The 115,343-nt window shown below is 46.4% G+C and carries 100 protein-coding genes and 1 tRNA gene (2 of these 101 cut by a window edge); 77 read left to right on the forward strand and 24 right to left on the reverse strand.

The window, feature by feature from the left end; translation table 11 throughout:
* Positions 1–918, reverse strand: partial view of an HD-GYP domain-containing protein gene (locus tag MKZ12_RS09505; protein WP_339240956.1) — the 5' portion only. 132 nt of this gene lie to the left of the window's left edge; 918 of the gene's 1,050 nt are visible here — the first part of the coding sequence; it begins with the start codon at positions 916–918; its stop codon lies off the left edge, out of view.
* A 125-nt stretch (positions 919–1,043) separates the two neighbouring features.
* Positions 1,044–1,787 carry a molybdenum cofactor biosynthesis protein MoaE gene (locus tag MKZ12_RS09510; RefSeq protein ID WP_339260100.1) on the reverse strand — a complete coding sequence of 248 codons (744 nt, stop codon included), beginning with the start codon at positions 1,785–1,787 and terminating at the stop codon, positions 1,044–1,046.
* Positions 1,788–1,907: 120 nt separating this feature from the next.
* Between MKZ12_RS09510 and MKZ12_RS09515 the strand changes: the two genes are divergently transcribed.
* The 8 genes from MKZ12_RS09515 to MKZ12_RS09550 all read left to right on the forward strand — a co-directional run bounded on the left by MKZ12_RS09515 (position 1,908) and on the right by MKZ12_RS09550 (position 9,130).
* Positions 1,908–3,338 (forward strand): 5'-nucleotidase C-terminal domain-containing protein, encoded by a 1,431-nt coding sequence (locus tag MKZ12_RS09515; protein ID WP_339260102.1) that lies wholly within the window; start codon positions 1,908–1,910, stop codon positions 3,336–3,338.
* 72 nt (positions 3,339–3,410) lie between these two features.
* A complete protein-coding gene (locus MKZ12_RS09520) occupies positions 3,411–4,532 on the forward strand; it encodes an HD-GYP domain-containing protein (RefSeq protein WP_339260103.1) in 1,122 nt (373 codons plus the stop codon).
* Positions 4,533–4,752: 220 nt separating this feature from the next.
* On the forward strand, positions 4,753–5,889 hold the full coding sequence (gene yfkAB, locus MKZ12_RS09525; protein ID WP_091014610.1) for a radical SAM/CxCxxxxC motif protein YfkAB: 1,137 nt from the start codon (positions 4,753–4,755) through the stop codon (positions 5,887–5,889).
* Between the two features lie 46 nt (positions 5,890–5,935).
* On the forward strand, positions 5,936–7,291 hold the full coding sequence (locus MKZ12_RS09530; RefSeq protein ID WP_339240960.1) for a hemolysin family protein: 1,356 nt from the start codon (positions 5,936–5,938) through the stop codon (positions 7,289–7,291).
* Between the two features lie 167 nt (positions 7,292–7,458).
* Positions 7,459–7,698 (forward strand): spore coat associated protein CotJA, encoded by a 240-nt coding sequence (locus MKZ12_RS09535; protein ID WP_091014608.1) that lies wholly within the window; start codon positions 7,459–7,461, stop codon positions 7,696–7,698.
* Entirely contained in the window at positions 7,688–7,963 is a 276-nt protein-coding gene (locus tag MKZ12_RS09540; protein WP_091014607.1) for a spore coat protein CotJB, read from the forward strand. Before MKZ12_RS09535 ends, MKZ12_RS09540 begins: the two co-directional genes overlap by 11 nt.
* Before the next feature lie 94 nt (positions 7,964–8,057).
* Positions 8,058–8,627 (forward strand): manganese catalase family protein, encoded by a 570-nt coding sequence (locus MKZ12_RS09545; RefSeq protein ID WP_091014606.1) that lies wholly within the window; start codon positions 8,058–8,060, stop codon positions 8,625–8,627.
* 194 nt (positions 8,628–8,821) lie between these two features.
* Positions 8,822–9,130 carry a hypothetical protein gene (locus MKZ12_RS09550; protein ID WP_339260105.1) on the forward strand — a complete coding sequence of 103 codons (309 nt, stop codon included), beginning with the start codon at positions 8,822–8,824 and terminating at the stop codon, positions 9,128–9,130.
* A gap of 139 nt (positions 9,131–9,269) precedes the next feature.
* On the opposite strand, the gene MKZ12_RS09555 is transcribed toward MKZ12_RS09550, so the two are convergent.
* The 5 genes from MKZ12_RS09555 to MKZ12_RS09575 form a co-directional block, all read right to left on the reverse strand.
* The gene (locus MKZ12_RS09555; protein WP_339260106.1) at positions 9,270–10,331 is read right to left on the reverse strand and encodes a hypothetical protein; all 1,062 of its coding nucleotides are present in this window, start codon (positions 10,329–10,331) and stop codon (positions 9,270–9,272) included.
* A 303-nt stretch (positions 10,332–10,634) separates the two neighbouring features.
* Entirely contained in the window at positions 10,635–11,627 is a 993-nt protein-coding gene (locus tag MKZ12_RS09560) for a 3-oxoacyl-[acyl-carrier-protein] synthase III C-terminal domain-containing protein (RefSeq protein ID WP_339260108.1), read from the reverse strand.
* 54 nt (positions 11,628–11,681) lie between these two features.
* Positions 11,682–12,032 carry a hypothetical protein gene (locus MKZ12_RS09565; protein ID WP_339260110.1) on the reverse strand — a complete coding sequence of 117 codons (351 nt, stop codon included), beginning with the start codon at positions 12,030–12,032 and terminating at the stop codon, positions 11,682–11,684.
* A 187-nt stretch (positions 12,033–12,219) separates the two neighbouring features.
* The gene (locus tag MKZ12_RS09570; RefSeq protein ID WP_339260111.1) at positions 12,220–12,588 is read right to left on the reverse strand and encodes a carboxymuconolactone decarboxylase family protein; all 369 of its coding nucleotides are present in this window, start codon (positions 12,586–12,588) and stop codon (positions 12,220–12,222) included.
* A gap of 12 nt (positions 12,589–12,600) precedes the next feature.
* Positions 12,601–14,232, reverse strand: a complete 1,632-nt coding sequence (locus tag MKZ12_RS09575) for a thiamine pyrophosphate-binding protein (RefSeq protein WP_339260113.1) — start codon at positions 14,230–14,232, stop codon at positions 12,601–12,603.
* A 411-nt stretch (positions 14,233–14,643) separates the two neighbouring features.
* Here MKZ12_RS09575 and MKZ12_RS09580 point away from each other — a divergent pair, with 411 nt between their 5' ends.
* Entirely contained in the window at positions 14,644–15,612 is a 969-nt protein-coding gene (locus MKZ12_RS09580) for a Gfo/Idh/MocA family oxidoreductase (protein ID WP_339260114.1), read from the forward strand.
* Positions 15,613–15,777: 165 nt separating this feature from the next.
* Here the strand turns inward: MKZ12_RS09580 and MKZ12_RS09585 are convergent, their stop codons facing one another.
* Positions 15,778–17,496, reverse strand: a complete 1,719-nt coding sequence (locus tag MKZ12_RS09585; protein WP_339260117.1) for a methyl-accepting chemotaxis protein — start codon at positions 17,494–17,496, stop codon at positions 15,778–15,780.
* 294 nt (positions 17,497–17,790) lie between these two features.
* On the opposite strand from MKZ12_RS09585, the gene MKZ12_RS09590 reads away from it, so the two are divergent.
* Complete coding sequence (locus MKZ12_RS09590; RefSeq protein ID WP_339260119.1) at positions 17,791–18,477, forward strand: HAD hydrolase-like protein; 687 nt, start codon at positions 17,791–17,793, stop codon at positions 18,475–18,477.
* 92 nt (positions 18,478–18,569) lie between these two features.
* Here MKZ12_RS09590 and MKZ12_RS09595 read toward each other — a convergent pair whose 3' ends face one another.
* From MKZ12_RS09595 to MKZ12_RS09615, 5 genes are read right to left on the reverse strand one after another with little or no spacing between them, the layout of a single operon-like run.
* Entirely contained in the window at positions 18,570–19,748 is a 1,179-nt protein-coding gene (locus MKZ12_RS09595; protein WP_339240980.1) for a YheC/YheD family protein, read from the reverse strand.
* Positions 19,749–19,783: 35 nt separating this feature from the next.
* On the reverse strand, positions 19,784–20,890 hold the full coding sequence (locus tag MKZ12_RS09600; RefSeq protein ID WP_339260121.1) for a YheC/YheD family protein: 1,107 nt from the start codon (positions 20,888–20,890) through the stop codon (positions 19,784–19,786).
* The gene (locus MKZ12_RS09605; protein ID WP_339240983.1) at positions 20,890–22,263 is read right to left on the reverse strand and encodes a YheC/YheD family protein; all 1,374 of its coding nucleotides are present in this window, start codon (positions 22,261–22,263) and stop codon (positions 20,890–20,892) included. Before MKZ12_RS09605 ends, MKZ12_RS09600 begins: the two co-directional genes overlap by 1 nt.
* A 60-nt stretch (positions 22,264–22,323) precedes the next feature.
* Complete coding sequence (locus MKZ12_RS09610) at positions 22,324–23,514, reverse strand: YheC/YheD family protein (protein ID WP_339260123.1); 1,191 nt, start codon at positions 23,512–23,514, stop codon at positions 22,324–22,326.
* Between the two features lie 32 nt (positions 23,515–23,546).
* Positions 23,547–24,914, reverse strand: a complete 1,368-nt coding sequence (locus tag MKZ12_RS09615; RefSeq protein WP_339240986.1) for a YheC/YheD family protein — start codon at positions 24,912–24,914, stop codon at positions 23,547–23,549.
* Positions 24,915–25,151: 237 nt separating this feature from the next.
* On the opposite strand from MKZ12_RS09615, the gene MKZ12_RS09620 reads away from it, so the two are divergent.
* The 3 genes from MKZ12_RS09620 (at position 25,152) to MKZ12_RS09630 (ending at position 27,481) form a co-directional block, all read left to right on the forward strand.
* Positions 25,152–25,499: a YlbF family regulator gene (locus MKZ12_RS09620; protein ID WP_036609862.1), complete on the forward strand. Its 348-nt coding sequence runs from the start codon at positions 25,152–25,154 to the stop codon at positions 25,497–25,499.
* 150 nt (positions 25,500–25,649) lie between these two features.
* Entirely contained in the window at positions 25,650–25,934 is a 285-nt protein-coding gene (locus tag MKZ12_RS09625; protein WP_085981456.1) for a hypothetical protein, read from the forward strand.
* A 212-nt stretch (positions 25,935–26,146) separates the two neighbouring features.
* A complete protein-coding gene (locus MKZ12_RS09630) occupies positions 26,147–27,481 on the forward strand; it encodes a DRTGG domain-containing protein (RefSeq protein ID WP_253433039.1) in 1,335 nt (444 codons plus the stop codon).
* Positions 27,482–27,625: 144 nt separating this feature from the next.
* Here MKZ12_RS09630 and MKZ12_RS09635 read toward each other — a convergent pair whose 3' ends face one another.
* From MKZ12_RS09635 to MKZ12_RS09645, 3 genes are all read right to left on the reverse strand, one after another.
* A complete protein-coding gene (locus MKZ12_RS09635; protein WP_339260124.1) occupies positions 27,626–27,967 on the reverse strand; it encodes a YtpI family protein in 342 nt (113 codons plus the stop codon).
* 82 nt (positions 27,968–28,049) lie between these two features.
* On the reverse strand, positions 28,050–28,538 hold the full coding sequence (locus MKZ12_RS09640) for a hypothetical protein (RefSeq protein ID WP_036609856.1): 489 nt from the start codon (positions 28,536–28,538) through the stop codon (positions 28,050–28,052).
* A gap of 21 nt (positions 28,539–28,559) precedes the next feature.
* A complete protein-coding gene (locus MKZ12_RS09645; protein WP_026081169.1) occupies positions 28,560–28,889 on the reverse strand; it encodes a YtrH family sporulation protein in 330 nt (109 codons plus the stop codon).
* Positions 28,890–29,155: 266 nt separating this feature from the next.
* On the opposite strand from MKZ12_RS09645, the gene MKZ12_RS09650 reads away from it, so the two are divergent.
* From MKZ12_RS09650 to MKZ12_RS09685, 8 genes are all read left to right on the forward strand, one after another.
* On the forward strand, positions 29,156–33,175 hold the full coding sequence (locus tag MKZ12_RS09650) for a DNA polymerase III subunit alpha (protein WP_339260126.1): 4,020 nt from the start codon (positions 29,156–29,158) through the stop codon (positions 33,173–33,175).
* A 205-nt stretch (positions 33,176–33,380) separates the two neighbouring features.
* A complete protein-coding gene (locus tag MKZ12_RS09655; protein ID WP_339240994.1) occupies positions 33,381–33,872 on the forward strand; it encodes a phosphatidylglycerophosphatase A in 492 nt (163 codons plus the stop codon).
* A gap of 284 nt (positions 33,873–34,156) precedes the next feature.
* Positions 34,157–34,345 carry a glutamate decarboxylase gene (locus tag MKZ12_RS09660; RefSeq protein WP_339240996.1) on the forward strand — a complete coding sequence of 63 codons (189 nt, stop codon included), beginning with the start codon at positions 34,157–34,159 and terminating at the stop codon, positions 34,343–34,345.
* Between the two features lie 406 nt (positions 34,346–34,751).
* A complete protein-coding gene (gene accD / locus MKZ12_RS09665; RefSeq protein ID WP_339240998.1) occupies positions 34,752–35,645 on the forward strand; it encodes an acetyl-CoA carboxylase, carboxyltransferase subunit beta in 894 nt (297 codons plus the stop codon).
* Entirely contained in the window at positions 35,646–36,677 is a 1,032-nt protein-coding gene (locus MKZ12_RS09670; RefSeq protein WP_339241000.1) for an acetyl-CoA carboxylase carboxyltransferase subunit alpha, read from the forward strand.
* 105 nt (positions 36,678–36,782) lie between these two features.
* Entirely contained in the window at positions 36,783–38,210 is a 1,428-nt protein-coding gene (gene pyk, locus MKZ12_RS09675; RefSeq protein WP_062833547.1) for a pyruvate kinase, read from the forward strand.
* Positions 38,211–38,341: 131 nt separating this feature from the next.
* Complete coding sequence (locus tag MKZ12_RS09680) at positions 38,342–38,848, forward strand: thioesterase family protein (protein WP_339241003.1); 507 nt, start codon at positions 38,342–38,344, stop codon at positions 38,846–38,848.
* Positions 38,849–38,855: 7 nt separating this feature from the next.
* Positions 38,856–39,254 (forward strand): FxsA family protein, encoded by a 399-nt coding sequence (locus MKZ12_RS09685; RefSeq protein ID WP_339260128.1) that lies wholly within the window; start codon positions 38,856–38,858, stop codon positions 39,252–39,254.
* 102 nt (positions 39,255–39,356) lie between these two features.
* Here the strand turns inward: MKZ12_RS09685 and ytvI are convergent, their stop codons facing one another.
* On the reverse strand, positions 39,357–40,475 hold the full coding sequence (ytvI, locus tag MKZ12_RS09690; protein WP_339241006.1) for a sporulation integral membrane protein YtvI: 1,119 nt from the start codon (positions 40,473–40,475) through the stop codon (positions 39,357–39,359).
* 531 nt (positions 40,476–41,006) lie between these two features.
* Here ytvI and citZ point away from each other — a divergent pair.
* From citZ to MKZ12_RS09710, 4 genes are all read left to right on the forward strand, one after another.
* On the forward strand, positions 41,007–42,119 hold the full coding sequence (citZ, locus tag MKZ12_RS09695) for a citrate synthase (RefSeq protein WP_339241009.1): 1,113 nt from the start codon (positions 41,007–41,009) through the stop codon (positions 42,117–42,119).
* A 147-nt stretch (positions 42,120–42,266) separates the two neighbouring features.
* Positions 42,267–43,559 carry an NADP-dependent isocitrate dehydrogenase gene (gene icd / locus MKZ12_RS09700; RefSeq protein ID WP_076330335.1) on the forward strand — a complete coding sequence of 431 codons (1,293 nt, stop codon included), beginning with the start codon at positions 42,267–42,269 and terminating at the stop codon, positions 43,557–43,559.
* A gap of 15 nt (positions 43,560–43,574) precedes the next feature.
* Positions 43,575–44,516 (forward strand): malate dehydrogenase, encoded by a 942-nt coding sequence (gene mdh, locus MKZ12_RS09705; RefSeq protein ID WP_150365727.1) that lies wholly within the window; start codon positions 43,575–43,577, stop codon positions 44,514–44,516.
* Positions 44,517–44,650: 134 nt separating this feature from the next.
* Complete coding sequence (locus tag MKZ12_RS09710; RefSeq protein WP_124113831.1) at positions 44,651–45,076, forward strand: hypothetical protein; 426 nt, start codon at positions 44,651–44,653, stop codon at positions 45,074–45,076.
* A 261-nt stretch (positions 45,077–45,337) separates the two neighbouring features.
* On the opposite strand, the gene MKZ12_RS09715 is transcribed toward MKZ12_RS09710, so the two are convergent.
* Positions 45,338–46,897, reverse strand: a complete 1,560-nt coding sequence (locus MKZ12_RS09715) for a histidine kinase N-terminal 7TM domain-containing protein (RefSeq protein WP_339260129.1) — start codon at positions 46,895–46,897, stop codon at positions 45,338–45,340.
* Positions 46,898–47,303: 406 nt separating this feature from the next.
* Between MKZ12_RS09715 and MKZ12_RS09720 the strand changes: the two genes are divergently transcribed.
* The 12 genes from MKZ12_RS09720 to MKZ12_RS09775 all read left to right on the forward strand — a co-directional run bounded on the left by MKZ12_RS09720 (position 47,304) and on the right by MKZ12_RS09775 (position 60,464).
* On the forward strand, positions 47,304–48,173 hold the full coding sequence (locus tag MKZ12_RS09720; protein WP_339241014.1) for an SDR family oxidoreductase: 870 nt from the start codon (positions 47,304–47,306) through the stop codon (positions 48,171–48,173).
* A 254-nt stretch (positions 48,174–48,427) separates the two neighbouring features.
* Positions 48,428–48,775, forward strand: a complete 348-nt coding sequence (locus MKZ12_RS09725) for a cupin domain-containing protein (protein WP_339241017.1) — start codon at positions 48,428–48,430, stop codon at positions 48,773–48,775.
* A gap of 43 nt (positions 48,776–48,818) precedes the next feature.
* Positions 48,819–50,639 carry an ATP-binding protein gene (locus MKZ12_RS09730; protein WP_339260130.1) on the forward strand — a complete coding sequence of 607 codons (1,821 nt, stop codon included), beginning with the start codon at positions 48,819–48,821 and terminating at the stop codon, positions 50,637–50,639.
* A 116-nt stretch (positions 50,640–50,755) separates the two neighbouring features.
* Positions 50,756–51,484 carry a response regulator transcription factor gene (locus MKZ12_RS09735; RefSeq protein ID WP_339241021.1) on the forward strand — a complete coding sequence of 243 codons (729 nt, stop codon included), beginning with the start codon at positions 50,756–50,758 and terminating at the stop codon, positions 51,482–51,484.
* 152 nt (positions 51,485–51,636) lie between these two features.
* On the forward strand, positions 51,637–52,818 hold the full coding sequence (locus tag MKZ12_RS09740) for a methyl-accepting chemotaxis protein (RefSeq protein WP_339260132.1): 1,182 nt from the start codon (positions 51,637–51,639) through the stop codon (positions 52,816–52,818).
* A gap of 234 nt (positions 52,819–53,052) precedes the next feature.
* Complete coding sequence (gene pstB / locus MKZ12_RS09745; protein ID WP_339260134.1) at positions 53,053–53,808, forward strand: phosphate ABC transporter ATP-binding protein PstB; 756 nt, start codon at positions 53,053–53,055, stop codon at positions 53,806–53,808.
* 63 nt (positions 53,809–53,871) lie between these two features.
* Complete coding sequence (gene phoU / locus MKZ12_RS09750; protein ID WP_017689478.1) at positions 53,872–54,531, forward strand: phosphate signaling complex protein PhoU; 660 nt, start codon at positions 53,872–53,874, stop codon at positions 54,529–54,531.
* A gap of 252 nt (positions 54,532–54,783) precedes the next feature.
* Positions 54,784–57,438 carry a DNA polymerase I gene (gene polA, locus MKZ12_RS09755; protein ID WP_339260135.1) on the forward strand — a complete coding sequence of 885 codons (2,655 nt, stop codon included), beginning with the start codon at positions 54,784–54,786 and terminating at the stop codon, positions 57,436–57,438.
* Positions 57,439–57,555: 117 nt separating this feature from the next.
* The gene (gene mutM, locus MKZ12_RS09760; protein WP_339260137.1) at positions 57,556–58,392 is read left to right on the forward strand and encodes a DNA-formamidopyrimidine glycosylase; all 837 of its coding nucleotides are present in this window, start codon (positions 57,556–57,558) and stop codon (positions 58,390–58,392) included.
* Between the two features lie 90 nt (positions 58,393–58,482).
* The gene (locus MKZ12_RS09765; protein WP_339261361.1) at positions 58,483–59,298 is read left to right on the forward strand and encodes an MntP/YtaF family protein; all 816 of its coding nucleotides are present in this window, start codon (positions 58,483–58,485) and stop codon (positions 59,296–59,298) included.
* A gap of 9 nt (positions 59,299–59,307) precedes the next feature.
* Complete coding sequence (gene coaE / locus MKZ12_RS09770; protein WP_339260139.1) at positions 59,308–59,904, forward strand: dephospho-CoA kinase; 597 nt, start codon at positions 59,308–59,310, stop codon at positions 59,902–59,904.
* Positions 59,901–60,464, forward strand: coding sequence for a lytic transglycosylase domain-containing protein (locus MKZ12_RS09775; protein ID WP_339260141.1), 564 nt, complete (start codon positions 59,901–59,903; stop codon positions 60,462–60,464). The genes coaE and MKZ12_RS09775 overlap by 4 nt, the downstream gene beginning before the upstream one ends.
* A gap of 88 nt (positions 60,465–60,552) precedes the next feature.
* Here the strand turns inward: MKZ12_RS09775 and MKZ12_RS09780 are convergent, their stop codons facing one another.
* Positions 60,553–60,774 carry an alpha/beta-type small acid-soluble spore protein gene (locus tag MKZ12_RS09780; RefSeq protein ID WP_017689472.1) on the reverse strand — a complete coding sequence of 74 codons (222 nt, stop codon included), beginning with the start codon at positions 60,772–60,774 and terminating at the stop codon, positions 60,553–60,555.
* A 116-nt stretch (positions 60,775–60,890) separates the two neighbouring features.
* On the opposite strand from MKZ12_RS09780, the gene nrdR reads away from it, so the two are divergent.
* The 8 genes from nrdR to MKZ12_RS09820 all read left to right on the forward strand — a co-directional run bounded on the left by nrdR (position 60,891) and on the right by MKZ12_RS09820 (position 66,635).
* Entirely contained in the window at positions 60,891–61,358 is a 468-nt protein-coding gene (nrdR, locus tag MKZ12_RS09785; protein WP_339260143.1) for a transcriptional regulator NrdR, read from the forward strand.
* Positions 61,358–61,552, forward strand: a complete 195-nt coding sequence (locus MKZ12_RS09790) for a hypothetical protein (RefSeq protein ID WP_339260145.1) — start codon at positions 61,358–61,360, stop codon at positions 61,550–61,552. Before nrdR ends, MKZ12_RS09790 begins: the two co-directional genes overlap by 1 nt.
* Positions 61,543–61,615 (forward strand) — tRNA-Ala (locus tag MKZ12_RS09795). Before MKZ12_RS09790 ends, MKZ12_RS09795 begins: the two co-directional genes overlap by 10 nt.
* 159 nt (positions 61,616–61,774) lie before the next feature.
* Positions 61,775–62,812 carry a tyrosine-type recombinase/integrase gene (locus MKZ12_RS09800; RefSeq protein WP_339260146.1) on the forward strand — a complete coding sequence of 346 codons (1,038 nt, stop codon included), beginning with the start codon at positions 61,775–61,777 and terminating at the stop codon, positions 62,810–62,812.
* A 108-nt stretch (positions 62,813–62,920) separates the two neighbouring features.
* On the forward strand, positions 62,921–63,655 hold the full coding sequence (locus tag MKZ12_RS09805; RefSeq protein ID WP_339260147.1) for a hypothetical protein: 735 nt from the start codon (positions 62,921–62,923) through the stop codon (positions 63,653–63,655).
* 14 nt (positions 63,656–63,669) lie between these two features.
* Positions 63,670–63,963, forward strand: coding sequence for a hypothetical protein (locus tag MKZ12_RS09810; RefSeq protein ID WP_339260149.1), 294 nt, complete (start codon positions 63,670–63,672; stop codon positions 63,961–63,963).
* Positions 63,964–64,248: 285 nt separating this feature from the next.
* Positions 64,249–64,647, forward strand: a complete 399-nt coding sequence (locus tag MKZ12_RS09815; RefSeq protein ID WP_339260150.1) for a hypothetical protein — start codon at positions 64,249–64,251, stop codon at positions 64,645–64,647.
* A 1,241-nt stretch (positions 64,648–65,888) separates the two neighbouring features.
* Positions 65,889–66,635, forward strand: coding sequence for a hypothetical protein (locus tag MKZ12_RS09820; RefSeq protein WP_339260152.1), 747 nt, complete (start codon positions 65,889–65,891; stop codon positions 66,633–66,635).
* A gap of 168 nt (positions 66,636–66,803) precedes the next feature.
* Here the strand turns inward: MKZ12_RS09820 and MKZ12_RS09825 are convergent, their stop codons facing one another.
* Complete coding sequence (locus MKZ12_RS09825) at positions 66,804–67,058, reverse strand: helix-turn-helix transcriptional regulator (protein ID WP_293199720.1); 255 nt, start codon at positions 67,056–67,058, stop codon at positions 66,804–66,806.
* A 194-nt stretch (positions 67,059–67,252) separates the two neighbouring features.
* Here MKZ12_RS09825 and MKZ12_RS09830 point away from each other — a divergent pair, with 194 nt between their 5' ends.
* From MKZ12_RS09830 to MKZ12_RS09935, 22 genes are all read left to right on the forward strand, one after another.
* Positions 67,253–67,561, forward strand: coding sequence for a hypothetical protein (locus tag MKZ12_RS09830; protein ID WP_339260155.1), 309 nt, complete (start codon positions 67,253–67,255; stop codon positions 67,559–67,561).
* A gap of 111 nt (positions 67,562–67,672) precedes the next feature.
* Positions 67,673–68,023 (forward strand): hypothetical protein, encoded by a 351-nt coding sequence (locus MKZ12_RS09835; protein WP_339260157.1) that lies wholly within the window; start codon positions 67,673–67,675, stop codon positions 68,021–68,023.
* Between the two features lie 155 nt (positions 68,024–68,178).
* The gene (locus MKZ12_RS09840) at positions 68,179–68,514 is read left to right on the forward strand and encodes a hypothetical protein (protein ID WP_339260159.1); all 336 of its coding nucleotides are present in this window, start codon (positions 68,179–68,181) and stop codon (positions 68,512–68,514) included.
* A 917-nt stretch (positions 68,515–69,431) separates the two neighbouring features.
* Positions 69,432–69,734: a hypothetical protein gene (locus MKZ12_RS09845; RefSeq protein ID WP_339260161.1), complete on the forward strand. Its 303-nt coding sequence runs from the start codon at positions 69,432–69,434 to the stop codon at positions 69,732–69,734.
* A gap of 74 nt (positions 69,735–69,808) precedes the next feature.
* The gene (locus MKZ12_RS09850; protein ID WP_339260163.1) at positions 69,809–70,687 is read left to right on the forward strand and encodes a hypothetical protein; all 879 of its coding nucleotides are present in this window, start codon (positions 69,809–69,811) and stop codon (positions 70,685–70,687) included.
* A 148-nt stretch (positions 70,688–70,835) separates the two neighbouring features.
* The gene (locus tag MKZ12_RS09855) at positions 70,836–71,018 is read left to right on the forward strand and encodes a hypothetical protein (RefSeq protein ID WP_339260165.1); all 183 of its coding nucleotides are present in this window, start codon (positions 70,836–70,838) and stop codon (positions 71,016–71,018) included.
* A 14-nt stretch (positions 71,019–71,032) separates the two neighbouring features.
* Positions 71,033–72,424, forward strand: coding sequence for a hypothetical protein (locus tag MKZ12_RS09860; protein ID WP_339260167.1), 1,392 nt, complete (start codon positions 71,033–71,035; stop codon positions 72,422–72,424).
* A gap of 71 nt (positions 72,425–72,495) precedes the next feature.
* Entirely contained in the window at positions 72,496–72,735 is a 240-nt protein-coding gene (locus tag MKZ12_RS09865; protein WP_339260170.1) for a helix-turn-helix transcriptional regulator, read from the forward strand.
* Positions 72,736–73,088: 353 nt separating this feature from the next.
* The gene (locus MKZ12_RS09870; RefSeq protein ID WP_339260172.1) at positions 73,089–73,397 is read left to right on the forward strand and encodes a hypothetical protein; all 309 of its coding nucleotides are present in this window, start codon (positions 73,089–73,091) and stop codon (positions 73,395–73,397) included.
* Entirely contained in the window at positions 73,390–73,707 is a 318-nt protein-coding gene (locus tag MKZ12_RS09875; RefSeq protein WP_339260173.1) for a cold shock domain-containing protein, read from the forward strand. Before MKZ12_RS09870 ends, MKZ12_RS09875 begins: the two co-directional genes overlap by 8 nt.
* Before the next feature lie 242 nt (positions 73,708–73,949).
* Entirely contained in the window at positions 73,950–74,153 is a 204-nt protein-coding gene (locus MKZ12_RS09880) for a hypothetical protein (RefSeq protein WP_339260174.1), read from the forward strand.
* A complete protein-coding gene (locus tag MKZ12_RS09885) occupies positions 74,146–74,766 on the forward strand; it encodes a hypothetical protein (protein WP_339260176.1) in 621 nt (206 codons plus the stop codon). Before MKZ12_RS09880 ends, MKZ12_RS09885 begins: the two co-directional genes overlap by 8 nt.
* Positions 74,767–74,778: 12 nt before the next feature.
* Positions 74,779–75,240 (forward strand): hypothetical protein, encoded by a 462-nt coding sequence (locus tag MKZ12_RS09890; RefSeq protein ID WP_339260178.1) that lies wholly within the window; start codon positions 74,779–74,781, stop codon positions 75,238–75,240.
* Positions 75,237–75,524 carry a hypothetical protein gene (locus tag MKZ12_RS09895; protein ID WP_339260180.1) on the forward strand — a complete coding sequence of 96 codons (288 nt, stop codon included), beginning with the start codon at positions 75,237–75,239 and terminating at the stop codon, positions 75,522–75,524. Before MKZ12_RS09890 ends, MKZ12_RS09895 begins: the two co-directional genes overlap by 4 nt.
* 17 nt (positions 75,525–75,541) lie before the next feature.
* Positions 75,542–75,820, forward strand: coding sequence for a hypothetical protein (locus MKZ12_RS09900; protein ID WP_339260182.1), 279 nt, complete (start codon positions 75,542–75,544; stop codon positions 75,818–75,820).
* Positions 75,821–75,866: 46 nt separating this feature from the next.
* Entirely contained in the window at positions 75,867–76,193 is a 327-nt protein-coding gene (locus MKZ12_RS09905; protein ID WP_339260184.1) for a hypothetical protein, read from the forward strand.
* Positions 76,183–78,048 (forward strand): phage tail tape measure protein, encoded by a 1,866-nt coding sequence (locus tag MKZ12_RS09910; protein ID WP_339260186.1) that lies wholly within the window; start codon positions 76,183–76,185, stop codon positions 78,046–78,048. The genes MKZ12_RS09905 and MKZ12_RS09910 overlap by 11 nt, the downstream gene beginning before the upstream one ends.
* A 37-nt stretch (positions 78,049–78,085) precedes the next feature.
* The gene (locus MKZ12_RS09915; protein WP_339260188.1) at positions 78,086–78,382 is read left to right on the forward strand and encodes a DUF2577 family protein; all 297 of its coding nucleotides are present in this window, start codon (positions 78,086–78,088) and stop codon (positions 78,380–78,382) included.
* A gap of 1,537 nt (positions 78,383–79,919) precedes the next feature.
* Positions 79,920–81,053: a DNA cytosine methyltransferase gene (locus MKZ12_RS09920; RefSeq protein WP_339260189.1), complete on the forward strand. Its 1,134-nt coding sequence runs from the start codon at positions 79,920–79,922 to the stop codon at positions 81,051–81,053.
* A gap of 9 nt (positions 81,054–81,062) precedes the next feature.
* Positions 81,063–83,186, forward strand: coding sequence for an ATP-binding protein (locus MKZ12_RS09925; RefSeq protein WP_339260191.1), 2,124 nt, complete (start codon positions 81,063–81,065; stop codon positions 83,184–83,186).
* Between the two features lie 4 nt (positions 83,187–83,190).
* Positions 83,191–84,210 (forward strand): hypothetical protein, encoded by a 1,020-nt coding sequence (locus tag MKZ12_RS09930; protein ID WP_339260193.1) that lies wholly within the window; start codon positions 83,191–83,193, stop codon positions 84,208–84,210.
* Positions 84,211–84,837: 627 nt separating this feature from the next.
* Positions 84,838–88,365, forward strand: coding sequence for an S-layer homology domain-containing protein (locus MKZ12_RS09935; protein WP_339260195.1), 3,528 nt, complete (start codon positions 84,838–84,840; stop codon positions 88,363–88,365).
* Positions 88,366–88,539: 174 nt separating this feature from the next.
* Here the strand turns inward: MKZ12_RS09935 and MKZ12_RS09940 are convergent, their stop codons facing one another.
* The gene (locus MKZ12_RS09940; protein ID WP_339260197.1) at positions 88,540–92,106 is read right to left on the reverse strand and encodes an S-layer homology domain-containing protein; all 3,567 of its coding nucleotides are present in this window, start codon (positions 92,104–92,106) and stop codon (positions 88,540–88,542) included.
* A gap of 512 nt (positions 92,107–92,618) precedes the next feature.
* On the opposite strand from MKZ12_RS09940, the gene MKZ12_RS09945 reads away from it, so the two are divergent.
* From MKZ12_RS09945 to MKZ12_RS09960, 4 genes are all read left to right on the forward strand, one after another.
* Positions 92,619–100,424 (forward strand): immunoglobulin-like domain-containing protein, encoded by a 7,806-nt coding sequence (locus tag MKZ12_RS09945; RefSeq protein WP_339260198.1) that lies wholly within the window; start codon positions 92,619–92,621, stop codon positions 100,422–100,424.
* A gap of 354 nt (positions 100,425–100,778) precedes the next feature.
* Positions 100,779–101,588, forward strand: coding sequence for a lysophospholipase (locus MKZ12_RS09950; RefSeq protein ID WP_339261363.1), 810 nt, complete (start codon positions 100,779–100,781; stop codon positions 101,586–101,588).
* Positions 101,589–101,635: 47 nt separating this feature from the next.
* Positions 101,636–102,163, forward strand: a complete 528-nt coding sequence (locus MKZ12_RS09955) for a MarR family winged helix-turn-helix transcriptional regulator (RefSeq protein WP_339241037.1) — start codon at positions 101,636–101,638, stop codon at positions 102,161–102,163.
* A gap of 180 nt (positions 102,164–102,343) precedes the next feature.
* Positions 102,344–103,702, forward strand: coding sequence for an FAD-binding oxidoreductase (locus MKZ12_RS09960; protein WP_339260200.1), 1,359 nt, complete (start codon positions 102,344–102,346; stop codon positions 103,700–103,702).
* Between the two features lie 279 nt (positions 103,703–103,981).
* On the opposite strand, the gene MKZ12_RS09965 is transcribed toward MKZ12_RS09960, so the two are convergent.
* The 3 genes from MKZ12_RS09965 to MKZ12_RS09975 form a co-directional block, all read right to left on the reverse strand.
* Entirely contained in the window at positions 103,982–104,278 is a 297-nt protein-coding gene (locus MKZ12_RS09965) for a putative quinol monooxygenase (protein WP_339241040.1), read from the reverse strand.
* A 95-nt stretch (positions 104,279–104,373) separates the two neighbouring features.
* Complete coding sequence (locus tag MKZ12_RS09970) at positions 104,374–105,024, reverse strand: nitroreductase family protein (RefSeq protein WP_339260201.1); 651 nt, start codon at positions 105,022–105,024, stop codon at positions 104,374–104,376.
* A gap of 26 nt (positions 105,025–105,050) precedes the next feature.
* Entirely contained in the window at positions 105,051–105,470 is a 420-nt protein-coding gene (locus tag MKZ12_RS09975; protein ID WP_253433129.1) for a MarR family transcriptional regulator, read from the reverse strand.
* Positions 105,471–106,023: 553 nt separating this feature from the next.
* Between MKZ12_RS09975 and MKZ12_RS09980 the strand changes: the two genes are divergently transcribed.
* The 6 genes from MKZ12_RS09980 to MKZ12_RS10005 form a co-directional block, all read left to right on the forward strand.
* Positions 106,024–107,625, forward strand: a complete 1,602-nt coding sequence (locus MKZ12_RS09980) for an AraC family transcriptional regulator (protein ID WP_339260203.1) — start codon at positions 106,024–106,026, stop codon at positions 107,623–107,625.
* A gap of 108 nt (positions 107,626–107,733) precedes the next feature.
* Positions 107,734–108,714, forward strand: a complete 981-nt coding sequence (locus MKZ12_RS09985) for an ABC transporter substrate-binding protein (protein ID WP_339260204.1) — start codon at positions 107,734–107,736, stop codon at positions 108,712–108,714.
* Between the two features lie 33 nt (positions 108,715–108,747).
* The gene (locus tag MKZ12_RS09990; RefSeq protein ID WP_339260206.1) at positions 108,748–109,527 is read left to right on the forward strand and encodes a hypothetical protein; all 780 of its coding nucleotides are present in this window, start codon (positions 108,748–108,750) and stop codon (positions 109,525–109,527) included.
* A gap of 336 nt (positions 109,528–109,863) precedes the next feature.
* Positions 109,864–110,385, forward strand: a complete 522-nt coding sequence (locus MKZ12_RS09995; RefSeq protein WP_339261365.1) for a TetR/AcrR family transcriptional regulator — start codon at positions 109,864–109,866, stop codon at positions 110,383–110,385.
* A gap of 117 nt (positions 110,386–110,502) precedes the next feature.
* Complete coding sequence (locus MKZ12_RS10000) at positions 110,503–111,456, forward strand: SDR family NAD(P)-dependent oxidoreductase (RefSeq protein ID WP_339261366.1); 954 nt, start codon at positions 110,503–110,505, stop codon at positions 111,454–111,456.
* A 996-nt stretch (positions 111,457–112,452) separates the two neighbouring features.
* On the forward strand, positions 112,453–115,343 hold the 5' portion of the coding sequence (locus MKZ12_RS10005; protein WP_339261368.1) for a collagen-like protein. Its footprint extends 1,459 nt past the window's final position; the window shows 2,891 of its 4,350 coding nt (coding positions 1–2,891); its start codon is at positions 112,453–112,455; the stop codon falls past the right edge of the window.

Consider the following 115,343-nt stretch of genomic DNA (forward strand, 5'->3'; position numbering starts at 1 on the left):
GGAGAGCAGAACCCGTTTACCGATAAAATTAGGCAACATGTGCTTGATCAGTTCCTGCGTGGCTTCACCATTTAACTGACCGAAACTGAGACTGTACAGTTCACACAGAACAGAGATGAGTTCCTGTTTGGTTTGATACACCCGATTGGTCGTCATGGCGCTGTAAACGTCCGCTACAGCCGTTATACGGGAATATGGGTGGATCTCGTCCCCTCGCAGTCCATGGGGATAACCACTTCCATCCTCGCGCTCATGATGCTGAAGAGCAACCGTTGCCAGAATTTCATCCTGCGTGGATTCTTTAATGATATCGTACCCATAGAATGTGTGTTTCTTCATTTCGTCAAATTCTTCCGTGGTCAATTTACCAGGTTTATGTAACATTTCAGAAGGAATCTTGGACTTGCCAATATCATGAAGATATCCTGCTTTGGCTACCGTTAGACATTCCTCGGGGTTATAACCCATCCAGCCGGCGATATAAAAAGCGAGCATTCCGACTTGCAATGAATGGTTATACGTATAATCACTATCCCCGTCCAGCATAAGCAACAAGGAGACAACATCTTTCTGCTTTTCCAACTGTCCCGTTAGGGTAATCAAAATCTCATCGACTTGTGTCTCATCAATAAAACCCTTCTCCATCGCTTGTTGAAATAGAGACTCAGTACCTTTGATCGTATCGTTAAACAGATTAGTTAACAGACGGGTTTGATCGGAAGGTAAGGTTTGTGCATCAGAGTGTAGGTCGGATGTTGTATGTTCTACATCTGCGTAATCGATTCCATGTTGCAGCAGCTTGGACAGGTCATCTTCACTGAGGGTGGAACCTTTCATCAGGATGTGGAGACCCGAACTGTTGTATACATCATTTTTTAACAGGTCGCCAGGTTTGAGATCAGTAACATGCACTCTCACGTATAAACCACCTTTTCCTCGACTAATATCGACATATATCATTATAATAACAAGAAAAAAATGGGTTGACAACGACTTATTTACTATTAACCCACTCTGTCTAAAAAGGTGTAAAGGCTCATTGTTTAGTTCTCCATGGGGTTCCATGGTCCTAATTGATGACCCTTCCATTCTGATCCATCTTCCCAGATTTCCTTTTTCCAGATCGGAACGGTCTGTTTGAGTCTCTCTATGGCGTAGCGGCTTGCATCATAGCAATCGTTGCGATGAGGTGAGGATACGGCAATGACTACACTAATCTCTGCCACATCCACTTTGCCGATGCGGTGACTGATTGCACACAACACACCAGGCCATCGATCGGAGATTTCCACACCAATAGCCGCCATCTGAGAAAGGGCCATTGGCACATAGGCCTCATACTCCAGATGGACGGTGCGCTGTTCACCAGTCATTTCACGAGTCGTACCTACAAAAGTAAGAGCTGCCCCGTGATTCGGGGTAATCACTAGCGCCGTTGTTGCTTCTACAGACAAGGTGGACTCTGTAATCAGGAATAAGCCATCTTCCGTCCGATGCTCAGGAAAAGTAGATTGATGCTCATTGGATATATCCGTACCATCGCCTCCCGAGACTGGAGGTATTAAGGCAAGTTCGTCTTCTGATCTAATTATAGTATCGGCAGGAGCGTACTGTTGGTTAACGGCCAAAAAGGATGACCTTATCTGAGAAGCTGCCTCAGGGTAAGCCAGACTCAGTTTTTCTTTTAACTCGGCAGCGGTTGGAATGCCTTCAATATATTCAAACTCCAGAAGGGATGTATTTAAGCGTTCAGCAATGCCTGCAAATAGTTGAATTGTCAATTTCATGGATATGGTCCACCTCTTTTTGGTCTTTAAACCCTTTAAATATATCATAACGACGTGGAAAATGTTATGCTTATCCATTAGAAGAATGAACGTTTATTCAAGAGCAGGGGAGGCGGTGTGATGAGCACCAGGGAGAAGCAAACGTTAACGATTCTACACACCAATGACATTCATAGCCACTTTGGCTCCATGAGCACCATCGCCGCTATGATCAATGAGGAACGGGACCAAGGTGGCAACCTTCTTGTATTGGATATCGGTGATCATATGGACCGGATGGCCGTTGAAACAGAGGGAACACTGGGTACGGCTAATGTTGATGTCATTAACCTGACGGGCTACGATGCCATTACAATTGGTAACAACGAAGGACTCACGTTTACGCCAGATCAGCTCGCGCAGTCCTATGCTGGCCTTCTGTGTCCTGTGGTATGCGGCAATGTTGTGGAGCAAGATACTGGCCTTCCGCCAGTCTGGATGAAACCTTCTCTGATTGTGGAGAAAGGTCCATTTCGCATTGGTCTGCTGGGGGCAACTGCGCCTTTCACCACGTTTTACGAACTTCTTGGGTGGGATGTTCTGGACCCTCTGGAGTCACTAAGTGCTCAAGTAGAATCGTTACGTGATGAAGTGGATGTGGTGGTTATTCTTTCACATCTGGGACTTTCCACAGATCGGAGACTGGCGCAGCAGATCACTGGAATTGATGTTATTCTCGGTGGACATACCCATCATGTTCTAGAAGAACCATTAGTCATAGGCCAGACCGTGCTGGGCGCAGCTGGGAAATTTGGACAATGGCTTGGGAAAGTGGTTCTGGAACGAACAAGCGGGGGAGAACCTCTTCAACTGGTAAGTAGCGGTTGTATGGCTGCCAAGAGTATATTACTGGATGATCAGGTCGCGCTGGCAATCGCTACGGATCGTGCGGAAGCCGAAAGGGCACTTAATCAGACGGCAGTGATAACAGACCGGGTACTGCCCATCGCGTATGACAGGGAATCGCCGCTAGCAACATTGCTTGCACAAGCTGTTCGTCATTTCACGGGGGCACAGCTATCGTTGGTGAACGCAGGTCAGCTTCTCGGAGATCTTCCACAAGGTAATATTACAAAAGGAATGTTGCATTCCCTATGTCCATCTCCTATAAATGCTTGTACAATATGCTTGAGTGGAAGTCATATTCGTGAAGCACTTGAACAGTCCTTGTTGGATGAATTTTCAGGTAAGCCTATTGTCGGCTTTGGTTTTCGTGGTCAAATTCTAGGTACATTATGTATGGATGGAATGGAAGTTCAATACAATCCGCATGCGCCTGCCTATGAGAAGATCCAGACCATATCCATTAATGGGGAGCCTATGGACGAACAGTGTGAGTATATCGTTGGAACACTGGACATGTTTACGTTCAATGTCGGGTATCCTCCTCTGGCTCATGGAACCCGTACGCTCTATCATCTTCCCGAATTCATACGCGATCTGCTGGAAACGGAAATTAAACGACCAGGGGCTCTGGACGACAGCCTGCGAGCCCGCTGGCATCAAAGCTAAATTAAAGGACTTGCCTTCTGCTGAAGCGGCGGCTAGTGGTAATTACATCTACGGAGCGGGAGAGGATAGGCTGTGCGTTTAGTACATATAAACCTATTGCAGCCTGGCATGAAGCTGGGGAAACGAATTTATAGTGAAGAAGGCCTGGTATTACTTAGTGAGGATGTAGAGCTAACCAGTCGATTGATTGGGCGGCTCAAAGATCTCGGGGTTGGTTATGTGTATATTAAAGATGCTGCGACAGAGGATATCATCGTTCCTGATATGTTGCAGGAAGAGACCAAGAGGAAGGCATTGGTAGAGATCAAGCAGCAATTTCAGAGTATGTCAGGACTAAAAACCAAAAATCAGATTCCTCATTTCGGTAAAGCGCTTAGTGGTGTGATGAATGCCATTCTGGAAGACATCGGCAGTCAGAAGGAAGCCATGATTATGCTGATGGACATGAATTCCAGTGATTTTGACCTGTATAACCATTCTCTGAATGTATGTGTGTACACATTGGTTCTTGGTGTCGCTTCGGGTTACACACGCCAGCAATTAATGGAGATTGGTCTGGGCGCCTTGTTGCATGATATCGGCAAGACACAGATTGCACCTGAGATCCTGCACAAACCCTCCAGATTGAGTGACGAGGAATTTAAAATCATTCAGCAGCACACTACATATGGACACCGTATTCTCAAAGATGAACCAGGCATACCGCTTCTATCTGCGCATTGTGCATTGCAGCACCATGAACGAATTGATGGTAGCGGATATCCATTTGGGTTGAAAGACAAAGAAATTCACGAATATGCCAAGTGGATTGCGCTTGCTGATTCCTATGATGCCATGACGACGAATCGGGTGTACAAGCAAGCCTTATTGCCGCATCAGGCTGTCGAGGTTCTGTACACTGGTTCAGGGACCCTGTACGAACAACGGATGCTGGAGAAGTTCAGGGATTGTGTAGCCATATACCCAGTAGGTCTTTCAGTTAAGCTCAGTACGGGAGAGGTTGGGGTAGTTGCATCCATTCATTCACGTGTTCCCCAACGTCCGCTGATCCGTGTTCTAAAAGATGCGGACGGCCAGACTTTATCTTCGCCTTACGAAATTAACCTGCTGACAGCTCTGTCTGTGATGATCACAGGTGTAGAGGGTGTGGAGGATACACCATCTGCGGCCCAAAGTGAACAGGTGCAAAGCTGAACAACTAGAAAGATGATTAGCGCTCATGTCGTAATATCGGGGCCGTTTCGTGATTCGGTCCAGAGTTGCCTGAGCGTTTTTTGTCATGTAATGGACAGGGTCTACGTATGCCGGAGCATTCAAAATTGTGCTATGATAAAAGATAACTCCAAAAAGAGAAACACAAGGTATGATGTAAATAAAACTTTTTAGGTTAATAAAAGGAATAAGGTGAAGAACAATGACCATGCTAAACTCAGGATCGGTACAACCGATGCCTTTATCGCCGACCAATGATCCGTGGGATCCGATCGGCTCTCTGCGTACATATGGACGCCATGTGCTGACCAGTGTAGAAATGACTGTGACACATCTGTGCAATATGAGGTGTGAGCATTGTGCCGTGGGAGATATGCTTACGATGCGCGAAGCACCGGCTCTACCACTTCCTCTGATGCTGAAACGATTGGATGAAGTGGAGCATCTGCAGACGATTAGTCTGACGGGTGGCGAGCCAAGCTTTAGCCAGAAAACAGTGGATGAAATGATCATCCCACTGCTCAAATATGCCAAGGAACGTGGAATTCGTTCCCAGATTAATTCGAATTTGACATTGGATATCAGTCGGTATGAGCAGCTTTTACCGTATCTGGACGTTATGCATATCTCATTCAACTATCTGAATGCTGACGATTTCCATCAAGTCGGATTTGCAAATAGTGGCAGACCTGTAAAACGTGAAGTAGCGGTGAAGATGTATGAGAAAATGATTGAGAATTCCCGCAAACTGAGTGAAGCAGGCATGTTTATCTCTGCGGAGTCAATGATTAACTTCCGTACGCATGACAAGCTGGATGGTATTCATCAATTGATTCGTGAGATGGGCTGTGTTCGCCATGAAGTGCATCCGATGTATAACTCGAACTTTGCTTCGTCGCTGCCCGTGTTATCACTGGATCATATGAGAGCGGCGATTCATCGTTTGCTTGATGTGCGTGACAAGGATATGTGGATGCTCTTCGGGACATTGCCATTCTTCGCATGTAGTGCAGCTGAGCAGGATCGGGAATTGATTAACCGACTGTACAGCGAGCCAAATGTGACGGTACGTAACGATCCGGACGGACGCAACCGTGTGAACGTCAACATGTTTACAGGCAATGTGTATGTGACGGATTTTGCGGATATCCCGGCGTTTGGCAACATTCGTGATCGTAAGCTGGATGAGGTGTTCCATGAGTGGTCAGCGGAACATCCGCTCAATCAGACGGTTAACTGCCATTGTGATATCGCATCCTGTTGCGGGCCAAACCTGCTCGTAGCGGATATGTATTACAAAGGTGTGGATTTCAAATCCAGAAAGGCCATCACACGTTGATATTCCAGGTGTATTCCTGAAATAGATAGAAAAGGGGAGTTTCAACTTGGATATTCATACCGAGTTTCATCTTGGGCAGCTAGTATTTAATCTGGTCTGTGTCTTTTTGCTCGTATTTTTGAATGGCGTATTTGTTGCAGCAGAATTTTCGCTTGTGAAAGTAAGGCAGACACGCTTAACTCAATTACAGAGTGAAGGAAACCGTATGGCTGGTTACGCATTGAAGGTGAATAGTAAACTGGATTCCTATCTATCGGCAACTCAGTTCGGGATTACGCTGACATCGCTCGGACTTGGGTGGCTGGGAGAACCGGCCATTTCGGAATTGCTCGTTGAGCCACTCATGTTTAAACTTGGTGTAGGAGATGCAGGACTTATTTCGACTGTGTCGGTCATTATTGGTTTTTGTATCATTACATTTCTGCATATTGTTCTAGGTGAGCTCGCCCCTAAATCACTTGCTATTCAAAAAACAGACGGTGTGGCATTGTTCTTATCTGCACCTTTGCTGTTGTTCTACAAAATTTTCTTTCCGTTCATCTGGGTACTGAATGTATCGGCCAATGCATTGCTGCGTCTGGCAGGTATCGAACCTGCCAGTGAAGGAGAAGCTCACTCAGAAGATGAGCTTCGTATACTGATGAAGCAGAGTGCCAAAAGTGGGGTCATTGATAAGGATGAGATCAAACTGATGGATAACATCTTTGACTTCTCCGATATGCTGGCACGTGAAGTCATGCTGCCTCGTACGGATATGGATTGTTTGTATACCCACATGTCTTTGGAGGAAAATCTGGAGATTATTAATGCAACCAAACATTCCCGGTATCCTGTGGCAGTAGAAGACAAGGATGAGATTATAGGGTTTATCCATATCACAGACCTGCTGCTGGCTGACCCGGAGCAGCAACGTGATCTGGCTTCGCTTGTCCGTCCCATCTTGAACGTTCCCGAATCCATGGAGATTAGCCAGGTATTGCGGATGATGCAGAAGAAACATTCTCAGATGACCCTGGTCGTGGATGAGTATGGGGGCACAGCTGGATTGCTGACTGCGGAAGAGATTCTGGAAGAGATCGTTGGAGACTTGTATGACGAGTTTGAGGATGAGCGTCCGCATATGGAACGCACCGGCGATTCATTTTCCATTGATGGTCGATCGCTTATTGAAGAAGTTCATAAGTGGACTGGGGCCATCATTGAGGATGAGGAAGTAGATACGATTGGTGGATGGCTGTTTAAAGAGCTTGGAGGCAGTCCGGCCAAGGGGAAAATGCAGGAGCTTAATGGGTACGTTTTTGAAGTGGAAGAAGCCACTCGCTTACGAATCACCCGGGTTCGAGTGTATAAGCAATCTGTCCCACAAGACATGAATACGGAAGAAGATCAGTCAACACACTAAATTGACCTCTGAAGGAACGCCTTATGGTGGACTTTCAGAGGTTTTTTTGATGTGTCAGTTAAAAGGGGATTAACTTGCCGACCTGAAACATATGGATATAGAGACGGAAGTAATTGTTTTAAAGGTACGTTGAGTGCATATAAACATGCAGAAAGGAGAGTTATTCTGTGAAAGATCCACAGCTTCGAGCTTATGTCCCATTTGTAGGACCGTTTGATCCTTGTCCACCCGTAAAGATTCGAACGTATCTGGTTCCTCCGCAATTATTCATTCCATTTCAACCTATGGGCTGGCCTCAGTACAGCCCGGCAGAAGCCTTAAGAATCGGAACGTTGTGGCCTGCATTATACAGCCCTTATACACCAGCGAGATCGAAAGGGAGGAAGGTGGAGTCGGATGGAGCCTGAAGTACCCAAAGCCTGTGATGCAAGGTACTACGAGCTGTTAGAGGAGCTCCAGGCACTGGACTTTGTATTAGTTGAGCTGAATCTGTATCTGGACACCCATCCGGGTGATTTTCAGAGTATTGAACAGTACAACAAATTCAGTCAGGAGCGCATGAGAGTTGCACATGAATTTCAACAATTGTATGGACCGCTGATGAACTTTGGTCATGCATTCTCCAAATATCCTTGGGAGTGGTCTCAGACACCGTGGCCATGGCAGGTGTGAAATAATCCCCTCGGGTTTCCGTGCAAATTTGTAAAGCCGGGGACTCGGGGAACATGCCAGCAATTTCGATTTTATTAAAAAAGGAGGGCTCTGCATGTGGGTGTATGAGAAAAAATTGCAGTATCCTGTTCGGGTTAGCAAATGTGATCCTCATATGGCAAAATTGCTGGCTGAACAATATGGAGGAGCGGACGGTGAGCTGGCAGCAGCTCTGCGGTACTTGAACCAGCGGTATACCATTCCGGACAAAATAATCGGGCTGCTGAACGACATAGGCACAGAGGAATTTGCTCACCTTGAGATGATTGCCACCATGATCTACAAGTTAACAAAGGACGCGTCAGTGGAGCAACTAGAGGAAGCAGGACTCGGTCCTAATTATGCTCAGCGCGATTCTGCTTTATTTTACACGAATTCCTCAGGTGTACCTTTTACTGCAGCATACATTGCTTCAAAGGGAGATCCAATCGCGGATTTGTACGAGGATATTGCAGCAGAAGAGAAAGCCCGGGCTACATATCAATGGTTAATCGATCTGACCGATGACGTAGATCTACAGGATAGTCTGAAGTTTCTGCGGGAACGGGAGATCGTGCATTCGTTAAGGTTCCGGGAAGCCGTGGAGATTTTGAAAGACGATCGGGACACAAAGAAAATTTTTTGAATATTTAATATCGATGCAGAAGTCTGGCAGTCCAGTAGGGCTGCTTTTTTGTATGAAAAGATAATAAAATTAAATAAAAAATTTTTAAGATTAAATTACATATAATAATATAATTTACAAATATTGTTGTTAAATACACTGACATATTATACAATGAAATTGTAGTTAAAAACTCTATTAAGGAGATGATCATTTTGAGACTTAGTAAAGTTCTTATGTTGACTGCATGTTCCTTTATTCTGACCACTTCCATTTCAAGTGCTGGCGTGTCTGCGGCAACTATTCAACCGAATACCAGTACAAGTGTATCAGACGTAGTATCTCCTATGCTTGAAAGTAAAACTTTTTCTGTAGTGCATTATTATCCTGTAGGTTTTGGAGTACCACAATATCTTACGGATTATGTTACGCCAGACGGCTATGTAGGCACCTTAGTGTTGTCTAGTTATCATATTGTTGATGGAATTGTTGCTGCAAGATACGAAGGGACCGTTTACAGATAATCAGAAATGGTTGATTAAACATAGTTCACAGGTTCCTATAACAACGCTTTTATAAAATTTTAAAAGTAGCAGTTCTCAAGATTGAATAATCTTGGAACTGCTACTTTCATTTAGAGCATCTTTTTCAGTTTAATAGATACTACAGTTGTATGCTTACGGTTTCTTCACCAGGGCTTACATAATTGACACTTACTTTATCGGATGGCACAGAGTGATATCCTCCGGTTTGTCCACTGCCCCAACTGCTATATATCAGATTGCTACCAGAATAGTAGCCTACAGTGATATCATGCCAGCGCACATTTTTAATCGATGAACCTGTGTTCATGTTCTCGGGTTTTTGACCGATAGTGGTCATTCGTTTTACTCTCATCCCTATACCGCTTTTATCCCAGCCACTTACCCCGCTTCTTACAATCGTTGTTGTCAATTGTTCGCCAGTCGTTGTGATTCCTGATACTGCCAACGTACATTCATTGGGATTGGTCACATAAAATTTCATATAAATGTCTTGATTTGAACGATAGCGAGTAGTACTGGGAACCATCGCTCCATTTGCTAGCGTCGTGGGGGACCAATTATCAAAGGCTGTGCTGTATTGTAAACCTGCATCGATCCCATTTCCGTTAGATCCCCAACCTCCCAGATATACATAAGGAACATCCGTTGAAACATTTCCTTTTACGTATGGGGCACCTGGGATGGTAACATAAGTACTTAACCAGTTGTATCCATTATTTGAGAAAACTCTTCGATAAGGACCGGAACCTCCGCTTGGATTAGGTACTTCGGCAGCGGGCGAAATTTGGGTATCATCTTTAATAGCAGATGCTGAAAAATCGTTCGTGGATACTCCGGGACCAACAAGTTCTTTTCCGGATGCACTTTGATAGACATTGTTCTCAACCAGATCATATACTTCTGTCGTTTCTTTGAGTTCCATCTTGTTAGAGTAAATGGCACCATCTTCTGCGACATAGATGACATTTTCTCGATCTTCTTCGTCGAGCCGGGCCATCACATCAGCAATCACTTCTCGCTCATTTCCAGTGATTGCTGAATCGATGTTGACTTCGATCCTTTTTTTAAGCTCGTTGTTCATGGTGATCGTGTCCATATTACCATCTGCGAATACAAGATTGAATGGAGTTAATAACAAAGCTAAGGATAATAATGAAGTTAGCGATTTTCTTATCTTCAAACTCAAAACTCCCTCTCTCAAATGGAATGTGTGTTGAATAATTACCAATGAATTTTAACTACGTTTAATGCAGCAACTCAGGATAATGGTAGATATAGATCGTGCTTGAACATAAACATCTCCTTTTATGGATTTTAATTACTTCTATATGATAGTTTTTATGTAATAATATGTAAGTGACTATTTTCACAGTAAAAGGTAATAAATCTCAAATGAACGTTATAGGTAAGAAAATGGAGAAACAAAAAAACCATCTCTAGTAGTGGTACCAGAGATGGTTTTATTAAATTTTGAAGTGTATACCTAGTATTCAACCACCATGGCAACATTTTGCCACCCGGCTCCAACGGTCCAGAACAACACTTTGTCACCACGCTGAATCTGCCCGGTTGTAACCGCTCGATGCAATGCAATGAACGGACTGCTGGTTGATGTATATCCGAACTCATCTCCGATATAGACAGCAATATCATCACCGATGCCAACGTTCTCGGATACAGCGCGAATGTTGCTAATGGATAGCTGGGAGAAGCAGGCGGCTCTGATCTCGTCAGGTCCAATCTCGTTGCGTGCCAGCAAGGTACGAATGGACTCTGAAGCGGCATCCACACAGATGGAATCATCAAAAGGGATGAATTTCACATGAAAGGCACCCGCATCTACACCCGTCTTGCCCAGCTTCGCCAAGCCTTCTGCAGGAAAAAGAGAATTGCCGTACACGCAGGTATCCGTCTGATAGATTGAATCAATGAAACCGATAGCATGTTCATCCCGTTCTATAATCACCGCCGCTGCTGCATCACCGAAATTGGCGAAGTACACGGGATCATCGGGACTAGCGTGAGGAGCTACGTAATCCGAGCCAATGATTAAAGCCCGGCGAATCCGAGGATTACCCAGCATCTGCCGGCTAACCTGTTCGAAAGCAGCAGTCATGCCTGCACAGTTGGCGTTACTGTCAATACAGATCGTGTGAGAAGCTCCGTTAATCAGGCGATGAATCATCAGGGAATTCGTAGGAAAGATGTATTCTGGCGTTTGGCTTGCATAAGCAATCAGATCAATATCTGCACCGGTGAGTCCGGTTTTTTCCAGTAAATTACTGGTTGCCTCAAAGGCCATGCTTAGTGAATTTTCGTCATCATTGTCAATTTTATAACGTGTATCACGCCCAAGTGCCTTTAACAATCCACGAATATCTACACCTCTTGCATCAAAATGTTCAATATAAAAATCATTGTGCACCTTGGTTGCTGGATGATAGATATCGATATCTACAATACGAATTCCGGCCATCTTCATTCTCCTCTTGAGCGGAAGGGTGAATTCACAGCTTGTCCGCCTGGTTTATTAAGTGGTAACGGTAGATATGATTTCGAGATTGTCCAGGCCAACAGACCGACCAAGTCGGGACAATTGCATTTTTAGAATCGCGTTGTTCTCGAGAGTCAACACGACTTTTTTATATTCATCTTTTTTGAACATTTGAAGGCAGCCTTCCAAAAGAGGAACAATCTCCGGAGCAGTAACATTCAACTTTTTGCAATCGATGTTCAGGTCGAACTCCTTGGTGTTAATAGGAGCGATCGTATCCTGATAGGCCGAGATGGAACGCAAACCGTCTTCTTGAGAGAAAGAACCCTCCAGTTCAATGTTTAACACCTTGTTCGGAACGTCAGTCTTAAGAATGAAATTTCCCATGCTTGATCTCTCTCCTTTAAATGAGTTAAGGCTATCCTGCTAATGGATACACAGCTCCATAGGGCCTATGCTGAAAGCTTCTAAGATGAGAGCTGATTCGAAGGATAATTTAACCATATTATAAAGGTAGGAATGTAAAAAGATCAATAAAAAAGTCGAATCGTGTATAAAAATGTAGAAAAGTGAATTACTGTATTTCGTCCAAGGTAGCAAGCAAAATATTAAATGCACTAATAATGCGTGGAGCACCCACACAGGGTGCCAGATGTAGCAATACTCCCTTGAGTTGATCCACTGTCACTCCCACGCTCAGCGCCATGGTGTAATGTACCCCCAATTGTTCATACTGTCCTTGGGTGATCAACGAAGAGATGATAGCAACTTCTTTCCATTGATCCGTAATCGTGGTGCGCTGAAAAATATCCCCGTATGCCGTCCCCATAATAAATTCCGACAATTCGGGAAAATGCTCTTTGATGGGTGCGAGGGCTCTTGCGCCGTATTCCCCTGAGAGTTTAGCAAAACGGTCTAGTCCCTGAGCTACTTGTTCACTCATGATATGCTCCTCCTAATTCAAAGTTACGGTGCGGTGAGCCGTGGGTGGAATTTCATCTCGATCGGTCAGAAGCTCAATAACAGTTACCTGATTCAACGTCTGGGCTGTGTTCAGCGCAGATGAGAACTCAGCAAGGGTCTCTGCTCGAAACGCAACTGCACCGAGAGATTCGGCAAATTTGGCTGCATCCATAGGAACTTCATATAATGTGCCATCAATTCTGCCCGTTGTTTTTTCCATTCCTTTGAGTGCCATGTCCAGTTGTTTGTTATTAACGACAATGAAAATGACATTCAGATTGTTGCATACTGCGGTATTGATCTCCGTCCCAAGCATCATGAAACATCCGTCTCCGGTGATGCATACGACGGTCTCTGTGGGTGAAGCGGCCTTTGCGCCTATCGCCATACCAATGGCGTTACCCATGCATGCAAAGTACGCGTCAAACACAAAGCTGCCTGGTTTCTTGACTTTATATCGCTGGACCGCATGAAATCCATGGCTGCCATCATCGACAAACAGTGTATGATCGTATGGAAGCAGATCGCTCATCCCATCCAGCACAGAAGCCAGAGACAGTTGGGGGAGATCCGGTAAAGGAACAGTGTAATCCATGGGTGGCGTTGTTCTCACAGGAGTAGGGAGGTCTTCCAAAGTGCCCAGCCAATATTGCAGGTTGTCCTTCAAATCACCGGTGATATGTAGGGTTTGAGCGCTCAAAATTTTGCCTACAAATGTAGGATCAGCGTCAAATTGAATGAGGTGTGCCGGGTGGTTATCAGGTTTCAGATTGCAGATGGTCATGTCACTCAGACGTGAGCCAAGTACGATATAAAGGTCACTTTGGTTCAGCATGTCGTCTGCATGCGGGAAACCACCAACACCACAAGGTCCATGGTACAGGGGATGGTCCCACGCAATCGCTCCTTTTCCACCAGGAGTAGTAATGACAGGGATGTTGAACGATTCTGCCAGATGGAGCAATTCATCATGAGCCCTGGCGCGACTTACACCTTTACCAGCAATAATTAAGGGACGGTTGGATTGTTGAATGAGAGGAAGAATGCGATTCAGGTTAGATACACTAAGCAGAGGTTCCGGTTCAGGAATGACAATCCGGCATTGAGATAACAATTCAGTCTGTACGTCAAAAGGAAGACAGAGGTGAACGGGGCCTTTGTTGGGGCCGAGTGCAATGGAAAGGGCATGATTCAGCAGTGTGCCGAAGTGATCACCACGCTCAACCAGTTTGCTGAATAGTGTAGCAGGTTTGAACATCTCGGCCAGATCAGCCAGATAGGAAGAGGAGTCCTGACACTGGGGTAGCCCCAGTTCCTGAATGGATTGATGACCCGTAATAAACAGTACGGGCAGGTTGTTGGCCTTTGCATGGGCGGCAGCAGTGATCAGATTGGTTCCGCCTGGACCGGATGTGGCAAAGGCAACGCCGAGTTTACCCGTCTGTAATGCATAACCGGATGCGGCAAAACCTGAGCTGGATTCATGACGGCCTGGAATGAACTCTAATCCGTAATCCACCATCTTCAGGACAGCAGGACAGATGGATTTACCAATAATACCAAAGACATGAGTAACGCCTAGATTACGCAGAGTTTCTGCCAAATAGTCCGCAACTGTTCTCACGCGGGACACCTCGCTTCATGAAATAGGTTAATAGAACCATACGCATATTCCATTTGTTGAATGCAAGTCAATGTCTAAGGTTGTAAGAGGAAATATTCTTTGTTATTTAGGAAGAGTATCTTTTTTTGTGGTTTTTTGTCAACTACTTTTGTGAGTCTAATTTCCTGATTCTTAAGTTGGTAACGCTTAAAGTGTTGCTGGATAAAGCAAAAATAAATGGTTATATATCCCTGCAACGAATTACCTAAATATTAGCGAGTTACAAATAATGTAAAAAAATGACTAACCATGATGAATTTCAGGTTCAACCAGCGACTTGAAAGCTAGGGTTTTATTTTTTTTCGTATCAACGCATCGCATTCGCAATTCTTAACTATCTGCTATACTGGAAAGGAATTTGGAGGGGATAAAATGGTAGTCATCAAGATGGCTCTGATTGGTCTGGGTAAAATGGGATTACATATGGTTCATCAAATCGAGAATACGAAGATGGATACCACGATTGAAATTGTTGCGGTATGTGATGCGAATGAGGAAGGTCTGGCGTCTTTTGCAGCTTCTCATCCCGAGGTTCGAACGTATACGGATTACAAGCAATTGATAAATGAACATCAGATTGACCTGTTGTATATTGCAGTTCCACCGAAATTTCATTATCCGGTTGTCATGGAAGCACTGGAGCGAAAAATTCATGTGTTCTGTGAGAAACCGCTTGCCAATAGTGTGGAAGAAGCCAAAGTGATGTTAGATGCAGCGGAGCAGGCGGGCGTTATTCATGCCATCCATTTCTCAATGCCGCATGAACCTTCCGTGCTGAAGTTGCAAGAGATGATCGAGCAGCGTACGGTAGGGGCGATTCGCAAAATAGATCTCATTCTGCAATTCCCGCAGTGGCCACGATCATGGCAACAGAATGCATGGATTACGAGCCGGGAACAGGGTGGATTTATTCTTGAAGTGGGGATTCACTGGATTCATATGATTCAAAAGGTGTTCGGAGCCATCCGGGTAGTGAGTACTCAGGTTCAATATCCTGAGAATGGAGAATGTGAACTTGAAGTGCAGGCTGCACTGGAACTGGAAGACGGGACTCGAATTCAGCTAAACGGCATGTCTCAATTTGCGGGAGAAGAACGAGTATCCATGGTGGTGTATGGTACGAAGGGCACGATTGCCTTGGAAAATTGGGAAGATTTGAAGACGGGCATGGTGGGCCAGCCACTTTCTCCAGTGGAAGTGCTGGAATCCGCGAGTGAATTGCCTGTACTTAAACATGTCATTGCCCGTATACAAGGACAACCAGCCAAGATATATGATTTTAACGATGGGTATCAGGCGCAGTTGGTACTTGAGGCGTTACGGAACACGGAACAATCGTGATAAGAGTTTGGACATAGAGGTACTCATTGTAACTCCTCTTGCACCATTCTTCCTAGAATAAAGAAGCATCGCAATGGCCCAAGTGTGCCTGTCTGCGATGCTTCTTTCCGTTGAGTTGAGACAAGATATAGCTGTATAGACAATCAATCCGTATGTTGTTTTGGATCACGCAAGCTTGAATCGCTTAACCAGCTGATCAAGTGCATCAGACATTTCATTCAACTGCTTGGACGTGTCAGACATCTCTTGCAGAGAAGCAAGTTGTTCCTCCGTCATTGCAGATACTTCTTCCGTGGCTGAAGCCGTATCTTCCACAACAGCTGCTACTTCATTAATGGACTTCATCACGTCCTCACTTCCGGAAGTTAACTCCTCGACAACCGCAGATACCTCCAGAACTTCACCACTAAGGTTATGAATATGCTGAGTAATGGTTGAAAAGGCATTACCTGCATCCTCAATGGTTCGCAACCCTTCATTTACATGTAGAGTACTCTCATCAACGACCTGAGCCGTACTTTGAACACCTGCTACCACGGTTTCCAATATACTTGTAATCTCTTTCGCGGATGTTGCACTTTGATCTGCAAGATTACGGATTTCCGAGGCAACGACAGCGAAGCCACGTCCATTTTCCCCAGCGCGGGCTGCTTCGATTCCGGCGTTGAGTGCAAGCAGATTCGTTTGTCTCGCAATACCCGACATGGAGTCTGCGATGTTGATCACCTGATCAGACATCATCGAAATTTCATTAATGGCTTCCTGTACAGAGAGGAAGGATTGTTCAATGGAACTCATTTTGCCTACTGCATTATCAATGCGCTGTTGCCCATCCATGGCAATGGATTCGGTACGCACAGCACGTTCTGCAACGTCACTTGCCGAGGAGGCGACACGATTAAGCCCGGTGAGGGATTGCTGCATCGCGGCTACCATGGTTTGCGTAAGAGCAACCTGTTCATCAGCCCCTTCCGCGACACGTTCCATCGCAGTGGCAACCTCTTTTCCAGCAAGATGGCTATCGGCAACCCCTTTATCCAATCGATCCGAAGCTGTACTCAGAATCATGGCATTGCTCTGAACATCCAACATCATTTGCTGCAAACCAGCGAGCATTGTATTAGCTGCCTCTGCAAGTTCACGAGTTTCGTCTTTCATTGGCGTAGCGATTCTCAGTGTGAGGTCACCATTGGAAGAACCGATGTCATTCAATGCCTGCTTCACGGTACGGATGTTCTTAACAATGGCGCGTGAGAGGACCAATGCAGTGATGAACGAGATGATGGCCACAACGACAAGTGCCCCATATAGTTCCAGGTTCAGGAGTGCATTTTTTTGCTTCAGCGCTTCTGTACGGTTTTCGGTTAACGTATGTTCATTGGTTCGAAACGTATCGAGGGCAGTCCGAATCTGGTCCATGTCTCTTTTACCTGGATCATCTGCGAAGAAATCTCGAATGGCTTGCGTATTATTGGCTTGGCGAAGGGCAATCACGGGTTCTCCAGCGACTTGGACCCAGTTCTCCATATTGGTATGTATGTCTTCCAAAAGTGCAAGTTGATCCGGATTGTCCGAAATCAAAGCAGCAAGTTCGTCTCGGAGTGTAATGAGCTCACCTTTTCCTTGCACGTAGGGATCGAGGTAATTGTCCTGCCCGGTGATGATGTAACCACGTTGACCTGTTTCCATATCCACCATGTTTCTTTCGAGCTCATAGGTCAGGGCGTGTACTCTCATATCGTGATCGACCAGAAAATCCAGTTCCCGTTGAAGCTGACTTGTGCTGTTCTGAATCAGCAGGATGCAACCAGCCAGTACAGCAAGCACGAGTAAATATCCTAATCCAATCTTATAAAAAATCTTGAAGGTCTTACGCTTTTTCATGTTTGTTATTCCTCTCTATGGGGTATATGTAGTTGTCGAAAAAACTGGAAATGTGATGATTATGGGTCTTTAGATTAGGTGTCTAAAGCACTATTTTTTAGTATTATACGTAAAGAAAGTTCTTTTGTATATAGTTTGTTTAACTATAATATAAGGTTTGGTTATTTGTGTATAATGTTTGAGGGTGACGATGTTTTACAATCGTTGGTTTACACGTGCAAACGTTATGTTTATCATGGGAAGGGAACGATTCCAATTACATATACATATCCCAATCCGAAAGGAACATTGGACATGACTAAAGAGAAGGTATTGCTCAAACCGGAAGCGATGATTTTTGACATGGATGGTACGCTATTCCAGACGGAGACCCTGTTGTTGCCGGCTTACCAGCAACTATTTGATACATTGCGTGCCGAAGGGCATTTTGAAGGAGAAACTCCACCAGAGGAACGCATGCTGGGAAGCTTGGGCATGTTGCTCGAAGATATATGGAAAGTGGTTATGCCTGAGGCATCGGAAGCGGCACATCGCCGTGCAGACGAACTGCTGCTCCAACTGGAAATTGAGGGGCTTGATCAAGGAAGTTCCCAATTGTATCCGGGTGTAAAAGAAACGCTGCAAGCACTGAAACAACAAGGAGTACGTCTTTTTGTCGCAAGTAATGGGCTAGAGGACTATGTGAAGGGTGTGGCATTTGCACACGAGATTATGCCTTTATTTGAAGGGGTATATAGTGCTGGCCAGTACAAGACTCCCTCCAAAATTAATCTGGTGCAGATCCTGCTTGAGAAACATCGTATTCAGGACGCCTGGATGGTAGGGGATCGTTCTTCTGATGTGGAGGCTGGTAAAATGAACGGTCAGGCGGTCATCGGTTGTGCCTACGCCGGTTTCGGCCGTGATGAGGAGCTTGCGGGCTCAGATGTGCTCATCTCTGATTTTACAGAATTGTTGCGCCTGTATGATGAAGCAGAATAAGCTAATCCTCAATTGAAAATGTCAGTCATCATATGAGAGCGCCCAACCCGAGCTGAATTACGGGTTGGGCACTCTTGTATTTTTGCTACGGATCATCTCTTTTTGCGTGCTTTCTTCAATGCAGATGGTCTGTTGCTTGCAAGCCGGGTGGTCCTTATCGGTTTGGCTGGGCGACTGGGCTGATTGCGATACACCCACAAGGCGTACTCCAGCGGTTGAGTGATGGCTTTATAATAGATATCCCGCTCACCGATACGAGCGAATACTTCACGTGCCGGTTTGGGATTCACTTCAAGCAAGTAGATGCGTCCACTCCTGTCGATCGCCAAATCCAATGCCAACTCACAGAGGTCCCCATACGTATCTTCCAGAAATGAAGCAACTTCAATGCCAAACTTCTCTGCAGTTGTGTTAATCTCTGCTCGGAGGTCGTCATCATCGATCCATTGCTTCATGAGTCGGTTCATCGCTATTGCCTGACCGCCGCCATGCAGATTGGAGGTTACACTTTTTTCTGCACCCATGCGTCCGGCACATCCCGTAAGCTCCCATTGCCCTTCACCGTTCTTCTGAACGAGCATGCGGTAATCATGCACACGTCCATTCGGAAGCTGAAGCTGAATGCCTTTTTGTACAAGATACTTGTCTTTCATATTCCAGTGCTGGAGCAACGAGCCTAATCGTGATAAATGAACTTTACGTGGAGTGATGATACGACGTTTCTGATCCCGCCCCTGAACAAGCACTGTATTGGCCTCGCTACTGCCGCGTTCAATGCGCAGAATACCACGTCCGCCTGTTCCATTAATAGGTTTGAGGTAGACCAGAGAAGAAACTTTGAGCATCCGATTTACATCGGACATATCCTGAAATAGAGCAGTTTCCGGCAGGTGCTCTCGAAAGTTGGACTTTTGCAACAGGGTCTGGTGGATGGTCCATTTATTGCGTAGAGGTCTGTTGAGAAAGAGCAGATGGCCATACTTCTCGCGAAAAGCAAGCAGTTGCTGAAACCTGCGGTTACGCTGTATCCGGCATCGATCGAAGATCAGGTCCGGGAATGATCGCCATTCCCTGGACCAGCCTTTTCCCTCATGATAAACCATGGCTTCAATTTGTTTGCCGCCAGGGTGCACGTCGGCTGGTGTGAACACATAGATATCGAGTCCCCGCTTGCGCCCTTCAAGAATCATTCTGCGATAGATGCTTCGTTCTTCAAGAGCGCGATGTTCATTTAAGTACAACGTCATAATGCCCAGAACAGGTGAGGACACAAGCAATCACCTTCTTTTTGCAGTATTCCTGTCGATCATCGTGTGGACTGACGGGCAAGATAAGCGCTGTAGTGAAATATACGTTCCAATGACCTCCGTCTGATCTGTGGTTCATCGAACTTCATGGGTTTGGCATTGGCTTCAAAGAACCAGAGTTCTCCCAGGTCATCAATGCCCAGATCCATGGACATTTCTCCGAGTGTGTAACCCGATCCCCGTTCTACCTGCCTTGCGATCATTAATGAAGTGGATTTCACACGTTTCATCAGGGTTGTTGTCAGTTCTTCCCCAAAAAGCTCGGTCAGCAGCTTCTCAGGGTCTTCTACGGTCCCGCCGCGTGGCACATGCGTTGTAATACTGCGGGAGCCAGCAAGTCTCGCACCTACACCGGTCACACTCCACTGACCCTTGCTGTTCTTTTGTACCAGAACACGCAGATCGAAGGGGCGTTTACGAGAGGAGGCCAGTTCTATGCCTTGTTGCATGATATAAGGCGTATGTCCGGTTTCTTTGCGAATCCGTGCCCACAACTTGGCGAGTGTAGCTGCTTTATAGGTCATGCTTTTACGTGTGGTTTGTATTTTGAGTCGATAGGGAAGCCGTTCTTTTTCCTGAAATTTAAGCATCATAATCCCTTTGCCCGCTTTGCCGCTCTCAGGCTTAAGGTACAGATAGGGATAGCTTCGTAGAACGGAACCCAGAGAAGAAGCACTTCGCATCCGACGGGTATAAGGGATCAGTTGCTGAGTTGATTTGGACTTCTTAAGCCATTCGAACAGATCCCATTTGTTGAAAAAGAACGGGTTATACAGTTCGATTCCTGATTGCATGCATTCGTCAATTTTGCGCTGAACGGAAGGTTTTCCTTCGTCTTCCCGGTTGGGAATACGATTGTACAGAACATGGGGAAGGGGGAAGGGTTGTGACACCCACTTTCCGCTTCCCTTGTTGTACGTATATCCTTTCACGGTGGGACCACCCACGTTCAGATCCCGCACAGTCACAATGTACACCACGTATCCCATGCTCTCGCCTGTCTGCAGGATATCCTGAAAATTTTGATGGTTCCCCCTGAACATACGCTGATTATCATGCATGGTCAAAACAGCAATGACAGGTTTGAAATCATCATGAAGGCTCATCAAATTTCTTCCTTCTTCCGGAACTTGCTCAAATATAGGCAGTGTTCCAGAATGTGCTCCACCGATGATTTTCCCTCCACTCGGAGTGAAGGGTGACGGAAAATGGAGCGCCCGGGTTTGGCGTTCGCTTCGAACATCCATACATGTTCCTCCTGATCAATGCCCAGATCAAAGCCAATCTCACCAATCAGATGCTGGTGCTGGGTTTCAATCGCCTGGGCCAGTGTAATAGCGACGGATTTGGCATGCTGAAGAACTTCTCCCGCACGATCGCCGAAGTTGCGACTGAGCGCCTGCTCAGGAGTCATTAGGGAGCCGCCATTCTTGATGTGTGTTGTAACACTGCCACGTCCTGCCTTTTTGGCTCCAATCCCGACAACGACCCATTGATTGTTACCGTTTTTGTGCATGTGAAAACGGAAATCAATTGGACATTCATCAATCTCAATTAGACGTATTCCCTGCTGAACAACATATCCGCGAAGCTGTTTACCGTGTCTTCCCTGAAGCATGCGCATCAGGCTGTTGAAGGACCCAAACCGAAGGAGTGCATTACCGCCTTTTTTACGATAACGAGCGAAGTAACCACGTTTGGGCGAATAAGTCAGGCGATAGATCCCGTTCCCCAGACTTCCCGCGGTGGGCTTATAATAGACGAACTGATGGCGTTCCAACATTTCCTTCATCTGTTCAACGGACGGATTCGTAATGGATTCCGGAATATAACGACCTGCCACCGGTTCATTCTCCAGCAATGTATAGATATCCGACTTGTTGAAAAAGCTCCAGTTGAAGAACGGGATTTTCCGACGAACAAATCGTTCCCGTAGTTGGTTAATGGCAGGTGAAAAATCGGAACGACGGCTTGGTAACCGATTGTAGACAACATCGGGCAGAGGTACCGTTTTACGGGTAAAGCTTCCGTTTTCATTCAGAAAAAAACCGGATACCGTCTCATTCTGCCAATTGATATCCCGGGGAGTAAAGGCATAAATATAGGATTTTCGGCTGCCTTCACGGAGTAACTGTTTAATGAAACCCGTACGGGAACCGAATGGATTAGTGCTCGTCGCAGGCCCATCAGAGAGTACGCCGATCAGCGGACCTAACTGAACCTCATCATTTTGCAAATTCCGGAGATAAATACTGCCCCGTTTGGGAACGTTCATCATATTACGGATACCTGAAGCGAGATACAGATGTTTACCTGCTTTTTTGATTGGTTTAATCGTTGCAGGTACCCGGTCACGCCCGAAGCGAAGGTTCACCGTTTTTTTGCCGGACAGATTGAGGCTCTTCATTAAAGCGTTGGATACATAAACCACTTTATCCGGTTGCTTGGTGAAATGCAGATTGCAAAAGGTCAAACTCATGATTTATCCTCCTATCCTGAAAAGATCCTTGGGCTCCATGGCAAGCAGGCACTGCGGGCCTCAGCCGCCGTGAATCGGGATGGGTTTCAGGCCAGCTTTGCTGGATGTATTCGACAATTTCATTGGACGAATGACGTCCGTGAGAACATGTTGTTGCAACAGATAACGGGCATAGGCAAGCGGCCGGGTATAAGTCAGGATATGCATGCGTCGGTCGCCCGCGTCTGCGAATGAGGTGCGGCCTGGTTTGGAGTTGACTTCAATTAGCCAGAGTTGGCCCTCTGCATCTGCTCCGAAATCAAGCCCCAATTCGGCTAACCTACCGAAACGGCTCTCCAGCAGGGTGGGGATTAGCGTAGCAGTCTGCCGGATGTTCTTTAGCAGAGTTTCTGTACGGGTCGTTCCATATCGCTGGAGCAGATATGCATGGGCCGGATAGGCTCTGCCCCCACCGTGAAGATTGGATGTGAGTGAACCTTCGGGTCCTTCTCGTACCATACATCCGGTAAGCGTCCAGCGACCGTGCCCATTCTTTTGCATTAGTGCCCGTATGTCGAATGCTCTTCCTTGATGGCTAAGCTCCAGATAGGGCTGCACGATCATCTTGCGCTCAGCCTGTTGTAATGCCAGCCAGGAAGATACAGCCTGAGTATGGTTGAATGTAAGGAAAAAGGGTTCATTGTGTTCGTTACGCCCCTCCGCGATCCATGTGGATGGAGTTAATCCCCGAGACAGGCGAAAGGTATTTTTGCCATGAGTCCCGGATATCGGTTTGAAGAATAATCCTTTGGGCCAACGGTCCAGCCACGATTCCCAAGGAATATGCGATCCGATCCGGGTGGTGGGGGCAAGTTGTGACCGCAACTCAGGATTTCGGGACAACAGACGATGTACCTCCCATTTTCCTGGAAGAGAAGCCGACCAATAACGATATTGACCTGAGTCCTTCGTTCGTATCTGTTCCTTAAGCTTCTGTCTAACGTTCCTTGGGAGAGGGCGAAGGCAACGATCCATAATAAGATCAACCGCAGGGACAGGTACCGAATTCCACTTCCCTTGATGATAGACATATCCCCATTGAAGAGGGAGATGGGCTGCATCAACCGATATTGGAATCACAATAATCTGAAGGGCGTATCGCACACTCCCCAAGCTGAGACGACGGCAGAAAAGTTCATCCGTGAAGGGAGGTGAGCCTTCAGTTGCACGCACCAGAATGGCCATTGTTTTGATCTCAGATGATGGAAACATTTCGCTGCACCTCTCCTTTGTAGAATGACTTTTCAAAAACCCGCCAGATACGTGGAATATTCGAGCATGGCTTTGACGGATGGGCGGATCTTGCTCTCACTCAGTGGTGTATTATCATTCTTGGATGGTTTGGAGTTGACTTCGAGCAGCCATACGCGTCCAGTGGTATCAAGGGCCAGATCAATACCGAGTTCACCAAAATGAGCAGGGATGGCACTCTCAATCCCTTTGGCGATATCCAGTGCTGCGGTGTGCAATCCTGCATATGCGGAAGCTTTGGCCGATCCGGACAACTGCGTTTTGGCAACCGCCTCTTTGACGGTGCTGAGGCTTCCACCTCTTGCCAGATTGGATACATAGTGACTCCCGCCCGCAATTCGTGCAACGATGGAGGTTACACTCCATTTACCTGTACGGTTCTTTTGCACGAGCGCACGGAAATCCACGGGCCTGCCACTGTTGTCAATGAGAGTCAGCCCTTGTTGGATCTGATAACGCGTTGTTTTCATTTTCCCAGCCATACTGGCATACAGTTTATCCAGAGAAGCATACGTTTGTTTCCGGGTACCCCCAACGCCAGTCGCCAGAGTCAGGAAACTTCCGTCCGTCTGACGTGAGACCCGAATGATGCCTTTGCCCAAAGAACCGCGTACGGGCTTCAGAAATACAACCGGATGCCGATTGCACATCGTCTTGAGCATGGTGGATGTTTTGAGCAAATGGGACTCGGGAAGAACTCGTTTAAGCGTTGAAATGGACTTGAGTGCGTCAAATACTTCGTTTTTGTCCAGAAACTTTTCATTGAAGGTTTGCGTGCCGTAGAGCGATTTTACTTCTTTCATAAAATGCTGTACGCTAGGTTTGTTCTCAAGCTTGCGGGACGTTAGCCGGTTATTGACGACGTCTGCTACAGGCAGAACAGTCTTTTTCCAGCCGTCATCATACACCCAGCCTTTCATATAACCCGTTACCGCTCCAATATCCTCCGGTGTGAAAAAGGATACATAGGCGCCTTGCTTACGGCAGGCGTTCACCAGTTCTTGACAGAACATCGTGATGGAGCCAAAGGGCCGATCGGGCTGATCGGGATAATCCTGGCTAACCAGTACACTGATGTAGGGCCCAAGGCGAAGGGTACGGCTGGCTGAACGATAGGATACCCTCAGGACCGAACGTGGAACGAGACCGGTCTTGCTGGCAACTGTCTGATTGATGCGCAGTCCATCATACCTTGGAACCGGAATGACAGTGACTTCGCGACGGAAAGAGCCAAATTGCAGCTGAAGCGGCCTTCCTGAAGGGATTTTAAGCGCCTTGAGCACCCCTTCGCCCAGCATGATGACGTCGTCCTGCAGGATGCCCGAGCCGGTAACCTGAATCGTTACTTTTTTAGTGGACATCACGGATCTCCTTCCGGGCGGCAACTTGATGTCTGATCTCGAAGTTGAACGGCATCTGAACATGGCATGTGCTTCATCATATGAGGACATATAACCCTTGGTGATTGACCCATATGGATTAAATGCATTTGATTTCGAGGCAGGATATCTACGGCCTGTTTCAGACCGCCTTTGTTTGACCGCGGAGAAAAGCGTGTATTAACACGGAAGAACAAACCAATCTGAGGAGGAATAATAGTGAACATTTATGACAAAGCCAATGATTTGGCCAAAGCACTGAGAGAAAGCAGCGAGGTGGAAGAGATTACTTCCGCGATGAAGCTGATTGAAGCTGATCCGGATGCAAAAGCAATGCTGGATAACTTTCGTGATCAACAAATGGAGTTGCAACAACGTATGATGAGCGGGGATATGCCAGCTCCGGATGAGATGGAGAAAATGGAGAAACTGTTTGAAGTACTGAGTCTGAATCTGAATATCCGTCGTTTGTTTGATGCGGAGCGTCGTCTCAGTGTCATTATTGAAGACGTGAACAAAATTATTGCAGACAGCCTGGGTCATCTGTACGGTGGCGCTGAAGCGTAAAAAGGTAGTTCAAAAAGTCCACTTTTGATTACGAAGGATGAACACGTACCTAAAGGGTGTCTTGTTTTTTTACCTGAACCTTTCATATTAGCCCCTTACCGTTCATAGACTAGAATATAGAGTCGATCACGAACGAAGGAGCTGTGAATGGTGAAGAGGTTGAAAAAAGCAAAACATGTAATCTATCTGCTTATCGCGTTGTCGATGCTGGTCATTGCACTGCCGCGGATTTCCTTTGCTGGAGGAATGGACTGGGTTAATATTTTTGGCATCGTATGGGTGCTATTCTCCTTATTAATCGTTGGTGCACACCTACATTTTATACTCGGTGTAGATGAAGAGAAGAAACGTGCACTGGAAGCCGTTCGCCGGGCGAAGCTGCGGCAGTGGGAGATGAAACTGCTGGACAAGCAGGAGCGGAGCGAGTCTGTATAAGGTACAGTAGTAGATACAACATGAGAGACCGGAATCCCTTGACTCAAGGGGTCCGGTCTTTTTTGCTACATACAGGATTAGAGGATAATTAAGCGATTAAACTCAGAGGGGGAACCTTGCCTATGAGAATGAGATGGGAGTGGGGTTATTTTCCTGAAGGCGTGTTATAATAGGTACAGAATAGTACAGATGCATCTTCGGGGGTGGTACAGTTGGACGGACAGGAAGAGAACGTCACGAAGCATGAACAGTTACTTCAACATATTGAACAACTGAAGGTTGGCAGCAAAATATCAGTGCGTGGACTTGCACGGGAACTCGGTGTAAGTGAAGGGACAGCCTACCGTGCCGTAAAAGAGGCGGAGAACTTCGGACTGGTCGTGACCAAGGAACGAATTGGAACCGTTCGGATTGAGAAGAGACCTCGGGGCATGTCGGAACAGTTGACCTTTGCTGATGTTGTAACCATTGTAGAGGGCCATGTGCTGGGTGGTAACGAAGGTCTAGCCAAACCGCTGCACAAGTATGTGATAGGTGCGATGAAAGAACAGGCGATGGCGCGTTATATTGATGCTGGGAGTCTGTTAATTGTGGGTAACCGTGAGGATGCTCACTCGCTTGCCCTTGAACAGGGAGCAGGCGTGTTGATTACGGGTGGTTTTGGGACAAGCCGTGAAGTAAGAATTATGGCTGACGAGCTTGGGCTACCGATTATTTCATCCCGGCATGATACATTCACGGTGGCTTCCATGATTAACCGTGCGATCTTTGACCGGCTGATTAAGAAAAAAATCATGCTTGTTGAGGATATCATTGGTCAGAAACCTCGCTTGCAGGTATTGAAGGTCACCAGTTCAGCCGCAGATTTTCATATGCTGGTCTCGGAGACGGGGGAACATCGCTTTCCAGTCGTGGATGAATGGAACCGGGTCATTGGCATTGTCAGTCTGAAGGATGTCAGTGAGCTGACGGCGGATCAAAGTATTGAGAAATGTGTCGTTCGCCGCCCGATTACGGCGTCGCTGCAAACCTCTCTTGCTTCCGCTGCGCAAATTATGACCTGGGAGGGCATCGATTTTCTGCCAATCGTGGATCGCAACCGCAAACTGATTGCATCCGTCACACGCAAGGAAGTGCTTCAGGCCATGCGGGATGCACAGAAGCAGCCACAACTGGGAGAGACGTTTGATCATCTGATCTGGAACGGGTTTGCCGAGGAACGCGGTGATCAGAATGAACTGTTATTTCACGGATTCATCATTCCTCAGATGGCAACCGATCTGGGTACGATCTCCGAAGGCGTTCTGTTGAATGTGATGACACAGGCTGGCCGGCGGGCAGCGTGGGATGTTACAGGGAACGACCATGTGGTGGATAATGTCACGACTTATTTTGTTCGACCGGTACAGATTGAGGATCAGATTCTGGTTCGACCTGTAATTCTGGAAACCAGTCGTCGAACGTGCAAAATGGACATTGTGGTTACACGTGAAGGCAGTGTGGTATGCAAAGCTGTAATGACATTGCAGTCCATTGACCACGCCTAGCACGTTGTATTGCCTCAGGTATAGACAAAGAGAGTACTCCCTCATGGAGAAGCTTTGCCGGGTTGCGCTGTAGCGCATTCTGGCTTCGCTTAATGAAGGGAAGTACTCTCTTTTTTGCAGACACAATCATAGCGCTTCAACAAATCATGCAGATTGTCCGGAAGTTGTACCTGATCCGTTACTGGACCGTTGTTGAATCCGCGCATAATAACTGCGGTTACGTATTCCGGCAAATACATTATACGCACCCATAATTAGAAATAGCGCTTCCACAACCACAGATAAGGTGGAACCCGTGAAGACAAACATCAGGATCAGCGCAAGAACAACAAGCATACCACCCATCCAGATATTCATCCACGAACGGTACAGACCGGCGCTGGTAGCATCCGAGCTTCTGTGTGAACGAATGCTGTTCAACGCTGCCAAAACCATGGCAACAGCAAAGATAGCGATTAGTACATATTTGAGTACATCAATGAACACAAAGACGCAGCTCCTTTTCTGGAAAGCATTTACTGCCCTTATTGTACCATGGAGAGATGCAGACAAGGGCAGTTTTTTGCTGTTACGCAGGAACATGCATGCGAATCTGTACCCAAACTTGCAGTACGCCTTCCATAACCAGCATCGTTTTGACCTGAACGGTGTATTCCTTTTCCCTGACGGAGTACACTTTCTGATTCAGCATGATTCGCGTCATTTTGCTATACTCATCGATATTGAATACATCTCTGCCGCGGAGCACCTCAAGTTCGTCTCCGAGCTTCTGTAACATCACTTTCAGAGAAGCCTCGTCTGGCCCCTTATCGGACTCTTCTGCACGGACCTTGATTTCCTTGATCACGGTTTGGCGTTTACTGTATTTTTTCAGCGTTTTGATATCCTCCTCATTCTGATGCAGCTGAAGCTGCAGCTCCTGATTGTTCAGCCACAACGCATTGTAACTCAGGTGAAATACCCCATTGTAGACGACGCATCCAGCGATCATTCCCAGAACAAATACAGCAGTCATTCGCATCAGCGGGCGGTAACGGGAGAATGGCGGAACTCTCATGAACGCTGTTCCTGTCTCATATTAGCTCCGGCCTCCGCCGCACACCCACTTTACCAGTTCTGTTCCCATATGTGCGCCCATAAAAGCAGAGATCAGATACAGAATTTGTTTGACCGCTGGAGACAGGTTACCATCCAGGAAATTGCTCTCGATGACACGCATGGGATCAATGGTGCCACCCACAGCAGCTGCGAGTGCCCATATCTTTATTTTCCCGGAAATATCGAGCATCGTCTGTGTTGGAGGCTGGAGAGAAATCACCGCTCCAATACCTCCGATCATCGCGCCACCCAGCACGATTCCAAACGCAATAAAGAAATCAAGAATGGCTTTGGACAAAAATGTGCTCACTGGCAACACCCCTTTCAGACCTAGCAGCACACCTCCTGTCTTCGGTCTGTCACAGGGGGAGCGGCTTGTACTTCTATTGTATGGGCGTGCCCCCGAACGTTATGATAAAATAGAATAATAAAGTCTCCTTTTAAGAGGTAGTCACGATTTTTTAAGGTGATTCCATTTTTTTATTTATTTAATTCATATATAAGAGAAAGATAGAGCGGCAAACGGATCAGAAGATCCGATGCTGTGATTATCTGCGGCGAAAGGAAGAAATAAACATGAGTTCTTTTGTGCATTTGCACGTTCACAGCGAATACAGTTTGCTGGACGGCGCTGCGCGTATTCCGGATCTCGTGAATAAGGCTGCAGATCTCGGAATGACAACACTGGCGCTAACCGACCATGGCGTAATGTATGGTGCAATTCCTTTTTATAAAGCATGTATTGAACGGGGTATCAAGCCGATTATCGGTTGCGAGGCATACATGACAGCTGGGTCCCGCAAAGAGCGGGGAAGCCGTAAGGATCAGCCGATTCATCATTTGATTTTGCTGGCCAAAAACATGACGGGATACCGTAATCTCATGAAATTGTGCTCGATTGGACATCTCGAAGGTTTTCATTACAAACCACGTATCGATATGGAAAGTCTGGCTGCCCATCATGAGGGAATTATCTGTCTTAGCGCTTGTCTGGGGGGCGAGGTTCCTCAGCACTTATTGCATGGTCGAGAGGAAGAAGCGCGGCGTGCGGCGTTGCGTTATAAAAATATCTTTGGCGAAGACTTCTATCTGGAGCTTCAGGATCATGGGCTTTCCGAGCAAAAAAGGGTGAATCCCCAGTTGATCAAACTGGCGGCTGAACTGGAAATTCCGCTTGTAGCGACGAATGATGCCCACTATCTGTCGGAAGAGGATGCAGAGCTTCAGGATGTACTGATCTGTATCGGAACGGGCAAGACCGTGGATGATGAGAATCGGCTCCGCATTGGAACGAATCAGCTCTATCTGAAAAGTGAAGAAGAGATGGCCCGGTTGTTTCCTCATGTACCGGAAGCTCTGGCGAATACCGTCCGCATTGCGGAATCCTGTGAGTTGAAGCTGGAGTTCGGCAAATCGATTTTGCCTGAATACAGACCACTTCCCGATGGACTCAGCCCTTCGGCGTATCTGCGTCAACTGTGCGAAGAAGGCATGGAGGAGCGTTACGCGCAGTCCACACGCTGGACAGACGAGGAGCTTCGATCCGAACTCGAACAACGCTTGTCGTATGAACTGGGTGTAATCGACAGCATGGGCTTCTCGGATTATTTCCTGATTGTCTGGGATTTTATCGCCTATGCGCATAAACAAGGGATAGTTACTGGACCGGGCCGGGGCTCCTCGGCAGGAAGTCTGGTAGCCTACACGTTGCACATCACGGATGTTGATCCGATGAAATACAACCTGCTCTTCGAACGTTTTTTGAATCCTGAGCGGATCTCCATGCCGGATATTGATATTGACTTCAGCGATGAACGGCGGGATGAGGTCATTGATTATGTCGCGCATAAATATGGCAAAGCCCATGTCGCCCAGATTATTACCTTTGGAACGATGGCTGCCCGTGCTGCTGTACGTGATGTGGGACGAGCACTAAATGTGCCTTATGGCGAAGTAGACAAGGCTGCGAAGTTGATTCCGGCGCAACTCGGCATTAACATCGAGCGGGCCATGGAAGCGACACCTGAGCTGAAGGCGCTGTATGAAACCAAGCCGAAAACCCGTGAACTGCTGGATATGGCGATGAAGGTCGAAGGTATGCCACGTCATGCTTCCACGCATGCAGCGGGGGTGGTCATCTCCCGTGATCCGCTGACCGATGCGGTGCCGCTTCAGGAGGGCAGTGAAGGGACGGCGTTGACCCAGTATTCCATGGAAAACCTGGAGTCAATTGGGTTGCTTAAGATGGACTTTCTCGGTCTGCGTACCCTCTCAATCATTGAGCGGTGTGTACGCTGGATTGGGGAACATGGAGAAATTCCGGACTTCCGTCTTATTCCCGATGATGATGCTTTGACCTACGAGATGCTCGGCCGTGGTGACACGATGGGCATATTCCAACTGGAATCTGCCGGTGTACGCCGTGTGCTGAAAGATTTGAAGCCAAGTAGTTTTGAAGATGTGATCTCGGTACTTGCCTTGTATCGTCCGGGTCCGATGGAGTTCATATCCAAATACATTCAGGGTAAGCATGGACAGATCGAAGTGGATTACCCGCACGTGGATCTGGAGCCTATTCTGAAAGATACGTACGGCATCATCGTGTATCAAGAGCAGATCATGCAGATTGCCTCCCGGATGGCGGGTTTCTCGCTGGGTGAAGCAGATTTGCTTCGCAGAGCGGTCTCCAAGAAGAAACGGGAAGTGCTGGATCTGGAGCGTGGTCACTTTGTACAAGGCAGTCTGAAACAAGGGTATAGCGAAGAAGAAGCTGACCTTGTTTATGACATGATCGTTAAGTTTGCGAACTATGGCTTCCCGCGTGCTCACGCCGCGGCTTATGGTGTGCTTGCATTCCAGACGGCTTATCTAAAGGCGCATTATCCTGTGCACTTTATGGCATCCATGCTGACAGCCGTGATGGGCAGTCATCGGAAAGTGGCAGAGTACGTGGTGGAATGTCGGCGTATGGATATGGAGGTGCTTCCGCCGGATGTGAATGAGAGTGGTATTTTGTTTACGCCTGTATTTATACCATCCGGTAGCGCAGGCACCGGGGATCAGAGCATTGTATCGCAGCAGACTGCGGGAGCCGATGCAGAGAGTGACACCGGAAGCGTGGCCGAAGAACATACCACGAACGGTAACGGAAGTTCCTTCAGAGAAGAACATGTTCGTGAGCATGAGGAGCATTCGGGACAAGCTGAATATGGTGAAGCACCTTTGCCGGATGATCCGGGTCCTGGCTCCGAAGAGGACAGTGGTGGATATGAGTGGCAGGCATCGACAGCCATGCCTGAAGCAACCTACAACCAGAAGGAACCGGAATTGGTGAAGGCTACCTCAAAGGGTGCAATTCGCTTCGGTCTGGCTGCTGTGAAAAATGTCGGTACCCAAGCCATGGAAAGCATTATGATCGTAAGGCAGGAGAGACCGTTCGACAGTCTGCTCGATTTTTGTCGTCGTGTGGATCTGCGTGTATGTAACAAACGTGTGATTGAATCGCTGATCCAGGCCGGAGCTTTTGACACATTACCCGGACACCGGGCCCAATTGCTGGCGATGCTAGATGAGACCGTTGAAGCCGCGTTGAAATGGCGCAAAGAACGTGAGGATCTGCAGATTCAATTGTTCGACTTTGTGGAGACGCCAAACTGGGAGATTGAATACCCGGAAATTCCTCCTTATTCCTCTGGGCAGCAACTGGAGCTAGAGCGTGAGTTGTTAGGCTTGTATCTCTCCGGGCATCCGCTGGATGACTATGAAGATGTGCTTGAATCGAGTGGGGCTGACCGGATCATGGAGCTGACCGAGGCGGCAGACGACACAATGGCCGTCGCCGCGGGTATGGTAGTGTCTGTGAAGTCAATTACGACGAAACAGGGCAAGGCCATGGCGTTCATGGAGCTGGAAGACCAGATCGAACGCTGCGAAGTGGTTCTCTTTCCCGAGGTATGGCGGCGTAGCCAGCAGCATGTCGGGAAAGGTGAATTGCTCGTCGTGCGTGCCAAAGTGCAGCAGCAGGACGAAGGGTTCAAGCTGCTGGCTGAGGAAGTGGTGCCGTTGTCACAGGCGGCACTGGAGCAGCAGCTGCGTAGCCGTGACCGGCGCGGCAAGCCCGGTGGCGGCAGCTCTTCGCGCCCGGCGCCGTCGGCTTCACCGCGGCGGCCAGCGGGCGCAGGAGCCGAAGCGCAGCGCAGCAGCGCAGGCGGGGATGCTTCCGCTGCGCGTAGCAGCGGGAGCCAAGGCTCGCCAGCGACGCGCAGCGATGCGGCGGGTATGGGCGCAGCCGCGGCTGCGGCTTCCCGGCCTGGCGGTGCCGCTGAAGCGGCTGGCAGCCAGGCGCAGAGCCGAGAACCGCGGGCGTTGGAGCAGCGGGTGTTCGTGAAGATTGCCCCGCATGCGGAGAAGCCTGAGCTTCTGGCACGTCTGAAGCAGCTGCTTCAGGAGCACCCTGGACCTGTTGCGACGGTGCTCTTCTATGAGCAGCAACAGAAGCTGCTTGCACTGAGTGATGCCTACCGAATTAAACCATCACCAGCCCTGTTCTCCGACATGGAGAAGATGCTGGGTGAAGGGACGGTCAAAATTAAATAAGCGGTTATCTCGTTAGTGATCGTCTTTATTCCAACAATATGAAACCTGTTTAGCTAAATGCTGAACAGGTTTTTTGTGATCGTTATATCGCGGTCCTGATTTCACCATCCGCACATTTTATGAACATTTTAACAGGTTACTGCATACACTTGAGAACACCGAAGGACCGAGTGGTCCTCGGGGTATTGATGCGGGAGGTCGAGATATGTCATATGAAATCGTAGAAGCCATGCTGGCCCGGCGCGGGGTACAGATTGATGCAATCGCCGCAATTGTATACCGTCTGCAAAAAGGGTACCACCCCGAACTGACCTTGGACGACTGTGTTACCAGCGTGAAATCCGTTCTGCAGAAACGAGAGGTGCAATATACACTTTATACAGGTATTGCTCTCGACGAACTTGCGGAGAAGCGACTCTTGCCCCAACCGTTACAAGCTATTATGGAAGCGGATGAATCCCTGTATGGAGTGGACGAGACTCTGGCCCTCGGCATTACTCATGTGTATGGTATGATTGGTTTAACCAGCTTTGGTTATCTGGATAAAGAAAAAATAGGTGTCATTCATGATTTGAATGAACATGCAACAGCCATTCATGTCTTTTTGGATGACCTGGTTGCAGGGGTGGCCGCTGCAGCTTCTGCCCGGATTGCACACAAAAATATTAAAGCCAAAAAATACCCCTCAGACCTTTAACCCCCTGTATTTCCATGCCTGCATGCCGTGATCAATCTTATGACTTATATGAAGGTCTCCAAGGGCGGCTGACGCTGCCCTGATACGTTTAGTGCTGCTTATGGAAGAAGTATCAATAAGAAGATTTCGTCAACCATATGAGTTATTTGTGGGGGACTAATGTCCCTCATGATCCCAAATTCTCCCCCAAGGTCCCGAACCCTTTCTTGCAGAAAAAAAGTGAGGTATGTTATCATTAGTCCAATATACGGGCTCTGAACATTAGCTTAGGGGGCGGACAAGGCATGTGGACGGTGATTTACATTGCGCCGACAGCAAAGGTTGCGGACAAGATTAAGACCAGGCTTTCGGAAGAAGGTTTTCTGGTACAGACCCGTCCCATCAGTTTATCCAAGCAGCAATTTGAGATTCGCGTCCCTTCTGGGGAATTGGAAGAGGTCCAGGAAGTGTTGAATTCCATTCTGCATTCCTGATTCGTTCGACATCGATGTGCCTTGGCAGAGGAAGAAGTACCATCGGTACATAAGGGACTAACCGCGTAAGCGGAGAGAGGAATCGACTTGCATGTATTGTATGCTGCTGTCCTTCCTTCTTTTTTTGTTAGGACTAGGACCGACCTGGTTGCTCCCGGAGACCCTACCTAGATAGATTCAAAACATCGGCGCAACAATCTTTCGGTTATTGCAGGTAATATCAATCGTGCTGACAGAAGCCGCTGATCCTTGCCCTGTACCGGCGGATTTTTTTGTTGTGAATGCTGGACAAGGCCCATGGCAGCGTGTGGGTCGTAAGCGGTTTACCGTAGCACGTGGATGAAGCTGTCACAAGCAGCGCACTGCAGGTTGCGGCCATCAAATCAACGGCTGGAGAGGTGTAGTTGTGTTCAAAGATATATTCCAGAAGAAACGGAAGTACGCTACCATACCTTCCGAGCGTGCACTTCCCGGCGAAGGCCAGGAAGTCCTAGAACGCCCAAAACGTGAAATACCTGAAGGGCTTATGAACAAGTGCAGCAAATGCGGCACCATTCAATATAGCAAGGAATTGGAGAAAAATCTGAAAGTATGTCCTGCCTGTGGTTACCATATGCGTCTTAACGCTATGGAGCGCATTGCTATGGTACTTGATGATCAAGGGTTTGTTGAGTTTGACGCTGATATGATATCAGTTGATCCGCTTGGCTTTCCTGGATATAGTAACAAATTGGAACAACAACGTCTGAAATCGGGCCTAAAGGAAGCGGTAATTACAGGGGAAGGTACCATTGAGGGCCTGCCTGTAGTTGTGGCTGTCATGAGCTTTGATTTCTTCACAGGCAGCATGGGTTCGGTTGTAGGGGAGAAAATTACCCGTGCCATTGAGCATGCAACAGAGAAGCGCTTGCCAATGATCATTTTCTCCACATCAGGTGGTGCCCGGATGCAGGAGAGTATTCTCAGCCTCATGCAAATGGCCAAAACAAGCGCAGCTTTATCCCGTTTGGATGAACAGGGTGGGCTGTACATTTCGGTCATCACGGACCCGACGACAGGTGGAGTCTCGGCAAGTTTTGCGAGTCTGGGCGATATTAATATTGCCGAACCTGGCGCTGTGTTTGGTTTTGCCGGCAGAATCGTTATTGAACAGACCATCCGTCAGAAGTTACCTGATGATTTCCAGACGGCTGAATTTAATATGCAGCACGGTCAGCTGGACATGGTTGTGCACCGGAAAGAACTTCGGGCCACTCTTGGCAAGCTTCTGGATATGCATAGTGAAAAAGGAGGGGTCTAAATGGCGGGTGAGTTGCCATATGAAGCGCCTCTGGTTGAGATGCGCAAAAAGATTGATGAACTCGTACAGTTTGGACAGGAAAAAGGGATCGACTTCACGGACGAGATTGCCCGCCTGGAAGAACGTTACCATAGACTTGAAGAAGAGATTTACACTGGCATAACGGCAGCACAGAAAATGCATCTGGCCCGGCACCAGCAACGCCCAACGGCGCTAGATCTGATTCAATTGATATTTACGGACTTCATTGAGCTGCACGGTGATCGCATGTTCGGAGACGATCTTGCGGTTGTTGGCGGGCTTGCCAAGTTGAATGGAAAGACAGTAACGGTAATCGGACAACAGCGGGGGAAAGATACGAAGGATAACATCGCCCGCTTTTTCGGCAGCGCTCATCCGGAAGGCTTCCGAAAAGGACTTCGTCTGATGAAACAAGCGAACAAATTTGGCCGTCCTATTATTACGTTTATTGATACTAAAGGGGCGTATCCGGGTAATACTGCAGAAGAGAGAGGTCAATCGGAAGCTATTGCTCGCAACCTGATGGAAATGGCGAAGCTTTCGGTTCCTGTTATAGTTGTGGTCATCGGCGAAGGTGGAAGCGGCGGTGCTCTCGCTATGGCTGTGGGTAATCGTGTGTTGATGCTGGAACATGCAATCTATTCTGCGATCTCTCCGAACGGGGCTGCTTCGATTCTCTGGAAGGATGCATCCAAGGCAGATCAAGCGGCTGAAGCGATGAAAATAACAGCCAAGGACCTTCTGGAGATGGAAGTTATTGAAGAGATCGTGCCTGAGCCACGCGGCGGTGCTCATCGGGATTATGAAGCGTCTGCTGCTTTCATCAGTGAAGCTTTGATCCGTCATCTCGACGAGATGAAGGGTTGGAGCGGGGATCAGCTGAAACAGGATCGGTATGAGAAATTCCGTAAAATTGGATCGGTCACGTTTGAACCTCAAGCATCCATTGAAGCTCCTCAAGAGCTTGTAGAAGTAGATGCTGCGAGTAATTTGTCGGGAAATGTTGAATAGTGTGACGAATTTCCTATACAAATGAGCAAAAGTATAGTAAATTTAATAGTTGGAAAAAGAAAAATAGATAAAGAGTAATACCTTTAAAATCGGAGGAAACCCAAAATGCGTAAAACGAAAATTGTATGTACCATTGGTCCATCCAGTGAATCTCTGGAGAACACCAAAAAATTGATTATGGCCGGTATGAATGTGGCCCGTCTGAACTTCTCCCACGGTGATTTCGATGAGCACGGCGGACGGATCATTGCGATTCGCCAAGCATGCGAAGAGTTGAACAAAACAGTAGCGATCCTGCTGGACACCAAAGGACCGGAAATTCGGACAGGTAAACTCGAAGTAGAACCGATCGAATTGGTTCAAGACGAGTACATCACTTTGACAACAGAAGAAATTCTTGGAACCAAAGAACGTCTTTCCATTACGTATACAGATCTTCCGAATGATGTTGAACCGGGATCTACAATTCTGATCGACGACGGTCTGATCGGACTGACTGTGGTGGAAGTGCAAGGCACCGAGATCAAATGCCGTATCGTTAACGGCGGATCGATCAAAAGCAAAAAAGGTGTTAACGTTCCGGGCGTTGCCATTTCTCTGCCGGGTATCACCGAAAAAGACGCTAACGATATCGTATTTGGTATTGAGCAAGGTGTTGATTTTATCGCGGCTTCTTTTGTACGTAAAGCGAGTGACGTACTTGAGATTCGTGAATTGCTTGAAAAACACAATGCTGGACATATCCAAATCATCTCCAAAATTGAAAACCAACAAGGTGTCGATAACCTCGATGAGATCCTTGAAGTATCTGACGGCCTGATGGTTGCTCGTGGAGACCTGGGTGTTGAGATTCCTGCGGAAGAAGTACCATTGGTACAAAAACGCATGATCGAAAAATGTAATGTTGCAGGTAAACCGGTAATCACAGCTACACAAATGTTGGATTCCATGCAGCGTAACCCACGTCCAACACGTGCTGAAGCGAGTGACGTAGCGAATGCGATCTTCGATGGCACGGACGCAATCATGTTGTCCGGTGAGACAGCTGCGGGTAAATACCCGGTTGAATCCGTTCTGACCATGTCCCGTATTGCTGAAAAAGCAGAATCTGCTCTGCCTTACCAAGAGCTGTATCTGAAGCAACGTGTTGCTCAACAAACAACTGTTACGGAAGCAATCAGCCAATCAGTTGCCCTTTCAGCTCAAGATTTGAACGCAAAAGCGATCATCACTTCAACTGAATCAGGACACACTGCACGCATGATTTCCAAGTATCGTCCAGAATCTCCAATCATCGCTGTAACTACGGAAGACAGAACTTCCCGTCGTTTGGCTCTGGCTTGGGGTGTAACTCCTGTCAAAGGAAGACTGGTTGATTCCACGGATGCTTTGTTCGAAAACGCAATTGAAGGCGGCGTAAAATCCGGACTGGTTAAAGAAGGAGACCTGGTTGTGATTACAGCAGGTGTACCTTTGGGTCGTTCCGGTTCTACCAACCTGATTAAAGTAAGCCAAATTCCAAACAACGCTTAATAGCGTATTGGATGGAGAAGCAACAGGAAAGAAGCAATGGGGCGTTATTGTCCCGTTGCTTTTTTTCCATCTTATTGACACTTTGCAGCGAGGTAACACGTATGAATGTTAGAACGAAGGAGGCCGATCACATGCGAGAACAGATCAATGGTAGCTGGTATGCGGCACGTCTTCGTGTACGCTATCAAGAAAGTGACCAGATGGGCGTGGTCTACCACGCGAACTATTTAAATTGGTTTGAAATCGGTCGAACTGAGATGATTCGCCAAATGGGGTATACATATCGTAAAATGGAGGAACAGGGGTTACTGCTTCCCGTAACCGGACTGGATGTGAAGTATCACAAGCCTGCCCGATATGATGATGAGATTATCATTTTCACCCGTATTGCTGCATTTAGTGGTTTGCGACTGAACTATGAGTACGACATAAGACGCATGTCTGAAGAACCTGATGAGCATATGGCGATTGGAGAACGGGTATGGTCAGCTGATGAATCGCTCCCCGGAGAACGGCTGGTTACAGGTTCTACCCAGCATGTGTGGGTAAATGGAGACTGGAAGCCAGTTCGGTTGGATAAGGCAGCCTCTGAGCTATACAGCGCGCTTGAAAAGGTGTGGCTTTCGGGAAAGGGGTAATACGTCAATGCGAAAATGGATGTGGGCTTTACTCTTAATCATTCCGGTGATTGAATTATTTGGTTTTATTCTGATGAGTGACTGGATCGGAGCCGGAAAGACATTGCTTCTCATGATTCTCACGTCCTTGATTGGTATAGCAATGTTGCAGTTTGAAGGGCGAAAGGTACTTGTGGACGCCAGATCCGAGATGGAGCGTGGCAAGGTACCTGGAAGAAAAATGGTCGATGGTCTTTTTATTTTTGTCGGTGGTTTCTTGCTCTTGATTCCAGGTTTTGTAACGGATTTGATCGGGTTTACACTGATATTTCCATTAACACGTCCGGTTTATCGTCTGTTCTTCCTGGGATGGCTGGAGAAAAAAATGAAAAGTGGCAAAATTACGTTTTATCGTCGTCCAAAATGAAACACCAGTTGTTTTGCATAATGGAAAAGGCTCCGCTCAGCAGATGAATTCTGTTGAACGAAGCCTTTTTCTGTTTTTCCTGCGTGCTTATAAGATGATGCTTCATCGGACACGTCCGTTGATGATATACGTTCGGAGGTCGCGTAATACGTTAGCCCGATTGAACGCATCGAGAATCACGAGACTGACAGGGCCAATAATTAAGCCCAGAACACCGAACAGTTTCAAACCCACGAACATGCCAACCAGCGTGGCGAGTGGGTCGAGCCCTACACTACTTGCAAGTACCTTCGGTTCAATAATCTGACGGGCGATTAGTAAGATCAGATAGATAACACTAATACCTATGCCCAGATACAGATCCCCGTTCATAAACAGGTATGCTGCCCAAGGTACCATGACCAGACCCACACCCAAGTAAGGTAGCAGATCCACCAGACCAATAAAGAGAGCGATAGTGAAGGCTGACTTTACTTGCAATATAAGCAGTCCAATCATGACGAATAGTGCTGTAATCGAGATCATGATCAATTGTGCTCTCACGTACCCAAACAAGGCCTTTTTCAGGTCAGTCCATATGTCTGATATGGGCTTGCGAATGGAAGAGGGCACCCAGCCCGATACGGTGATGCTATGCCGGGTCCAACTTTTGCTGATGAAGAATGTAGACAGCAGAACAACAATTAACACCGCGCCCATGTTGGGCAGGGAAGTCAGGAGACTCAGAACCATATTGAAAAATCCGGTGACCAGATCCGTCACGGCTGTACCTACCGTTTCGGTCGTTTTGCTGATATTGCTGTTGATGGTTTCCTGGTAGTTGGGATTCTCTTTGTAAAATTCATTGATCTGCCCAATCAAACTCTGAATGGTGTCATTCTGGGTCCAGCGCACAAATGTGTCCTTGATTTCATCCACATGAAGATCAAAGCTTGTCGTAAGTGAAATGACTTCTTTTACCATGCGGGTAATCGCCGCTGATAGCACCACCGCAATGGCACCAAAATAAACGATCAATGAAAGAGTCACAGCCAGCCAGCGGGGGAACCGTGCTCGATGCTGAAGCAGTTTCACTAATGGATTCATGGCATAAGCGATGATCCAGGCAATCGCAAAAGGATACAGAAGCGGGAACAGCAAGTATATGGCAACAGCGATCAGAATGGTCGCAATGATAACCCATAAGCCGCGGAGCAGACGTTTCAGTATAATTTTATCCAAGCATCAACTCTCCTTATTTCAATTAAGCCGACCTATGTATGATCTATAAAACAGTATTAAGAATAGATGGCTATCTTAATTAATATAGAGCATTTACCACGTTTTGAAACGCCGGAAGGTTACCAGAGCTTGTTCAAGAGCTAACATTTTGAGCAAGCTCCACCGGGATTCTTTCTTTTGCCTAGAGTATGCCTTAGTATTACAGAATATAGCAATATAAAGTTCTTCATACGACAGAATTGTTTAAAAAACATTAAATGTCAACCTTGTTTTTGTAAAGGCTTTCAAAAATGCTTTATCGGTCCGATAAAGAAGTTTGATGTGCGAATGAACTCTCATCATGTTCACATAAACGACAAAATCCAGTATGATGTTATAAGTAAATACCGATTGACAGATAGGAAAACCGCATTTTGAAATATTTGTTAATTTTAAAATGAAAATGTTTACAAAAAGAGGATAGGTGCACTTTGGCACTTATATGCACTCTGGAATGGTTCCTGATTTCGCTTATTAAAGGAGAGATGTAATATGACAGCTACCAAAGGTCTGGAAGGCATCGTTGCAACAACCTCTTCGATCAGTTCTATTGTAGACGGTGTGCTCACATACCGTGGTTACGATATCGACGATTTGGCTGAACATGCCAGCTTTGAAGAAGTTGCCTATTTGTTGTGGTTTGGTAAATTGCCAACAACGGATGAACTGAAATCCCTTCGTAAAAGCCTGAGCGATTACGCGCCGATTCCGAGCGAGTTGATTGCACAAATCCAATTGTATCCGAAAAACGTCAGTACCATGGCAGCACTTCGTTCCGCTGTCTCTGCACTTGCACTGTACGACGAGCAAGCTGATGAGATGACAACAGAAGCGAATGAGAACAAAGCGGTTAAGTTGCAAGCACAGTTGCCAACGATTGTGGCAGCCATCGCCCGTATCCGTCAGGGAAAAGAACCTGTGGCTCCAAAAGAAGGCGCTTCCATCGCAGAGAACTTTTTATATATGATGACTGGTGAAGAACCATCCGAGACCGCAGTGAAAGCATTGGACCAAGCCCTTGTCCTGCATGCGGATCACGAGTTGAATGCTTCGACATTTGCAGCTCGTGTAACGGTTGCTACGCTGTCGGATATCTATTCAGGTGTAACTTCCGCCATTGGCGCACTGAAGGGACCACTGCATGGTGGTGCTAACGAAGCCGTTATGAAAATGTTGAATGAGATCGGTACGCCTGATCGTCTTGAAGCGGCAATTCAGGAAAAATTGAATAATCGTGAAAAGATCATGGGCTTTGGACATCGGGTGTACAAAAACGGTGATCCACGTGCCAAGCATCTACAGAAGATGTCCAGAGAACTTGGCGAGATGAACAATGATACGCGCCTTTATGATATGTCAGTGAAGATCGAGGAACTGGTTACAGGACAAAAAGGACTGAAGCCTAACGTAGACTTCTATTCTGCTTCTGTATATACCCAACTAGAGATCGAACAGGAATTGTTCACTCCGATCTTTGCCATCAGCCGGGTGTCTGGATGGACTGCGCATATTTTGGAACAGCTTGCGGACAATCGCATCATTCGTCCACGTGCGGAGTACACTGGCCCTACAGAACAGAAATACGTTTCTATTGAACTTCGCTAATAGCCACAAAAACAGTATAATAATATGGACGAGGTGAAGGGTTGGAAAGTAGAGGCGTTACTAGCTTAAGCTCTCAGGACCCTTCTCTCCACAAGACTAGTGGTATGATGAATACTGCATATATGAAACCTAGGAGGAATTTTAACTATGAAATTAGAAAAATTTGCTCACCCAACTGAAGGCGAAAAAATTCAAATTGATAACGGTACACTTCAAGTACCTAGCAACCCAATCATTCCATTTATCGAAGGTGACGGTACAGGCCGTGATATCTGGAAAGCTTCCAAACGTGTATTGGATGCAGCTGTTGAAAAAGCCTATGATGGCAACAAAAAAATCGCATGGTATGAAGTGTTTGCTGGACAAAAAGCATTCGATACATACGGTGAGTGGTTGCCGAATGATACATTGGAAGCCATTCGTGAGTATATCGTAGCGATCAAAGGACCATTGACTACACCAATCGGTGGCGGTATCCGTTCCCTGAACGTAGCCCTGCGTCAAGAGCTTGACCTCTACACTTGCTTGCGTCCTGTTCGTTATTTCGACGGTGTACCTTCTCCGGTTAAACGTCCTGAGCTGGTAGACATGGTTATTTTCCGTGAGAATACGGAAGATATCTATGCAGGAATCGAGTATGCTGAAGGTTCTGAAGAAGTGAAAAAAGTGATCCAGTTCCTGCAACAAGAGATGGGTGCTAACAAAATTCGTTTCCCTGAAACTTCCGGTATTGGTATCAAGCCAGTTTCTTCCGAAGGTTCAAAACGTTTGGTGCGTGCAGCAATTCAATACGCAATTGATCATAACCGTAAGAGTGTTACCTTGGTACACAAAGGTAATATCATGAAATTTACCGAAGGTGCCTTCAAAAACTGGGGATACGAAGTGGCTGAAGAAGAGTTCGCTGACAAAGTATTCACTTGGGCACAATATGACATCATCAAAGATAACGAAGGTACAGATGCAGCGAATGCAGCACAAAAAGCCGCTGAAGATGCTGGTAAAATCATCGTAAAAGATGCGATTGCCGATATCGCTCTGCAACAAGTATTGACTCGTCCAGGCGAATTTGATGTTATCGCAACCTTGAACCTGAACGGTGACTATCTGTCCGATGCACTTGCAGCGCAAGTTGGCGGAATTGGTATCGCTCCTGGAGCGAACATCAACTACGTGACAGGACATGCTATCTTCGAAGCAACTCACGGTACTGCACCTAAATACGCGGACAAAGATGTCGTGAACCCTGGTTCCGTTATTCTGTCCGGAGTAATGTTGCTTGAGCACTTGGGATGGCAAGAAGCAGCTAACCTGATCTACAAAGGTATGGAAACATCCATTAACAATAAAACAGTAACGTATGACTTTGCACGTCTGATGGATGGCGCTACTGAAGTGAAATGTTCTGAATTCGCGGATCAAATCATTAAAAACCTGTAAGGGGAGATGTGAATCTTGACTATTCAGCGCAAAAAAATCACAGTAGTCGGCGCCGGTTTTACCGGTGCCACGACCGCATTAATGCTTGCCCAAAAAGAACTCGGGGATGTTGTGCTGGTTGATATTCCTCAGCTGGAGAACCCGACGAAGGGGAAAGCACTCGATATGATGGAGGCAAGTCCTGTTCAAGGATTTGACAGTCATATCGTCGGTACTTCCAACTACGAAGATACTGCAGGTTCTGAGATTGTAATCATCACCGCTGGTATCGCCCGTAAACCGGGTATGAGCCGTGACGATCTGGTCAATACGAATGCGGGTATCGTGAAGTCCGTTTGTGAAAATGTGAAAAAATATTGCCCTGATTCCATCGTCATTATTCTAAGCAACCCGGTAGATGCGATGACTTATGCAGCTTATCAGACCCTTGGTTTTCCTAAAAACCGTGTTATTGGTCAATCAGGTGTTCTGGATACAGCACGTTATTGTACCTTCATTGCGCAAGAGCTGAACGTATCTGTTGAAGATGTTCGTGGATTCGTTCTTGGTGGTCACGGAGACGATATGGTGCCTCTCGTTCGTTATTCGAGCGTGGGAGGCATTCCAATCGATACCCTGATTCCGGCTGACCGGATCGAATCCATCGTGCAGCGCACCCGTGTTGGCGGTGGTGAGATTGTGAATCTGCTTGGTAACGGCAGTGCGTATTACGCACCGGCGGCTTCACTTGTTCAGATGACCGAAGCGATTTTGAAGGACAAGAAACGTATCATTCCAGTCATCGCTTATCTTGAAGGTGAATATGGCTATCATGATCTGTTCCTCGGTGTACCAACCATTCTGGGTGGTAACGGCATTGAGAAAATATTCGAGCTTGACCTGACAACGGAAGAAAAAGCAGGCTTGGATAAATCTGCTGATTCGGTTCGTAACGTCATTTCAGTAGTAAACCTGTAAGTTTGAGAACTTTTTGAACAGAAGCTAAAAGAAAACCTCCGGTAACCCGGAGGTTTTCTTTTCTTTGGATAAGATCCCCAGTATAATGGGATGTGATGTATAGCACACCGAAAATGTTGAGGAGGATGAAAATTTTGACAATGATTATGTATCTGCTCCATATTATTGGAGCACTGGCGATGGGATTTTATTTGATTCTGCCATTTGTGGTCGGTAAAATTCGTACTTTGAATGCTGCAGCACAAGAGGGAGCATTTGCATCGCTACGTTCTTTGAACAAAGTCGCGCAGTATGGACTTGTAATCCAACTACTAACAGGCGGTTACCTGATGACAAAAGGTGAGTATTCTCATGTCTGGATGGCTGTTGTTGTTGTCCTTCTCTTGGCCATTGCCGCTATTGGAGGAATTATGGGCAAACCGCTACGACTCGCTGCAGAAGGTGTGAAAAACAAGCGTGATGTAGGTCCTGAGCAAAGCAAGATCCGTATGTTCAGTACACTTCTGGCTGTATTCTTGCTTATCATGGTGTATCTGATGGTGAATAATCAGGTCATCTAAGTGCGTAGCGGACGGTTAATCCATCCTACAACGATGTATTAGTCTCCATTGCTTAAGCGTTTGCAAACGTAATTAGGACAAGCTGAATGGGATGTAAGATAGCGTTACGGGAAACAAATGAAAAATAGACAGCCACATCGGCTGTCTATTTTTGTTATTACCAAGTTGAATCAGCATTCCTTGTTTTATTTGAGTTGGTACTACAGCAGTCTTTACCATACATATCATCGTCCATGCTCCATCAGACACGGTCTACATGGGTTAGGTTGCACTCATAGCATATGCACACACAGCATTTCGACCAATCCGCTTGGACTCATACAGCGCAGTATCAGCATCACGTAACAAGGATTCCAACGAATCAATGCCTCCATTGTATTGGGAGATACCAAAGCTTGAGGTCAGCGTAATAGGATTTCCCTTAACATCTAGGGGGGAATTCAACAAGGCAACTCTCAGTTGCTCTGCAAGTTCTTTGGCTTCTTGAAGAGAGGTATCCGGAAGGGCGATAACGAATTCTTCTCCTCCATAACGGGCGAACAACATCTCAGGGCTCAAATATCGATTACATACAGAGACTACATGGATAATGGCCTGATCACCTACATCATGTCCATAGGTATCATTGATGCGTTTAAAATAATCGATATCAAATAATATAAATGAAACAGGCTGCTGATTAAGACGAGCCTCGCTTAACATCTCCCGTCCTTTATGCAAAAAATGAGTGCGATTATAGATTTTGGTCAGACCATCGAAATAAGCCAGTTGTTTTAGCTGTTCTTGCAAGAAACGTTGTTCTGTTATATCAATGAGCATAATGAGGCTACCCACGATCTGTGCATCCTTGTTATACACATAAGATGTTCTGACCTGATAACAGACGGTTTCACCTGCTAACTGCCAGTACAGATCCGTTTGCAATCCTTCCTTCTCGTATTGAACGGGAAAAGTCTCACCGGCAAGAGTAAGCCATATCTCATCCAAGGGTTGTCCAATCATGGTGAGGTTAAGCTCTGGCAACATGTCACGAAGTGATCGATTATAATCTACCAGACGATTGGAACTATCCAGTACAATAACTCCTTCGCGCATGCTCTCGAAAATACTGTCTTTAGCAATCGGCACGATGGTCAGGAGACGAGAGGATAGAATGGCCCAGATATACATCGCAGATGTAATACACATGAGAACCGGCACGGGGTCCATCCCACCAGGTGTCAAGCCAAGCAAATACAGAAAAGCTGCGACCATAGGAATAATCTGTGAAGTAATCAGTGTAAGTAATTGTCGACGGTACATCTTCTTGGTGTGTTTCCATTGACCGATCAGAATGAGGCAGGCACACAACAGACATGAGAACGTGAATGCGCCGTGTACAACATACCATTGACCTACTGCGATATCCATCAGAGGTACGGGACTATCTTCTCTCAGCCATACTTTCTTATAAAAAAGATGATGAAAATCATTGGTTGCTACCATACATAGTGTAATGGAAGGGATTACAAACAATGCGGCAGTGGCCTTTTTGGATAACGTTTTTCCTGTATATTTTATCATCAACATGAGGCCAAGAGATGCGGAGAAGGGCATGCCTATATACTCCACGGTGGTCCAAAACTTCATCTGCTCGAGCGTGTTGCTGGCCAGCTCAATTGCATATCCAAACGTGTATATGGAGAGTGCTGCTGTGTAGAGGATGAATATTTTGGAGCTGGGGATCTCGGATCTTCTGAAATAGGTATATAAACACAAAAAGACATTCAGCACGGCTGAAGTGGCTACGAGTGTTATATATGAATTAATATGCGATTCCATTGTCAGGTCTCCATGTTAGATTAGGATGATTAAACCAGTAAAAATGATAGCTAAAGCATATCTGTATACTGTACATTGTACCTCAGCCCAAGGAGCATAGGAATACACTTTGTATCATGAAACAGTCTAATTTCGAATAAATTTCGAATTCTGGCAATACAGGCTTTGAAGCAAATCGATTGTTTGATATCCAAAGAGCGTGGTAAATAACGAATAGAAGGTAGGACGCTGATAGAGACAGCACGCCGAGCCTTGAGTTGCTTTTCATCACAGAAGAATAATCTGGACTGTTCATGCCATCCTACAGAATGAGACTTTTTCAGAGAACGAAAGACAAGGAAGGTTACAGCTAAGTCCGTGTCTTCTGTAATCCAAACATGTTCACATTTTGAGAGGAGAATGTTAGATGTCAACCACACCACAAAACGAAAAAACAATGCCAGCACAGCATCAGGATCAACGACCTGGAATCGAGTCGGAGATGCATCCTAGACCCGAATTTGAAAAGCCTGAATACAAGGCAGCAGGTAAACTGACGGGAAAGGTAGCGCTCATTACAGGGGGTGACAGTGGGATCGGACGGGCTGTAGCTGTTACATACGCCAAGGAAGGCGCAGATGTCGCCATTGTATATCTGAGCGAGCACGAAGATGCCAAGGAAACGAAGCGCCAAGTGGAACAAGAAGGACGGAAGTGTATCTTGATAGCTGGAGATATTGGTGATGATGCCTTTGCGAAGAAGTCGGTTCAGCAGACGGTGGATGAATTGGGCAAACTGGACATTGTCGTGAATAACGCTGCGGAACAGCACCCACAGCAGAATCTGGAGGATATTACACCAGAGCAACTGGAGCGAACATTCCGTACCAATATCTTCGGCATGTTCTATGTGACGCAGGCAGCTCTGCCACATCTGAAGAAAGGCAGTACGATTATTAACACCACATCCATAACAGCTTATCGCGGTAGCCCGACCTTGCTTGATTATTCATCTACCAAAGGTGCCATCACTTCGTTCACTCGTTCTCTGTCGATGAATGTGATTGAGAAGGGAATTCGTGTCAATGCCGTTGCACCAGGGCCGATCTGGACACCGCTCATTCCATCCACCTTTGACGAGAAAAAAGTAAGTGAGTTTGGCGCAACCCAGCCGATGAAACGTCCAGGGCAACCGGATGAACTGGCTCCCGCATATGTGTATCTGGCTTCGGATGATTCATCGTATGTGAGTGGACAGGTAATGCATGTAAATGGCGGTGAAGTGGTAAACGGGTAATGCTTTTAAGATGATTCGGAATCCGTATAGGATTGATTATATAGAGAGACGTATCGCATTCAGCATGGCTGAGCGGTGCGTCTTTTTTATATCAGGGAATTGTGCAAGTCTAAGATGCGGTTTAGCAGCTGTTTACAAAAGTCTGCATCTGCGTTGATACATATATGATATGGTACGAATAGCTTGGCTGATTGGAAGTTCCCTAATCTGTGATATGATAGATCGAGCAAATTATACGCGGAGGGACAAGTCATATGAAAATGAGCAAACAGAATGCAGCGCATTATATATGGGGTGCACAGTGCGATGGCTGGCACCTTGTTCAAAACGATAAATTGAGCATCATTCATGAGCGAATGCCTGCAGGAACGACTGAAACACGACATGTTCATTCGGTAAGCCGTCAGTTTTTTTTCATCCTTAGTGGTGAAGCATATATGGAACTAAACGGAGAAATGTTCGTGCTGGAAACCCATGAAGGAATAGAGATTGCACCCGGAATGCCGCATCAGATGATGAATCGCAGCAACGAAGAAGTGGAGTTTCTCGTTATTTCCAATCCCGGCACCCGTGGTGACCGAATTGAACTGGATTCAATATAGAGCCAATTATTAGATGTTAATCTGATCATAAAGGAAGAGATAGATGAGACCGTTCCGAATTCGCCTTGCCATCATTATGATGGTGCTGATCGGTGTATCCGTCATTGTAGCTGGATATACAATGGGCAGAGTGTTTAAAACTACGCACATAACCGCATTGGAGCAAACCATGGTGCGGGAGATTAATTTGCTCAAAGCCACGTTTCCCTTCCATGATGCAAGTGATCCAACCTCGGAAGCCACACGAAAGTACTATTCAGATCGGGCGCTGGAACTGGATCGCCTCACGGATTCCCGGGTGACCTTCATCAATAAAGACGGCACCGTCATTGGAGATTCCGAGAGTAATCCGGCAGCGATGGATAATCACTTGAACCGGGAAGAAATTCTGGGTGCGGTTGGGGATGGATACGGGCAGTCTATACGGTACAGTGAAACACTGGGACAGGACATGCTGTATGTAGCACTACCTGTCAATTCGGATCAAAGTGACATGATTGAAATGCCCAGCGGCAAATTTGATGGCTACATCCGCCTTTCAATGAGTCTGCATGCGGTTGATCAGGGTCTTCAGCGTGGTTGGATGATTATGTTTGCTGCACTTGGACTGCTGTTCTTAATTGTCGCATTTGTCAGTTATCGGGTTGCACGCGGACTAACCTCCCCGATTGAGCATATTACAAAAGTGGCTCATCGAATCACCAAGCTGGAATACGATGCGAGAGTTGATGTAACGCGTAGAGATGAGATCGGACAGTTGGGGCTTGCGATCAACGGAATGGCAGACAGCTTGCAGTCCCAGCTGAAGACGATTCGTGACAATGAAGCCTTGCTACAGAGCGTCCTCGCGAACATGACCGGAGGCATTGTCATGATCGATGCAGGGCAATCCATTGCATTGGTTAATCGGGAAGCAGAGCGTATGCTCGGTATTCAGGCAGGAAAAGTTACGGGTAAGCCTTATACTGAATTGAAAAGACACTACGAATTAACACGTACCATTGAAGAGAGTGTTGCACTGAAAGATCGGATGCACGAAGAAGTGAGTGTGTTCAACCCGGAGGAAAAACTGATCCGTATTGATGGCGTACCCATGTCGGAAGATGATGGCGGGTATCGAGGCATGTTGTTCCTGTTGCAGGACGTGACGGCGATTCGCCGCTTGGAGTCAATGCGCAGTGAGTTTGTTGCGAATGTCTCACATGAGCTTAAGACACCTGTTGCTGCGGTCAAGGGCTTTGCCGAAACGTTGCTCAGTGGCGGGGTACAGGATAAGGAGACGGAGCGTTCATTCCTGAAAATCATCTATGATGAAGGAGATCGACTTAACCGATTGATTGGGGATATTCTGGAGTTATCCAAAATTGAATCCAAACGCGCGCCTTTGCAATGTTCACCTGTTCATGTACACTCTTTCTTCGAAATGGTGCTGGGCACCCTGTCCAAGGTGGCGGAGAAAAAGCAGATTCGTCTGGAAATGCATGTTCCGGAGGAACTGTACATTGAAGCGGATGAGGACAAGATGAAGCAGATCTTCATCAATCTGTTATCCAACGGAATCAACTATACCCCGGATGGCGGACGAGTGAAGTTACAGGTGACAATGGATAACGACGATGAAGTGGTCTTTGCGGTGTCGGATACAGGAATTGGCATACCGAAAAAAGATCTGCCGCGGATCTTCGAACGGTTCTATCGCGTTGATAAAGGCAGATCCCGTAATTCAGGGGGCACGGGCCTTGGACTTTCCATAGTGAAACATCTGGTGGAATTGCATCATGGCAAATTGTCTGTTGAGAGTGAGCTGGGCATGGGGACAACGTTCCGTGTGATCCTTCCATTCATTCAGGATGAAGAGATCTAGACATGAAGTAGGAAAATGTAAAAAGGTTGTTTTGTTTTACACCGCGTTAACAATTTAGTGCTATGATAGAAAAAGTGTTGTGGCAACAGACAACCTATGAAGAGAGAAGGGGTATCATGGCACAGCGTTTGCTAGTTATTGAGGATGAACCTACATTATCGAGATTACTCACGTATAACCTGACACAGGAAGGTTATGACGTTACGGCAGAGGATCACGGATCTGCAGGATATGATCGGGCCTTGTCTCAGGAATTTGATCTCATTTTGCTTGATCTGATGCTTCCGGGCATGAATGGTCTGGACATTCTGAATAAGTTAAGAATACAGGGTGTCAGTACACCTGTTATCATTCTGACCGCCAAGAACGGTGAAGCCGAGGTAGTACAGGGACTGAAATCGGGTGCCGATGATTATATTACCAAACCATTTGGTGTATCTGAGTTATTAGCCCGAGTGGATGCCGTATTAAGACGTTATTCCAATGGTGAAGACTTACCACAGCCTGATGACAAGGATGGTTCACGAATTATTCTGGGAGAGCTTGAGATTTATCCTCTGAAATATGAAGTGACACTGGGTGGACAATCCATCAGTCTGCGTCCGAAAGAATTCGAAGTTCTCTTATATTTGGCCAAAAAGCCGGGTGTGGTACTGACAAGGGATGATCTGATGAACGCGGTGTGGGGCTTCGATTATATCGGAGGTCAACGAACAGTGGACGTACACGTCAGCTCATTACGCAAAAAGCTGGAGCTGGACCCAGAATCGGTTCACATTGATTCCATTCGTGGTGTAGGTTATAAATTGGTTGTGAAAAGAAAAACTCCCCATCATTCAAGTTAGCAATGATCGGGGAGTTTTATTTTACATTCGTTTAACATAAAGGAGGATGTTCCTTTACGTAGAGGGAGTAGCATGGACTTATCTGGGTGATACTTTATACCTACATAATCTATCTCAAGACGGAGCTAATACGTAAAGGAGATTGCGCATTTATGCCCATGTTGCTCGAAGTGAAACCTGACCAGCCTCATGTTGTTTTACATAACGAAGAATTAACGACACCCGAACAACAGCATCATGAAGTAACGGTGGTTGCTGAAGAACCTGTAATCCATCTGCAAGACTATTACCGCCAGGTTCCTGTCGCAGGAGTCCACACGACCTGTGGAGAAGCAGCGACGATGATGAATCAGGGTCAGGAGCACCCTTGCATTGTATTATGTGATGAGCAGATGAAACCTACTGGATTGTTAATGCGAGAGACGTTATATCGGATGTTAAACGGCCGTTTTGCCGCAGATCTATTCTACCGTAAGCCGGTCATACAAGTCGTGAACACATCGCCGGTTATTGCAGATATTCATATGGAAGCGACCACAATTATCGATATCGCACTTGGACGGAATGAACAACATTTCTACGATTGTCTACTCGTTACGGATCAGGATCGACTGCTCGGTGTGCTGACGATGCGTGATGTGATGTCGCTTTCCCGCAGATTGCAACAAGCGTCTTCGGAAGAACGTGTTCGTACGGTATCGGAGAGCAGGCAGGAGATAACGAGAATTAATGAAGCAGTTACCAAGCTGGTGCATGCAGCGAATCAGACCGTTCATGAGGCCCGGGAGATCATGGCATTGTCCAAGCGGGGCGAAGAGAGTTTGAAGCATGTCGATGCTTCCTATAACCGGGTACATCAGCATATGGAGAGTCAAGGACAACATGCGGATCACATGTTGAATTCGATCAAAACAGGCTCAGGCATGGCACATTCGATCCGATCTCTGGCAGATCAGAGTGGGCTCCTTGCCCTGAATGCTTCCATCGAAGCAGCACATGCCGGTGAATATGGACGAGGTTTTCAGATTGTTGCAGGCGAGATTCGAGCGTTGGCGAAACAGACCCGTGAAGTTGCAGGCAGGATGTCTTCATTGCTGGAGAATATTGGTGGACTGACCCTTCAGACCGTAGAACTGGTTAAGGCAAGCGGAGCGGAGATTGATGACAGTTCGGTACATGTCACTGCAGGGGGAGCCACGTTCCGGCAACTGAACAGTGCGGTGAGAGATCTGTCCCGTATAGCAGAGGAAATTGCCATGGAAGGCGGAAAAGCTGGAGAAGTCGCAGAGCATATTCGTACAAAGCTGGATGAGATGGTTTTGAATAGTGAGTAAAATATAAGGCAATCCATAAGGCTAAGGTAGACATCAGGAATCAGATTGATCCATTACGCAGATCATGAAGGTTAAGGATGTCTTTTTACATTCCGTTAACATGAAAGTGATACGGTTTTTACAATGAGAGGGTAGGATATTAAAGATGGCCGAGCAGCGATGAACGATTACCAGCATCGGTCTCAACGTAAAGGGAGTTTTCGTGTCCCTGCAGCGAAGGAGAAGTGAACATCCATGAAGGACCTCATTCACATTGATAAACTTAATTTATACTATGATACGCATCACGCGCTTAAAAATATATCGATGGATCTGCCGGAAAAAACGGTTACTGCGTTCATCGGGCCGTCAGGTTGTGGTAAATCGACATTGCTTCGCACATTGAACCGGATGAATGACATGATTCCGGGTGTTCGTGTGGAAGGACAGGTTATGTTGAATGGCTCCGATATCTACAGTAATGAGATTGAAGTGGAGACACTGCGCAAACGGGTCGGCATGGTGTTTCAACAACCGAATCCGTTCCCCAAATCCATTTATGATAACGTCGCTTATGGACCACGCTTGCATGGGGTAACCCAGAAGGCTGAACTGGATCGGTTGGTGGAACAGAGTCTTGTCCATGCGGCACTGTGGGATGAAGTGAAGGATGTATTGAAAAAGTCGGCACTGAGTCTGTCTGGCGGACAACAGCAGCGTCTCTGTATTGCACGGGCGCTGGCTGTACAGCCTGACGTTCTGCTGATGGATGAAGCAACGTCGGCACTCGACCCGATCTCCACGTTGAAAATTGAGGAGCTGGTGAAGGAATTGCATCACAAGTACACCATCGTTATGGTTACCCACAATATGCACCAGGCGGCACGGGTATCTGGACGCACGGTATTTTTCCTGAATGGTGAAGTGGTGGAGGCAGCTGATACGGAGACGTTATTCTCCACACCGCAAGATTCCCGAACCGAGGATTATATCTCTGGAAGGTTCGGTTAAGCGAGCTGAGTTGGAATGATCCCGGCATAACCGGAGACGATGGATAAGGAGGACATGAAATCTATGATTCGCAGAAAAGAATTTGATCAGGAGCTTGAAGAGCTGCGTACCTTGCTCAAGCAAATGGGTGAACATGTAGGAGCAGCACTGGATGGGGCTATTGAGAGTTTACAAACGATGAACGCGGAGAAAGCTCAGGTCATCATCAAGAATGATGCGAATCTGAATGCCCTTGAAGACAAAATTATGGAGCTTGGCTCCAAACTGATCATTACACAACAGCCGGTGGCGAAGGACCTCAGACGTATTATCGTGGCTTTCAAAATCTCCAGTGATCTGGAGCGTATGGGAGATCTTGCTCTCGACGTGGCGAAGGTGACACTCCGGATGGATGGACAGAAGCTGATTAAACCTCTGGTGGATATCCCGCAGATGGCAGAAATCGTGAAATCCATGATTGATGAATCCATCGAATCTTTCCTGAAAGAAAACACAGATCTGGCCTACAAAATGGCTCAGACGGATGATCAGGTCGATCAACTGTACAGCCACATGATCAGTGATCTCTACACGTTAATGACAGAGCATCCGAATCAGGCTTCTCAGGCTATGCTGTTAATGATGGTTGGACGTTACATTGAACGTATTGGCGACCATGCAACCAACATTGGTGAGAGCACGGTATACCTGGTCACAGGTAAACGTCCGGATCTGAATCAATAGGAAGAGTATGGGTTAGGAAGACCATGATTATGGGATTGGGGAATCAGTGTTTGCAACGATAGCAATAATAACGATATAAGGAACTTTCTCTCGAGTAGCCTGTGTACAGGCTGCCTGCGGAGGAGGTTCTTTTTTTACGGATTAAACTAGAGTGAGAAGATGGCTATTTTTTTTGATGTAACAGATGGGTATGGTATCATGAGAGTAGATGCAATTTGAAGAGGTTGACCATATAATACGTGAGGTGCTGGAATGGACAAGTTTATTCTTATAGATGGAAATAGCATTATTTACAGGGCGTTTTTTGCAATGCCGCCCCTGACCAACTCGAAAGGTCTGCATACCAATGCGGTATATGGCTTCACCACTATGCTGCTGAGACTGCTTGAAGAGCATAAGCCTACACATGTGATGGTCGCATTTGATGCTGGCAAAGTCACGTTCCGCCACGAAGGGTACCAGGAATACAAGGGTGGTCGGGAGAAAACACCCCCAGAGTTGTCAGAGCAATTCCCATTGCTCAAAGAACTGCTGAAAGGACTTGGTATTGCCCAGTTTGAGCTGGCAGGATTTGAAGCGGATGACATTATCGGGACGTTAACCAAACGCGCAGATGAAGCGGGCAGACAGGTGCTCGTTGTATCGGGTGACAAAGATATGCTGCAGCTTGCCTCCGAACATGTACATATCGGACTGACACGTAAAGGGGTAACCGATATTGAACTGTATGATCCTGCTCAAATTAAAGAGCGTTATGGTCTGACGCCGCTGCAAATCATTGATCTCAAAGGTCTGATGGGCGATGCCTCTGATAATATTCCGGGTATTCCCGGAGTCGGAGAGAAAACAGCGTTGAAGCTGCTGCATCAGTTCGGATCGGTAGAAGATGTGTTGAACGGGACAAGTGAACTGAAAGGTAAGATGAAAGAAAAGATTGAGGCCCACGCCGAAGATGCCCGGATGAGCAAACAACTGGCGACGATTCACCGTGAAGTTCCGCTGGAGCAGACGTGGGAGGATATGCAATTCGCTGGATTAAAAGAAGAACAGGCTGGTCCTGCACTGGCCAAGCTGGAATTCAAATCCTTGCTCGAACGCCTGTCGTTCAGTGGCAGCCTTGCTTCTGAACAGGAAGCGGTCCCTGCTGCCGAGGTAGAGTCCTCTATTGCAACAGAGGAGAACATAAGTGAGCTGTTCAGTTCCCTGGGTTCCATTGATGTACTGCACGTGGAGACACATGGGGATAACCCGCACCAAGCAAAATTGATTGGACTTGCTGTAGGTTCCGCTGGAACCTATACGTTCATATCTCCCGCAGTGCTTCATTCTGAGGCAGCGGCTCCAGTGCGGGAATGGCTTGGTAATTCAGAACAACCGAAGCGCGGGTATGATCTTCATCGTGTAGACTTGGCCCTTCATGCACATGGTATTGAATTCGCTGGCGCATCATTCGATGTACAGCTGGCAGCGTATTTGCTTGATCCAACGGAATCCAACCAGACAATTAGTGGACTCACGACCAAGTATGGTCTGCCATCACTCGTGGAGGATGACACGGTGATGGGCAAAGGGGCCAAGTACAAGGTGCCGGAAGCAGAGATACTGGGCGATTTCCTGTGCCGCAAAGCTGCTGCAGTCGCAGCCATTATTCCACTTCAGGAGCAGGCACTGGCGGGCGATGAGATGAACTCGCTTTTCCACGAGCTTGAGATGCCATTGTCACGTATATTGGCGGACATGGAGAAGCAGGGCATCAAGGCCAATACAGCCGATCTGCAAGCACTGGGCAGTGAGTTTGAAGAACAGATCAGCAGATTGATGGCTGAGATCTACAAGTTGTCAGGAACGGAATTTAATCTGAATTCACCAAAGCAGCTGGGTGAGATTTTGTTTGACAGACTGGGTTTGCCGGTCGTGAAGAAAACAAAAACAGGCTACTCCACAGATGCGGAAGTCTTGGAAAAATTGGCTCCTTATAATGATGTGGTCAAGCATATTCTGCAATATCGTCAGCTTGCCAAACTGCAATCCACTTATGTGGAGGGCTTGCTTAAAGAGATTTCTGATCGGGATGGCAAGGTGCATACGTATTATCGTCAGACTATTGCTGCAACGGGACGACTTAGCAGTCAATTCCCTAACTTGCAGAACATCCCGATTCGGATGGAAGAAGGTCGCAAAATCCGGAAGGTATTTGTTCCTTCCGAGCCAGGATGGTCCATTTTGGCAGCAGACTATTCCCAGATTGAACTGCGTGTACTGGCCCATATTTCGGACGATGAGCGCCTGAAGGAAGCGTTTGTCAATGATATGGATATTCATACCAAGACCGCATCGGATGTATTTGGTGTGAAGCCTGAAGATGTGGATGGGGATATGCGTCGTTCCGCCAAGGCAGTTAACTTTGGTATCGTGTATGGAATAAGTGATTATGGATTGTCTCAGAATCTGCATATTACGCGTAAAGAGGCTGCACAGTTCATCGATCAGTATTTTGAAGTCTTCCAGGGTGTGCGCCGATATATGGATGACATTGTGAAGGAAGCTCGCCAGGATGGATACGTTAAAACGTTGTTGGAACGACGTCGCTACCTGCCAGAGATTAATGCCAGCAACTTCAATCTGCGTTCCTTCGCAGAACGTACGGCGATGAATACACCTATTCAGGGAACAGCGGCAGATATCATCAAGCTGGCCATGGTACAGATGGATGAAGCGCTGCGGGAACGCCAATTGAAGAGTCGTATGCTGCTTCAGGTGCACGATGAACTTGTATTCGAAGTGCCTGCGGATGAATTGGAATTGATGAAAGAACTCGTGCCTGAGGTCATGGAAAAAGCATTGGAACTGTCAGTTCCGCTGAAAGCTGAAGTCAGCTTTGGGGATAACTGGTACGAAGCGAAATAATCAAGCAGCGCGCGGTTTTTCCGGTATTTTACAATCGGACCTTCCATGTTAGAGATATAAGAAAAGGGTCCCGCTGAGCGCCATCTTCCGTTATAATATAGGGGAGGTGAGAACATCATGCCGGAATTACCGGAAGTCGAAACAGTCAGAAGAACATTGAATCAACTTATTGTGGGCAAAACGATTGATCATGTGACCGTTAGCTTGCCGCGAATTATTCAGCGGCCGGACGACATAGATGCATTTGCAATGGAACTCGTGGGACATACCGTAATTGGCGTGGAGAGACGCGGCAAGTTTTTGCGTATTTTGCTGGACGGGCTGGTGCTCGTCTCCCATCTGCGGATGGAAGGAAGGTACGGTGTGTACGAGCAGCATGAAGATGTGGAGAAGCATACCCATGTGATCTTCCATTTTAATGATGGTACGGAATTGCGTTATAAGGATGTGCGTCAGTTCGGTACGATGCATCTGTTCAATGCAGGTGAGGAACTGATATCGAAACCTTTGCTGAAGCTGGGATTGGAGCCGCTTGATCCGGCCTTTACGGTAACCGCATTCCGTGAGGCGGTGGGCAAGCGAACAACCAAAATTAAAGCTGTGTTGTTAAATCAGGCATATGTGGTGGGTATCGGGAATATTTATGTGGACGAGGCTCTATTTCGCGCAGGCATCCATCCTGAGACCATCGCCAAAACTCTGACCGAGGCACAGTTAACGGTGCTTCATGAAGCGATTGTGGCTACGCTGCAGGATGCAGTGAATGCAGGGGGATCATCCATCAAATCCTATGTGAACGGACAGGGTGAGATGGGCATGTTCCAGCATCAATTGAAAATCTATGGACGCAAATCGGAACCTTGTGCAACATGCGGTACGTTAATCGAAAAAACGGTGGTAGGTGGCCGTGGTACGCATTTTTGTCCGAACTGTCAGCCGCTGAACATGAACTGAATAAACGAAATGATGAAATCATAGCACCCTTGGATTCCTCCCTCCATATACTGATATGGCAGAAATAAGCGGGCGTATACCCATACTGGCATCTTCAGTTGGCACGAGTACCGCACAGAGGAGGAGTCCGGGGTGCTGCATCATTTTATTTCATTGCTGGCGCTTGCATTGGCGCTTAGTTTAGATGGTTTTGGAGTCGGGATTACATATGGGTTACGGAGGACTAAGATTCCCCTGTTATCTATCGCTGTTATTTCGATCTGTTCGGGATTGGTTATTGCCTTGTCGATGCAAGTTGGTGTGCTGTTGTCCCATGTGGTGTCACCGGATATCGCTTCTATTGTGGGCGCCGTTATATTGATAGGCATTGGTGCATGGTCACTGTTGCAACTTATTCGAAAACAAGGCAAAGAACAGCAGGAAACAGACACTAGATTGGGTGAGGAAACAGAAACAAAGGTAACTGGTGTTGGTGTAACACAAGACACGCTGACGGATTCAAAAGGCCGGAATCAGGTGCTTGCCCTGGATCTGGAGCAGTCGGCATCAGGCGGGTCTTTGGAACGCATGGTATTTACACTGGAGCTGCGTAAGCTGGGCGTTGTCATTCAGATCCTACGCAGTCCCTCCAAGGCGGACATGGATAACTCGGGGAGTATATCCGCCCAGGAAGCGATGTGGCTTGGGATTGCCCTGTCTCTGGATGCGTTTGGAGCAGGTTTGGGAGCAGCGCTTTTGGGATTCCCTACACTATGGACAGCACTCATTATTGCACTGTTTAGTGGAGCGTTTCTGTCACTCGGTATGAAGGTTGGCCTACGATTCTCAGCGCTGCGCTGGATGCGAAGACTTTCTGTATTGCCGGCACTATTGTTAATGATTATGGGAATAATGAAGCTGTTATGAGGTGAAACGATGAATATAGGCTTAACCGGCGGGATCGCGACAGGCAAAAGCAGTGTTTCCGCCTATCTCGCCAGTAAGGGAGCGTTGCTCATCGATGCAGACGTTATTGCCCGGGAAGTTATGATGTCCGGGCATCCCGTGTTGGCCGCCGCTGTTAAGCGGTTCGGACAAGCCATACTGAACGAAGATGGAACACTGGATCGGAAAAAGCTTGGAAGTATTGTTTTCGAACAACCAGAAGAACGTAAAGCTTTGGAGGCTATTACACATCCGGCGATCCGTCGAGAGATGCGTGAACGGGCTACTGCATACGAATTGCAACATCCGGATAAACTTGTGGTGTCTGATATTCCTTTGCTCTACGAATCGGGTCTGGAAGATGGTTTCGAGGAAGTCATGGTTGTATACGTCCCGAGATCGGTGCAACGAGATCGCTTGATGGGTCGGGATGGAATGACTGCAGCACAGGCTGAGGCCCGGATGGATGTACAGATGGATATTGAACGCAAAAAGCAGCTGGCTGACATTGTCATCGATAACAGCGGTTTATGGACTGAGACGGAGCAGCAAATTGACTCATATCTACAGCGTAAGGGTTTGTTATGAGAATATTGCGCAAGAAACGAGTACTGCTGTTGATGTTTGTGTCCTTTGTATTGGTGCTATTTCTGAATACAAACTGGATGGCATGGTTCTATCCGATTCATTATAAGGAAGAGATTCGTGCCCAATCTCAGAGCTATGAGGTTGATCCGTTTCTGATTGCTTCCATTATCAAAGTGGAGACCAATTTCAAGACAAGCAAGGAATCCAAACGCGGTGCCATCGGGCTCATGCAGCTGATGCCGGACACGGCCAACTGGATATTGGAACAAGCCAAAATTCCCGACACTTCGCTGGATGAATTGAAGCATGAGCCTGAACGAAATATTCAATTAGGCACATGGTATCTGCGGAATCTGTCCGATCAATTCGAGGGCAATGAAGTGGTCATGATCGCTGCCTATAATGCAGGTCCAGGCAAGGTAAACAGTTGGCTTAGAGATGGTGTATGGGATGGCTCGATCGATACAGTGAAAGATATTCCGTTTGGTGAAACGCGTCACTATGTACAAAGGGTCATTTACTATTATAATCAGTATGTAAAGATCTATAATACGTTCTGAGTATATATAAGTAGAAGCACAGAGCTGGCCGGTTTTCACCGGCCGCTCCATGCTCCTCTGTGTAGCGTATTACGTTACGATGCAGATATTATTGGTATTGACCTGCCAATTGCTGTTCTGCAATTGTTACCAGACGCTTCGTGATGTATCCACCGATCGAACCGTTCTCGTAAGAAGTCATGTTACCTTGGTATCCGTCTTGTGGGATGCTGATTCCGAGTTCTTGAGCAACTTCATATTTCATTTGCTCGAGTGCTGCGGAAGCTTTAGTTACCACCAGGTTGTTGGAGTTACCATTGCTTTGTGCCATTGCTGTTCACCTCCTCGCGGGTTGGTAAAAGTATTATGTCTCGGCAATGCATTTTTCATTACAAAATCAAGACAGGGAATATGTGGTAAAAAGTAAAACGTGGGAAGTGATCTGATTTGAAGTGTCCTTATTGCGGTTATATGGGTACCAAAGTGCTCGATTCACGTCCAGCCAACGAGGCAAGATCCATTCGTCGTCGTCGTGAGTGTGAGCAGTGTGCCCGAAGATTTACAACGTTTGAGATGATTGAAGAAACTCCATTGATTGTTATCAAGAAAGATGGCAGCCGGGAAGAGTTTAGCCGGGACAAGATTCTCCGCGGGCTTATTCGTGCCTGTGAGAAACGTCCGGTCTCTGTTGAGACGCTTGAGATGATGGTATCTGAAGTAGAGAAATCGCTGCGTAATACAGCTGATGCTGAAGTGGAGAGCCGCCAGATTGGTGAGCTATTAATGGAACAGTTGTTTCCGGTCGATGAAGTGGCGTATGTCCGTTTTGCGTCGGTATATCGCCAGTTCAAAGATATCAACATGTTCATGAAAGAACTGAAATCCCTGTTGTCCAAAGACAATCTGGAGGATTAGTGAAGTGGGAAAGGGAGAAGAGCAGTCTGGAGTTCCAGTCCATGTGTACCAGTGAAATCGGTTGTTCTTCTCCAATCACTTTGGATCTTGAAAAAGTGATTGACAGCGAAAGCTGGATTTTATATGATATAGAAGTCGCCTGTAGAACGTTGCAGAGCTGGACAAGTTATCTATTTCATATCCCGGGGCCTTAGCTCAGCTGGGAGAGCGCATCGCTGGCAGCGATGAGGTCAGGGGTTCGATCCCCCTAGGCTCCATACTCGTAGAGAATCCGCTAATATAGCGGGTTTTTTCGTTTGTCTAGACGTTGACTGTTAACGTGGACACCTCGCAGATATGCGCTCCACGCATCGCAGATATACGCGCCTAATCCCTCGTTTTCTTACCGTACTTATTATCGAAGGAGACGGTATGGAATGGATAAACGTAAAGGAAGAACAATTAAGAGTGAGCGCACATCAACGCGCTTACAACATTCGTTAGACTATTTGTTCGATTATTACTACCAGGCGAAGAAGTCAGAAGGGCGCGCAGAAAATACGCTAAAGACATACGTACAGAATTACAATTACTTTTGTGAATTTCTGGATGAGCGTAAGATCATTCGTGACATCCGGAATATCAACGTTGAAGTAGGGCGTGATTACATAATTTGGTTACGCGATGAAAAGCGGAGATTTAGTGATAACTGTAATGTTCCGGAATCTGTTCGCACTGTGGGACTGCTTCCGAAATCAATTAACACGCGCATTAAGAATATGAAGACGATGTTTAAGTTTCTAAAAGAAGAGGAAGTAATTGAAGCAGACCCGTTTACGTATTTAAAGAACGTACAGGACATTGGGAAGGATATTGAGGTACTTACCGCGGAGGAAATGAACGACCTCCTCAAAGCGCCAAACCAGCGCAAATACAGTGACTTCCGTGATTTCGTAGTCATAAATCTCTTGATTGACGGGATGCTCCGCGTAGACGAGGCGTTAACATTACGCAAGACTGACGTAGACTTCACCGCATGTTGTGCAACTTTACGGCGAGAAGTGACCAAGACGCGTAAGCCTCGAATTGTGCCAATCACAAAACGAACTGCTAAGCTGATGCAAGAGTTAATCCGCGAATCAACGGAGTTTGGAAGTGAATATATATTCCTTAATAATTACGGGGAACGGTTGGTTCCGAATCACTTCCGTCACCAATTGAAGAAGTACGCGGAGAGGGCGGGAATAGAGAAGCGCGTATATCCGCATTTGTTGAGGCATTCAGGGGCAACGCTTTTCTTAGAGGAAGGCGGATCACAGCGCCATCTACAGGTTATTCTAGGACACGCTGACGGCCGTATGACTGCGCACTACACCCACCTCTCAGATAAGAACGTTAAAAAGAATCACGATGAGTTTTCCCCTCTGAACGCGGTTATTGGAAAGTTAGAAAAGCCACGAAAGATTAAAAGGTAACTTCTAGCTTGCGCGCAGTTCTCGCGGATAGATTCCGTTGAGGGCTGCGCTTTTTCTTCTTTATTTCCACAGGGATAAATTGTATATTTGACTAAAGGGGGCGCGATAATGCAAGGTAATAAGAAGGAAAGTGACAAGGTTGAGTACCGCGAGTTTAAGGGGAGTGGCGCGTCACGGGTGTTAGCGATCGTCGGCGTCACCGTTATTGGACTTATCGTACTGCTTAAGGTATTACCAGGCGATGGGCCTGATACTAATGAAGCGGTGACAATTACGCCAGCACCGCAAGTGGAGGTAATTAACACAGCCGCGCCTGTTAACGAAGAAGCTACGCCTGAACCAGAACCGGTAGAGCCCGCGTTTGATTGGGCAACGGCAGAGGTAACCGAGGAGAACGTTCGTAAAGCCCTCTTAGATAACGTTGGAGGTGCGTTTGCAATTCCAATTACTGACGATACCTTCCGTAAGTTTGCATCCAGCTCAGACTTAAAAGGAGAATACGTCGAGTTGACGGTTAATCCGGGTACATTTTGGGATGAGAAGGATTTTGTAAAACGGGCCGGTGGCTCCTTAATCGCATACTCGAAGATACTGTTCCAGAATCCGAAGGTGTACGAAGTTTCCGTAGACGTTAAGATTGACAACGTAGTTGGCGGAGAAAATGACGCTGTATACATATCGTGGAGACGTGATCAAGCCGAAAAGCTAGACGCGGATACGATCCTAGATAACATGTTTGGGGATTACACTATTCCGTTTCAGGTTGCGCGGAAATATAGACTTACAAAAGAGATATACGACAAGTTAGAAAAGTTCGAACTACCGCGGCAACATAATCTGTAGAGGAGAGATTACGAATGGCTACAATCGACTTAGTGATTTCACAAACCATTGCAACTACATCTGGAATATCTACGCAGGTTGTTCGCACTCATATGACGAAAATGATGCCGCAAGTGGGACACAAGTTACAGGATCGCGCGTTTGGAGATGTGGCATACCCAATTGAAGAGGTAGTGCTAGACTTCGACGCTGATGAGGTTACAGCATACTTGCAGATAGTGATTTTGGATGGCGCGGATATCGAACAAGTAAGAGAGTATGTACGCGATTATGAGAAGCATGGATGGGAATGCATCCACCCGATCTGAGGTGAAGATTGCTCTAATCATCTTTCTTCCCCTTTCTCCCTCCCAAGATAAGATAAATAACCCCTTCATATGCAAATGGTACACTTGCCCGCAGCGGATATTATTTCCCGTTCGCGGGCATGTTTGTCGTTACGGGAGCGCATCGCTGCAACTATTAATTTCGTATATCTGCGCAATTCATTTCGTTCGACGTCGAACGATTTGTCCGCTTGTATAATCCGCCACTCCCGCGCTATACTAAGAACAAACGTTCCCTAACGCTACTGAACGGAGTTGAAACGGAATATGATCGATATCACGCCGCAAGACCACACGCTAATCAAATCGCATATAATACTGCCGCGCGTATTGTCTGCATTCGAACGGGACATCGCGCTCATTAACGCAACGCTAAAGACGCCGGGCCCGTATGTCGACGTAATCACGGAGGCCCAACGCAAACTCACCGCAGACCTCTACGAAGTACGTAAGCAATTCCGTACACGCGGCATTAAGGTCTACGAGGAGTTGACGGATAATGACGGAGTAACGGCGCGCTATAAATGCCGCGGCTACCAAGCGGAGAAGCGGATTAGGTGGGCGTTTATGGCGGCGGAGGCTGGCGTGTTGATGCGGAAGTATCTCGGGGTGAGTACGGATAAGTACGAGGGAGAGCGGCCGCTTGTCACGGTGCCTCCGAAGTAAGCAGAGAAAAGACGCAGCTTCGATCGGCTGCGCCAGGTCTTGCGTGTGTTGGCGGTTAGAGTTATGCTAAATACAGAAAGTTAATTGCGGTAGCGTCTCTTGGCGGGGGCAGCTACCGCTTTTTTGCGTTTAGAAAGAAAATTAATGAAGTTATGAAGGCCAACATTGTGAAAATTAAAATTCCAAAGTTAAGCATAACATCAAGTGCTTCGTATGTACTCACTCTATCACCTGCCTCTCGAACTAAAATAAGTTTAACTGACTCTCCAAGCGATGCAAAGACATTTTAGTCGGCGACTAATTTGTGTTGACAAACACAGCGGAGTTGATCTCTGTGGATATTGGGCGCTTAGTCAAGCGGTCAAAATCGTATTTCTGGCAAGTGTTAATATCTCGTTGATACCTCCGTAGTATAAGTGAACTAGCGCGTTTCTTTCAAAGCGCAAATTCGGCGGTTACGTGTTCATGTGCGGATTTTCGCTGATATGGTTCGCGACGTATATTTTCTGCTCTGTAACGAAAATTTTCGACTTGAGACCGAAATATTTCGGCTTTATGCTGCTTTTTGGCAACTAAGTGAATTATCGATATTTTACGTCTATCTCGCGTATTCTTCTGCATTCGCGTGTTTACGTAGATTTTCGAAATCAATAGCGTGTTTCGGTAATTCCGATTATAGCTGGACGGGCGTTATTATTTCAAAGCGCAAATTCGGCGATTTTGGAAAATCAGGCAACTTGCCTAAAACGGAGAAAATGAAGGGATATGTGTATCAAAAGGTATCATATTGTTGCGGGATGTATCAATATTCCGTTATTTCGAAAATTGGAAATTTAATCCCAGGTAACTGTACCTCATCCATTCTAGTTCAGGCGTGAATTTAAAAGAATTTTATTCACGCGTTCATCCCATCGATATTGACGCCGAGTAGTAGCAGGAAATTTGCGCCAATTTGTCGAAGTATTCCCGTAACCCACAACGAAAGGACTACGTCTATATGCGCAAGAAATCGCAATCCATACGCTCTAAGTCGCGTTTCCTAAGCCCGCTAACTTCCGATATCCAACTTTATACCGCGCAAATGGACCGGACGCCTATCGTTATTATATTTATCGGCGCGGAGCTCGTTGGCAGCGGAGTGATCGAAGACATAACGGAGATGAGCGTTGCGGTAAAAGGCGAACGATATGTGCGCGAAGTCTGTACGTTTAAATATGCGGGATGAGAGGGAGATTAGAATCATGAGCACACCGATAACTGATTCGTTTCTTTTGTTAGAAGATGCCGAAAACCAACTGGATTTGATAAAAATAGGTTATGAAAATTCCGCGGAAGAAAAAGAAATATCAGGATTGTTTCGTTTGAAAATTAAACACTTCTTGGACAACATTAGGTCTGCACTTGATTATGCAGCATGGCAAATATACATAGAGAAAAGTAGAAATAATGTTCAAGAGAGAAACCGGGAACGGCACGAAAAGGCGATCTACTTTCCGGTTTTTAAAGTAAAGCGTTACTTTGATGATGCTATAAGTAATAAATTCCCTGGTTTAGAAGAGAGTAGTTCAGAAATTATAAATATTCTTGAAAGTGTTCAAGCGTTTAATACGGAAAATGGGACGAACTGGACTACTTATCTAGTTGAACTTAGTAACAACAACAAACATAGACACCTCACACAGCAGATAAAAAGGGAGACTGTTTACATTGATAATCTAGTCACAAATGATGGTAATGTTAGAATACAAGGGTTAACCTTTGTGAGCGAAAACGGTAGTTCAGCATTCGGTATGAATGATATTAACATTACAAATATGACACTGGGTGACTACCCTGAACAATTTAGTTATGAGGGTAATGTGGAAATTGAATTCATATTTAATGATATTGAGCAACCAGTATTACCAGTTCTTGAGGATATGCTTCATGGTGCAAATGAAATAATTCGCAGGCTTTCAGATGCCCTTACGGCTTCAACCGCAGAGTAACATCAATTGAAAAACCGCAGCCCGCACGCAGGGTTAGCGGTTCTTTCTCGTTTTCTCCGTCAAATCCCCGTACATATAGCGCGGCAAGCCCGTCCGGGTACGTTCCCCTTACCGAAGCCTAAACACGCTGATTCCACGGTAATTCCACGCAAAAAAGAGCCGTAATGGTTAACGGCTCTCTTCGTTGTCTTCCGGTATGTATTCAATCACGTCAGTAAGCGTGTAATCTTTCCCTGTCATCACGCGGAGTGTGTCTATGATAATGCTGAGGGTGCTCAAGTCGACCCGTTTAGTTTTTCCATCACATAAGTCATAGATGAGGTTGGGTCTGACTTTAGCTTCTCGCGCGAGGGCATTCCTGCTTACCTTTGCCGCGTCTATTGTTTCCCCTAATTTAATTTGAATCGACATTGCCAATTCCACCTTTCACCTCCCATCATACCCTATCGATAAACAATTTAAAATAATCACTTGACGTTTAACGCCTAACGATATATACTTCGGTTATGGTTATCAATAGACGTTAAACATAATACGTTAAACGACAGATAAAGGTTTCAAAATAATCTCAGCAACATCGTACTGGTCCACATTAATCCCGCAAGGAGGTACGCAATATGCCAAATACTAACGTAACCATCGTTACCAAGGTCGACGACTTTGACGGTCCATTCCGCATCGAGTACGCCGGCACACTTATAGATGATAATCACGCGATTTACATTGATCCCGATTACAATATCGCAGTTATGGAACGCGTTGATTTCGACGGAACAGAGTACGTTACATCTTACGGAGAGCCTGCTATCTTCGACCTGACGGTTGATGACCTGAGCTTCATAGAAAACATTCACAATATGAGCGCGATCGAACTACTATCTAAATTTATCCGTAAAGGGGATACGCAACATGCAACTAACCGTTAATAATACTCAAACTACGTCTAACAACATTAAATCAAACGCCTATGGTCGGAGGTTTCTGAAACTACTTCGCGCAGTGTATTGCCTGATTATTATTACGAAGGAGCTCGTAGCATGAGCGCGCAGATCAATCTTGAACAGGTGTCGATGGTCCTGGGCCCTTTCGATAATGAATGGGAATTTGCTCTCTACACAGGATATGTTCTCAATGAAAGATTTATCTTTATCGTCGATGACTCTCAACTGTGGCTTAGACATGTACATAAAACTAAAATGGATCACTTATACGTCGATGGTGAGTCAGGAGGGATGGTTATCGCGAATGTTGAAGATGATGGCCGTGCTCTTATAGACATTATCATAGAGCGGCTGCAGGGTATGTCCGCGTTGGACTTTCTATTGAACACGTTGCTTTGGACGACGGACCGGGGCGATATTAATTTGAAGCTTGAACGATTACGCTAGCATACCGCCTGACGAGTCTGTGCGCGGAGCCAGACGAAACCTACGGACTATGTCCGGACGGTCGCGGTCATCCGCAAGTATCATGTAACAACGTATTGTAACGATGAAATAACCAAACTAATAGTCGCGCGGACTAAAAACGCTAGGAGGCATTCATGGAACAAACGACGCCGTATCCAACTTGCACAGTAAACCACATCATTATCCCCGAAGATCCTTACACGTTTCCCGCAATCCTCGCTACACCTGACACTGCCGTTCTTTATGACCCTGAAAGACCTGGTTTCGTAGAAATAGCCCGCGTCAAGCCAACGCAGGCACCAAACGTATATCTTTGCACCGACGCTACAATCGTCTTTCAATGGACCGAAACTCCTGCCGAATTTGCTGATAAAATCCGCAATATGAGCGCCTTTGACTATATGACCTACGTGTTCTACACCTCACGCGATGTTCCAGATGTTATGCCGTCACCTTCTGCGGTAGCCTAATGACGCGCTATATCTGTGGTAAACGCATCGACAAACGTCTCTACGTCCGTACAGCGGGCGGTAATTGGATTGATATACGACTTCTAATTGCTTAATTTGTTATGTCCGTACTTTCCGACGCCAATCAGAGAGATCGCTATGCGGACACTTAAACGCTGAGTAACGCCAATTGCTCGGTACATTTCGCCGGTCTAGCGCCAACTATTCCGGCATTTCCTTAGAATACTCCGCGGCACGGAGGCGGCAACCTTCGTTCAGGCAGCGCGTTCACATATATCGAGTGTAAGCGGGAACTTACGCTCTGAATCACTTTTACAATAACGGAGGGAGTGGCGATTGGCTATCGCGTGGCGCGCTCTTTTCCGTTGTTATACCAAGTAATACGCAAGATAGCGGACAAGGTTTCAATATTTCAGACAAAGATTTAATTGTGTCGGAAAGAGCGCAGATTAAACTAAGTTCACAAATTAGACACAACTTTCGTGAAAAGTATGCCCCAACTATTCAAAATAACGTCCTTATAAAATATAGAAGGATTTTACGAATGGAGGTGTACGACATTCTCTCTGTCGTCGTCAAAACTCATAAGAGTATATTTTTTCGGAATACGCCCGAGATATCAAACGGTCGGCATTTATAAAGTACCGGATATTTTTTCGTAGAGCGTGTCAGAAGTGATTGGGATCAGTTAAATCAAGTATAGGCTGCCCGTCGTATACCCGAGATTGGAGGTGAGCGGAGTTAATACGGTATAGAGAAATTTTCCCGAAAAGTGTGCGCAGGGCTATAGGACATCGTCAATTTAAGTATAACGTTAAGTACCCGAAAATTTAATCGGTCGGGAACAAAGTAGTATAGGATTTTCGCGGGTCATTCCGCATTTCATAAAACCAAAACGAAAAGGGAGATGTAGAGTTATGTTGAATATTAAACAGCAGAAAAACAATAAGGTGACAGTGTATGTCGAAAACCGAAAGGTACAAGAGCTTGTTGTGTACGACATATTATCTGATTTCAGAGATGCGGGCGTAAGAATGCGTCTACTGGCCTCGGGAAAGCTGGCAATCACCTTTAAAAACTCCGAAGCTGGCGAAAGACTAGTATATGGACTTATCGAACGCTTTGACGGTTATTACCGCGAGGCTAACCTAGTAATGGGTGAGGCGCTCCAGAAAGAGTCAAGTAGGGCGGCAGAGGCTCAGAGACTTCGGCTTGTCTAAACGAGGTCCATACGGAATACGCGGCGGCTACTTACGGTGGCTGTCGCTTCCTATTATAAAGGAGGACATTAAGAATGGATTTCATGGAGGCCATCGAGGATTACCAGGTTGGCGCGGATAGAACCGCCTTATTAATGGTCAAGGACGCTATGAAAATCGATTTCTACCGGAAAGTACCCGCAGAAGGACACCCCGAACAGTTTGTCGCGTTGGCCTGTTTGGGGTTACTTACGGGGAGGCTCCGTACGATTAAATACCGTCTCAACGACGGCAAGGTGCGCGGCGAGTCGAACATTCAGGGGAATGACGAAGACTTGCGTATTTTTTACCGTGACTTCGCCGGACCGTACCGAGATTGGTTCGGAGTTGACGTAACAATCGAAAACTATCCGGAGCACCGCGCTGAAATGGCGGACTATTTTGGTTACTCAATAAGAGACGCCGATCTGGCTTACAAACGAATAAATACCGGCGCGGCTGGGCGTGCGCTCGAAATTCAAGAAAGGATAGTCGAGCAACATTGGGCGGACATGTCAAAAGCTTTAGAGTACGCATTTAAACGGGCTGATTTATCACGATCACCAAGGGAAGTGACCCGGTACATTAACCAAGCAACCCGGAGTGAGTATTACCGTATCCAGACAAAAGGGATGCGCCGCGTCCGTAGGGGAGGAGAAACAATCCACGTAGACCCCACGTTCAATAGTTATGTAGAGCACACGATATTGGGAGATTATGTTCCAGGGCGTTACCGAAGGTTATCGGTGAGACAGCGGAAACTTTTCGATCAGATTGCAGAGGAGGTAAAGGTGGACATGCGTAAATACGACGGGAAGGATTATGCGGTGGATAAGGAAGGAATGTACATTTTAAACAACAGAAAGATGGCTGCGCGGATTGGAATACACGAAGCAAGCCTAAGTCGAGCTCTGAAATCCATGAGAAAGTGTTAAACTTTGGGTGTATGGAATCGACAATAGTGAGAAGAGGAAAATATGCAACTGTCAGTTACTAAACTTTGATGAGGGCGGCCGCTCGGGAACGGGTGGCTCTTTTTGTCATGCCATTTATTCAATTTAAATTAACTGAGGGGGATTCAGAATGAAGATGATCCGACCAATTAAAGTACCCGAGGGATACGTGCCTGCAACCTACGAGGATCTGGCTAGAATGGCGAACCTGCCGGTAAAGGAAGCCAGAAAGTGCACGGAGGAGATGGAACGCGAGGGCATCATTAGCCTGATCCGCCGCGAAGGTAGACTATTCTTCAAACTTAATCTGTGAGAGGAGGCAAGCACATGCAGAGTCTAATCGACCGTCTATTCGAGTTGTACATCATTCAGCATCACCATTACCTCGTTCAGTTTAAAGGCGGCGCATACTACACCTTCAAAACCCCGATGGGTAAGCACCAGATCGACAACCACATTAAAGGAAAGGCAACGTTCGGAACGTTCAGCGGCGAGCACTTTACGAAGTTCATGACGTTTGACGTCGATTTCAAAGACGGGCATATGGCGAAGTGGGTAACGTACAAGATCACTGCATCGCTTGCGTCCGTCGGAGTCCGCGATTATGCCGTTTCATTCAGCGGCGGCAAGGGGTACCACATCGACATTTTCTTCAATAAAGCAATCCCGGTCAAAACGGCACGCCGATTCTTCGATCATATTATAAGCGCGGCTGAGCTCACGAACGTAACTGGCGGTGAAGTTGAATACCGTCCGTCCGGAAGCCAAGGCGTTAAGCTCCCGATCGGCACGCACCAAAAGACCGGCAACTATTGCGGATTCTGCCTCGTAGAGGATGGACTGCGCGTCATGACTCCGGAAGAGTCGGCCGAATATCTGTACGCTATCCGGAAGACAGACCCAGCGCTGTTACTTGCGGCAGTTAAGGATGAAGAGGACTTGGCGCGAGATATTAAGACCGCTTCCGAGATGGAAACAGTCATCGGTAGCCACAAGATGCTCGACACGTACGACCAGTCCGAGAGCTATACGTTGGCACGTGCTGCTGAACGGTACAATAGCGGCATGACCGGGCCAGGACAACGGCATAAATCATTTCTACTGTTGGCGCGGCTGTTCAACCACAACGGAGTGGACAAAGATATCGCAAAAGCGGCCATTGCGGAGTGGTTCTCGTGGCAGAATCCACTTTACTACCAGTCAGACGAAGAGTTTTGTCAAAGCGATCTGACGGAGTGCGTGGACTATGTGTACGACCATAATCAAACGTTGACCTCAGACCAGCGCGATATTAGCGTTCGGTTCAGCGAGATTGATGAGATCATGCGCCGCTGTTCCTCACGCAACCACAAGGCTATGGCCTACGCAATCCTCATTCATTCCAAACGGTGGGCAAGCGTGACAGGGACGTTCTACATGACGCTCGATCAAATGGCCGCGGCTACGAGCATCGACCGTATGACGGCATGGAGAAACCTTCCAAAGCTTGAGGAGCAGGGCGTAATCGAGATCGTTCAGCGCGACCAAAAGATTAGAGGACTGCCGAGAAAGCATCCGAACGTATACCGAATGACGCTAGATAGCGGCACCGAAGAATCACCGACAATGGACGTCAGTAACGGGGAGACACTGCCGGAATGCTTGCGATTCTTTTACGACGAGAAGCAACTCCGCGGACTATTGCCGAGAAAACAATTCACAGCGCTTCTTAGCGCATAATAACAGGTCAACGAAGCAGGGAGCGATAAGCTTTCTGCTTTTTGTTTGTCCGGAAAAGGAGGGAGATCACAATGATTACCGCAGACAACCTCAAGACAGTCCGAATGTACGCAGGTGTATCCGCGCGCAGCCTGGCCGAAATGTTGGGTGTTGATCCATCTTACATCAGTCTTATAGAAACAGGGCGCTGCCCGCTTCCTACAGATAGAGCGCGTCAGATACAAGCGGCACTCAGGTTGGACATGGAAAAGCTTCGTCTTATCCAAGCCACATTCGAGAGATTACGAGAGGGGAATACGCAAGGTGAGTAAAGATGATACGAGGCAATGCGAATTTATCAATCCCGACAAGACCTGCGTACTAATGCAGGCGCTATCCGGCGAAACTGACCCGCGCTGCAAATTATGGCGCCACGATCCGCAGGACTGCCGCTACTTGAGATTGTACGTTCTCAAAGGACGCAGGATGTACCGCGGAGGCCGAGCGCGGAAACAGCAAAAAGGAGCTGAGGCGCGATGATGGTCGACCGTACGGTAAAGGTTTCATATTCCGATGGTATAACGATAACTTTCGGCGAAACGGCAAGCCGCGCATGGATTCGATTTATGGCTCCTATCCTGGCGGAAGAAGAACGCAAGCGTCGACGGAAGGGAGGGCGGAAGAAATGATAACAGAGGCATTTACGGTCCACTACGGCGCTAAGGTGCCACTCAAGTTCGAACCTTACGTAATTGACAGTTATGTGCGCGAAGATTTTCTATCGGTGATTTACGATCACGCCAGCCGGAACATTATCATGAGTACCGCAGTGAAGATGGGTGATGCGCGGCTCTATCGCTTGATAGAAAAGACCGCGATATCAATATGCAAGGAGTATAGTCCAACGAAGAATTACGGAATTAAGAAAGCGGAGATACGGGCGGCAATTCTGGCGCTCATCAACCACTATAAAGGAGAGATTACGAATGGGTAACGTATGGAATGGATTGCAGAACAGTGATATGGAGGAGATCAATGCACTAATCGGGGTGAGCCTGGGAGTATCGCCAACAAAAGCGTCTAAGCAACAGAGAGCTAAGCGCATTCACGGCATCGTGGCTCACTTTAATGACGAACGCGGATGGGGCTTCATCAATGCCGGAAAGTCTCGTTTGTTTTTTCATATAAGCGAGTGTTCCGACTATGACAGTGCGATTGTGCCGGTGGGTTCCCGCGTTACCTTTGAAACGGGAGAGGACAAGAAGGGCCGGGAATGCGCGGTATCTATTAAGGTGTTTGAATGAGGCCCCTCATCCTAGCGGACTGGATAAAGGCGGACGGCATTGCGCAGCTCCTCCATATTCAGCTATACGATGCGCGCGGTCAATTACAAACGTCGTCAATCGCACCGTGTTCCGATCCGGTACTTGCGATACAACTTGCGCTAGAGGTGGTAGAGTTCGCGGAAATTAGCGGAGGCTTCGACCTGCATACGAGCGACCGCGAAATATACCGCCATGCTTTAGCCGATCCGGAGATTAACGCGGTGATCGTACACCCGTCTGACATGGCGCAGCTCAGTCGCATTGTAGAGGAGAGTCCGGAAGTTTACCGCGAGTTATACCCGGCGGAGAGCACTTCCGTAGAAACGCCAGCAATACCGGAGTTATCCGGATGGCGCGGTCGGCTTGTGCGCTGGCTCAAACGTATCATCCAAATAATCGAACAGGGAGAAATGACAAATGATTAAATTCGATAAGTTAGATCAATTCAAAAAACAAAGCGAGGTAAACAGTGCTAAGCAGGATGAGTTGTACACCAAGCAAGCGCAGGCAACGGAGGCAGTAGTAGAGGCTAAGCGAAAATATACGGAACTGGTGGAGATGTCCATTCATGATGGGGTTGACCTTGACGCGGAGATTGATAAAGCTGACGTAAATGTATCTGACGCGCAACGAGCAGCTCGACGGATCGAGGCACAAATCCAGGCGACATCGGTATCGAAAGGGTTGAAGGTTACACCGGAGGATGTGGCGACCGCTTGGAACGCTGACGTTGCTCCGGTTTACTTTGAGTCGGTACTGAATCCTGCAATCGATGAGCTCGCCCAAGCTGCAGAAGCTTACCGTCAAGCGTATGAGAAGGCCGCCGCAGCCGCTAAAAAGATCGAGGACGAACGATGGGAGATGATTAGAACAATTGATCCAGCGGGGTTTAATGCAAGGATAGGTAGGGGCAGATTCATGTATAACACCAAATCCCCGGACCTAAGCAGTCCCGCCAGTCCATTTAATCAAGCAACGCTAACAGACCGCGACTTGCAGCAATTGGATAACCAGAGACGCGCAGCAATTCTAATTTAAGGAGATGGAAAAATGACAACACAATCAATCAATTACAGCTCAGTAACCGAGGCGCTCAAGATGGCGCCTGGCAATCCCCAGAAAATTGTCCAAGCAAAACGCATGGAACGGGAGTATAACGAGACGGTTGCGCTGATGTTTAGCGAAGAATCCGGAGTGAGCTTCGTTCCGGTGCCTGACGAAAAGGACGTTGAGCGGTTCGATGCGCGCGCAAAGGAAACGAACGATCCGGAGGACATTGTCCGCGCTCACCTTATACGTGATCGGTTCGAGTATTACGAAGGGGAGAAGACGGCGCACATCGACCACCGGGTACTCGGCAGCCAACTCCGGACTAAGCTCGCGGAAGGCACCGTAACAAAGGCTGACGTCAAGGCGGCGGAACGATACGCGAAGATCACTCCTACGCCAGACAATATCGCGCTATTTACGAAGATTAAACGGGCAGCAACGGAGGGAGATGACTCACAATGACGGCAGTTAATCACCGCGCATTTCAAGGTACAACGTCAGACACTTTCGTATACCCGATGATTCTGCATGAGTTGGCGGTTTTTAATACCGGACATGAGCCTTTGACTGTTACTGTATGTACTCAAAAAAGGGAGCTTGATACTTTTCACTTACCTCCTGGCGGAGCACTGGATGAGCGGGTGCAGCGGTTCTGCAAGATCAAAGTTACCGCGAAAGGTCCATACAGTGGATATGTAAGACGTGGGAAAGACGTGTTTTGGGATGCTCAGTATTTAGACAACTAATATTAGGAGGAAACGGAATGAACAAATACCCGATTGCATTTTCACCATTTAAGAGTGACAAGCCTGATATTTTCAAGTTTGGAAGAACGGCTTCTCAACTGTATTTTTCAAACGATAGTAAATACACGCTCAAGATTAAGCCTGGAATAGATGGCCGTTATTTTAATGAGTTCGTACTCCCGCCTGGATACGCGTTTGATGAAGCACTTGACCCATATACGGAACTACTTGTAGTCGTTGACGCAGTTAGTACGACTGACGTGAGTTATCACGGATGGCCCCGTCGGAATCCGTAATTAGAGACCCTTCGGGGTCTTTTTCTATTATAAGGGGGAAATCGCAATGTTTACAGAGCAAGAAAGGCACGATATCAAGACTGCCGGAGACACGCTATGTCTCGTTAATCAGATTCTCACGTACACGCGACCGGAAAATTGGTCGTTCGGAAGGCAGTTCCCGGAACATTTTCGCAAATTCCGTATGGCTGCCGGGCGATTGGCTCGCGTAAAGGATCGCAAGCTCCGGGAGTACGGGAAGGCGCTATTGGCATTCGACGTCTGTTTGACGGAGCTAGACCGCGGGTTTAGCCGAAGTAGAGCGGCGGCGGCTAGGGAGAAGGGTCAGCGCGTAGTTGACGCCATGGAAGGGGCCAAAGCTTATGTCGTTTGATATTGTTGGACACTTGAAAATTATCGATAACGCGACTAAGCCTTTGCGTAGCATGACGTCACACATCCTCAAGTTTGGAACAGCGGCAGCCGGCATAGCCGCGGCAGCAGGTACAGTCGCAATCGTGGGCGATAGTATTAAAAAATCGATGGACTTTGAATCGCAACTCCAATCGATCAAGGCGCTTACTGGCGCAACCGACGCGTCTATGGCGAAAATTAACGCTTTGGCCCTTCAACAAGGCGCGTTAACGAAATACTCCGCGCTAGAATCTGCGCAAGCCATCGAAGAACTCTTAAAGGCTGGTATGAGCGAAGCAACGATTATGTCTGGCGGACTTAATGCAGCGCTAAACCTCGCAACCGCCGGAGGACTCGAACTCGCAGAAGCGGCAGAAACGATGGCGACGTCTATGAACGCATTTAAGAAGGACGGACTTAGCGCGGCACAAACTGCGAACATCCTTGCAGGGACTGCGAACGCAGCAGCTACGGATGTACGGAATATTTCCTACGGTATTGCGTCAGCGGGCGGAGTTGCGGACATGGCGGGGCTATCCTTCATGGATTTAAATACCGCGATCGGACTTATGTCTAACGACGGGCTGAAAAGCGGATCTGACGCGGGTACGTCTTTCAAGAGCATGATTATGCAATTGCAACCACAAACAAAGAAAGCGACCGCGCTGTTTAATCAACTCGGGATTGGGGTCGGAAAGGCGAACAAATTCTTTGAGGGCGGAAATATCAAGGATCTCGCAGGAATTGCGGAGGTCTTAAATAAAACGCTCGGCAAGATGAATAACCAGGACCGCGTAGCTACGTTGCTGGATATTTTTGGAACTGATGGGGTAAAAGCTGCTACTACACTCTATAAGGCCGGCACTAAAGGCGTAGAAGAGTTTCATAATGAAATGGCGAAGGTTACCGCGCTACAGGTCGCCGAGGAGAAGATGAACAGCGCAGCAGGTGCGATGGAGCAGTTCCAGGGTGCGATAGAGACTCTACAGATATCAGCAATGTCGCCGCTGCTACCATATATTAAGAAATTCGCATTAGGTGCGCAAGAATTAATTGCACAGTGGACCCCTCAGATTACTGCGGCTGTTCAAAATGCGGTTGATACTGCAGCTAAGTACCTAAATACGAACTTCATTAATAATCCCGCGTTCCGGAGCTTGCCAACGATAAATCAAAAAATAGACTTTATGTTCGCGAAGGCGAAGGATGTCTTTGATAAGTGGTGGGAAGGCGGCGGACGGGACCAGATATATACAGGCACTAAAAATATAACAGATTTCATGTTGAATACCCTGGAAGAGGCCGTCCCTAGGATGGCGGAGATCGGGTTTAAGTTGGGGGCAACAATTGCGCAGGGCGTACTCGACGGGCTGAATCCTGTTAAGCAAATGGAGGTTAAAATCCTCAAAAGCGACATGATGAATGATGTATTCGACTGGACAGGAAAAACCCTACCTACGTGGATGGGCGGCTATGACGACGCGACCGCTGACCAAGACGCCGCGAATAGACGCTCGAAGCTGATGGGGTCCGGCGCTACGCCTCCGTCTATAGGCGTTAAAGACGTGTCGAAGTGGGCCGTTGACCAAACGTTGAAAAAAGCGATGGGCGAAATGTCGATGGGCAAATTTTCGGGCGGCCTGGACTATGTTCCTCGTAGCGGCTACGCGTACGTCCATCAAGGCGAGAGCATTCAGACAGCTACCGAAACGCGTTCCAATCGTAACGGAGGCGGAAGCCCTACCGTAATGGTAACGGGTAATACGTTCGTCGTCCGTAACGATGCAGATATCGACATGATCGCGAGTAAGATCGCGCTTCGCCTGGCGCAATAAGGGAGGGAACCGGATGCAGTTAATAGAAGGCGGCGGCGTGAGTCAATTGCGCGACATTATCCGGCAGCTCGGCTATAACAAAGACGTTGATATCGAAGTGGGAACGGTCATAGCACCTCTACCGGATATTAACGTTAAACTAGACGATGTTAACTTCGACTTAGATGCCGAAGATTGCGCAGTGTGCGAACATCTCCGCGAACATGAGCGTGAGGTTAGTATTAACGGACAGGATACAACGATTACGTTTAAGGACGCGTTAAAGGTCGGCGATCGAGTTGCGGTCGTTATGTTTGGCGCGGGTCAACGTTATCTGATACTGGACCGGATATGAACAACGGGGCGGACTTCGGTTCGCTTCTTTCTTGTGTACCATTTGCATATGAAGGGGTTATTTATCTTATCTTGAGGAGATGAAGGGGTGAGAAAGACTATGGGAGCGAACAAGAAACGGAAGCGGCGCACCGTCGAGTTGGATGATCGTCATTATCTCGCGATTGAATTGTTAACGACAGTTCCAACGCAGAACCTCGATGACATTGCGCGTCACTGTTACGTTGACAGGCGCACATTGTACCGGTGGAGGCTACGTAAGGACTTTCAGCGCGAGCTCACGAAGGCGCAGGAACGTAAGCACAAGCGCTTTCGCGTGAAACTATCCGAAATCCGTCGGGTTGAAGACTTCGAGTTCATATTCCGCGTGGCTGGGCTCATATAACGGTGTAAACCTGCGCGAAATGGAGGAAAACGGAGCTTACCGCACGGCTGGCGCGGGATACAGGCGTTATCAAAGTGTCCCAAAATTGTACATACGGCCGGTTTTTCCTACACGAGGCGCCTGGCGGACGGCCCCTCCGGAAACTCACGGGGTTGGCGGATACTCACGGCTGAATCCGCGCTATTATACCGGTGAATATGCGGAATAGTGCAAACGCAGGTCGGCGGACGACAGGCGGAATAGGCGCATGGGAGCCGCAAAACCGCGCCAGGACTACGTTTATGGCGAGTTGTAACTTCGACAGAGATATTCACCATATGAGCATTTTGTGTAAAAGTCTACGCGTTAATGTGATAAAGTATGGGACCCCCAAGGCCCCCGTCGCCGGCGGCCGGATCAGGTACCCGAACAATCCGCGCGTCAAAAATAACTCCGGGGGTTTATGATTAGTCGACGTCGACTAAATTGCGCAGATATACGCTCTACAGTTTGCAGATATACGCTCCTAATCGGTATAATAAAGGTATCGGTAAGGGAATAGCGTGGGTAGTTCGTAGTCTGTACGTTGGATAACGCGCTATTTAACGGGGGTTTTAGTCTAGCGTTGACTGAACGTAGGACAGAGCGGAGACAATTGCGAGCTGGCAGCGATGAGGTCAGGGGTTCGATCCCCCTAGGCTCCATACCTAATGAACCCGCTAAACACAAGGATTTCCGAGTGTTTGGCGGGTTTTTGCTATGTAGATGGTTTGGTTTTATGTTCGTGGTCATAGACGAATAACATATTCCCGTGCTACGAAGGGGTTTACTTATGTACGACAGCTAATACCTGCGTGTATGTATCCAAGGTTACTCTGATGTCTAAATGTCCGAGGATTTCTTTTACTATCTTATATGGTTGATGTTATGGACGTGCATGAGAGAGGAGACAGGATGTCTAAGGCTATGGAAATGAATAGGGGAACACCTGATTAAAAATTTCAGTTCAGTTATCAATTGTGGCACTAACTTAATTGCTCTCGGACTTAATTTAGTTTTGCCTGAATTAAAGTTAAGGTTATTGTTACGGAAATACGTAGTGTTGTACAAAACAATTACATGTATTAATATCAAAGTATGTAAGTTTAAATGGAGTTTCGATGAGGAGATAAGTATGAGAATAGTTGATTTGTTTTCTGGGGCTGGAGGGCTAACTTTTGGTTTCTACTATAGTTTGATTAACGGAGAGTTTGTTAGAAATGAAAACTGTGAAATAGTTTTTGCTAATGAGTTTGATGAAGCAGCAGCACAAGCATTTTGTATCAATTTTCCAGATGTCAATATGATTCATAAGAATATTAAGGATTTTAAAGAAGAAGAAATACAGGAGCTAATAGGAGAAGAGCAGATAGATTTGATCATTGGAGGACCTCCTTGTCAATCTTTTAGTACAATTGGAAAGAGAAAATATGACGATAAAGCACAATTGTACAACGAATATTATAGAATGTTGTCTATGATTGAACCGCGCATGTTCCTTTTTGAAAATGTAAAAGGTATGCTCTCTATGAGAGATGAAGACGGGAATCTTGTGATTAATGACATTGAGAATAAATTTAGACATATCAATGAAGAGCTGGGCTACAACATTCAATATAGGGTTTTGAATGCGGTGAACTTTGGTGTACCTCAATACAGAGAGCGAGTTTTTATTATAGGTATTAGAAATGATTTAGATATTGAATGGGAGTTTCCAACTGGATTAGATGGAGTTCCTACTATATCTTTGGAGGAGGCTATTTCCGATTTACCTATAGTTGAACCTGGTGGGGAGCTAAATGATTATCTCAATAATAACCCTGTGAACAATTATCAAAGACTAATGAGGGGGAATAATGCAAATTTGACTTGTCATTTTTCAGCGCTATACGGAGAGAAAATTCAGACTATTGTAAATCATGTAATACCCGGTGAAGGTAAAGACTACATTAATGGCTTAGTTGATCAGGGAGTTCTTGAAGAAAAGTATAGACTGACGTCAGGATACAGCAATACATATGGACGTTTACTTCCGAACCAACCGTGTACTACGATTACGAAAAATCTTTCAACACCATCAGGATTACGCTGTATACACTATAATCAAAATCGAGGACTGACACCACGTGAAGGAGCGAGAATACAGTCTTTCCCAGACTGGTTTCAATTCAATGGAAATAGGTATCAGATCAAGACTCAAATTGGAAATGCTGTTCCTCCACTCTTGGCAATGGAACTAGCTAATCAGATAGAAAGATTAATAGGATAGAGGGATTGTATGCAAAACTCGGACAGTACAATTTACTTTAATTTTTCATATTTTGCTTTAAAGCTACTAGGTAAAGGGCTGTATTCAAATCATTGGACGGCTATTGCTGAACTTGTAGCAAACGGTTTAGATGCGCAAGGTGATAATATTAAAATTTATATAAATATGAAAGATAAAGAGAATGCTGTAATTGAAATATTAGATAATGGACATGGAATGGGCTATGAAGATTTAGCTGAGAAATATGTACTTATCGGAAGAGATAAACGTGACGATGATCAAATTGATGAAGAGATTAAGAAGCAATTAATGGGGAGAAAAGGAATAGGCAAATTAGCAGCTCTATATTTATCTAATAAATATTATATTATTTCAAAAACTGTAAATGAATCCTCAGCATGGTGTCTTGATGCTTCCAATGTAAAGGACTCAGATGTTCCACGTTTAGATCGAATAGAGATTGATCAATTAAAAATAGAAACAGCTGAGGAGTGGGAGAGTTTCCAAACAGGAACAATGATTAGATTAACAAACGTTGATTTGACATACTTTGGAGAGAAGACATTGGCTGGTTTGAAAGCTAGATTGGCTGACTTTTACTTGACAGATACGATGCAAGGGGAAATTGAAGCAGCTATTTTAACAGATAAATCATCAAAAAAAAAATTTGAAAAAGTTGAGAAATCGATTGCTTTTAAAAATATTTATGCAATATACAACAATACAGATATTGATTTTTCTAATAGGCTAGCTGAAAGTGTTGTTGTAAGATCCTCAATTGAGAGCGTAATGGCAACTCCTAGATATGTTGAAAAACTAGATTTAGCAGATTTTCAAGTAAGAGGTAGTAAAAAATTCCTTAAACCAGACGGATCATATACTAGTCAAGAATTAGAGTATGAAATGAGTGGCTGGATTGGGATTCACACATCTATACAGAATGAAGATGCTAAGCTTAATGATATTGAGTATTTAAAGAATAAAGCTTATAGACCGAATCAGTTAAGACTCTATGTTAGAAATAAACTATCTGTTGAAAATTTTCTGGAATATATAAAAAATACACAAGCTTTTAGTAATTATATTGAAGGGGAAATTAGTTTTAACTTGTTGGATCATAATGAGTTAGGGGATATAGCAACTTCAAATAGACAAGGCTTTGTGGAAAAAGATGAAAGAGTTCAATTACTAATTTCCATATTAAAACCAATAATTAATTCATTAATAAGAAAACGTGTTCAATTGGGTCAGAAAATAAAGGCTGAAGAAACTGCTATATACGAAGAAGAAAAACGTATAGAAGCCGAGCTTCGGAGAATTGAAGAAGAAAAACGTATAGAAGCTGAAAGATTGCGTGAAGAAGAAGAGCAAAAGCGAATAATTGTAGAGCAACAGGTAGAAGGTTTAGATAACCAGTTGAAAATTACAAGTAATACTCTTAACAATGAAAAGAAAAGAAACCATTTTTTGGTGAGTTCCTTGTCGGAAGACCAGTTTATGTTTGCCGAAAAATTGCATATGGTTAGAATAAATATTAGTACGATTGAGAGTATAGTAAAAAATTTAGTAATGAAATTACAACGTGGACGATTCGTTGAAAATGATGCATGGGTAAGTTTGAAAACATTATCGTATTTAATAAAAAGAATACATGCTACTTTAGAATACGGTGGATTTGCTCAATTCAATACTAAAGAAGAATTTACAGAAGGTAATTTATTTGAATTTATTGTAGAATATTGCGAAATTGTTTTAACTAAATATACAAATATTAAAGTTTTGGCCAGTATTGATAAAAATATCAGTTATAATACTAGATTCTCTAGTCAAGATGTTGCTGTTATTTTGGAAAATGTTATAAGTAATTCAATAAAATATCAAGCGGATATTTTAAATATAAGGATGTATAAAGAAGGCGAATCTTATGTGATAGATTTGTTTGATAATGGAATTGGTCTGGATGCGAAGATAGTTGATGTTGATGAATTGTTTGATTTTGGGAAGAGTTATTCAGTAGGTGGTACTGGTGTGGGACTTTATCATGTTAAAGAGATTACTAAAAAGAAACTCAATGGGAATGTAGAAATAAAAAAAGGTCTAGAAAAGGGTTTTGGCCTACAAATAAGGATGTGAGCTTATGAGATATGATTTGAAACTTTTATGGATAGATGATGTTGATACGTATTTTAATGCAACCAAAGAAATTATTGAGATGTATGTAGAAGATTTAGGTTTAACAATTCATATAGAATATATACAAGATGCTAGGTTGTTCTCAGAGAAGATACGGAAAGAAGCTGCTGGATTTAAAACATTTGATATGTTTTTTATAGACTATTCTTTGTCATTTGGAATTGTAGGTAGCAGTCTAATAAAGGAACTGCGTACTATGAATATTGACTCTGATATTCTTTTCTACTCATCTGAGCATGAGGAGGATATTAGAAAGACAATTTCAAGTGATTTAGGTTCGTATGAAGGTGTTTATATTGCCAATCGAGAAAAATTATATGAAAAATCAACCTATTTGATTCAAAAGAATTCCAAAAGACTATCTTCTTTATCTAACATACGAGGATTATTAACGGATCAAACATCTCAAAATGAATTTATAGTTAACTCCTACCTATTAAAAGAATACCCAAAATTGAATGATCAACAACAAAAAGAAATTGCAGAATTAGTTCTTACATCTATGAAATTCCAAAAATTAGATTTCGATAGTTCCGCCGAAAAAGAAATTTTAAAAATAGAAAATGAGGAAAGACTAAACATTAGATCAATGTTTAGAATGAGAAATTTTTTATTTACTTTAGAAATGAAAAATCAAATGTTTCAAAAAATTTTAGAATTCAAGGGCAAAGACAATAAGGTTTTTTTTGAAGATTACAAAATGGTTACTTCGTTAAGAAATAAATTGGCACACAAAAAATTGGAAGTATGCAGTTCTCAGAACCACATAATTTGTAGTGATAACCTTGACCAGCACAGAAATAGAATGTGTTCGTCCGAATGTACAGATGTATTGGCAGATTTACAGGACAATAAGATATCTATGGCTTCTTGGCAGGAACTAAGAAAGCAAGTTGTAAGTAATGGGAAATTTTTTGACACAATACTACAAGAAATACTGGAAGAAACTTCTGTAGCTGAGTAATGAATATGCATATAAACATGTGGAAGGAGCCCTTATAGCATTACATAATAAGTTACTGGGTCACATTTCTGGTCACACTTTTTCTTTTTCGAGCTTTACGGTAAACTCGAACAAAAAACTAAGGAAAGCCTTGTCACTCAAGGCTTTTGTCCGCGTTTCCATTAACGCTCAGACCCCTATCGCTCCATTGGCAGCGATGAGGTCAGGGGTTCGATCCCCCAAGGCTCCACCAAACACAAACATCAACACGCCTGAAAAGGCGTGTTTTTTTGTGTTTGATGGAGCTCATAGGAGGCGAACCCCGAGCGCGGACAAGTGGTTGGGTGCTACGAAGAAACAGCATCAATCGTGTTTAGAGGATCGATACAAGTTTGTAGATAGATTGCGAACCATGTGACTATCCGATTGTTATGGAACAGCTTGTGGCTGCATTACGAATCAATGACAGCACAAATGTCCAGAAAATATAGCACTATCCCCTATAGTGAGTGAAACAAGAATTTGATACGATTTGACGGTGAGAAGAATTTTCCAAAAAGAGCTGACTTAAAGGGGAGATCGAATGCATGTCATAAAAATGGCTGCAACTCTGGACTAAAATTATGAGAATAATTAGGAGGCCACATCATGGCGCTGCAAAAGATAACCGCGGCACTGCTTGTATTTTTGCTCTTTACGACATCGTTTGGCGGAATTCAGGCTAATGCAGCTTCACCAACGACTACGGCACTCAACTTACCCCTGATCAAAACGTATAAAGCTGGTGAAAAGCTTGAGTTCACTGTGGTTTTTTCTGAAAATGTGAACGTGACGGGGGGAACGCCCAGCTTGAAGCTGGACATTAACGGAACAATGAGGGATGCGTCTTATGTGTCCGGCAACAACTCGAGTTATTTGCAGTTTTCTTATACTGTAAAACCTGGCGATAATGATGCGGACGGCATTCAAGTGGTAGATTCCATACAATTAAATGGAGCCTCCATAACGAATAGTGCTGCGGAGGCCGCTGATCTGGGTAACGGTTTTGGCCCCGGCGGCGCATCGGTGCTGAATACAGCGATAAAGGTGGATACGGTCATTCCCAGCGTTGTTTCTGTCAGTTATCCTCCTGATAAAACGTATACTGAAGGCGAATCGCTTTTATTCACAGTTGAATTTTCTGAAAATATTTCCGTCAACACCCGGTATGGCAAGCCTTATCTGGGTCTCAATATTGGCGGAACGGAAGTGCGCGCAGAAGCGGCAGTCTATTCGTCAAACGGGTTGAATCAGATTGGATTTCAATATATTGTCGAAGCCGGGCTTGAAGATCTCAACGGAATTACCATCGACAATGAAGTGAAGATGTACGGAGGCATGATCGAAGATGCCGCACATAATTCGATTAATCCCGCTATACAGAATGGAGGAACGGCTCTCCATCTTTCCGGCGTACATATAAGCGCGGGTGGAGCTTCGTTCGTAACGGAGATCCCTGATGACGGCTATTATAAAGAAGGCGATGTCTTGAATTTCGCATTCCTGTATCCAGCGGACGTGACCGTAACCGAAGAGCCTTATCTTCCTTTATTCTTCGGAACGACAGAAACACCGACAGAACACCAGGCAAAGGTTGCGGAAGTAACCGGGAACAAGGTTATATTCCAGTATACGGTCCAAAGCGGAGATGAAGCTTTGAATGGTATAAGAGTCGGCAATGCCATTGAATTGAACGGAGGAAGCATCAACGACGCAAGCGGACTGGCGCCAATGCCAACCATCGTTCACAAGCTTGCCCTTGCGGATGTGGTAGTCGATGCCGTCCTCCCTAAGATACAGCATTTCTCTCAAACTCCGATTAATCAAAGTTACGTTACGGGAGAGAGCATCCAGTTCAGGGCTCGCTTCACGGAGCCTGTAAAGGTTAGCGGCACTCCGAGCCTATCGTTAATGTCTGGCGGCCGTTCCGTAGCTCAGGCTGTATATGTGCCCGATGTACCTGATCTGGAACCAACCGATCTTGTATTCCGTTACACCGTTCTAGATACGGATAAAGATGTCGTCATTGACGCAGTAGGACAGCTTGACAGCACAAACGGAACGATTGTTGATCTTGGTGGCAATCCCAGCGAAGCGAACGTTCCCTATACACAGTTTGTCCAAATGTTACTAAATGCTGCAACTCCAACGATTACCTCTGTCGAGATGCCTGTGGCAAAGACTTATTACGAAGGCGATGAATTGCTCTTTAAGGTCCATTTTTCTGAAATAATACGGGCGCGTATAAAACCGGCAATTTTGCCAGTTACGATCGGAAGCAAGACGGTTGATGCGATGTATGCCAGTGGTACGCGTACCAATATTTTGACATTCAAATATGTGGTGCAGGATTCTGACTTAGGTACTGATGTCATTGCCATAGGAAGCGCCTTGCTTCCCAACGGAGGAAGTTTAATTGGTAAAGATGGAGAGGGTCTTCAAGCTGATCTGACGCTTCATAACGTTGGAAGCACATCCGGTATTATTATCGGACAGGTCGCACCGCAAGCACTTCATGTAAACATAGCGGGAATGGCTCAGGTTGGCTCAACCTTAACCGGAAGTTACACTTATCACGATGCAAACTCGGATGAGGAGGGCATGAGCATATTCAAGTGGTACCGATCCACTGATGCGCTCGGGGCGAACAAATCAGTAATTTCGGAAGTTACATCGACCTCTTATACCTTACAGACAGCCGATCTCGGAAAGTACATTAGCTTCGAAGTGACGCCGATTGCACAGACAGGTACGATTACGGGATCAGCGGTGGAGAGCCTATTGACCTCGGCTGTCACAGTAACGCCAGTAGATGTCCCGACAAATCCGACATCGCCAGTAAACGTCCCAGCATCGCCAACGAACGAAAATTCAACTTCTACGACAACAGGCGTGGATGTGCTTGTTAATGGAAAAGCGGAGAACGCGGGAACAGCAACAACATCCACCGTTAATGGACAAACCGTATTTACAGTAACGGTCGACCAGAAAAAGCTGGAGGACAAGCTCGCAGCGGAAGGTCCGGGCGCAACGGTCATTATTCCGGTGAAAGCGGACTCCGATATCGTCATAGGCGAGCTGAACGGTCAAATGATTCAAAACATGCAAGATATGCAAGCGGTTCTGGAAGTGAGAACGAATCAAGCGGCGTACAAGATACCCGCACAACAAATTAACATCGGGTCTATCTCCGACCAGATGGGCAAGTCGATCGCCCTGAAAGATATAAAGGTACAGATTGTAATTGCCGAACCGACTGCGGACGAGATTAAAATGGTGGAGAATGCTGCGGATAAGGGAGCTTTCACCATTGTCGCTCCGCCGATTGAATTCTGGGTTAAAGGGATACATGAAGGAAAAACGGTTGTTGTATCAAAGTTCAACGTCTATGTGGAACGCACAATTGCAATTCCGGGCGATGTCGATCCTGAGAGGATTACAACAGGCGTTGTGGTGGAAGCGGACGGTTCCGTTCGCCATGTGCCTACCAAAATCGTCGTAAGTGACGGCAATTATTACGCAAAAGTAAATAGCTTGACCAATAGCCCATATCTGATCATATGGCATCCAAAAGAGTTTAACGATGTTGCAAATCATTGGGCTAAAGAAGCTGTCAATGATATGGGTTCACGGATGGTCATCGACGGAAAAGGAGACGGCTCTTTCCGCCCAGAGTCGGATATCACTCGTGCTGAATTCGTAACTATTCTTATTCGCGGATTGGGACTTAAACCGGACAACGAAGCTGCTCCTTTCACAGACGTAAAAGCTTCTGACTGGCATAACGGCGCAATTCATGCCGCCTATTCGTATCAATTGATCAACGGCTTTAAGGATGGAAGTTTCCGCCCGAATGCCAGAATCACTCGCGAAGAAGCCATGGTCATCATCGCTAAAGCAATGAAAATCACTGGCTTAACAGCGAATCTTGACGGTCAATCAATCGACACCATATTACGTCCGTATGCTGATGCGGCAAAAGCATCCACTTGGGCGCAGAGCGGTATTGCTGACAGCATACAAACGGGCATTGTAACGGGAAGAAGCGACATAAATCTCGCTCCGAAAGATTATGTAACCAGAGCTGAGGTAGCTGCGATTGTTAAGCGGCTGCTGCAAAAATCAGATTTGATTTAGACTAGTTTACGCTGTAGTATAAGGAATAAGAGGAACGGGGGATAGCGGGTCATTCCGCTTTCCTCTTTTTTTATGGGCATGGCGTTGTCAAAAAAAGTGCAGTTTGAAAACAAGGAGACCCTCCCGGCTGGATATTATCCAGGCGGGAGGGTCTGCATTTATCTGTATACGCTTTCAATCAGCCAGATATTCAACGAACCTTACAAAGATCGTGGCTACTTCGGCGCGGGTGGCGGTGGCTTTGGGAACAAAAAAGTTGCCCGGTTTGCCTAATACAATGCCGTTGCCTTGCAGCGCCTGAACGGCCTCCAACGCCCAGGAGCTGATCTCACTCTGATCCGTGAAGGAGGACTTAGAGTGGCTTTCAGGTATCTCATAGCCCTTGTAGTTCATGTAGTTGTACAGTATCACCAGCAGCTGCTCGCGCGTTATCGGCGAATTGGGGTCAAACAGGTCTGCGTTTGTACCGTTGACTATGCCTTTTTCGGCCGCCCACTCGGTTGCCGCCATGTACCACTGACCGTCCGTCACATCACTAAAGCGGGAACTCGTGTAGCTGGAGAGGTTTACGTTCTCAAGGTTGGCCAGTACCTGCACGAACATGGCGCGCGTCATTGCGGTGCCCGGTGAGAACGTCGCAGATGTCGTGCCGTTGAAAAGATCGTATGTGTAGGCGAAATTTATATCGTTGTAGAACCAGTCTTCCATGTTGGCATCCCTGAAAGGGTTGCCCGATATCACGAGGAAGCCCAGTGGGGTGGCATCATCGAACACCAGCTCCGTACCCTCACGGATGTTCAGCGACATGCCGTTGTTTAAACCGACTCTTGCTCCGTCCGGTCCTACCACAACCGCTCCGCTGCTCCGTATCTTCGATCCACCGTGGAGATGCACCTGGTTGCCGTTTGACAGGTTCACATGCGCGTCTTTACCGCCTACTATGACTGTACCGTCGCTCGCGATCGTTGAGCCACCCGAAATGATCACTGTGCTGATGCCTCCAGGTAGTGTCACTTCGGCGCTTTTGTCTTTCTGAATGGTTACCTCACCGTTTGAGTCTATCGATGTGCCTTCGGGTACCTTGATCTCCGTCCCGCCCTTGGTCGTAATCGTGCCGCCGCCGGGCAGGGTGGTGTTGCCATTTTTGTCTGTGATAGCGGGCTTATCCTTCTGTGTATTCACTGTGTAGGTCGATTTTGATGTTCCAGTTCCAGGGTCTGTCCCGGTGTTCGTATTGTTGGTGTTGTGTGTATTACCACTGTTGCTTGTATTACCGTTGTTGCCCGTAGTACCACCAGAACCAGGTACGGTAGGAGTCGTCGTCTTCGTCGGTGTCGTCGTAGCACTGCTCTCCGCGCCGTCGCCCTTCGCGTTCACTCCAACGATCTTGAAGCTGTAGCTTTGGCCGTTTGTCAGGTTGTTGAAGGTATATTTGCTCTCCGCTGCATCCAGTGTGACCGGCGTCACGTTGCCATACCATACCTTGTAGCCCAATATTGCGCTGCCACCGTCGTCAGCAGGAGCAGTCCAGCTCAATGTGACCTGTCCGTCACCCGCTGTCGCTTTGAAGTCACTCGGCGCACCAGGCACAACCGGTTTTCTCTGCGCAAACATCCAATCAAAGACATCGGTGTAATCGTTGTTCCAAGCCGGCAAGTTGGAGGACTGCGCCGTAGGTGCTATACTCCAAGTCCCCATGGTGATCTGATTATAAAGAACCGCCGCTTCAACTTCATGCGCTATATAATCAGCCAGAACAGGTGTATTGGACGGATTCGGCCTCAGATTCGGCTGATCAAATTGATTGTAGGGCCACGTAAGTACCTCATTACTCTCAAAGCGCGAAGCCCTCGCGTTGATCATTTTTGGCATATTATTATTGATGAAGTTATTGAGGTTCGTCTGGTAGCCACCAACATTATGAGTATTTAAAAACATCCAATAGGCCAGGTTGTTGTGAGCGTCATTGTCCTTAGCGTTCGGTGAACCGCTTACCGGGGCCATAGGGGCTGCGGCAGCGAAGAAACCGGGATAGCTGTTAACTAAGTTATTCGTATACTGGCCGCCCCATGAGAAGCCTGCTGCGTAAACACGGTTAGGATCTACTTCACCACTGGCAATCAGGGCGTCTATGACCTTCTTAACATTCTCTGTGGAGGGAACAGATACGCCATTATAGGAAATATTCAGAACATGGCTGGCGTACTTATCGGGATTTTGCTCCATCTTTTTCATTAGAGCGACTGAGCCGTTGGCTGATTTCATGGCCGCTTTTTGGTCTGTCGCAGCGCTTGTACCGCCCCGTGACATGCCGTGGGTATAAACATACAGCGGTAATCTTTTTATTACGTTACCATCATCATCCTTATAAAGGTAGAGCGAACGATTGACCGAATTGTCTGTGAATGTTGTAAATTTATCAAGGATCGGATTCACAACTTTTTCCTGTTCAAAAACCACATTGTGAAGCGGATTCCCTTCTGTCAGTACGATCTCACCCTTTTGGGTAATGTTGTAAACCTGCTTTGTCGAGTTACTGCTGCCATCCAGCGTTGTGCTGCCGCCGCTCTCTGAATAAAACTCAGACTCAACAACGATGTAACGACCGCTCTCCAGTCCGTCCTGATAATCTGGTGAATGGCTAATCGGCCCGACATAGCCGCGTACCTTTGGCTCGTCATTAGCGTATACCCTTGTGATTTTGCGTGGTCCTTCAAAGGTCACCGCTTCGCCGTTCAGGGTCGTGTTCCTAGCCGATAAGGCAAACAAGTCTGGACTAAGCTCGGAGCCTAACGCCGCCTTCCCCTCGCCTAAATCAATGATAACAGCCGTTGTGTACTCGCCACTGGCGAAGTTGTCATTCCATACGATAAAGGGAAGTATCCCCGCGTCCGGATCGTTTTTGAATGTCACATGAATGGCATGATCAGCCTCAATATTCGTAAAGGTATAAGTGCCAGTAGATAGAGTTACGGTCTCGCCGTCTACCGTTACCGTATCCACAATTTTGCCGTAATCGGGGGTAAACGTAATGTCTTTATCAGAGCCCCGATCTACTCTAAGCACATCGCCGGGTGGGTTCGACATAATTGAGCCGCCCGGTCCCGCAGTGGCGGTGATTGAAAATCTGGTGTCCACTTCATTGGCTGCAATGAGCTGCAGGCTGTCTGTAAATGAATCAGAGCTGGTATAAGCCGCGTCCGGGACTCCAAAACTTGAAACGACTTCATAGCGGTCAGCGCCTTTTTCTGTCGAGTTATTGATGTAGACCTCAAAGGTAAGGTTCCCCTCTTGTAAGATCAAATTTCTTTTGGGTATTCTCATTTCCACGATGTATCCGGTTTCGGTAATCTGGGTCCATGCAGCTCTGCCTGGAGCGGCCTGCCCTGAAAACACACCCGTCGAGCTGACACGCCATTGGTTCGAGCCGCTGGTTCCGGTACCAACATAAAACTCCAGGCTGTCATACCGGTGATCTGCGCCAGCTCCCTGATATAGATTACTGTCATTCACAACCACGCGGGCATACAGGTAGTCATGATCCCAAAGGATTCTTGCTGTGCCCGTGGCTTGGGGTCTGGGGTCGGTGGGTACCGTGCTTTTGTTGATGTGATGCTCCATGGTTTGGTCCCAGAGGGGATCGTTTGACCCGAGTTCGGGAGTGCCAAAAATGGCGGTGGGTGTTTCATTCGCTTCTGCGTTCTCGATGTTGTCAGTGGCGGCAGCATAGGTGGTAGGCATTAGCGACGCCACCATAACCAAGCAACATAGGAACGCGAGCATTCTGCTAAATCGTTTTGGCATAGATTGCAATCCTCCTTATTTTTGGATCTGGTTCGCCCACGGCGGCTTACCCGCATCGTATTCGGACACATTGTCCATTTGACAAGCGCCCAACTATATATATTAAGTTTATCAGGGGTTCAATCCTTTAATTTACACATAAACCATACGTAAACATTTAGAACGGTAGAGATGCCGTTAATTTTTTGATAATCTTGTACGCAGCTGTACATGTAGATTGCTTCATATCAATGGTGTTGTAGTCTGCATTCATTTCAAATTGCAATAAAAAAATCCACCTTATGAACAAGAAACTACATTGAATTGGAAGGGTGGAAGACGTAATATGAGGAGAAATGTAAGCGTATTCATTTTAGGGTGTTTCTTTAGCTCCTTGAGCGAGGTGGTCTTGTTTTAAAGGTGAAATAAGGATTACGTGCTTTTGAATATTAAACGAAGGGGAGAATGCTATGCGAAAGCGGATTTCAATCATAACGTTAACTTTACTATTGACCTTCAGTAACTGTGTAAGTCTTGTTCTGCCATTTAACAATCAAGCTTCAGCGGACCCCATAATACCAACGATGTTGGCACATTATCCATTGCTTGAGGATGTACAGGATACATCAGGTCATGGCAAGCATGGAACGGCAGTAGGAAACATTTCGTATGTTGATGGTCTTACTCTACCTGGAGGAACAGATAGTAACACGAACTACGTTCAGCTTCCTACGGGTTTGTTTGATCATCAAGAAAATACAACGATTTCTGTATGGATCAAAAGTAACACGGGAAGCGGAAACTACGCAGCATTGTTCTACGGTACACCAGCAGCTGATAATAAATTGCCAACGAACTATTGGCTGTTTAATCCATCGAATCCAAGTGGTGATTTTAAGTCCGTATTTACGGATCGCAATAATGTGGACCAGCCTTGGACAACTGAGATAGGAGTATCAGGCGTTTCTACCTCACAATATCAAGGTCAATGGGTTCACTATACCACGGTCATAACAGAACATTCTATTACAGGTTACATTAACGGTGTAAGCATAGGTACGGCCGCCAAAGAGAAAACAACAGCAAGCTTTGGTACGGATTTGCAAGCTTACATCGGTCGCTCCAATTATTTAGGGGATGGAACTTTTGCGGGTAGCTTTCAAGATTTAAGAATTTACGGAGAGGCACTAAATAATGAAGATATCGCGGCAGTATATGAACAATCATTTAATGAAAAGCAAGTACAACAAAGCAAAAAAGAGCTAACATTAGGTGATGTATCTGCCGTGACAGAATCTCTTGAACTGCCTACTGAAGATAAGTATGGCGCATGGATATCATGGACTTCCAGTGATGAGAGTGCGATTAGTGCAACTGGGGAAGTGACCTTACGAGAAATGGAGCAACAAGTGACGTTAACGGCAACCATTTCTTTAGGTGGAAGCCAGGCAATGAAGGAATTCATCATTACCTTACTGCCTAAGGATGACTCTAATGAGCAGATTACCGTTCAAGAAAAGATGCTAAACGATGATCTGCTGCTTCATTACGACATGAAAACGACTACAGAAGTAGACGGTCAACTCGTACTAAAGGATGTTGCCAACAAGCCAGTTACATTCGATGGGATATTTAAAAATCCAAACAATGGACAATTCATTTCAAATAGTGAAGTGGGTTTTATTTCCTTCAATGGTGGAAGCTCTACATCAAATAGTGGATATGTTGAGATTCCTAAGGGCTCCAACGGACTGGATCTATTACAAGGTCTGAATGAGATTACCGTATCTTCCATCGTAAACTGGACGAATGATGGTACGAATCGCTGGATTTTCGGGTTGGGTACGGTGTTAACACGGGAAACGAATAAATATTTCTTCGTAACCCCACGTCATGGTAGCGGATCAGGCAATATGATTGCTACAGGTATCTCTAAAAATGGCTGGCCGAACGAAGCATTAGTTACAGGTGGCGCAAACTCCAACCTGATCGGTGGACAGTGGAAGCATGTAACGGTGTCCTTCTCTGAAGCCAGCAACAGGATCACATTATTCGTGGATGGAGTCAAGGTGGCTTCAGGTAATGCGAAGGGACTAAAACTGTCAGAAATTATGAATCCGGATTCTACATTCTCAGGCTTTATCGGTAAGTCCATCTTCTCGAACGATCCATACTTTCAAGGTAGCGTGGCTGATTTCCAAGTATATGATCGTGCATTGACGGAGCAAGAAATGGGCGAGTTATATCAACAAGAAGCAGCAACTCACATCTCCAAAATACGTCAGCTCACTGTTGATGATGCAGCGAATCAACTTAACATCGGTCATTACTTAGACGAGGCAGATCAGAGTGCGGAGCAGATAACGAAAGACCTTACCTTACCGACGAGCGGTAAAAACGGTGTAAGCATCACTTGGAGCTCTAGTCATCCTACGGTCATTTCTGACAGTGGTACTGTGCAACGTCCAGATGCTCAAGCAAGTGATGTTCAAGCAGAGCTTACGGCTACTTTAACGTATCAAGGCGTATCTAGAGCGGCTGCATTCCCGGTTACGATCTTGAAGCAATTTGATGATCAGCAGAAGGTTGATCTGGATGCTGAACAAGTAGAGATCTACAATGCGGACAATGTTAAAGGCAACTTACGTCTTGTAACCACAGGTGAACAAGGCTCCACCATTACATGGGCATCCAACAGGCCGGCGGTTGTTAAAGGAACGGCTGAAGCGGCTGGTAACGCTACACAGTTAGGCTGGGTGAGCCGTCAAGCTACGGATATACCCGTTACGCTAATCGCTACTATTACGAATGGTGCAGCTTCTAAAGAGCTTACGTTTAACGTTACAATTAAAAAAGCAGTTGCGCCAGTAAAGCCTGATGCGTACTTCTTTGCGTACTTTACAGGTGAATATGAGGGCGGTGAAGAGATCTCCTTCGCTACAGCGGAAGATCCATTGTTCTGGAAAGCGTTGAATAATGGGAAATCTATCCTTCAATCGGATATGGGTGAAAAAGGGCTTCGTGACCCATTCGTTATCCGGTCAGCAGAAGGTGATAAATTTTATATGCTGGCAACCGATTTGAAAATGGGTGAAAGTACAGATTTTGACCAGGCTCAAATTACGGGTAGTCATTACATGATGGTTTGGGAGTCGGAGGATCTCGTGAATTGGAGCGAGCAGCGGATGATCAAGGTGGCTCCTAAAACGGGAGGAAATACGTGGGCGCCAGAAGCGATCTATGATCCGGAAACTGGAGAGTATATCGTATTCTGGGCATCATCAATGAAAAACACAGAGACATATGGTGACTATAACGGAAGACCGGAAGGTCAGTACAATGTGATGTACTACGCAACAACACGAGATTTCTACACCTTTTCTGAGCCCAAGGTCATGATTGATGAGTCACTGCCGACCATTGATACGACGTTTATTGAGCATAATGATATGTTGTATCGATTCACCAAGTCAGAAGTAAATACCAAAGTGTATGTAGAGAAAGCACCAAATTTCTACTATGACAAGGATGGTATTGCAGCAAACGGCCTTCAATACGACGCTGTTCCGGGTACACGTGATAACAAACTTGGCTTGATCGGAAAAAATGGAAATAATGAAGGACAAACGATTTTCAAAGATATTCATAAAGACAAATGGTATCTGTTCCTTGATTCATGGCCGTATCATGTACGATATACAACAGAACTGGATAGCAGCACGCAATATATCAACAATGTGTTAAGTAGTGATCAATATGCACTTCCGCCAGGACCACGACACGGAACGGTGATTCCAATCACACGTGCAGAGTATAATGCTTTGCAAGAGAAGTATGCATGGAAAGGACCAGTACCATCAACAGACCCAGTTGTACATTACTCATTTGATGCAGATACAGTGAATGGTACAACGTTGAACGACATTTCTGGTAATGGCCATCACGCAACACTCGTAGGTGGAGCAACGATTAATGAAGAGGATCGCATCGGTAAAACGGGTGGGGCATTAGAGCTTAATGGATCAACAGGATATGTGAAGCTGCCAGATCACTTGGTTCAATCCTTGAATCTGGAGAAGGCAACGTTCTCTACATGGGTTCAAATGGACCGAAATCAGGCAAATCAAAGAATATTTGATTTTGCTTCCGAAACAGGCAGACAGGTGAACCGCAATACCATGTACTTGAGTACACAAGGGGATACAGGTAGTCTGGAGTTCGCTGTCGTAACCCCTTTTACAGAGAAATTCAGCAATGACAGCACGAAACTCGGATCAGATTATAAATATGCAGTGAGAAATGCTGGACTATTACCAACGAAGACTTGGCAGCATGTTGCCATTACAATGGATGAATTTGATGCCGTATTGTACGTGAATGGTCAAGAGGTTAAACGCAGCTCGACATTTAACGTGGAGCCGAGAATGTTGCTGGAAACAACGATGAATTATATTGGTAAATCGAGAAACAGCTCTGATCGTCTATTTGCTGGTAAATTGGATGATTTCCGTATTTATAATCGTGCATTATCCGTTGAAGAGATTGCAACTTTGGCTAATGAAGACGTTACTCCTCCAGTAGAGCAGCCATCTGGGGCAGAACTCATTCTCCACTACGATATGAATGATATCGATGGTGCGACGGTTGTTGACCAAACAGGAAACTTTAACGGAAAATGGATGAATCCGTCTAAAGCAGAATGGATTAGTACACAAGATGCGGGTGTACTAAGCTTTACTGGTGGCACAACTAACTCCTATGTAGAGCTGCCACAAGGAGTTCTCGATGGATTAACGGATATCACCGTTTCGTCCATTGTGAACTGGAGCGGTAAAAATGCTGCGGAGTGGTTATATGCATTAGGAAGACCAAACAGTAATACGCACTATACGTATTTCACACCACGTTATAACGCTAACGGTCTGGCTCGCTTAGGTATCGCGACAAATGCCTGGAATAATGAGTCTTCAACTTCGACCACGGGCTTAAAGAATAATGAATGGAAAGTCGTTACAACTGTTGTTTCAGGTACAGATGGTACACTAACGCTTTATATTGATGGTGTTGCTGTTGCATCAGGATCAACGAATGGTATGACGTTAGAACAAATAAAAAATATCTCAGGAAGTAGTGGAACCATTGGGAAGTCATTTTATCCGGCTGATCCATACTTCGGCGGGTTGATTGCAGACTTCCAAATCTATGATGGTGCGATGACAGCAGCAGATATTGCATCACTGAAGGCTCGTGCAGATCAGAAGATTGCTTCGATGAAGGGCATGTTTGTATCGGCTGCGACAGAGAAATTAACCATTCATGATCTTCTTGCCTCGAATACATCCAAAGATGCGATTATAAGCAATGTAACTTTGCCAACATCAGGTGCTTATGGCACAACAATAAGCTGGACTTCGGATAAGGGGAATGTCATCTCAACTACAGGTGCCGTAACCAGACCAGCTAACGCAACGGGTGATCAAGTTGTAACGTTAACAGCAGTATTTACAGATGGTACAGAGACAGCTCGCAAAACCTTTACGTTGATGGTTAAGGCATTGCCAAGCGATGCCGCTTCTGTAGATGAAGCAAAAGCAGCGCTAGTCGTTCATAACATTGGTGATGTTAGAGGTCATCTCTCATTACCGAAATCTGGACTATATGGAACAACCATTACTTGGGCTTCTGCTCAACCCAATGTCGTTTCAGTGACTGGTGAAGTACAACGTCAGGCGTACGGTAGTGGAGATATAGACGTGAAGCTTACAGCTACGATTACATTAAATTCAGCATCCGCTACAAAGGAATTTATGGCGAAGGTGAAGGAACGGCCTGCTGATGAAAAATATGCGGGATACTTCTTCACATATTTCACTGGAGAAGGTAGCTCAACAGGCGAGCAAGTTCACTTTGCACTAAGTAACGGTAATGATCCGTTGAACTGGCGAGAATTGAATAATGGTAAACCTGTATTGACCTCTACCTTAGGGGAGAAGGGAGTACGAGATCCATTCATTATTCGTTCGCCTGAAGGTGACAAGTTCTATATGATCGCTACCGATCTGAAAATTAACGGCAATGGTAGCTGGGGCAGAGCACAGACATGGGGCAGTCGTTCGATTATGGTGTGGGAATCGAATGATCTGGTCAACTGGACAGATCAACGCATGGTAGAGGTTGCACCGGAAGAAGCGGGTAATACATGGGCACCAGAAATCATGTACGACAAAACAACTGGTGAATATATCGTATTCTGGGCATCAAGAATGTTTGACGATGCATCCCATACAGGCAGTGCATATCAAAAAATGATGTATAGCAAGACAAGAGATTTCTATACGTTTACTGAACCGCAAGTATATTTGGATTATGGATACTCCATCATTGACACAACGATGATTGAGCATGATGGAAAAGTGTATCGCTTTACAAAGGATGAGCAAGACAACGGAGCTGCTGCTCCATTTGGCAAGATGGTCTTCCAAGAGGTTGGTAACTCGATCTTAGATCCAGCCTTCAAGATGATTAATCAAGGTGTGGGTAGTATGAAATGGGTTGAGGGTCCAACGATCTTCAAATCAAATACAGAAGAAAAATGGTATTTATTCGTAGATGAGTTTGGTGGAAGAGGTTATATTCCATTCGAGACAACCAATCTTGCATCAGGTGTCTGGACATTATCTTCTAACTACAATTTACCCGCGAGTCCGCGTCACGGAACGGTAATTCCCATTACACAACGTGAGTATGATGCACTTAGTGGGAAAAACGTACCCGTTAGTGGAATTAGCCTGGACCAAACGACGTTGTCCATCGTAGAAGGTAAATCAGGGCAATTGACAGCTACCGTATTACCAGCTAATGCAACGAAAAAAGCAGTAACATGGCGCTCCAGTAATCCAGCTGTAGCCACTGTAAGTGCGACGGGGCGAGTAACAGCGGTGGCAGCAGGAACAGCAAACATTACAGTAACTACAGAAGATGGTGGGTTTTCATCCAGCGCTACAGTAACAGTAACACCATTGGTTGATGGGACTCCAGAAGCACCAAGCAGTGGGGATGGAAATGGTGGCGGTAATATCCCTGCACCTACAGCACCACCAGCTACAGGTGGAAATGAGCCAGTGGTAATGGACAACGGCCAAATAAACATTAAGCCAGTCGCAAGTGAGAACGGTGCTTCTAACGTGAAGTTAAGTGCGGATACAGTGAAGCGTGCGCTTGATCAAACGACAAGCGGTGAGCTACAGATACGAGTTGAAGGTGATCAAAGCTGGAACGGGCTAACGATTGAGTTAGCAGTAGATGCGCGCTTAACAAGTGGATCTTCTACGGTAGATCGCATCGAGATCAATACAGGCTCTGCAGTCGTAAGCGTGGCAACCGAACTGCTCGGAACAGGAACAAGTGCGGGGAAAACGTTAGGATTGTCGATTAAGAAAATAACAGCTAATCAATTGTCAGCTAGTGCACAAGCGGGGCTAACTGGTGAGGTCGTATATGATATCGAGTTAACGATTGATGGTAAGAAGCTTACAGCGTTTGATGGCAGAGATGATCTCGTGATTGCATTGCCATACACCCTAAAAGCTGCCGAAAATCCAAACAATGTCATCGTATACGATGTGAAGGACAACGGTGAGCTAAGAGTGGTGACGAATGGTAAATACAATGCAGCGACAGGAAAAGTAGAGTTCAAGCCAACGTATCTAAGCAAGTATACGGTAGCGTATGTTGCAACGAGCTTTAAGGATGTGACCCAAGACTGGGCGAAGGATGCCATCTCAGCATTGGGAGCAAGAGGCATTGTGAAGGGTGTAGGCGACGGCGAGTTTAATCCGAAGGGTCAAGTGACAAGAGCAGAATTCATCACCATGCTGATGAATATGTTGGAGTTATCGGATGAGAGCGCAACGACAAGTTTTAGTGATGTGAAGCAAGGAGAATGGTACCATGGAAACATCGCAACCGCGCAGAAGCTGGGGATTGTGAACGGAAAACCAAATGGAAGATTCGGAGTTCATGAGAACATTACACGTGAAGATATGGCCGTTATGGTATACAAGGCGATCCAAATGAAGCAACTAGCGTTAGCAAGTGGTGAAGCTACTGCTTTCAAGGATGAAGCAAACATCGCAAACTACGCGAAGCAAGCGGTAGAGGCAATACAGGGAGCAGGCATAATCAACGGTGTAGGTAACGATGAGTTTGCACCGAAGAAGAACGTCAGCCGTGCAGAAGCAGCAGTGATGATCTATAATGTGTTGGGTTTAATGTAGACACGTGCTCATAAGATCGTGGCATTACAAAGTCAGGAACGTTACCACTTCTTGTGGTAGCGTTTTTGGCGTACCATTTCGATTCCCTCATGTTCAATACCTAAAACTTGGCCACTAACACAAGGACTCTTGAGTGTAAGTGGTTTTTTTATGATTCACATTGCAGTGATATTTATCCTTTTTGAAAGCGCTTTTAAATTAATGTAGACAAGAGAACATACCAGATGATATATTGTTTCTGTAAGAAACAATATTATTTTTGTTGAGAACTATATTATACGTGTCCTTGTTAAGGGCGGAAGAAATGATCTCTCGGAGCTTAAGCTGGGACACTACAAAAAGGACGGGGATATGATGACTAAAATCGAGACAACAGTTCAATCCTTTGACGGTACACAGCTTTATTTCAGCAAGGATACAGTGGAAAATGCCAAAGCCGCTGTCGTTATTGTGCACGGATTAGCGGAACATACCGGTCGCTATGATTATGTGACAGAGAAGCTGAGTCAGCGCGGGTTTAACGTATATCGATTCGATCATCGCGGTCATGCCAGATCGGAAGGACAGCGTACGTTCTACAGTGATTTTCACCAGATCATAGAGGATGTCAACGTTGTGGTGGAGACTGCTTTGCAAGAAAGCGGAAATCTTCCGCTGTTTGTTATCGGACATAGTATGGGCGGCTTCGCAACATCGTCTTTTGGAACGAAATATCCAGGCAAGGTTAAAGGTATCGTGTTATCCGGAGCGCTCACTCGTTACAATACAAAAGTTGCTGGAGAACTGCCGATGGATCTGCCTACAGGCACGTATTTCCCGAATGAGCTGGGCAGCGGCGTATGTAGTGATCCCGCAGTTGTATCCGCTTACGCGAATGATCCACTAGTTGAAAAGCAAATCTCTGTAGATTTGTTTAACAGTCTGGGAAATGGCATAACATGGCTGAAGGAGAACGCTGAGAAGTTTATAGATCCCGTACTTGTTCTGCATGGGGCGAATGACGGGCTGGTCAGCGAAAAGGATTCTCGTGATTTTTACGGTGATATTGCTTCAACCGATAAAACACTCAAAATTTATGCTCATCTGATGCATGAGATATTTAATGAACCAACCCGTGATGACGTTATTGAAGAAGCAATCACATGGATTGAAAAACGAATCTGATTTCAGTAGAGTAAGAGAGAGAATCTGAATGATGAAAGGGATTATCCATGAAATTAGATTGGATGGGCGACCATCGGGAACTGATTGAAAAAATTATCAAATACGGCAATGCGTACTCGAACACCTATAAGTTGCAGCGAAGTTATGGTACGGATATGATGTTCTCGGCTTCACAGATTCAGACGCTGGAATACATTCTGGAAGCCGAGGACAAGGAAGAGAAGATGACGGAAATGGCTGCGCGCCTGGGCGTAAGCCGCAGTACATTTTCCAAGAATGTGAAGAATCTGACCGAAAAAGGACTGCTCGAGAAATTCCATCTAAGCGGTAACCGCAAAGATATTTACGTCAAACCTTCGGCAAAAGGGCGCGAGGTATATGGCAAGTATACCGAATTTGTGCGAGAGCTTTGCTTTGATGAGATTTTCAAGTATGCCGATCAGATTTCAGATGCCGACAAACAAAACTTTATTCGCATTATGGATATGTTCGCCGATGTACTCGTCTGGTATGGTGAAAAGGAACAGGAAGCGCGTAAATTAATCAGAATTGATTCGGATTCGGGCAGCGACTAGTTTCGAGATAAAAGGGATTTTCCTCAAGGCTGTTCTGTGGACGGAAAGGAAAATTCCTTTTTGCTTGCTCTGAAACACGAATCTTGAAATTAAGGCACTAGCCCATTCCCTCCGCGAATGTCCGTCATACAGTATAAGGTGCTCTCGTGAACTGCTGTATGACAAATGTTGAATAGGGAGATGGATAGATTGAAATCAAAAACGAAACTGACCGGACGAGTGATCTTCAGAGGTGATCCAGGATATGAGGCCGCGCGAAAAAACTGGGACCCGCATACGGACAGATTTCCTAAAGTATTTGTTTTTGCTCAGAAAACAAAAGATGTCTCCAATGCCATCCGATGGGCTCGTGAGAATGATGTGCCGATCCGGCCGCGAAGTGGCAGACACGCGCTTGAAGTGAACCTTTCACAGGTGAATGGCGGTATCGTGATTGACGTGAGTGATCTGAATTCGATCAAGCTTGATAAAAAAAATGGAACCGTCGTTGTAGGAACAGGCAACCGGGTAGGAAGAATTGCGAATACCCTCGCCAAGCAAGGATTCATCGCTCCTTTTGGTGACAGCCCTACAGTTGGAATCGGTGGGATTACGTTAGGCGGGGGAATTGGGCCTCTCCAGCGTACCATAGGTCTCATCAGTGATAACCTGCTTGAAGTGGAGATGGTGGATGCCAACGGAAAAGTCATCCGGGCGAATAAAAATCATAATGCAGATCTCTTTTGGGCCTCACGTGGTGGGGGTGGTGGTAACTTCGGAGTGTACACCCGCTACAAGTTCAAAGTGCGCCGGGCTCCAGCGAAAGCGACAGTATTTAAAATCACCTGGCCATGGGCTCAATTCGAAAAGGTGCTCAAAGTATGGCAGCGGTGGGCTCCCTCTGTTGATACGAGATTGGGCAGCGAGTTGTCCATCGGACCAAAAAAAGGTGGTAACGTTATGATGGAGGGACTGTTCTTAGGCTCTAAAACAGAGGCCCTCCGATTATTGCAGCCAATGACTAGTGTCGGCACACCGACGAGCTCCACGGTTCGTTTGTTGCCTTACCCGGAAGTTGTGAAGTTCTTATTGCAGCCTGACCCGATTCAAACGCAAAGGTTCAGTAACCAGTTCTCCTCCGGTTTCGGAAGAAAACCATTTCCTGATAAGGCCATCAAAACGATGCGGGCATTTTTGGAGAATATAGAAGAGGGGCCAGGCGGGTTCTATTTCCTGAACTGGGGTGGAGCGGTAAGTCGCAAATCACCTCGATCAACCGCATTTTTCTGGCGGAAAGAGAAGTTCTATGTGGAATGGACCAGTACGTGGATCAAACCTTCCCATGCCGCTAAAAATATTGCACTCGCTCGTAATACTCGCAAGAAATTGCAACCATACATTGTCGGTTCCTATATCAACGTTCCAGACCAAGGAATCAAGAATTCCGGTCCAGTGTACTATGGAGCCAACTATGCCAGACTGCGGAGAGTCAAAGCCAAGTATGATCCGAAAAATGTGTTTAACAATCCGCAAAGCATCACGCCTGCTCGGAGAGTGTAATCCATATTCACTTGTTCACTGTCTAATTAATGAGTGAAGAAACACGCCTTATTGGGCGTGTTTTTGGTATGTAAAATATAAATGCCAGAACAAGGAATGAAATCAACCTGTGAACAAGCATGAACAAGCGTGAACGACGGTGGAAAGATATACGACGCACACTCAGGATATCACGACCGTGAATACTTTTTTCACCGAACAACGAAAAAACCGCCCTCGGTCATATGACCAAGAGCAGTTTCTTCACATGCCAACTAGGCATGTCAGTTGTTGGAGCAATTAAACGTTAACTTTTTCTCCAGCAAATACTTCCACGTTCATTGGTGCGGCCATAAAAGCTGCTGCTTGTTGAACAAAAGCCTGGAAATGTGAGCTTGTGTTGTGGGAAGCTGTAGCAGCTTCATCTTTCCACAGTTCAATCATCGTGTATTGTTGTTCGTGTTCTGTGCTTTTTGTCAGATCGTAGCTGATGTTACCTTCTTCTTGACGTGTAGCCGTGATCAGTTCTTTAGCTGCAGCCAGAAATGCTTGTTCTTGAGCCGCTTGAATTTGCAGATGTGCGTGAATGATAATCATAATAGTTAACCCTCCAGAGTGTGTTTGAGATTTGTTAGTGATATAAACCTATTAAAAGCAAATAATCATGACTTACAGGGAAACAGCCCCTGATATTATGCCCAAGTTGTGATGGTTTCTACTGGCAGACGATAGGAAGGATGACCTTCTTTCGCTGATTTACCAATAGAGATCAACATAACGGGTTGATAACGCTCTTTGTCCATACCGAATACTTCTGCAATTTGATCTTTCTCATAACCACCAATTGGGTTGGTGTCATAACCATGAGCACGTGCTGCAAGCATCAATTGCATGGAAGCAAGGCCAGCATCGATTAGGTTAACGTCACGAAGATCGGAAGCAGCCATCTTTTCGTAATAAGGCATTACAGTTTTGAGCTGCATATCCTTAATGTCTTGTGGCATGTAACCAAGTTCTACAGCTTTACCAAAAATCTCATCCATATATTCAACGTTGTTCATGTCAATGAATACGCCAATAACAGCGGCAGAAGTCAAAACCTGATTTTGATTGAATCTTGCAAGAGGCGCAAGCTTTTCTTTGCCTTCAGCTGTATCTACAACCAGAAAACGCCAAGGTTGCAAATTGATCGAAGAAGGAGCGCGTGAAGCCTCTGCAAGAATTTCAGTCATTTCTTCACGGCTGATTTTCACTTCAGGGTCGTAAAGCTTAACAGAACGGCGACCGTAGGTAATTTCGTTAAAATCATTTGTTTTTTGGAATTTGCTTTGAATCGTACTCATGAATGGATCTCTCCTCTATATATGGGTTAAAAATTGTTCTGCATACGTTCGAGGAAATCAGCGAGCGCTTGAACCTCGTCTTCACTGAAATCCTGCAAAATCTGATTGATAAAATTGGTCTTCTCAGCTTTGTAGCCTTCAATCTGCTTCCGACCGTGGTCCGTGAGACGAACAAAAGTTACCCGATTATCTTCAGGGTTTTTACGTCTTGTGACCATCAGGTCTGCCTCAAGCTGCTTCAAGTGGCGTGTAATCGCAGCACTATCAATGTTAATGATTTTCTGCAGCATGGACTGGTTGATCTCATCGACCTGATCCAGTTCATGGAGAATCTCAAAGCGTGAGGAACTGATACCTGTGCAACGTTCGAACTTGGGACTGATTTTGTTGCCCAATACGTTCAGCAGGTTGATGATCTGTTCTTCTTTGGAAACAATACGTGTCATGACTAGACCTCCCGGGTGAATCTGAATCATGAACAACGGCGTATGTTAACCAATAAATGATGTTCCAGTATACAATGCCATTGCCTAATGATTATTTGTATGCTCTCGATCATTGATGTATCAATAGTTGATGCCTCAATCATTGATGGCTCAATTAATATATCATGCCTTTTATGATTTTGCAACAGGTTGTGAAGAAAAGAAGATTATACCTGGATTATCCGGGTGCAGAAGCATAGTGGTCTGTATAGGATGTCCATCTGTATGAGTTTATATCGATGGTCCATGTTATTGAGAATTATTATCAATTGATCTATAATAATTAAGAAGACATGATATATCGAGCGAACGCAACAGGCAGCAGTTCTTACAACAGCTGAGCAGCATGAAGGTGCATATGGATCGGAGGGTAAGTACAGAAGATATGAATTTGAATGATCACATCAAGCTGTGGAATCGCTGGATACGATCACAAACATATTACGGAAAGCAAAATAATATAGCTTAGTCAGGCGAGTATAGGCTTCGATCCGACAAGGGAAGGGACGTCAGCATGAACGAAAATGATTGGATCAAACAAATGGAGCAACTACATTTCTCTGCTGTCCACGTCTGCCAGTACTCTAGCAATCCGGGTACTCTCAGCCGCAGGGTCTGGAAGAGATACGCCATTTGCAGGATTATTGCTGGCAAGGGATCTTTGACTATGAATAACGTTATACATACGGTGTCCCAAGACGATTGGTTTTTGTTAAAGCCAGGAATGCATGTGGAGTTTCAGACAGATATGGAAGCCACAGTCCGATATCAGATCATTTTATTTTCCTGTGTGACACTTACCCGGAGTCGAAATGCTTGGCATAGCGATACAGTTGATTTTCCTGTTACAGGCAAGCTTAACATTTCTTCCAACGCGTCTGATATTCGGGAGAGCATGGATACCTTGGTACATGGAAAAGACTCTTTCACGAGTCTGGGAAAGACGCGCAGGAAACATCTTTTGCATCAGTTATTGATTCAGCTAATGATACACGTGAATGAAGCAGCTCCGTCTTTAGCGGGGATGGATCGGGCACTTGAATACATGACGCATCAGTATATGAAAGACATTCGAGTCGATCAGATGGCCGGCATGGCAGGGCTTAGTGTGAATCATTTTATAAGAACGTTCAAACGGCAATTAAATATGACTCCGATCGAATATATCCTGAAACAACGTATGGCGAAGGCCAAGCAGCTGTTGTTTTCTTCAGATAAAATCAAGGAAATTGCGGAGCAGGTAGGCTATAGGGATGAGCACTATTTCAGCAGAGTCTTCAAGAAAAACGAAGGCGTCGCACCGACGCTATATATGAAAAATAAAGTGAGTCGCATTGCCACATTGTATTACGGGTTGGATGACTATGTGATAACGCTTGGTATGACGCCAGTGTCCGCACTATCTTATGGTCAGAGAGTGGCTCGCCATGTTGCTGTTCCTGAGCTTCAAGTACACAGTCATCAGGGACTTATCCTGGACAGCTTCAATCAGAACTATGACGAGTTGAGACGAGTCCAACCGGATCTGATCATTACAAGTAATCGTTTAGAGCCGAATGCATCCCTGCATCATATCGCCCCCACCACTATGCTGGAACATACCAACCATTGTGGTGAAAGACTACTGTATATAGCGGACATTATGGGACGTACCGAACAGGCTGTGCAGTGGATTGAACAACATGAGAACCTGAGTCAGGTGCTTCGAAGACGAATTCAATCGAGATGGGGGAAACAGAGTGCCATGTTCATCCGGGTGACTTCTCATTTCTACCGAATGTATGGATTAAATAACCAGACAGGAGCCCTATTGTATGATGATTTAAGATTCCATTTGCCTAGCCATTTCCCGGAAAATCAGTGGGCTGTGGAGACGCAAGTTAGCGATTTGCAGTTATATGACGCGGATCATGTGTTTGTAATGGTCGATCCCACGGAAGAGGCGCACGCTCAACTACGGCAATTGCAGCAATCTAGTGAATGGTTGGCATTAAAGGCTGTTCAAGAAGGCCATGTCTATAATGCAGGAGATATTTTCTTCAAGACGCTGGGGCCAACCGGACGGACGTGGGCTATGCGATATGTAGCAGAGCAGCTTGGTATTACTGTACGGTGATATTGTGCAAGTGAAGAGCGTGGAATAATTCATGGCAAGCTTGTTTGCTTTTCCCTACTATAATGATAATGATTATTATTATTAAATAGTAGAGGAGATTCACTACAAATGGTAAGACAGAGAGTAGCAACGATGGTACTATTGGCCTTGCTTATATTCGTACTGGCCGCATGTGGCAAGACATCGGAAGTAAATGAAGCAATGCCTGAGCAACAGGATACACCTTTGGAAGAGAGTGGTACACAAACGATCGAGCATCTTAAAGGAACAGCGGTTGTACCGCAAAAAATAGAGCGTATGGTTGTGTTGTCTGCCGCTTACATCGATCACATGTTAACGATTGGTGAGAAACCAGCAGGCGTTAATGTAGAAGTTCGTTATGGCGGAGATTATCTGCCTTATCTTGCAGATCAGCTTGCTGATGTGCCAACAGTAGGGTCGGCAGATAGTCCTAATCTGGAGGCTATTCTTCAGATCAATCCGGATGTCATCGTTGTTGAGAGTCGAACTGCTGAGAGTACATATGAGCAGTTGGAGAAAATTGCTCCGACGATTGTACTTGGTAATGAATGGCTGGATTATGAAGATGACACAACGTATTGGACACAGGATCTGTTGACCATAGCCGGGTTGTTCAACAAGGTCGATCTGGCCAAGGAGAAAATCGCAGAGGTGGAGCAACAGGCGGAACAACTAAAAGCGAAGATCGAACAATTGGATCAGAAAAAGCTGGCTTACTTGCGTGTCAGAGAGAAGACTTTGCAAATTTATGCGGAAAAAGGGCATCCAACCAACACGCTGTTGTATCATGATCTTGGATTTGTGCCCACTGCTGTGACGCCTGGCGAACAGCGTGAGGACCTGTCCATAGAGAAAATCGCGGATATTGATGCCAATTTCGTCGTTCTTGAGGTTGATCCGAATGCCGAGGACTATCTAAACAACATCCATGCAAGCTCACTCTGGAAGAAAGTGCCGGCTGTTGGTGAAGATCAGGTCTATACGACAGACTCGTTCTGGTTATTTAAGGGCTGGGGAGCAATCGGTCGCAGCGAGATTATTAACGAAGTTGAAGATATGATTCCATAGATGGGACATTATCCAGGACATAACCATTCAGAGATGTCGGAAGTATTACAGCAATTTTTTGTGACGACGATCCGAGCAGACTGCAATGATTCCAAGTTTCCTTTCCGAGTGAAGGATTTGCTGGATGAAGAGAAACGAGACTTAATATTGCGTGAACAGGCTATGCAACAAGGGCTTCAATTGGATGGAAAAGGGAGTGTAGCTGTCGGTACACTTTTTGCCAAGCGTTATTCGGTGTTGGTAATGGCCGTAATTTCTGCATTCAGTCTATACGACACTACACTTAGTATGGCAGATGATGATATACGGTTCGCATTGAATGGATCAGGCGGCATGCGATATGAGACTCTGCTAGAGAAAATCTTTCTGGAAGGTCCCGATCCTGTCCAGCGCAGGTCAGAGAGTACCTTGCTCAAGAAGAGAATGCTGTTACATCTGGTACCTGTTCTGCGAGCAGTAGCCATTAGTACAGGAGCGAGTGATAAGGTCATGTGGTCTCTGGTTGCGCATAATGTGCAACAATTGTATGAACGCATGATTAATGATCAAAGAATATGGAAGACGGATCAACGGCTTGCACAGATCAAGGAAGATCAGAGCATATGGCTTGACGAACAAAATGAAAATGCATTTACATTTGCCATGGAGCTGAATCGCTTTGATCACCCCGAGTGGCAAGGATCGCCGTTCTTGATACGTCGATATTGTTGTTTGGCTTATCAAGTTGGAGACGGCAGTCATACACATGGTTATTGCGACAGTTGTCCGAAGCTGGATTCGGAATCCCGATTGCATAATCTTCTACAGGAGTGAACTGACATTTTCGTACCGCATCGTCGTATCTGCTTCGACGATCCTTGTTCTCTTCGAAACTGACGCCAGAGGCTTGGGCGAGACCATGTCCCCAAATCCTCTTTATAAAGAATCGGTCTGGACATCGACATGTTCCATAACCTGCAGCCGCTTAAGCCAGCGTCTGCGGGTTTGTTGGTTTTGGACGAGAAAGTTCAGGCAAACGTAGGGATAAAATCCGAGTAAGCTCAAAAATGAATGACTTTTCACGTTTTTGGATTTTGCGTTGATTACCTGGATCGGATATACTTCAAGTTATTGATCAATTCATAACTGTGCGTTGGAAGGGGAAAAATGATGGCTAAAGATACAGCAGCATCGGTTAATCGGCGAAATGATATTATCTCTGCAGCGATTGACGTCTTCGCGGAAATTGGTTATTACCGTGCGACTACAGCTCAAGTGGCTGAACGGGCAGAGATTTCACAGCCGTATATCTTTCGTTTTTTTAAAACAAAAGAAGCTTTATTATTAACTGCAATTGAAGTCTCATGGACACGAGTGATTGAAGCGTTCCGAATCGTTGTGGAGACGGCGACGCCAGATCAGTTGGAAAATGACTTAATTGAAGCCTACGATAAGATTCTGGAATCTCACAAGAGTGAGATCTTGCTACAAATGCAGGCGCAAACCATCCGGGAAGAAGTCATTCGTCAGGCCATGCAAAAAGGCATTGGTGATGTACGAAGCATGGTACTGGAAGCTTTCACAGTTGCAGGAATTGCGGAACCACTCAAAAGAACCATGATTTTCCTGGCGATCGGGATGTTGTGTAATGTATCTACAGCATTGGATATGCCGGAGCTAAAGGATCGATAGAGAGGGAGTGAAGTCCCTTTTTTAAATTTAGTTATTGATCAATCACTAAATATGGTTTATATTGTTCTCAGGAAGTAATTGATCAATCACTAAATTAATGAAAGAGGTCGGTATATGATGAAAAAAGCTATTGTTATTGGAGCCACAGGTGGAACAGGTGCAGCGATTACGGAGGAATTGATTAGACGGGGAATTTCTACGATTGCATTTGGGCGCTCTCGTCAAAAACTGGAGCAACTTGCGGTAAAGCTGGGATCTCCGAGTCACCTACAAATCGCAGTGGGAGATGCATTTCAGTCGGATGATATTATTGCTGCTTCCCAGGAAATTGATATCATGTTCCATTGTGCGAACGTTCCGTATAACGAAATGGAGAGCAGACTGATTCCGCTGGGTGAATCCGTTATGACGGCGGCAGATCACTTGGGGCTGAACGTGGTTGTAATAGACGGAATCTACCCTTATGGCCAAAGACAAATGAAAGAGGTAACGGAAGAACATCCGAAGCAGCCACATACCCGCAAAGGCAAGACACGACTTGCCTATGAACAAATGTTATTCAGCAGAAGATGGAGCAGAGCTCAGGTGATGATTGTTCGCTTGCCAGACTATTATGGCCCAACGGCCAATCAGGCTTCCTATCTGGGTTCCACGCTTGAAGCGATAGCGAAAGGCAAGATGGCTTTTTTTATCGGGAATATGAAGGTAGCCAGAGAGTATATCTATTTGCCGGATGCTGCGGTCATGGTGGTGGAATTGGCAAGCAGGGAGACGACATATGGGCAGAACTGGAACATTCCTGGATCGGGGATCATCTCGGGTCATGAGATTGTGCATATGGCACAGAAGGCTGCGGGGAGAAGAAAACCTGTGATCGCGTTAGGAAAAGTGGGACTGTCATTGATTGGACTGGGTGTACCCGTTATGAAAGAAATTGTAGAGATGTTATATCTGACGGTGGACCCGTTGATCTTGAGTAGACAAAAGTATGAGGAACGGATTGGCCCGGTTGTGGCAACATCTTTTGAAGAAGGAATTGCGTTAACGATTAAGGAGTTGCAGGGGGAGTAGAAGGGAATATATCTTTCGGGACAAGTAATTGATTGATCACTAACTATGGGAGTTTCAGAGGTATCCTGAATGGGGGCGCACAAAGCTAGTCCTGGGCATAGAGTGTACTATTGTAAAAAGCGGAGATTTGACGTGGGTGTACAAGGAGGGGGGGATTTTCTAGTGAGCGTTATGTCCAAAAAGAAACGCAAGATTTCCTCAATTAGTAAAGTTAAACGGAAAGTAAAAAAACAAAAAAAGCACGCTAGCCTTAGGAAGAGCAAGTCTTGTAAAAAAGGCAGACGTAAATGCAAAAAAAAGAAAAGCCACAGAAGCCCTTTCCTTCGAGGCCCACGGGGTTATCGGGGGATGAGAGGATACACTGGAGCAACTGGAGTTACAGGGTTAATCGGAGACCCTGGATCTCCTGGCAAAAGGGGAGCAATCGGTCTAACAGGACGAACTGGAGTAACTGGAATTACGGGAAGTACCGGAGTAACTGGAGCCACAGGAGCTACTGGACTAATGGGGACCACAGGTGTGACTGGAGCTACAGGATTTAAAGGTACGACCGGACCAACGGGTGAGGCGGGAGCAACTGGCATCGGATCGACTGGAGTCTCAGGAACAACCGGCGCAACTGGAATAACCGGATTTGGTAATACAGGCGTGACTGGTGCTACAGGAAATACTGGTATAACTGGCTTTACGGGCAGCACCGGATTTACAGGAGCAACTGGTCCAACTGGAATTGGTGTGATGGGACTAACTGGTTTTACGGGCTCAACCGGTGAAACAGGAGTCACGGGTCCGACTGGTGCAACTGGAATTACTGGCGTTACCGGAGAAACGGGTCTAACTGGGATAACAGGAGTCACGGGTAACACAGGAGTAACTGGCGCAGCCGGAACGACAGGTAGTGTAGGTGTGACCGGAGCTACTGGAGAGACGGGGGTGACCGGGGTTGCAGGTACGGATGGTGCCACGGGACCCACGGGGGCTACTGGGATAACCGGAATGACTGGATTTATGGGGACAACTGGAGTAACCGGTGAAACAGGGACAACAGGAACAACAGGTGTTACTGGAGAAACGGGGTTAACTGGGGCCACCGGAACGACTGGTGTGACGGGACTCATAGGAGTTACTGGGATTACTGGTCCTACCGGCTCAACAGGAGATACAGGAACGACGGGTCCAACAGGTGTAATAGGAGTTACTGGCGTAACAGGGACGACTGGAGCGACAGGTCTAACCGGTCTCACGGGTGTGACCGGAGCCATTGGAGCGACTGGGGAAACGGGACCTGCTGGGATAAATGGAATGACAGGTTCAACCGGCACGACAGGTATTACTGGAATTACTGGTGCCACTGGAGAAACGGGCATAACAGGGGACATAGGTTCAACTGGTGTCACGGGTCCCACTGGTGCTACTGGGGGAACTGGATCTACGGGAGATACAGGAACCATAGGAATGACAGGTGCAACTGGACTTACTGGGATCACGGGGATTACCGGAGTTACGGGTATAACTGGTGTGACCGGTGCAACCGGATTAACTGGAGAAACAGGAACCACGGGCATCACAGGGGAGACGGGTGTAACAGGTGTTACAGGTCCGACTGGGGTAACCGGATTAACTGGAAGTACTGGCATAACTGGTACGACAGGATTCACCGGGACTACGGGTATAACCGGCGAAACAGGCACGACGGGTGTGACAGGGCCAACAGGGGCAACTGGCGAAACAGGAATTTCGGGATTAACAGGTGTCACAGGCGTAACAGGAATCACAGGAGCAACGGGTAGCATGGGAGTTACTGGCGAGACAGGAACTACAGGCATAACTGGCGTTACGGGAACTACAGGTGCGACAGGAACCACTGGAGAAACTGGAATTACTGGAGAAACAGGTAGCACTGGCATCACGGGTACGACGGGTGGGATTGGGTCAACCGGTGCAACAGGCGCCACGGGTATCACAGGTTCGACTGGGGTAACTGGTACCACTGGAGAGACGGGATTTACGGGAGTCACAGGGGTAACTGGTGTGACCGGACCCACTGGATCTACTGGAGAAACGGGATCTACCGGCACGACCGGTATCACGGGAGCAACAGGTGCCACTGGCACGACTGGCGAACAGGGCACGACCGGCATAACCGGTGCAGCGGGTATTACAGGAGAGACAGGGATAACCGGAGTCACAGGTCCAACTGGTGTGACCGGACCCACTGGATCTACTGGAGAAACGGGATCTACCGGCACGACTGGTATCACGGGAGCAACAGGTGCCACTGGCACGACTGGCGAACAGGGCACGACAGGCATAACCGGTGCCACGGGTATTACCGGAGAAACAGGGATAACCGGGGTCACAGGTACAACGGGTGTGACGGGGCCAACAGGTGCGACCGGCGAAACAGGAATTACTGGATTTACGGGTGTCACAGGCTTAACGGGAATCACAGGAGCAACGGGAGCAACAGGTGGCACGGGAGTTACTGGCGAGACAGGAACTACAGGGATAACTGGGGTTACGGGAACTACAGGAGTTACAGGTGCGACAGGAACTACTGGAGCAACTGGATTTACTGGAGAAACAGGTAGCACGGGCGTCACCGGCATCACGGGAGCGACAGGTGAGACCGGGGTAACTGGTATCACTGGAGAGACGGGGTTTACGGGAGCAACAGGTGCCACTGGCACGACTGGCGAACAGGGCACGACAGGCATAACCGGTGCCACGGGTATTACCGGAGAGACAGGGATAACCGGGGTCACAGGTACAACGGGTGTGACGGGGCCAACAGGTGCAACTGGCGAAACAGGAATTACTGGATTTACGGGTGTCACAGGCTTAACGGGAATCACAGGAGCAACGGGAGCAACAGGTGGCACGGGAGTTACTGGCGAGACAGGAACTACTGGAGAAACTGGATTTACTGGAGAAACAGGTAGCACGGGCGTCACCGGCATCACGGGTGCGACGGGTGTGACTGGGGTAACTGGTATCACTGGAGAGACGGGATTTACGGGAGCAACAGGTGCCACTGGCACGACAGGCGAACAGGGCACGACAGGCATAACTGGTGCCACGGGTATTACAGGAGAGACAGGGATAACCGGTGTCACAGGTACGACGGGTGTGACAGGATCAACAGGAGCAACTGGCGAAACAGGAATTACTGGATTTACAGGTGCAACGGGGTCAACTGGTGCCACGGGTATCATAGGTTCGACTGGCGTAACTGGTATCACTGGGGAGACGGGATTTACGGGAGCAACAGGTGTCACAGGCGTAACGGGAGTCACAGGAGCAACGGGACCAACAGGTAGCAGGGGAGGTACTGGCGAAACAGGAACTACAGGCATAACTGGCGTTACGGGAACTACAGGATTTACAGGTGCGACAGGTGCGACAGGTGAGACTGGGGTAACTGGTATCACTGGAGAGACGGGATTTACAGGAGCAACAGGTGCCACTGGCACGACTGGCGAACAGGGCATGACAGGCATAACCGGTGCCACGGGTATTACCGGAGAGACAGGGATAACCGGGGTCACAGGTACAACGGGTGTGACGGGGCCAACAGGTGCAACTGGCGAAACAGGAATTACTGGATTTACGGGTGTCACAGGCTTAACGGGAATCACAGGAGCAACGGGAGCAACAGGTGGCACAGGAGTTACAGGTGCGACAGGAACTACTGGAGCAACTGGATTTACGGGAGCAACAGGTGCCACTGGCACGACTGGCGAACAGGGCACGACAGGCATAACCGGTGCCACGGGTATTACCGGAGAGACAGGGATAACCGGGGTCACAGGTACAATGGGTGTGACGGGGCCAACAGGTGCGACCGGCGAAACAGGAATTACTGGATTTACGGGTGTCACTGGCGT

The organism is Paenibacillus sp. FSL R5-0713, from assembly GCF_037973325.1.
Classification (GTDB): Bacteria; Bacillota; Bacilli; order Paenibacillales; family Paenibacillaceae; genus Paenibacillus.

Coding starts and splice junctions, on each gene's coding strand:
- MKZ12_RS09850 (WP_339260163.1), top strand. CDS start 69,809: ATGGATTTCATGGAGGCCATCGAGGATTACCAGGTTGGCGCGGATAGA.
- MKZ12_RS09565 (WP_339260110.1), bottom strand. CDS start 12,032: ATGGGAAATTTCATTCTTAAGACTGACGTTCCGAACAAGGTGTTAAAC.
- MKZ12_RS09590 (WP_339260119.1), top strand. CDS start 17,791: ATGACTAAAGAGAAGGTATTGCTCAAACCGGAAGCGATGATTTTTGAC.
- MKZ12_RS09570 (WP_339260111.1), bottom strand. CDS start 12,588: ATGAGTGAACAAGTAGCTCAGGGACTAGACCGTTTTGCTAAACTCTCA.
- MKZ12_RS09735 (WP_339241021.1), top strand. CDS start 50,756: ATGGCACAGCGTTTGCTAGTTATTGAGGATGAACCTACATTATCGAGA.
- MKZ12_RS09935 (WP_339260195.1), top strand. CDS start 84,838: ATGGCGCTGCAAAAGATAACCGCGGCACTGCTTGTATTTTTGCTCTTT.
- MKZ12_RS09730 (WP_339260130.1), top strand. CDS start 48,819: ATGAGACCGTTCCGAATTCGCCTTGCCATCATTATGATGGTGCTGATC.
- MKZ12_RS09840 (WP_339260159.1), top strand. CDS start 68,179: ATGGAACAAACGACGCCGTATCCAACTTGCACAGTAAACCACATCATT.
- MKZ12_RS09810 (WP_339260149.1), top strand. CDS start 63,670: ATGGCTACAATCGACTTAGTGATTTCACAAACCATTGCAACTACATCT.
- MKZ12_RS09855 (WP_339260165.1), top strand. CDS start 70,836: ATGAAGATGATCCGACCAATTAAAGTACCCGAGGGATACGTGCCTGCA.
- MKZ12_RS09860 (WP_339260167.1), top strand. CDS start 71,033: ATGCAGAGTCTAATCGACCGTCTATTCGAGTTGTACATCATTCAGCAT.
- pstB (WP_339260134.1), top strand. CDS start 53,053: ATGAAGGACCTCATTCACATTGATAAACTTAATTTATACTATGATACG.
- MKZ12_RS09895 (WP_339260180.1), top strand. CDS start 75,237: ATGACGGCAGTTAATCACCGCGCATTTCAAGGTACAACGTCAGACACT.
- MKZ12_RS09510 (WP_339260100.1), bottom strand. CDS start 1,787: ATGAAATTGACAATTCAACTATTTGCAGGCATTGCTGAACGCTTAAAT.
- pyk (WP_062833547.1), top strand. CDS start 36,783: ATGCGTAAAACGAAAATTGTATGTACCATTGGTCCATCCAGTGAATCT.
- MKZ12_RS09975 (WP_253433129.1), bottom strand. CDS start 105,470: ATGACACGTATTGTTTCCAAAGAAGAACAGATCATCAACCTGCTGAAC.
- MKZ12_RS09980 (WP_339260203.1), top strand. CDS start 106,024: ATGAACGAAAATGATTGGATCAAACAAATGGAGCAACTACATTTCTCT.
- yfkAB (WP_091014610.1), top strand. CDS start 4,753: ATGACCATGCTAAACTCAGGATCGGTACAACCGATGCCTTTATCGCCG.
- MKZ12_RS09910 (WP_339260186.1), top strand. CDS start 76,183: ATGTCGTTTGATATTGTTGGACACTTGAAAATTATCGATAACGCGACT.
- MKZ12_RS09960 (WP_339260200.1), top strand. CDS start 102,344: ATGGATAGATTGAAATCAAAAACGAAACTGACCGGACGAGTGATCTTC.
- MKZ12_RS09845 (WP_339260161.1), top strand. CDS start 69,432: ATGTTGAATATTAAACAGCAGAAAAACAATAAGGTGACAGTGTATGTC.
- MKZ12_RS09970 (WP_339260201.1), bottom strand. CDS start 105,024: ATGAGTACGATTCAAAGCAAATTCCAAAAAACAAATGATTTTAACGAA.
- MKZ12_RS09600 (WP_339260121.1), bottom strand. CDS start 20,890: ATGAGCCTTCATGATGATTTCAAACCTGTCATTGCTGTTTTGACCATG.
- MKZ12_RS09940 (WP_339260197.1), bottom strand. CDS start 92,106: ATGCCTACCACCTATGCTGCCGCCACTGACAACATCGAGAACGCAGAA.
- coaE (WP_339260139.1), top strand. CDS start 59,308: ATGAATATAGGCTTAACCGGCGGGATCGCGACAGGCAAAAGCAGTGTT.
- MKZ12_RS09815 (WP_339260150.1), top strand. CDS start 64,249: ATGATCGATATCACGCCGCAAGACCACACGCTAATCAAATCGCATATA.
- citZ (WP_339241009.1), top strand. CDS start 41,007: ATGACAGCTACCAAAGGTCTGGAAGGCATCGTTGCAACAACCTCTTCG.
- MKZ12_RS10000 (WP_339261366.1), top strand. CDS start 110,503: ATGAAAAAAGCTATTGTTATTGGAGCCACAGGTGGAACAGGTGCAGCG.
- MKZ12_RS09655 (WP_339240994.1), top strand. CDS start 33,381: ATGTCATATGAAATCGTAGAAGCCATGCTGGCCCGGCGCGGGGTACAG.
- MKZ12_RS09955 (WP_339241037.1), top strand. CDS start 101,636: ATGAAATTAGATTGGATGGGCGACCATCGGGAACTGATTGAAAAAATT.
- MKZ12_RS09800 (WP_339260146.1), top strand. CDS start 61,775: ATGGATAAACGTAAAGGAAGAACAATTAAGAGTGAGCGCACATCAACG.
- MKZ12_RS09610 (WP_339260123.1), bottom strand. CDS start 23,514: ATGTTTCCATCATCTGAGATCAAAACAATGGCCATTCTGGTGCGTGCA.
- MKZ12_RS09615 (WP_339240986.1), bottom strand. CDS start 24,914: ATGTCCACTAAAAAAGTAACGATTCAGGTTACCGGCTCGGGCATCCTG.
- MKZ12_RS09890 (WP_339260178.1), top strand. CDS start 74,779: ATGACAACACAATCAATCAATTACAGCTCAGTAACCGAGGCGCTCAAG.
- MKZ12_RS09515 (WP_339260102.1), top strand. CDS start 1,908: ATGAGCACCAGGGAGAAGCAAACGTTAACGATTCTACACACCAATGAC.
- MKZ12_RS09885 (WP_339260176.1), top strand. CDS start 74,146: ATGATTAAATTCGATAAGTTAGATCAATTCAAAAAACAAAGCGAGGTA.
- MKZ12_RS09560 (WP_339260108.1), bottom strand. CDS start 11,627: ATGGCCGGAATTCGTATTGTAGATATCGATATCTATCATCCAGCAACC.
- MKZ12_RS09580 (WP_339260114.1), top strand. CDS start 14,644: ATGGTAGTCATCAAGATGGCTCTGATTGGTCTGGGTAAAATGGGATTA.
- MKZ12_RS09925 (WP_339260191.1), top strand. CDS start 81,063: ATGCAAAACTCGGACAGTACAATTTACTTTAATTTTTCATATTTTGCT.
- MKZ12_RS09905 (WP_339260184.1), top strand. CDS start 75,867: ATGTTTACAGAGCAAGAAAGGCACGATATCAAGACTGCCGGAGACACG.
- MKZ12_RS09715 (WP_339260129.1), bottom strand. CDS start 46,897: ATGGAATCGCATATTAATTCATATATAACACTCGTAGCCACTTCAGCC.
- MKZ12_RS09920 (WP_339260189.1), top strand. CDS start 79,920: ATGAGAATAGTTGATTTGTTTTCTGGGGCTGGAGGGCTAACTTTTGGT.
- MKZ12_RS09900 (WP_339260182.1), top strand. CDS start 75,542: ATGAACAAATACCCGATTGCATTTTCACCATTTAAGAGTGACAAGCCT.
- mutM (WP_339260137.1), top strand. CDS start 57,556: ATGCCGGAATTACCGGAAGTCGAAACAGTCAGAAGAACATTGAATCAA.
- MKZ12_RS09585 (WP_339260117.1), bottom strand. CDS start 17,496: ATGAAAAAGCGTAAGACCTTCAAGATTTTTTATAAGATTGGATTAGGA.
- MKZ12_RS09805 (WP_339260147.1), top strand. CDS start 62,921: ATGCAAGGTAATAAGAAGGAAAGTGACAAGGTTGAGTACCGCGAGTTT.
- MKZ12_RS09605 (WP_339240983.1), bottom strand. CDS start 22,263: ATGAGTTTGACCTTTTGCAATCTGCATTTCACCAAGCAACCGGATAAA.
- MKZ12_RS09660 (WP_339240996.1), top strand. CDS start 34,157: ATGTGGACGGTGATTTACATTGCGCCGACAGCAAAGGTTGCGGACAAG.
- MKZ12_RS09720 (WP_339241014.1), top strand. CDS start 47,304: ATGTCAACCACACCACAAAACGAAAAAACAATGCCAGCACAGCATCAG.
- polA (WP_339260135.1), top strand. CDS start 54,784: ATGGACAAGTTTATTCTTATAGATGGAAATAGCATTATTTACAGGGCG.
- MKZ12_RS09540 (WP_091014607.1), top strand. CDS start 7,688: ATGGAGCCTGAAGTACCCAAAGCCTGTGATGCAAGGTACTACGAGCTG.
- phoU (WP_017689478.1), top strand. CDS start 53,872: ATGATTCGCAGAAAAGAATTTGATCAGGAGCTTGAAGAGCTGCGTACC.
- MKZ12_RS09995 (WP_339261365.1), top strand. CDS start 109,864: ATGGCTAAAGATACAGCAGCATCGGTTAATCGGCGAAATGATATTATC.
- MKZ12_RS09990 (WP_339260206.1), top strand. CDS start 108,748: ATGTCGGAAGTATTACAGCAATTTTTTGTGACGACGATCCGAGCAGAC.
- MKZ12_RS09875 (WP_339260173.1), top strand. CDS start 73,390: ATGGGTAACGTATGGAATGGATTGCAGAACAGTGATATGGAGGAGATC.
- MKZ12_RS09830 (WP_339260155.1), top strand. CDS start 67,253: ATGCCAAATACTAACGTAACCATCGTTACCAAGGTCGACGACTTTGAC.
- MKZ12_RS09740 (WP_339260132.1), top strand. CDS start 51,637: ATGCCCATGTTGCTCGAAGTGAAACCTGACCAGCCTCATGTTGTTTTA.
- MKZ12_RS09685 (WP_339260128.1), top strand. CDS start 38,856: ATGCGAAAATGGATGTGGGCTTTACTCTTAATCATTCCGGTGATTGAA.
- MKZ12_RS09945 (WP_339260198.1), top strand. CDS start 92,619: ATGCGAAAGCGGATTTCAATCATAACGTTAACTTTACTATTGACCTTC.
- MKZ12_RS09820 (WP_339260152.1), top strand. CDS start 65,889: ATGAGCACACCGATAACTGATTCGTTTCTTTTGTTAGAAGATGCCGAA.
- MKZ12_RS09670 (WP_339241000.1), top strand. CDS start 35,646: ATGGCGGGTGAGTTGCCATATGAAGCGCCTCTGGTTGAGATGCGCAAA.
- MKZ12_RS09775 (WP_339260141.1), top strand. CDS start 59,901: ATGAGAATATTGCGCAAGAAACGAGTACTGCTGTTGATGTTTGTGTCC.
- MKZ12_RS09650 (WP_339260126.1), top strand. CDS start 29,156: ATGAGTTCTTTTGTGCATTTGCACGTTCACAGCGAATACAGTTTGCTG.
- MKZ12_RS09640 (WP_036609856.1), bottom strand. CDS start 28,538: ATGAGAGTTCCGCCATTCTCCCGTTACCGCCCGCTGATGCGAATGACT.
- MKZ12_RS09865 (WP_339260170.1), top strand. CDS start 72,496: ATGATTACCGCAGACAACCTCAAGACAGTCCGAATGTACGCAGGTGTA.
- MKZ12_RS09780 (WP_017689472.1), bottom strand. CDS start 60,774: ATGGCACAAAGCAATGGTAACTCCAACAACCTGGTGGTAACTAAAGCT.
- MKZ12_RS09680 (WP_339241003.1), top strand. CDS start 38,342: ATGCGAGAACAGATCAATGGTAGCTGGTATGCGGCACGTCTTCGTGTA.
- MKZ12_RS09545 (WP_091014606.1), top strand. CDS start 8,058: ATGTGGGTGTATGAGAAAAAATTGCAGTATCCTGTTCGGGTTAGCAAA.
- MKZ12_RS09950 (WP_339261363.1), top strand. CDS start 100,779: ATGACTAAAATCGAGACAACAGTTCAATCCTTTGACGGTACACAGCTT.
- MKZ12_RS09930 (WP_339260193.1), top strand. CDS start 83,191: ATGAGATATGATTTGAAACTTTTATGGATAGATGATGTTGATACGTAT.
- MKZ12_RS09725 (WP_339241017.1), top strand. CDS start 48,428: ATGAAAATGAGCAAACAGAATGCAGCGCATTATATATGGGGTGCACAG.
- MKZ12_RS09965 (WP_339241040.1), bottom strand. CDS start 104,278: ATGATTATCATTCACGCACATCTGCAAATTCAAGCGGCTCAAGAACAA.
- MKZ12_RS09985 (WP_339260204.1), top strand. CDS start 107,734: ATGGTAAGACAGAGAGTAGCAACGATGGTACTATTGGCCTTGCTTATA.
- MKZ12_RS09870 (WP_339260172.1), top strand. CDS start 73,089: ATGATAACAGAGGCATTTACGGTCCACTACGGCGCTAAGGTGCCACTC.
- icd (WP_076330335.1), top strand. CDS start 42,267: ATGAAATTAGAAAAATTTGCTCACCCAACTGAAGGCGAAAAAATTCAA.
- MKZ12_RS09835 (WP_339260157.1), top strand. CDS start 67,673: ATGAGCGCGCAGATCAATCTTGAACAGGTGTCGATGGTCCTGGGCCCT.